Origin of the sequence: Streptomyces sp. NPDC051963, assembly GCF_044593495.1 — a bacterium.
GTDB lineage: Bacteria > Actinomycetota > Actinomycetes > Streptomycetales > Streptomycetaceae > Streptomyces.
This window is the reverse complement of record NZ_JBIUCC010000007.1, coordinates 1-112,863: the sequence shown is the minus strand read 5'-3', so window position 1 is coordinate 112,863 and position 112,863 is coordinate 1. Positions and strand designations below refer to the sequence as shown.

The 112,863-nt window shown below is 70.2% G+C and carries 102 protein-coding genes and 1 pseudogene (1 of these 103 only partly in view); 40 read left to right on the top strand and 63 right to left on the bottom strand.

The window, feature by feature from the left end; all coding sequences use genetic code 11:
- The 3 genes from ACIHFB_RS28545 to ACIHFB_RS28535 form a co-directional block, all read left to right on the top strand.
- Positions 1-360, top strand: the 3' portion of a protein-coding gene (locus ACIHFB_RS28545; protein ID WP_365284470.1) for a TetR/AcrR family transcriptional regulator. Its footprint begins 282 nt before the window's first position; only the last 360 of its 642 coding nucleotides appear in the window; its start codon lies beyond the left edge, outside the window; the stop codon is at positions 358-360.
- Between the two features lie 135 nt (positions 361-495).
- Complete coding sequence (locus ACIHFB_RS28540) at positions 496-723, top strand: DUF3107 domain-containing protein (RefSeq protein WP_365284468.1); 228 nt, start codon at positions 496-498, stop codon at positions 721-723.
- 196 nt (positions 724-919) lie between these two features.
- On the top strand, positions 920-1,189 hold the full coding sequence (locus tag ACIHFB_RS28535; RefSeq protein WP_365284466.1) for a hypothetical protein: 270 nt from the start codon (positions 920-922) through the stop codon (positions 1,187-1,189).
- 151 nt (positions 1,190-1,340) lie between these two features.
- Here ACIHFB_RS28535 and ACIHFB_RS28530 read toward each other — a convergent pair whose 3' ends face one another.
- Positions 1,341-2,114: a ferritin-like fold-containing protein gene (locus tag ACIHFB_RS28530; RefSeq protein WP_365284464.1), complete on the bottom strand. Its 774-nt coding sequence runs from the start codon at positions 2,112-2,114 to the stop codon at positions 1,341-1,343.
- Positions 2,115-2,619: 505 nt separating this feature from the next.
- Between ACIHFB_RS28530 and ACIHFB_RS28525 the strand changes: the two genes are divergently transcribed.
- Entirely contained in the window at positions 2,620-4,944 is a 2,325-nt protein-coding gene (locus tag ACIHFB_RS28525; protein WP_365284462.1) for a DEAD/DEAH box helicase, read from the top strand.
- A 204-nt stretch (positions 4,945-5,148) separates the two neighbouring features.
- On the top strand, positions 5,149-6,036 hold the full coding sequence (locus tag ACIHFB_RS28520) for an alpha/beta hydrolase (protein ID WP_365284460.1): 888 nt from the start codon (positions 5,149-5,151) through the stop codon (positions 6,034-6,036).
- A gap of 100 nt (positions 6,037-6,136) precedes the next feature.
- Here ACIHFB_RS28520 and ACIHFB_RS28515 read toward each other — a convergent pair whose 3' ends face one another.
- Positions 6,137-7,030 (bottom strand): NYN domain-containing protein, encoded by an 894-nt coding sequence (locus ACIHFB_RS28515; protein ID WP_365284458.1) that lies wholly within the window; start codon positions 7,028-7,030, stop codon positions 6,137-6,139.
- Positions 7,031-7,222: 192 nt separating this feature from the next.
- Here ACIHFB_RS28515 and ACIHFB_RS28510 point away from each other — a divergent pair, with 192 nt between their 5' ends.
- On the top strand, positions 7,223-7,375 hold the full coding sequence (locus ACIHFB_RS28510; RefSeq protein ID WP_365284456.1) for a hypothetical protein: 153 nt from the start codon (positions 7,223-7,225) through the stop codon (positions 7,373-7,375).
- Positions 7,376-7,454: 79 nt separating this feature from the next.
- Here ACIHFB_RS28510 and ACIHFB_RS28505 read toward each other — a convergent pair whose 3' ends face one another.
- The 3 genes from ACIHFB_RS28505 to ACIHFB_RS28495 form a co-directional block, all read right to left on the bottom strand.
- Complete coding sequence (locus ACIHFB_RS28505; protein WP_365284454.1) at positions 7,455-8,060, bottom strand: MarC family protein; 606 nt, start codon at positions 8,058-8,060, stop codon at positions 7,455-7,457.
- Positions 8,061-8,105: 45 nt separating this feature from the next.
- The gene (locus tag ACIHFB_RS28500; protein ID WP_365284452.1) at positions 8,106-8,963 is read right to left on the bottom strand and encodes a PHP domain-containing protein; all 858 of its coding nucleotides are present in this window, start codon (positions 8,961-8,963) and stop codon (positions 8,106-8,108) included.
- 149 nt (positions 8,964-9,112) lie between these two features.
- Positions 9,113-9,754: a DUF6758 family protein gene (locus tag ACIHFB_RS28495; RefSeq protein ID WP_365284450.1), complete on the bottom strand. Its 642-nt coding sequence runs from the start codon at positions 9,752-9,754 to the stop codon at positions 9,113-9,115.
- 158 nt (positions 9,755-9,912) lie between these two features.
- Between ACIHFB_RS28495 and ACIHFB_RS28490 the strand changes: the two genes are divergently transcribed.
- Positions 9,913-11,190: an MFS transporter gene (locus tag ACIHFB_RS28490; protein ID WP_365284448.1), complete on the top strand. Its 1,278-nt coding sequence runs from the start codon at positions 9,913-9,915 to the stop codon at positions 11,188-11,190.
- A gap of 43 nt (positions 11,191-11,233) precedes the next feature.
- Here ACIHFB_RS28490 and ACIHFB_RS28485 read toward each other — a convergent pair whose 3' ends face one another.
- Positions 11,234-11,818: a suppressor of fused domain protein gene (locus tag ACIHFB_RS28485; RefSeq protein ID WP_365284446.1), complete on the bottom strand. Its 585-nt coding sequence runs from the start codon at positions 11,816-11,818 to the stop codon at positions 11,234-11,236.
- A gap of 466 nt (positions 11,819-12,284) precedes the next feature.
- Here ACIHFB_RS28485 and ACIHFB_RS28480 point away from each other — a divergent pair, with 466 nt between their 5' ends.
- Positions 12,285-13,400, top strand: coding sequence for a magnesium and cobalt transport protein CorA (locus ACIHFB_RS28480; RefSeq protein WP_365284444.1), 1,116 nt, complete (start codon positions 12,285-12,287; stop codon positions 13,398-13,400).
- Between the two features lie 23 nt (positions 13,401-13,423).
- Positions 13,424-13,936 carry a hypothetical protein gene (locus ACIHFB_RS28475; protein WP_400128396.1) on the top strand — a complete coding sequence of 171 codons (513 nt, stop codon included), beginning with the start codon at positions 13,424-13,426 and terminating at the stop codon, positions 13,934-13,936.
- Between the two features lie 3 nt (positions 13,937-13,939).
- On the opposite strand, the gene ACIHFB_RS28470 is transcribed toward ACIHFB_RS28475, so the two are convergent.
- Positions 13,940-14,656 (bottom strand): hypothetical protein, encoded by a 717-nt coding sequence (locus ACIHFB_RS28470; RefSeq protein WP_400128717.1) that lies wholly within the window; start codon positions 14,654-14,656, stop codon positions 13,940-13,942.
- Positions 14,657-14,991: 335 nt separating this feature from the next.
- On the opposite strand from ACIHFB_RS28470, the gene ACIHFB_RS28465 reads away from it, so the two are divergent.
- A complete protein-coding gene (locus tag ACIHFB_RS28465; RefSeq protein WP_365284437.1) occupies positions 14,992-16,125 on the top strand; it encodes an Mrp/NBP35 family ATP-binding protein in 1,134 nt (377 codons plus the stop codon).
- Positions 16,126-16,193: 68 nt separating this feature from the next.
- On the opposite strand, the gene ACIHFB_RS28460 is transcribed toward ACIHFB_RS28465, so the two are convergent.
- The 5 genes from ACIHFB_RS28460 to sigE all read right to left on the bottom strand — a co-directional run bounded on the left by ACIHFB_RS28460 (position 16,194) and on the right by sigE (position 21,515).
- Positions 16,194-16,856 carry a hypothetical protein gene (locus ACIHFB_RS28460; protein ID WP_365284435.1) on the bottom strand — a complete coding sequence of 221 codons (663 nt, stop codon included), beginning with the start codon at positions 16,854-16,856 and terminating at the stop codon, positions 16,194-16,196.
- Positions 16,857-17,132: 276 nt separating this feature from the next.
- Positions 17,133-17,579, bottom strand: a complete 447-nt coding sequence (locus ACIHFB_RS28455; protein ID WP_365284433.1) for a sec-independent translocase — start codon at positions 17,577-17,579, stop codon at positions 17,133-17,135.
- A gap of 245 nt (positions 17,580-17,824) precedes the next feature.
- The gene (locus ACIHFB_RS28450) at positions 17,825-19,693 is read right to left on the bottom strand and encodes a trypsin-like peptidase domain-containing protein (protein ID WP_400128393.1); all 1,869 of its coding nucleotides are present in this window, start codon (positions 19,691-19,693) and stop codon (positions 17,825-17,827) included.
- Between the two features lie 134 nt (positions 19,694-19,827).
- Entirely contained in the window at positions 19,828-20,817 is a 990-nt protein-coding gene (locus tag ACIHFB_RS28445) for a zf-HC2 domain-containing protein (protein WP_365284428.1), read from the bottom strand.
- Positions 20,814-21,515, bottom strand: a complete 702-nt coding sequence (gene sigE, locus ACIHFB_RS28440; protein WP_365284426.1) for an RNA polymerase sigma factor SigE — start codon at positions 21,513-21,515, stop codon at positions 20,814-20,816. The genes ACIHFB_RS28445 and sigE overlap by 4 nt, the downstream gene beginning before the upstream one ends.
- 234 nt (positions 21,516-21,749) lie before the next feature.
- On the opposite strand from sigE, the gene ACIHFB_RS28435 reads away from it, so the two are divergent.
- Entirely contained in the window at positions 21,750-22,448 is a 699-nt protein-coding gene (locus ACIHFB_RS28435; protein ID WP_365284575.1) for an O-methyltransferase, read from the top strand.
- Between the two features lie 132 nt (positions 22,449-22,580).
- On the opposite strand, the gene ACIHFB_RS28430 is transcribed toward ACIHFB_RS28435, so the two are convergent.
- Complete coding sequence (locus tag ACIHFB_RS28430; protein WP_003966491.1) at positions 22,581-22,748, bottom strand: DUF3117 domain-containing protein; 168 nt, start codon at positions 22,746-22,748, stop codon at positions 22,581-22,583.
- 386 nt (positions 22,749-23,134) lie between these two features.
- On the opposite strand from ACIHFB_RS28430, the gene ACIHFB_RS28425 reads away from it, so the two are divergent.
- Positions 23,135-23,938, top strand: coding sequence for an enoyl-CoA hydratase-related protein (locus ACIHFB_RS28425; protein ID WP_365284424.1), 804 nt, complete (start codon positions 23,135-23,137; stop codon positions 23,936-23,938).
- A 36-nt stretch (positions 23,939-23,974) separates the two neighbouring features.
- On the opposite strand, the gene ACIHFB_RS28420 is transcribed toward ACIHFB_RS28425, so the two are convergent.
- Positions 23,975-24,562 carry a DNA-3-methyladenine glycosylase I gene (locus ACIHFB_RS28420; protein WP_365284421.1) on the bottom strand — a complete coding sequence of 196 codons (588 nt, stop codon included), beginning with the start codon at positions 24,560-24,562 and terminating at the stop codon, positions 23,975-23,977.
- A complete protein-coding gene (locus ACIHFB_RS28415; protein WP_365284419.1) occupies positions 24,559-24,906 on the bottom strand; it encodes a DivIVA domain-containing protein in 348 nt (115 codons plus the stop codon). Before ACIHFB_RS28415 ends, ACIHFB_RS28420 begins: the two co-directional genes overlap by 4 nt.
- Before the next feature lie 176 nt (positions 24,907-25,082).
- Between ACIHFB_RS28415 and folP the strand changes: the two genes are divergently transcribed.
- On the top strand, positions 25,083-25,943 hold the full coding sequence (gene folP, locus ACIHFB_RS28410; RefSeq protein WP_365284417.1) for a dihydropteroate synthase: 861 nt from the start codon (positions 25,083-25,085) through the stop codon (positions 25,941-25,943).
- A 115-nt stretch (positions 25,944-26,058) separates the two neighbouring features.
- On the opposite strand, the gene ACIHFB_RS28405 is transcribed toward folP, so the two are convergent.
- Positions 26,059-26,817, bottom strand: coding sequence for a TIGR00730 family Rossman fold protein (locus ACIHFB_RS28405; RefSeq protein ID WP_365284415.1), 759 nt, complete (start codon positions 26,815-26,817; stop codon positions 26,059-26,061).
- Between the two features lie 100 nt (positions 26,818-26,917).
- Positions 26,918-27,997: a succinyl-diaminopimelate desuccinylase gene (gene dapE, locus ACIHFB_RS28400; protein WP_400128388.1), complete on the bottom strand. Its 1,080-nt coding sequence runs from the start codon at positions 27,995-27,997 to the stop codon at positions 26,918-26,920.
- A gap of 82 nt (positions 27,998-28,079) precedes the next feature.
- Between dapE and ACIHFB_RS28395 the strand changes: the two genes are divergently transcribed.
- Together ACIHFB_RS28395 and ACIHFB_RS28390 are read left to right on the top strand one after the other, a co-directional pair.
- Positions 28,080-29,057 (top strand): heavy metal transporter, encoded by a 978-nt coding sequence (locus ACIHFB_RS28395; RefSeq protein WP_400128386.1) that lies wholly within the window; start codon positions 28,080-28,082, stop codon positions 29,055-29,057.
- A gap of 353 nt (positions 29,058-29,410) precedes the next feature.
- Complete coding sequence (locus tag ACIHFB_RS28390; RefSeq protein WP_365284408.1) at positions 29,411-29,860, top strand: ATP-binding protein; 450 nt, start codon at positions 29,411-29,413, stop codon at positions 29,858-29,860.
- A 78-nt stretch (positions 29,861-29,938) separates the two neighbouring features.
- Here the strand turns inward: ACIHFB_RS28390 and ACIHFB_RS28385 are convergent, their stop codons facing one another.
- The gene (locus ACIHFB_RS28385; protein ID WP_365284406.1) at positions 29,939-31,033 is read right to left on the bottom strand and encodes a bifunctional succinyldiaminopimelate transaminase/glutamate-prephenate aminotransferase; all 1,095 of its coding nucleotides are present in this window, start codon (positions 31,031-31,033) and stop codon (positions 29,939-29,941) included.
- A gap of 117 nt (positions 31,034-31,150) precedes the next feature.
- Positions 31,151-31,471 (bottom strand): ferredoxin, encoded by a 321-nt coding sequence (gene fdxA, locus ACIHFB_RS28380; protein WP_007495984.1) that lies wholly within the window; start codon positions 31,469-31,471, stop codon positions 31,151-31,153.
- A 140-nt stretch (positions 31,472-31,611) separates the two neighbouring features.
- On the opposite strand from fdxA, the gene ACIHFB_RS28375 reads away from it, so the two are divergent.
- Together ACIHFB_RS28375 and ACIHFB_RS28370 are read left to right on the top strand one after the other, a co-directional pair.
- Positions 31,612-32,661, top strand: coding sequence for a GNAT family N-acetyltransferase (locus ACIHFB_RS28375; protein ID WP_365284404.1), 1,050 nt, complete (start codon positions 31,612-31,614; stop codon positions 32,659-32,661).
- Positions 32,662-32,678: 17 nt separating this feature from the next.
- Positions 32,679-33,530 (top strand): transglutaminase-like domain-containing protein, encoded by an 852-nt coding sequence (locus tag ACIHFB_RS28370; RefSeq protein WP_365284402.1) that lies wholly within the window; start codon positions 32,679-32,681, stop codon positions 33,528-33,530.
- A gap of 100 nt (positions 33,531-33,630) precedes the next feature.
- Here the strand turns inward: ACIHFB_RS28370 and ACIHFB_RS28365 are convergent, their stop codons facing one another.
- From ACIHFB_RS28365 to ACIHFB_RS28320, 10 genes are all read right to left on the bottom strand, one after another.
- On the bottom strand, positions 33,631-34,245 hold the full coding sequence (locus ACIHFB_RS28365) for a response regulator transcription factor (RefSeq protein ID WP_365284400.1): 615 nt from the start codon (positions 34,243-34,245) through the stop codon (positions 33,631-33,633).
- Entirely contained in the window at positions 34,242-35,402 is a 1,161-nt protein-coding gene (locus ACIHFB_RS28360; protein WP_400128382.1) for a sensor histidine kinase, read from the bottom strand. Before ACIHFB_RS28360 ends, ACIHFB_RS28365 begins: the two co-directional genes overlap by 4 nt.
- Positions 35,399-36,139, bottom strand: a complete 741-nt coding sequence (locus ACIHFB_RS28355) for an ABC transporter permease (RefSeq protein WP_365284396.1) — start codon at positions 36,137-36,139, stop codon at positions 35,399-35,401. Before ACIHFB_RS28355 ends, ACIHFB_RS28360 begins: the two co-directional genes overlap by 4 nt.
- Positions 36,136-37,041: an ABC transporter ATP-binding protein gene (locus ACIHFB_RS28350; RefSeq protein WP_400128380.1), complete on the bottom strand. Its 906-nt coding sequence runs from the start codon at positions 37,039-37,041 to the stop codon at positions 36,136-36,138. The genes ACIHFB_RS28355 and ACIHFB_RS28350 overlap by 4 nt, the downstream gene beginning before the upstream one ends.
- A 110-nt stretch (positions 37,042-37,151) precedes the next feature.
- On the bottom strand, positions 37,152-38,063 hold the full coding sequence (locus ACIHFB_RS28345) for a hypothetical protein (protein WP_365284392.1): 912 nt from the start codon (positions 38,061-38,063) through the stop codon (positions 37,152-37,154).
- Between the two features lie 87 nt (positions 38,064-38,150).
- Complete coding sequence (locus ACIHFB_RS28340; RefSeq protein WP_365284390.1) at positions 38,151-38,555, bottom strand: peptidase inhibitor family I36 protein; 405 nt, start codon at positions 38,553-38,555, stop codon at positions 38,151-38,153.
- Positions 38,556-38,795: 240 nt separating this feature from the next.
- Positions 38,796-41,213, bottom strand: a complete 2,418-nt coding sequence (locus tag ACIHFB_RS28335) for a hypothetical protein (RefSeq protein ID WP_400128377.1) — start codon at positions 41,211-41,213, stop codon at positions 38,796-38,798.
- Positions 41,214-41,406: 193 nt separating this feature from the next.
- Entirely contained in the window at positions 41,407-41,826 is a 420-nt protein-coding gene (locus ACIHFB_RS28330; RefSeq protein WP_365284386.1) for a DUF6113 family protein, read from the bottom strand.
- Positions 41,823-42,680, bottom strand: coding sequence for an N-acetyl-1-D-myo-inositol-2-amino-2-deoxy-alpha-D-glucopyranoside deacetylase (gene mshB / locus ACIHFB_RS28325; protein WP_365284384.1), 858 nt, complete (start codon positions 42,678-42,680; stop codon positions 41,823-41,825). The genes ACIHFB_RS28330 and mshB overlap by 4 nt, the downstream gene beginning before the upstream one ends.
- Positions 42,681-42,700: 20 nt before the next feature.
- A complete protein-coding gene (locus tag ACIHFB_RS28320) occupies positions 42,701-42,895 on the bottom strand; it encodes a hypothetical protein (RefSeq protein WP_365284382.1) in 195 nt (64 codons plus the stop codon).
- A 156-nt stretch (positions 42,896-43,051) separates the two neighbouring features.
- Between ACIHFB_RS28320 and ACIHFB_RS28315 the strand changes: the two genes are divergently transcribed.
- Complete coding sequence (locus ACIHFB_RS28315) at positions 43,052-45,169, top strand: prolyl oligopeptidase family serine peptidase (RefSeq protein ID WP_400128374.1); 2,118 nt, start codon at positions 43,052-43,054, stop codon at positions 45,167-45,169.
- Positions 45,170-45,289: 120 nt separating this feature from the next.
- On the opposite strand, the gene ACIHFB_RS28310 is transcribed toward ACIHFB_RS28315, so the two are convergent.
- Genes ACIHFB_RS28310 through ACIHFB_RS28290 form a run of 5 tightly spaced genes read right to left on the bottom strand, consistent with a single transcriptional unit; the run spans position 45,290 to position 50,835 of the window.
- Complete coding sequence (locus ACIHFB_RS28310; protein ID WP_365284378.1) at positions 45,290-46,327, bottom strand: dipeptide ABC transporter ATP-binding protein; 1,038 nt, start codon at positions 46,325-46,327, stop codon at positions 45,290-45,292.
- Positions 46,320-47,294: an ABC transporter ATP-binding protein gene (locus ACIHFB_RS28305; RefSeq protein WP_400128371.1), complete on the bottom strand. Its 975-nt coding sequence runs from the start codon at positions 47,292-47,294 to the stop codon at positions 46,320-46,322. Before ACIHFB_RS28305 ends, ACIHFB_RS28310 begins: the two co-directional genes overlap by 8 nt.
- 6 nt (positions 47,295-47,300) lie before the next feature.
- Entirely contained in the window at positions 47,301-48,278 is a 978-nt protein-coding gene (locus ACIHFB_RS28300) for an ABC transporter permease (protein ID WP_365284374.1), read from the bottom strand.
- Entirely contained in the window at positions 48,271-49,194 is a 924-nt protein-coding gene (locus tag ACIHFB_RS28295; protein WP_365284372.1) for an ABC transporter permease, read from the bottom strand. The genes ACIHFB_RS28300 and ACIHFB_RS28295 overlap by 8 nt, the downstream gene beginning before the upstream one ends.
- A gap of 6 nt (positions 49,195-49,200) precedes the next feature.
- Positions 49,201-50,835: an ABC transporter substrate-binding protein gene (locus ACIHFB_RS28290; RefSeq protein WP_365284370.1), complete on the bottom strand. Its 1,635-nt coding sequence runs from the start codon at positions 50,833-50,835 to the stop codon at positions 49,201-49,203.
- A gap of 340 nt (positions 50,836-51,175) precedes the next feature.
- Here ACIHFB_RS28290 and ACIHFB_RS28285 point away from each other — a divergent pair, with 340 nt between their 5' ends.
- From ACIHFB_RS28285 to ACIHFB_RS28265, 5 genes and pseudogenes are all read left to right on the top strand, one after another.
- On the top strand, positions 51,176-52,945 hold the full coding sequence (locus ACIHFB_RS28285; protein ID WP_400128716.1) for an ABC transporter substrate-binding protein: 1,770 nt from the start codon (positions 51,176-51,178) through the stop codon (positions 52,943-52,945).
- A gap of 5 nt (positions 52,946-52,950) precedes the next feature.
- Positions 52,951-53,976, top strand: a complete 1,026-nt coding sequence (locus ACIHFB_RS28280; protein ID WP_365284368.1) for an ABC transporter permease — start codon at positions 52,951-52,953, stop codon at positions 53,974-53,976.
- A complete protein-coding gene (locus tag ACIHFB_RS28275; protein WP_365284366.1) occupies positions 53,973-54,890 on the top strand; it encodes an ABC transporter permease in 918 nt (305 codons plus the stop codon). The genes ACIHFB_RS28280 and ACIHFB_RS28275 overlap by 4 nt, the downstream gene beginning before the upstream one ends.
- Positions 54,887-55,828: pseudogene (locus ACIHFB_RS28270) on the top strand (ABC transporter ATP-binding protein); the annotation flags it as partial. The gene ACIHFB_RS28275 and the pseudogene ACIHFB_RS28270, both read left to right, overlap by 4 nt.
- A gap of 827 nt (positions 55,829-56,655) precedes the next feature.
- On the top strand, positions 56,656-57,651 hold the full coding sequence (locus ACIHFB_RS28265) for an ABC transporter ATP-binding protein (protein WP_365284364.1): 996 nt from the start codon (positions 56,656-56,658) through the stop codon (positions 57,649-57,651).
- Here the strand turns inward: ACIHFB_RS28265 and ACIHFB_RS28260 are convergent.
- The 8 genes from ACIHFB_RS28260 to ACIHFB_RS28225 all read right to left on the bottom strand — a co-directional run bounded on the left by ACIHFB_RS28260 (position 57,644) and on the right by ACIHFB_RS28225 (position 68,672).
- Positions 57,644-58,030, bottom strand: coding sequence for a VOC family protein (locus ACIHFB_RS28260; RefSeq protein WP_365284362.1), 387 nt, complete (start codon positions 58,028-58,030; stop codon positions 57,644-57,646). The genes ACIHFB_RS28265 and ACIHFB_RS28260 overlap by 8 nt on opposite strands.
- Positions 58,031-58,099: 69 nt before the next feature.
- Positions 58,100-59,248, bottom strand: a complete 1,149-nt coding sequence (locus tag ACIHFB_RS28255; protein ID WP_365284360.1) for a dipeptide ABC transporter ATP-binding protein — start codon at positions 59,246-59,248, stop codon at positions 58,100-58,102.
- The gene (locus ACIHFB_RS28250; protein ID WP_365284358.1) at positions 59,241-60,290 is read right to left on the bottom strand and encodes an ABC transporter ATP-binding protein; all 1,050 of its coding nucleotides are present in this window, start codon (positions 60,288-60,290) and stop codon (positions 59,241-59,243) included. The genes ACIHFB_RS28255 and ACIHFB_RS28250 overlap by 8 nt, the downstream gene beginning before the upstream one ends.
- Before the next feature lie 11 nt (positions 60,291-60,301).
- Complete coding sequence (locus ACIHFB_RS28245; protein WP_365284356.1) at positions 60,302-61,252, bottom strand: ABC transporter permease; 951 nt, start codon at positions 61,250-61,252, stop codon at positions 60,302-60,304.
- Positions 61,245-62,177 carry an ABC transporter permease gene (locus tag ACIHFB_RS28240; protein WP_365284354.1) on the bottom strand — a complete coding sequence of 311 codons (933 nt, stop codon included), beginning with the start codon at positions 62,175-62,177 and terminating at the stop codon, positions 61,245-61,247. The genes ACIHFB_RS28245 and ACIHFB_RS28240 overlap by 8 nt, the downstream gene beginning before the upstream one ends.
- Before the next feature lie 139 nt (positions 62,178-62,316).
- A complete protein-coding gene (locus ACIHFB_RS28235) occupies positions 62,317-63,942 on the bottom strand; it encodes an ABC transporter substrate-binding protein (protein ID WP_365284352.1) in 1,626 nt (541 codons plus the stop codon).
- 575 nt (positions 63,943-64,517) lie between these two features.
- The gene (typA, locus tag ACIHFB_RS28230; RefSeq protein WP_365284350.1) at positions 64,518-66,425 is read right to left on the bottom strand and encodes a translational GTPase TypA; all 1,908 of its coding nucleotides are present in this window, start codon (positions 66,423-66,425) and stop codon (positions 64,518-64,520) included.
- Between the two features lie 186 nt (positions 66,426-66,611).
- Positions 66,612-68,672: an ABC transporter family substrate-binding protein gene (locus ACIHFB_RS28225; protein ID WP_365284348.1), complete on the bottom strand. Its 2,061-nt coding sequence runs from the start codon at positions 68,670-68,672 to the stop codon at positions 66,612-66,614.
- 399 nt (positions 68,673-69,071) lie between these two features.
- Between ACIHFB_RS28225 and ACIHFB_RS28220 the strand changes: the two genes are divergently transcribed.
- The 4 genes from ACIHFB_RS28220 to ACIHFB_RS28205 are packed head-to-tail and all read left to right on the top strand — an operon-like array spanning position 69,072 to position 72,935.
- Entirely contained in the window at positions 69,072-69,362 is a 291-nt protein-coding gene (locus tag ACIHFB_RS28220) for a hypothetical protein (RefSeq protein ID WP_365284346.1), read from the top strand.
- 35 nt (positions 69,363-69,397) lie between these two features.
- Entirely contained in the window at positions 69,398-70,234 is an 837-nt protein-coding gene (locus ACIHFB_RS28215) for a hypothetical protein (protein ID WP_365284344.1), read from the top strand.
- Positions 70,234-72,162 carry a fumarate reductase/succinate dehydrogenase flavoprotein subunit gene (locus ACIHFB_RS28210; protein WP_365284342.1) on the top strand — a complete coding sequence of 643 codons (1,929 nt, stop codon included), beginning with the start codon at positions 70,234-70,236 and terminating at the stop codon, positions 72,160-72,162. Before ACIHFB_RS28215 ends, ACIHFB_RS28210 begins: the two co-directional genes overlap by 1 nt.
- The gene (locus ACIHFB_RS28205) at positions 72,159-72,935 is read left to right on the top strand and encodes a succinate dehydrogenase/fumarate reductase iron-sulfur subunit (RefSeq protein ID WP_365284340.1); all 777 of its coding nucleotides are present in this window, start codon (positions 72,159-72,161) and stop codon (positions 72,933-72,935) included. Before ACIHFB_RS28210 ends, ACIHFB_RS28205 begins: the two co-directional genes overlap by 4 nt.
- Here ACIHFB_RS28205 and ACIHFB_RS28200 read toward each other — a convergent pair.
- Both ACIHFB_RS28200 and ACIHFB_RS28195 read right to left on the bottom strand, forming a co-directional pair.
- Complete coding sequence (locus ACIHFB_RS28200; RefSeq protein ID WP_400128361.1) at positions 72,927-73,853, bottom strand: class I SAM-dependent methyltransferase; 927 nt, start codon at positions 73,851-73,853, stop codon at positions 72,927-72,929. The two genes, ACIHFB_RS28205 and ACIHFB_RS28200, sit on opposite strands and share 9 nt — an antisense overlap.
- A 140-nt stretch (positions 73,854-73,993) precedes the next feature.
- Positions 73,994-75,136 (bottom strand): hypothetical protein, encoded by a 1,143-nt coding sequence (locus ACIHFB_RS28195; RefSeq protein ID WP_365284336.1) that lies wholly within the window; start codon positions 75,134-75,136, stop codon positions 73,994-73,996.
- Positions 75,137-75,222: 86 nt separating this feature from the next.
- Between ACIHFB_RS28195 and ACIHFB_RS28190 the strand changes: the two genes are divergently transcribed.
- Entirely contained in the window at positions 75,223-77,100 is a 1,878-nt protein-coding gene (locus ACIHFB_RS28190; protein WP_400128359.1) for a hypothetical protein, read from the top strand.
- Positions 77,101-77,130: 30 nt separating this feature from the next.
- Here the strand turns inward: ACIHFB_RS28190 and ACIHFB_RS28185 are convergent, their stop codons facing one another.
- The 7 genes from ACIHFB_RS28185 to ACIHFB_RS28155 form a co-directional block, all read right to left on the bottom strand.
- Positions 77,131-79,794 (bottom strand): SpoIIE family protein phosphatase, encoded by a 2,664-nt coding sequence (locus ACIHFB_RS28185; protein WP_365284334.1) that lies wholly within the window; start codon positions 79,792-79,794, stop codon positions 77,131-77,133.
- 250 nt (positions 79,795-80,044) lie between these two features.
- Positions 80,045-80,440: an ATP-binding protein gene (locus ACIHFB_RS28180; RefSeq protein ID WP_365284569.1), complete on the bottom strand. Its 396-nt coding sequence runs from the start codon at positions 80,438-80,440 to the stop codon at positions 80,045-80,047.
- 200 nt (positions 80,441-80,640) lie between these two features.
- Entirely contained in the window at positions 80,641-81,036 is a 396-nt protein-coding gene (locus tag ACIHFB_RS28175; protein ID WP_400128356.1) for a (deoxy)nucleoside triphosphate pyrophosphohydrolase, read from the bottom strand.
- Between the two features lie 44 nt (positions 81,037-81,080).
- Complete coding sequence (locus tag ACIHFB_RS28170; RefSeq protein ID WP_400128354.1) at positions 81,081-81,272, bottom strand: SPOR domain-containing protein; 192 nt, start codon at positions 81,270-81,272, stop codon at positions 81,081-81,083.
- A 329-nt stretch (positions 81,273-81,601) separates the two neighbouring features.
- On the bottom strand, positions 81,602-82,354 hold the full coding sequence (locus tag ACIHFB_RS28165) for a GntR family transcriptional regulator (RefSeq protein WP_365284329.1): 753 nt from the start codon (positions 82,352-82,354) through the stop codon (positions 81,602-81,604).
- A gap of 146 nt (positions 82,355-82,500) precedes the next feature.
- Positions 82,501-83,688, bottom strand: a complete 1,188-nt coding sequence (locus tag ACIHFB_RS28160; RefSeq protein WP_400128351.1) for a DUF4190 domain-containing protein — start codon at positions 83,686-83,688, stop codon at positions 82,501-82,503.
- 215 nt (positions 83,689-83,903) lie between these two features.
- Positions 83,904-85,466 carry a S8 family peptidase gene (locus tag ACIHFB_RS28155; RefSeq protein WP_400128349.1) on the bottom strand — a complete coding sequence of 521 codons (1,563 nt, stop codon included), beginning with the start codon at positions 85,464-85,466 and terminating at the stop codon, positions 83,904-83,906.
- Positions 85,467-85,707: 241 nt separating this feature from the next.
- Here ACIHFB_RS28155 and ACIHFB_RS28150 point away from each other — a divergent pair, with 241 nt between their 5' ends.
- Entirely contained in the window at positions 85,708-88,248 is a 2,541-nt protein-coding gene (locus ACIHFB_RS28150) for a glycosyl hydrolase family 65 protein (protein ID WP_400128715.1), read from the top strand.
- Between the two features lie 54 nt (positions 88,249-88,302).
- Here the strand turns inward: ACIHFB_RS28150 and ACIHFB_RS28145 are convergent, their stop codons facing one another.
- Positions 88,303-89,133 carry an SDR family NAD(P)-dependent oxidoreductase gene (locus ACIHFB_RS28145; RefSeq protein WP_400128347.1) on the bottom strand — a complete coding sequence of 277 codons (831 nt, stop codon included), beginning with the start codon at positions 89,131-89,133 and terminating at the stop codon, positions 88,303-88,305.
- An 88-nt stretch (positions 89,134-89,221) separates the two neighbouring features.
- Between ACIHFB_RS28145 and ACIHFB_RS28140 the strand changes: the two genes are divergently transcribed.
- Positions 89,222-90,124 (top strand): LysR family transcriptional regulator, encoded by a 903-nt coding sequence (locus tag ACIHFB_RS28140; RefSeq protein WP_400128345.1) that lies wholly within the window; start codon positions 89,222-89,224, stop codon positions 90,122-90,124.
- Positions 90,125-90,131: 7 nt separating this feature from the next.
- Here ACIHFB_RS28140 and ACIHFB_RS28135 read toward each other — a convergent pair whose 3' ends face one another.
- The 3 genes from ACIHFB_RS28135 to ACIHFB_RS28125 are packed head-to-tail and all read right to left on the bottom strand — an operon-like array spanning position 90,132 to position 94,184.
- On the bottom strand, positions 90,132-92,318 hold the full coding sequence (locus tag ACIHFB_RS28135; RefSeq protein WP_400128343.1) for a DEAD/DEAH box helicase: 2,187 nt from the start codon (positions 92,316-92,318) through the stop codon (positions 90,132-90,134).
- 56 nt (positions 92,319-92,374) lie between these two features.
- Positions 92,375-93,112: an ABC transporter permease gene (locus tag ACIHFB_RS28130; protein WP_365284317.1), complete on the bottom strand. Its 738-nt coding sequence runs from the start codon at positions 93,110-93,112 to the stop codon at positions 92,375-92,377.
- A gap of 40 nt (positions 93,113-93,152) precedes the next feature.
- Positions 93,153-94,184 carry an ABC transporter substrate-binding protein gene (locus ACIHFB_RS28125; RefSeq protein WP_365284315.1) on the bottom strand — a complete coding sequence of 344 codons (1,032 nt, stop codon included), beginning with the start codon at positions 94,182-94,184 and terminating at the stop codon, positions 93,153-93,155.
- 255 nt (positions 94,185-94,439) lie between these two features.
- Here ACIHFB_RS28125 and ACIHFB_RS28120 point away from each other — a divergent pair, with 255 nt between their 5' ends.
- A complete protein-coding gene (locus ACIHFB_RS28120) occupies positions 94,440-95,225 on the top strand; it encodes an ABC transporter ATP-binding protein (RefSeq protein WP_400128340.1) in 786 nt (261 codons plus the stop codon).
- Positions 95,222-96,172: an LLM class F420-dependent oxidoreductase gene (locus ACIHFB_RS28115; protein WP_400128337.1), complete on the top strand. Its 951-nt coding sequence runs from the start codon at positions 95,222-95,224 to the stop codon at positions 96,170-96,172. The genes ACIHFB_RS28120 and ACIHFB_RS28115 overlap by 4 nt, the downstream gene beginning before the upstream one ends.
- A gap of 1 nt (position 96,173) precedes the next feature.
- Here the strand turns inward: ACIHFB_RS28115 and ACIHFB_RS28110 are convergent, their stop codons facing one another.
- Positions 96,174-97,622, bottom strand: a complete 1,449-nt coding sequence (locus ACIHFB_RS28110) for an ATP-binding protein (RefSeq protein WP_400128335.1) — start codon at positions 97,620-97,622, stop codon at positions 96,174-96,176.
- 114 nt (positions 97,623-97,736) lie between these two features.
- Complete coding sequence (locus ACIHFB_RS28105) at positions 97,737-99,083, bottom strand: FAD-binding oxidoreductase (protein WP_400128333.1); 1,347 nt, start codon at positions 99,081-99,083, stop codon at positions 97,737-97,739.
- Positions 99,084-99,212: 129 nt separating this feature from the next.
- On the opposite strand from ACIHFB_RS28105, the gene ACIHFB_RS28100 reads away from it, so the two are divergent.
- Complete coding sequence (locus ACIHFB_RS28100) at positions 99,213-100,151, top strand: helix-turn-helix domain-containing protein (RefSeq protein ID WP_365284305.1); 939 nt, start codon at positions 99,213-99,215, stop codon at positions 100,149-100,151.
- A gap of 94 nt (positions 100,152-100,245) precedes the next feature.
- Here the strand turns inward: ACIHFB_RS28100 and ychF are convergent, their stop codons facing one another.
- Positions 100,246-101,355, bottom strand: a complete 1,110-nt coding sequence (gene ychF / locus ACIHFB_RS28095) for a redox-regulated ATPase YchF (RefSeq protein ID WP_400128330.1) — start codon at positions 101,353-101,355, stop codon at positions 100,246-100,248.
- A gap of 174 nt (positions 101,356-101,529) precedes the next feature.
- On the opposite strand from ychF, the gene ACIHFB_RS28090 reads away from it, so the two are divergent.
- Complete coding sequence (locus ACIHFB_RS28090; protein WP_400128328.1) at positions 101,530-102,090, top strand: DUF6542 domain-containing protein; 561 nt, start codon at positions 101,530-101,532, stop codon at positions 102,088-102,090.
- A 20-nt stretch (positions 102,091-102,110) separates the two neighbouring features.
- Here the strand turns inward: ACIHFB_RS28090 and ppgK are convergent, their stop codons facing one another.
- Positions 102,111-102,857: a polyphosphate--glucose phosphotransferase gene (ppgK, locus tag ACIHFB_RS28085; RefSeq protein WP_400128326.1), complete on the bottom strand. Its 747-nt coding sequence runs from the start codon at positions 102,855-102,857 to the stop codon at positions 102,111-102,113.
- Positions 102,858-102,886: 29 nt separating this feature from the next.
- Positions 102,887-103,954 (bottom strand): 4-hydroxy-3-methylbut-2-enyl diphosphate reductase, encoded by a 1,068-nt coding sequence (locus tag ACIHFB_RS28080; protein ID WP_400128324.1) that lies wholly within the window; start codon positions 103,952-103,954, stop codon positions 102,887-102,889.
- Between the two features lie 94 nt (positions 103,955-104,048).
- Here ACIHFB_RS28080 and ACIHFB_RS28075 point away from each other — a divergent pair, with 94 nt between their 5' ends.
- From ACIHFB_RS28075 to ACIHFB_RS28060, 4 genes are all read left to right on the top strand, one after another.
- Positions 104,049-105,422 carry an APC family permease gene (locus ACIHFB_RS28075; RefSeq protein ID WP_400128322.1) on the top strand — a complete coding sequence of 458 codons (1,374 nt, stop codon included), beginning with the start codon at positions 104,049-104,051 and terminating at the stop codon, positions 105,420-105,422.
- Positions 105,423-105,469: 47 nt separating this feature from the next.
- On the top strand, positions 105,470-106,678 hold the full coding sequence (gene xseA, locus ACIHFB_RS28070; RefSeq protein WP_365284293.1) for an exodeoxyribonuclease VII large subunit: 1,209 nt from the start codon (positions 105,470-105,472) through the stop codon (positions 106,676-106,678).
- Between the two features lie 9 nt (positions 106,679-106,687).
- Positions 106,688-106,939, top strand: a complete 252-nt coding sequence (locus ACIHFB_RS28065; RefSeq protein ID WP_400128319.1) for an exodeoxyribonuclease VII small subunit — start codon at positions 106,688-106,690, stop codon at positions 106,937-106,939.
- Positions 106,940-107,078: 139 nt separating this feature from the next.
- A complete protein-coding gene (locus tag ACIHFB_RS28060; protein ID WP_365284289.1) occupies positions 107,079-107,669 on the top strand; it encodes a malonic semialdehyde reductase in 591 nt (196 codons plus the stop codon).
- Between the two features lie 81 nt (positions 107,670-107,750).
- Here the strand turns inward: ACIHFB_RS28060 and ACIHFB_RS28055 are convergent, their stop codons facing one another.
- Positions 107,751-108,272 carry a DUF4245 domain-containing protein gene (locus tag ACIHFB_RS28055; RefSeq protein WP_400128317.1) on the bottom strand — a complete coding sequence of 174 codons (522 nt, stop codon included), beginning with the start codon at positions 108,270-108,272 and terminating at the stop codon, positions 107,751-107,753.
- 128 nt (positions 108,273-108,400) lie between these two features.
- Here ACIHFB_RS28055 and glpX point away from each other — a divergent pair, with 128 nt between their 5' ends.
- A complete protein-coding gene (gene glpX / locus ACIHFB_RS28050; protein ID WP_365284285.1) occupies positions 108,401-109,435 on the top strand; it encodes a class II fructose-bisphosphatase in 1,035 nt (344 codons plus the stop codon).
- A 73-nt stretch (positions 109,436-109,508) separates the two neighbouring features.
- On the opposite strand, the gene ACIHFB_RS28045 is transcribed toward glpX, so the two are convergent.
- Together ACIHFB_RS28045 and ACIHFB_RS28040 are read right to left on the bottom strand one after the other, a co-directional pair.
- Positions 109,509-109,886, bottom strand: coding sequence for a WhiB family transcriptional regulator (locus tag ACIHFB_RS28045; RefSeq protein ID WP_365284282.1), 378 nt, complete (start codon positions 109,884-109,886; stop codon positions 109,509-109,511).
- Positions 109,887-110,059: 173 nt separating this feature from the next.
- Positions 110,060-110,749 carry a DUF1707 domain-containing protein gene (locus ACIHFB_RS28040; protein ID WP_365284279.1) on the bottom strand — a complete coding sequence of 230 codons (690 nt, stop codon included), beginning with the start codon at positions 110,747-110,749 and terminating at the stop codon, positions 110,060-110,062.
- 155 nt (positions 110,750-110,904) lie between these two features.
- Here ACIHFB_RS28040 and ACIHFB_RS28035 point away from each other — a divergent pair, with 155 nt between their 5' ends.
- A complete protein-coding gene (locus tag ACIHFB_RS28035; protein ID WP_400128313.1) occupies positions 110,905-112,596 on the top strand; it encodes a fumarate hydratase in 1,692 nt (563 codons plus the stop codon).
- Positions 112,597-112,863 lie beyond the last annotated feature (267 nt).

Here is a 112,863-nt window from a genome sequence, read left to right as displayed (position 1 = left end):
AAGCAGCGCGTACGGGCGACGATGGACGCGTACTTCGCGTACGTCGAGGACGACGGCGGCGCCTTCCGTCTGGTCTTCGAGTCCGACCTGACGAACGAGCCCGCCGTGCGCGAGCGCGTCGACAAGGTCACCAACGAGTGTGCCGAGGCGATCTGTGAGGTCATCGCCGAGGACACCGGGCTCTCGCGTGCCGAGTCCATGCTGCTCGCGTCCGGCCTCGGCGGACTCGCCCAGGTGGTGGCGCGTTCCTGGCTGCACAGCGACCGCAGCGTCCCGCGCGATCAGGCGGTCCAGCTGCTCGCCTCGCTGGCCTGGCGGGGCATCGCCGGTTTCCCGCTGCACGGCAGCGAGCACCACTGACCGCCCGTTTGTTCCCACCCGCTGTTCGCTCCTGGCGTTCCCCTGCGCAACGTGCGGATCCCCTCACCGGGCTAATGTGTGCTGCGTACGGCGCGCAGGGTCGCGCACTTCACTGACCGTCGGAGGGACATAGCCGTGGAGGTCAAGATCGGCGTGCTGCACACGCCCCGCGAGATCGTTCTGGAGAGCGGGCAGAGTGCCGAGGAGGTCGAGCGGGTGGTGGCCGAGGCCCTCGCCGGCAAGTCGCAGCTGCTGAGCCTCGTGGACGAGCACGGCCGCAAGATCCTGGTCCCGGCCGACCGTCTCGCATACGTCGAGATCGGCGAGCCGGCCCCGCGCAAGGTGGGCTTCGGCGCGCTGTAGTTCACGCCTGAGGGGAAGGGCCCGGCGGTCGGTCGACCGCCGGGTCCTTCCCCTTTTCCCGCACCCGCCGCAGGCGGCGAATTCCTTCACGGACGGAGCACATCCCGCGCACAGGGGAGGATTGCATTCCGCAGGTCACGGGTATGACGGGCTACGTCCGTGGTGCGCAGGCAGGCCGTGTGGGAGGGACCCCGTCATGATCTTGGAAGCGCTTGGCTCCGCCGTGCTCGGCCTGGTGTTGGCCTCGGCCGCGATCCATCGCCTCTCGCACCGCCTCCCCGTCCGCTCGCTGGTCCTCTCGACAGGCATCGCCGGCGGCCTCTTCGGCGCCTTCCTCACCCACAGCGCGCTGGGCGCGGGCCACGTCCTGCTGATCATGGCCGGCGCGGTGGCCGTCTCCGCGGCCTCGCTGTCGCTGCTGCTGCGCCCCGCGGGAAGACTGCGCCGCCGATCGGCGACGGCGTAAAGGACAACCGCGCGGAACCTTGAGAACGCCGTCTGGGAAGCGCCCCGAAAGGGGCGCGGGGCTGTGCCGATATGCGGCTCCGCCGCGCGAGCGCGACCAGCCCCCGCGGACCCGCAGCCGCGAAACAACCGAAGCACCCCCGAGCGGAGCGCTACGCAGCCAAGCCCAGCGCAGCCATCCGCTTGGTGTGCGCCTCGGTGATCCGCGAGAACATCCTGCCGACCTCGGCGAGGTCGAACCCGTCGGCCACCCCGCCCACGAGCATCGTCGACAGGGCGTCCCGGTCGGCGACGACCCGCTGGGACTGCGACAGGGCCTCGCCCATCAACCGCCGCGCCCACAGCGCGAGCCGACCACCCACACGAGGGTCGGCGTCGATCGCCGCCCGCACCTTCTCCACGGCGAAACCGGCGTGCCCGGTGTCGTCGAGCACGGCCAGGACGAGTTCACGGCTGTCCGAGTCGAGCCGGGCGGCGACCTCGCGGTAGAAGTCACTGGCGATCGAGTCGCCGACGTAGGCCTTGACCAGGCCCTCCAGCCAGTCCGAGGGCGCCGTCTGCTTATGGAAGCCGTCGAGCGCGGCCACGAACGGCTCCATCGCCCGGGTCGGCTCCTCGCCGATCTCCGTGAGCCGGTCCCGCAGCCTCTCGAAGTGGTGGAACTCGGCCGACGCCATCTTCGCCAGCTCCGCCTTGTCCGCCAGGGTCGGCGCCAGCTTGGCGTCCTCCGCCAGCCGCTCGAACGCCGCCAGCTCTCCGTACGCGAGCGCACCGAGCAGGTCGACGACCGCGGCGCGGTACTGCGGGTCGGCGGCGGCCTTCGCCCAGCCCTGGGCGGCGACTCCGGTGTGTGCTGCGGGGTCGGCGGCTGCGCCGGAGGTCTCCGAGGCGTTTTCAGGCTTGTCAGAGGTCGTCATGAAGCGCACAATAGCCCGCTCGCCGCACGAGGGAAGTCCCTGGTCAGTCACTGTGACGACGACGACGCGAAGTGGTGTGACGACCACAACGTGACCGAATCGGCCATCGCATGTGCGCGTTTCCGGGGTATGGTGGTAATGCGCCTGCTGAGTACTTCGACGTAGCTCGACGGTATCTCGACGGGCCGCACGTATGAGGATGCCCGGTCGGTGGCCCGATCGGCTCCGACCTGACAGCTCTCCACGGCCGTACGTCACTCTGCGTACGAAGCTTGGAGGGACCCTCAGCGGTTCGAGCGCTAGAGCGTCGGCAGAGGTCTCCCGTGCCATACGGCTCGCCGTAAGGCAGCCGACGTCCCCGGCACGGTCTGACACGACCCCCGCGCTCGCCTCGCGCCGCGTACACAGAAGAGGCAGCACCCTGACTACGACTTTCCGAGAGCTCGGGATCCTTTCCGAGACCGCCGAGGCCCTTGAAGCCGTCGGCATCATCAATCCGTTCCCCATCCAGGAGATGACGCTCCCCGTCGCCCTCTCGGGCACCGACGTCATCGGCCAGGCCAAGACCGGCACCGGCAAGACGCTGGGCTTCGGCCTTCCGCTTCTCGAGCGCGTCACCGTCCCCGCCGACGTCGAGGCCGGGCGCGCCAAGCCCGAGGCCCTCACCGACGCCCCGCAGGCACTCGTCGTCGTCCCGACGCGCGAGCTGTGCACACAGGTGACGAACGACCTGCTGACCGCGGGCAAGGTGCGCAACGTCCGCGTCCTCGCCATCTACGGCGGCCGGGCCTACGAGCCTCAGGTCGAGGCCCTCAAGAAGGGCGTCGACGTGATCGTCGGCACCCCGGGCCGGCTGCTGGACCTCGCGGGCCAGAAGAAGCTCAACCTCAAGCACATCAAGGCGCTCGTCCTCGACGAGGCCGACGAGATGCTCGACCTGGGCTTCCTGCCCGACGTCGAGAAGATCATCAACATGCTGCCGGCCCGTCGTCAGACGATGCTGTTCTCGGCGACCATGCCGGGCGCGGTCATCGGTCTCGCGCGCCGCTACATGTCGCAGCCCACGCACATCCGCGCCACGGCGCCGGACGACGAGGGCCAGACGGTCCGCAACACCGAGCAGTTCGTCTACCGCGCGCACAACATGGACAAGCCGGAGATGGTCTCGCGGATACTGCAGGCCGACGGCCGCGGTCTCGTGATGGTCTTCTGCCGCACCAAGCGCACGGCGGCGGACCTCGCCGACCAGCTTCAGCAGCGCGGCTTCGCCTCCGGCGCGGTCCACGGCGACCTCGGCCAGGGCGCCCGTGAGCAGGCGCTGCGCGCCTTCCGCAACGGCAAGGTGGACGTACTGGTCTGCACCGACGTCGCCGCCCGCGGCATCGACGTCGAGGGCGTCACGCACGTCATCAACTACCAGTCCCCCGAGGACGAGAAGACGTACCTGCACCGCATCGGCCGTACGGGCCGTGCGGGTGCCAAGGGCATCGCGATCACCCTCGTCGACTGGGACGACATCCCGCGCTGGCAGCTCATCAACAAGGCGCTGGACCTCGGTTTCAACGACCCGCCGGAGACGTACTCCACGTCCCCGCACCTCTTCGAGGAACTGAACATCCCCGCGGGCACCAAGGGTGTCCTGCCGCGCTCGGAGCGCACGCGCGCCGGGCTCGCGGCCGAGGAGGTCGAGGACCTCGGTGAGACGGGCGGCCGCGGTCCGCGCGGCCGCGGTGGTCGCGGCGACCGGGGCGAGTCCCGTTCCGCCGACCGCGAGCGCCCGGCCCGTACGCCGCGTCGTCGCCGTCGTACGCGCGGCGGGTCCACGCTGGACGACACGGCTCCCGCCGGGACCGCCCCCGCCCCCGCGGCGGAGACCACCTCGGACGAGGTGACCGGTCCCCGCACCCCGAGGCGCCGTCGCCGTACCCGCGCCGGAGGTGCCGAGCCGGTGGCGACGGCCACGCAAGCGATCAACGAGCCCGCGGAAAGCGCCGTGGCGACGGCGGAGGGTCCGGCCCTGGACGCCTCCGAGGCCCCGGTGAAGCAGCGCCGCCGCCGTACGCGCAAGTCGGCGGAGCCGGAGGTCACGGTCGAGTCGGCTGTACAGGTGTCGGAGGCTCCGGCGGCTGCCGAGGCCCCCGAGGCTCCGGCCCCGCGCCGCCGCACCCGCAAGGCCGCCGCCACGGCCGCGGCCGAGACCGCGGTCGACACGGCGGAAGGCGCGGAGGAGACCAAGCCGCGCCGCACCCGCAAGGCCACCGCCACCGCCGAGACGGTGGAGGCCACGGAAGCGAAGCCGCGCCGCACCCGCAAGACCGCGGCCACGGCCGAGGCCGCGGTGGACACCGCAGAGGGCACGGAGGAGGCCAAGCCGCGCCGCCGCACCCGTAAGACCGCGGCTGCCGCGGAAGCGGCGGTCGACACGGCCGAGGGCACGGAGGCCAAGCCCAAGGTCCGCCGCACCCGCAAGGCCGCCGTCGCCACCGAGGCGCCGGACGCCGTGGAGGCCAAGCCGCGCCGTACGCGCAAGGCCGCCGCGACCACCGAGGCGCCGGAGGCCACCGAGCCGAAGGCGCGCCGTACTCGGAAGACCGCGGCCGAGGCAGCGGTCGACACCGCCGACGGTACGGAGGCCAAGCCCAAGGTCCGCCGCACCCGCAAGGCCGTCGCGACCGCCGAGACGGCGGAGATTCCGGCGCAGGCCACGCAGGAGCCGGAGACCGCCCCGCGCCGCCGTACCCGCAAGGCGACGACGGCCACCGAGGCACCGGAATCCACGGAGCCCAAGCCGCGCCGCACCCGCAAGGCCACGGCCGCCGCGGAGCCCGCGGAGAGCTGACCTCGCACCCCGATATGGCCCGGCCCCGCATCTCGCGGGACCGGGCCATCGGCGTTCTAGGGCGGGCAGAGACCAGAAGACGCCAACACCACCGCGGGCACGCAAGCCACAGTCGACTCGCACGGCACCCGCACCGCCCGCCCGCCCCCACGACGGCCAGGAACCGGCCTCCGGCGGAGTCGCCCCGCCCGATAGCCTCACCCCGTGACCAGCTCAGCGCCCGCCCCCCTGCCGGCCGTTCCCCCGCCGCCCGGCGCCCGTCTGCACCGGCTGCGCACCGCTCGCGGTGAGTTCGCTGCCGTCGACTCGCCCGTGTCCTCCGGTGTCGAGCCGAGGGGTGTCGTGCTGATGCTGCCCGGATTCACGGGCAGCAAGGAGGACTTCACGCTGCTGCACGAGCCGCTGACCGTACGCGGTTACCGGGTCGTGGCTCTGGACGGACGCGGACAGTACGAGTCCGACGGTCCGGAGAGCGATGAATCGGCGTATGCACAGGACGAGTTGGCGAAGGACGTCCTCGCGCAGGCTGCGGCACTCGGCACGCCCGTGCACCTTGTCGGGCACTCCCTCGGCGGCCAGATCGCCCGCGCCGCAGTCCTCGTCGACCACACCCCCTTTCGCTCGCTCACCCTCGTCTCCTCGGGCCCGGCGCAGGTCTCCGACTCCCAGCGGCAGCGCGTCAAACTGCTGCGGGACACACTCGCGGTGCTGACGATGACCGAGGTGTGGGAGGCGATCCTGGCCATGGGCCCCCCGGAGGAGGTCGGCGGTCCGGCCCGCGGACTCGGCGACATGGACCAGCTCCGCCGCCGCTGGCTGGGCAACAAGCCCGCCCAACTCATCGCGACGGGCCGTCAGTTGTGCACCGAGCCGGACCGCGTGGCCGAACTCGCCACCGTCCCGCTCCCGTTCCACGTGCTGTCGGGCTCCCGCGACGACACCTGGCCGGTGACCCTCCTCGACGACATGGCCGTGACGCTGAAGGCGCGCCGCACGGTCGTGGCCGGCGCGGAGCACTCACCCAACATGGACCAGCCACTCCCCACAGCCCACGCCCTGGCGGACTTCTGGGACACGACCGACCACCGATGAAACACAGGGCCGCGGGGCTGTATCGATGTGCGGCTCCGCCGCGTGGGCCCGCCCAGCCACGACGCACCCGCAGACGACCGAACGACCCGTCGCGGAGCGCTCAGTACTGCGTCTGAAGGTGCTCCCAGAACCCATCCCGCAGCGCCCGCCGCAGATCCGCCTGGCCGCGCAGCGAGTACTGGAGAAGCCCCTCCGCCTCCACCAGCAGGTCCTGGTCCACCGACCCGGGCAGATACGGATGCCCGGGCAACAGCTCCACCAGCGACTCCCGGCCGCGCGCCGCCAGCCACTTCGCCGCGATCTGCGCGCCGACGAACCGCACGTCCTCACGGCTGGGCCGGGTCGCCGTGGCGTCGTAGGCGGTTGCGGTGCGCCGGGCGACGTACGGCTTGAAGAAGTCGAGGTCGAAGGTGCGCTGGCTGTCGACCTCCCAGAGCAGCGGCTCCGCCTGGTTGCGGCCCTCCGGTGCCTCGATGCCCCACAGGTGCACCCGCGCGCCGTACCCTTGCGCCGCCTCCACGGCCGACACCAGGTCCTCGTCGCCGCCGAGCAGGGCCGCGTCGCTGATCGCGCGGTGCCGGGCGAGTGACTCGAGGTCGGAGCGGATCAATGAATCCACGCCCTTTTGCTGGTTGTTGGCGTTGAGGTTGCCCAGGCGGACCTTGACGTCGGGGAGTTCGGCGATGGACTGCTGCTCGGCCGTGTGGATGCGGCGCCGGGCGCCGTCGTACCAGTAGACCCGCAGCAGCCGGCTGTCCGCGAAGATCGTGCGGGCCTTGTCGATGAGTGCCTCGATCAGTCCCTCGGCGTCGAGGTCGAAGGCCCGCCGGTCCTCGGTCCCGGCGACGAGCCGGCCCGCGGCCGCGTACAGATACCCGGCGTCGACGAAGATCGCATGCGTCGAGGGCGTCTTCGCCACCTCGGCGAGCATGCGCTGGAGCAGCTCGTTGGTGCGGTCGATGCGGGCGCCGAGCGCCGCGAGGTCGTCGTTCATCGCCTCCATTGTCCCGGCGGTCACGCTGCGAACACAACCGGTCCCAATGGGTCTCCGAAGACTCCTATACCAGTCAGTAGTTAGCCGTTCGAAAAATTTCTTTAGCGTAGGGAATGTTTGTAACACGCAGCTCGTTGACTACGCATGTAAAGCAATTCTCCTCAGGAGGATGACCAGACGAAGGGAGAAGCCATGCGCTTCGAAATCATGCGACTCGACGACGTCGACGGCACGCCCGTGGACTGCACCGTTGTGGACGCCGCCTCCGTCAACCGGATCGTTCAGCAGGCCGCGGCCATAGGCCAGCGGCTGTGGATCCGTCCGGCCGACACCACGGCCTCGTAACAGACGCGGATCACCGCAGAAGCTTCAGAGCCCCCGCCCGGCACCTACGCCGGACGGGGGCTCTGCGCTTGCACGGGGTTCAGCTCCCCTGGACCACCTGCGTGACACCGTTGATGATCTGCTGCACGGCGATCGCGGACAGCATCATTCCCGCGAGCCGGGTCACCAGGACCACGCCGCCGTCCTTGATGACCCTGATGATCAGCAGCGAGTACCGCATCACCAGCCACAGCACGACATGGATGGCCACGATCGCCGACCACACCGACACCTGAGTGGCGACGCTGTCGGCCTTCTGCACCGCGAGGATGACGGAGACGATCGCACCGGGCCCGGCGAGCAGCGGCATGCCGAGCGGTACGAGCGCGACGTTCACGTCCTTCGTCTGCTTCGGCTCGTCCGTCTTGCCGGTGAGCAGGTCGAGCGCGATCAGCAGAAGCAGCAGCCCGCCCGCGATCATCAGGGCGGGGACGGAGACGTGCAGGTAGTCGAGGATCTGATGGCCCAGGAGCCCGAACACGGTGATCACACCGCCGGCGACACAGACGGCCTGGAAGGCCATCCGCTTCTGCACCTTGACGGGGCGGCCCGAGGTCAGCGCAAGGAAGATCGGGGTGATCCCGGGGGGATCCATGATGACAAAAAGGGTGAGGAAGAGAGAGCCGAAGACGGCGACGTCGAACATGGGTGAGCCTTGCGGAAGAGGGGGACTGGTCAGCGGGGTCGAGCCTCAGGCTCCGCCGGTCCCCGGCACGGGAAACGCCCCCGTCGCCCGGCGCGTGATCTCCCCGTACACCTCGGGGTCCGTCGTGTACTCGCCGAGCAGAACCGTCTTCCGGCTGCCGTGGTAGTCGCTGGAGCCGGTCGTCAGCAGACCCAGCTCCTTCGCCAGGCCCCGCAGCCGCTCGCGCGCCTCCGGGTCGTGGTCCATGTGGTCGACCTCGATGCCGTCGAGACCCGCGGCCGCCATCTCGGCGATCGCGGAGTCCGGCACCGTGCGCCCCCGCTTGCCGGCGGCCGGGTGCGCGAACACCGTGACCCCGCCCGCGGCCTTGACCAGCCGGATCGCCTCGAAGGGATCGGTCTCGTGCTTCTCGACGTACGCCCGTCCGCCGTCGGCCAGCCAGTCCTCGGTGAAGGCGTCCCCCACGGTCGGTACGACACCCAGCTCGACCAGCGCGGAGGCGACATGCGGCCGCCCGACGGACCCGTCTTGGGCGATGCGCTCGACCTGCTCCCAGGTCACCGGCACACCCAGCTCATTGAGCTTGGCGATCATCCCCTTGGCCCGCGGCACCCGGTCGTCCCGCACCAGCTCACGCTCCGCAAGCAGCGCCGGCTCCTCGGCGTCGAACAGGTAGGCCAGCATGTGCATGCTGACCCCGTCGATACGACAGGACAGCTCGGCCCCGGTGACGAGCGTCAGCCCCTCGGGCAGCGCGGCGATCGCCTCGCCGTACCCACGGGTGGTGTCGTGATCGGTCAGCGCAACGACGTCCAGCCCGGCAGCGGCAGCGTTCCGCACCAGCTCAGCGGGGGAATCCGTACCGTCGGAAGCGGTGGAGTGGGTGTGCAGGTCTATACGCACGAGTGCGAACTCCAGCGGGTGACGGCAGGGAAGGGGACACCCAAGACTAACGGCTCCCCCACCCACCCAGGGGCGCGGGGAACTGCGCGATCAGCCACAACGGGCGAGCACCCGCACGACAACGCGAGCCACCCGAGCTCTTGGGCGCCCTACGGCTCAAGCAAGCGCGGCGAAAGCGCCCCGCAGGGAACCAGATCCACCTCGGCCCCCGCATCGCGCAGATCCGTCAGCACCAGCTCGTCGTACATCAGCAGCCCCGACTGCTCGGGCCACACAACGGCCCACAGCCACAACCCCCGCGCCTCACCGGCGAACACCGCACGGTCATCGGGCGAGTCGGCGACATGCCACATCGGCGTCGGCCGCCCCGCCGCCAGCACCTTGGCCTGCGGCGGCTTCTCGACGTTCATGGAGGGCCCCGGGTCCGGCCCGTCGATGCCCGCGTAGCGCGCCCCGAGCCCCACGCCGAGCTCCTCGGCGACCAGGATCAACTCCCCCATGCCGCCCAGCGGCCCCGGCCCCGAGCACGCCACGGCCGTCGCACGACCCCCGCTGCGATCGTCGCCCGCGCAGGCCACGCCGGTGAACAACCAGCCGACCGGAAGCGGCCAGGGCATCCACACCGGTACCTGGGTGCGATGCACCACGACGCTGAGGGCCTCGACGCTGGGCGGGATCACGGGCTGCAGCGGATGCACGGTGCCGTGCACATCGCACTGCCAGGAATCGGCGAAGAGTCCGGGAGCCCTGACCCGGCCACCACACTTCGGGCAACTGGGTTCGCCCCTCATAGGGCCCCACGGTCCTACCCCTGCTCCGTCACGTCAAGGACGATCACCCGTCCGGACGGAACGCCTGACCCGCGAAAATAGATGTAGCTTGCATTAATTAGCCGAGCTAACTTAGTATGTGCATATACCAACTATCTTCAGTGGGGAGTGAGGGAACCATGGACCCATTCGACGCGGGAGCCGGCGGCATCCTGCGGCAGCCGAAGGCGGTCTGGGCGACCGCGGGCGCGTCCGTCGTCGCCTTCATGGGCATCGGGCTCGTCGACCCGATCCTGCCGTCGATCGCTCAGGGCCTGGACGCCACGGCCAGCCAGGTCTCTCTGCTCTTCACCTCGTACTTCCTGATCACCGCCGTGGCGATGCTGATCACCGGCTTCGTCTCCAGCCGTATCGGCGGCCGTAAGACCCTGCTGCTCGGCCTCGCGTTCGTCGTGGTCTTCGCGGCCCTCGCGGGTACCTCGAACTCGGTCGCCGAACTCGTCGGGTTCCGGGCCGGCTGGGGACTCGGCAACGCGCTCTTCGTCTCCACCGCCCTCGCGGTCATCGTCGGCGCGAATTCAATAGAGCCGCGCGCAGCGCGTCGGACAAGGGTGGTGGCGGGCGACGGGCGGGAGGGCGGCAGTGCGGCGGCGATCCTGCTCTACGAGTCCGCCCTGGGCCTCGGCATGGCGTGCGGGCCCCTGCTGGGCGCGCTGCTCGGGGACGCCAACTGGCGCTACCCGTTCTTCGGCACCGCGGCCCTGATGGCGGTCGGCTTCCTGTGCATCACGGCGTTCCTCAAGGAGCAGCCGAGGCCGGCGCAGAAGACGTCACTGCTCGACCCGATCAGGGCGCTCGGCCACGGCGGACTGGCCTCCGCGGCGGTCTCCTCCTTCTTCTACAACTACACGTTCTTCACGGTCCTGGCCTTCACGCCCTTCGTGCTGGACATGACCCCGTACAAGTCGGGTGCCGTGTTCTTCGCCTGGGGTGTGCTGCTCGCCGTCTTCTCGGTGCTCGTGGCGCCGCGGCTGCAGGAGCGGTTCGGTTCGCTGAAGGTGCTCGGCGGCTCGCTGGTGCTGCTCGCCGTCGACGTACTGGTCCTCGGCTACGGGAGCCACACGACGGCCGTCGTCTGCACGATCCTGTCCGGCGCGTTCATCGGCGTGAACAACACCGTCTACACAGAGCTGGCGCTGGGCGTCTCGGACGCCCCTCGCCCGGTCGCCAGCGCGGGCTACAACTTCGTGCGCTGGTTCGCGGCCGCGGCCGCACCGTTCTTCGCGCCGAAGATCGAGGAGTGGAGCAACATCCACATCCCGTTCGTGGTGGCGGCGGCCACCGCCGTCCTGGGCGCCGCGGTGGTCGTCGTACGACGGAAGGCCCTCGCGCACGAGGCGGAGGAGCTGGAGCCGAGGCACGCCACGGAGGACAGCGTCACGGTGTTCGCCAACTGAGCGATTCCAGCGACCGGTTGGTGAGTTCGGTCACCTTGGCCGGTCAGTCCAGCGGAACGGACTTGCGGGACGGATCCCGCAGGTCCGTTCCGTTCGTCAGCCAGCGCTCCTGGAGGGCCTGGGCGCCGTGCACACGCTTCCAGGCGGCCTCGTTCGGCGTCATGGGGAGCAGCGGCAGAAACCGTACGGGGTCGAGGGGCTCGTCCAGGTCCAGGTCCTCGACCAGGCCACCCGGCTCGGCGACCAGGACCGAGGTGAAGGGAGCGCCGGGCCAGATCGGATCGCCCACGTCCAGGGAGGCGCCGGGGGCCACGACCAGCCCCTCCATCTGCGGAGACGCGGCGAGCACGGCGAGGGGGCGGAGCGCCTTGTCGGTGTCGGCGAGCCCGGATCGTACGGAGAGCACCAGCTCGGCGCGGGGGCCCTCGACCGGGTCGGCGAGGACCGCGGTGGGGTCGGCCATGGGGTGTGCGGACATCCCGAGCGTGGCGTAGCGGACGATGTCGTCCTGCTGGAAACGGAGCACCTCGATGCGGTCGGTACCGAGGAAGGTGACCGCGGCGCGGGCGTCCGGTTCGCCCAGTGCGGTACGCAACCGGGCCTCTACCAGAGCAAGAACATCAACCATGCGGCGAGCATAGAACTCGTCAGTGCCGGGCAAAGCAGCGCCTTGACACTTCAGTCGGCTGATACTCTTGCCCGGTGGTTCGGGGCAGCACGCAGCAGCGTCGCAGTCAAGTCCCGACACCGACGACACTCCCCCACGGGGGACCGGCCGGAGGAGGTGGGGCTGCAATGGATCGAAGTCGACCGTGCAGTAGCACCCGCTCTTCCCGCCGCTGACGTAGCCGCTCTGCTTCTCTAGTCGGCCGCCACCTCTCGCACGCATTTCACCGCGGAAGAGCCTTCGTTCGTATTGCCTGATCTGTCTGTCCCGCAGCAGTAGCTGAATCAGCAGCGAAGCTCACCACCGCGATGGTGCGGTGCTCCCCGCTTTGTGGACGTGCCAAACATCCGCAGTCAGGACGTCCTCATTCCGGGTTGTTCCACCCCTCCTCGGAGGCTTTCGCTGCCTGCCCGCGAAGGAGCCTGCCATGTCGATGATCCGCGACCTGCGTGCCGCCGTCCGTCCGTCCCGTCCCTCGCTCCGCAAGGACACCGCCGGGTACGACACGACGCGCGACCCGTCGACGCCCTCGGCCGTGGTCGACTGCGCCATCTACCGCGACGGCGCCCGCATCGAGACCCCGGCACCGCTGACGCCGCACGAGGCGATGCGCCAGGTGCGGCGCGACGGAGGCTTCGTCTGGATCGGGCTGCACGAGCCCACCGAGGCCGAATTCTCCGGTATCGCAGGCGAGTTCGGGCTGCACCCGCTGGCCGTCGAGGACGCCGTCCAGGCCCACCAGCGGCCCAAGCTGGAGCGCTACGACGACTCCCTGTTCACGGTCTTCAAGACCATCCACTACATCGAGCACGACGAACTCACCGCCAGCAGCGAGATCGTCGAGACCGGTGAGGTCATGTGCTTCACCGGACGTGACTTCTTCATCACCGTCCGGCACGGCGGACAGGGCTCGCTACGGGCGCTTCGGCACCGGTTGCAGGACGACCCCGAGCTGCTCGCCAAGGGCCCCTCGGCGGTGCTGCACGCGATCGCCGACCATGTCGTCGACGGGTATGTCGCGGTCGCCGACGCCGTGCAGGACGACATCGACGAGGTCGAGACCGAGGTGTTCTCGCCGGGGCGCAAGGGCACCCCGCGCGGCACGGACGCCGGCCGGATCTACCAACTCAAGCGTGAGGTGCTGGAGTTCAAGCGCGCCGTCGCGCCCCTGCTCCGTCCGATGCTGCTGCTCAGCGAGCGGCCGATGCGGCTGATCGACCCCGACATCCAGAAGTACTTCCGTGATGTCGCCGACCACCTGGCCCGGGTGCAGGAGCAGGTCGTCGGCTTCGACGAACTGCTCAACTCGATCCTCCAGGCCAATCTCGCCCAGGCGTCCGTCGCACAGAACGAGGACATGCGGAAGATCACGTCCTGGGCGGCCATCATCGCCGTACCGACGATGGTCTGTGGCGTGTACGGCATGAACTTCGACTACATGCCGGAGACGCACTGGAAGTTCGGCTACCCGGTGATCATGGCCATCACCGGCGCCATCTGCCTGGGCATCCACCGCACCCTGAAGCGCAACGGCTGGCTGTGAGCGCGTCTGGCTAGGCTGGGCGCATGACAAGTGAGCTGCTCGACCAGGCCCTCGTCGAGGAGGCCACCAAGAAGTCCGGCCTCATCTGGGTCAAGGGGCCCGGCGGACCGGCCCGCGCGCTGTGGCACGTGTGGCACGAGGGTGCCGCCTGTCTGATCGGCGACGGGCCGGGCGAGCAGCCGCTGCCGGGGCTGGCCGACGGAGCCGCCGCCGAGGTGACCGTCCGCAGCAAGGACAAGGGCGGTCGGCTGGTCTCCTGGGCGGCGAAGGTCGTCGAGCTCACGCCGGGGTCCGAGCAGTGGGACGCGACGGTCGCCGAGCTCAAGGGCAAGCGGCTGAACGCCCCCGACGGGGAGGCGATGACGCTCCGCTGGTCCCGCGAGTGCCGGGTGCTGCGGCTGGAGCCCACGGGGGCGACGACCGCCTTGCCCGACGGCAATCTGGCGGCGGCGCCGCTGCCTACGCCGGCGACCACGCGGGAGCCGATGCCTGCCGGGCTCCCGAGGTTGTTGATGAAGAAGCGTCGGCGCAAGTAGCCGCTAGGACGTCGGCAGCTGCTTGCCGTAGTCCACCGTCTCGTCCTGCTTCGGTTCCTCGATCTTGAAGTCCTTGCCCCAGTCCGTGAAGAGCAGGGTGCCGGCGCTCCCCGCTCGCACCAGGCGGAGCGGATACGGCTGTCCCTCCAGGGAGACGTCCAGGGTGCCTCCGGAGCCCTTGTCGCCGGCGATGCGGATGGCGCGGGTGCCGGACTGCTCGTGGTGCCCGTCCGTCTCCAGCGTGCCGTGCAGGGTCAGCAGGCCGTCGAGGAGGACGTCCTTGTCGGTGAAGCCGCTGAACTTCTTGTACGAGGGGTCGCCCTGCGGCACCTTCACGAACTTGCCGTCGAGCTTGTCGGCGGCGGCCGTGTCCGAGTCCGTGCCGCCGGAGTCGCCGTCCTTGGAGTTCTCGGGGTGCCAGAACTCCGCGTCCGCCTTGAGGAACAGCTGCTCGCCGACGCGCAGCAGCCGGAAGGTCGTGCCCCCGGCGGTGACCGACCCGGTGCCGCCGTCGGACTTCAGGCGCATGTCGAGTTCGTAGGTGCGTCCGCTGGTGACCACGGTTCCGGAGAGGTGGAGCGCGGTGGCGGACCCGGCGGCCGTACGGGTCCTGGCCTGGATCTTGTCGGCCGACAGCTTGCCGACCCCGTTCGTGCCCGCGTCGGGGTCCTCGCTGCATCCCGACAGTGCCGCCGTTCCCGTCACGACCAGGGCACACATCGCGCTCACCAGCGTGGCTCTGCGGGCACGGCCCCGGGGAATCGCAGTCACAGGTGGAGCTGCCTTTCTGACGAGGGTCCTTCAGCGGCGTACGGCAGAGTACCGGGGTCGCGCGGGCCCGGCGGAGCCAGTGGGTCCGTACCGCTCACCAGGGCGTATCCGATCGGGACGGGCCGGTCCGAAGGCCGTTCGAACGAGCAATTCGGAACAAAGGAGCTTCAGGGCCGACAGGAGGGGCACAGCGTATTCCCGGCAGAACGGTCGCACGGACGTGACGTAGACGACCGGTGACGGGGCTTACCGGGGCACCTGTGCAGCGCCGTACCATCGTCCTTATGGCTACGGAAGACGCGGTGCGTGAAGCACTGGCGACGGTGAACGACCCCGAGATCAACCGACCCATCACCGAACTCGGGATGGTCAAGTCGGTGCAGATCGGCGCGGACGGAGCGGTCGCGGTCGCCGTGTACCTGACGGTGTCCGGCTGTCCGATGCGCGACACGATCACGCAGCGGGTGACGGAGGCGGTCTCGCGGGTAGACGGCGTCACCCGTGTCGACGTCGAGCTCGACGTCATGAGCGACGAACAGCGCAAGGAGCTGGCCTCCGCGCTGCGCGGCGGCACGGCCGAGCGGGAGGTCCCCTTCGCCAAGCCCGGCTCCCTCACCCGCGTGTACGCGGTCGCCTCCGGCAAGGGCGGCGTCGGCAAGTCGTCCGTGACCGTCAACCTGGCGGCGGCGATGGCGGCGGACGGCCTCAAGGTGGGCGTGGTCGACGCCGACATCTACGGCCACTCGGTGCCGCGCATGCTGGGTGCCGACGGGCGTCCCACCCAGGTCGAGAACATGATCATGCCGCCGTCCGCGAACGGCGTGAAGGTCATCTCCATCGGCATGTTCACGCCCGGCAACGCCCCTGTGGTCTGGCGCGGCCCGATGCTCCACCGCGCACTTCAGCAGTTCCTGGCGGACGTGTACTGGGGCGACCTGGACGTCCTGCTCCTGGACCTGCCCCCGGGCACGGGCGACATCGCCATCTCCGTGGCCCAGCTCGTGCCGAACGCCGAGATCCTCGTCGTCACGACCCCGCAGCAGGCGGCGGCCGAGGTCGCCGAGCGCGCGGGCTCCATCGCCGTCCAGACCCACCAGAAGATCGTGGGCGTCGTCGAGAACATGTCCGGCCTTCCCTGCCCCCACTGCGGCGAGATGGTCGACGTGTTCGGCACGGGCGGCGGCCAGTCCGTCGCCGACGGCCTCACCCGCACGACCGGCGCGAACGTCCCCGTCCTCGGCAGCATCCCCATCGACGTCCGCCTCCGCGAGGGCGGCGACGAGGGCAAGCCAGTGGTCCTGACGGACCCGGACTCCCCGGCGGGGGCCGCGCTGCGGGCCATCGCGGGGAAGCTGGGGGGACGGCAGAGGGGCCTGTCGGGCATGTCGCTGGGGATCACGCCGAGGAACAAGTTCTGAGAGGGCGCTGGGGGATGCCCTGAGAGGGATGCCCTTAGGGGCGCCGAGATCCACCGGCGCCCCTGCTGTCATGCGTAGGCCGCTACGTCCTTGATCACGGCGAACCCCAACCCGTACGCGCTCATCCCCCGCCCGTACGCCCCCACGTGCACCCCTTCCGGCGTGGACCCGGCAAGCACCCACCCGAACTCGGACTCGCGGTAGTGGAAGGGCGTGGGCACCCCGTCCACGGGCAGGGACAGCGTCGACCACGCCGGACCGGCGAGATCGTCGGCCAGGGCCCACGCCGTCTCCGTCTGCTGCTCCAGCCAGTCGTCCCGCAGGGAGTGGTCCATCTGCCCGGGCCAGGTGAAGGACAGCAGCCCCACCCCGGCCAGCCAGGCCGCCGAGGACACCGACGTGGCCTCCAGCAGGCCCGTGCCGTCGGCGCTCCGCCGGGACGGATTCGCCGCGACGGTCACCACGACCGCGAACTTCTCCTTGGCATCGGCAGCGGCAGAGTTCTCGTTGCGGACGGAGGGCTCGTCACCATGTCCGATCGACCCGTGCTCCACGGCCCCGTCGGCCGCCGTCCCCACCTGCATCAGCCAGCGCGGCCCCGTGAAGGCCTCGTCGAGGCCGTACCACGGGAAGGGCGCCAGCAGGTAGCCGTCGACCGTGCGCCGGGCAGAGGGGACCTGTTGTCCGCCCTCCGCGGCCGCTGGCTGCGCGACTCGACTCGTCGTCTCCATGTGCCGGACGCCTCCTCGCTCGTGTCGGACCGGGACGGCCCGCCCCCCTGGTTCTCGTCGGACCGGGACGGCCCGCCCCCCTTCGGGCGTAGTCGTCCGGTCCGCACAACAACTCGGCAGCATATCCACACCACTCGGGGCAGCCGGGAAATCGCCCGGCGCGTGGGCCGCTCGGACGTGGTGTTCAGGCCGCAGGGCGCAGGGTGCGAGGGCGGATTACGAGCGGAGTATGAAACGCGTCACGTACGACGCCGAGGGGCGCCTCGGTCGTACGGCTCAGGTGGCGTCGTAGTCGAAAGGCGGGCGCTCGTCGCCCGGGCCCTCGGGCTTCTTGGTCATGTCGACGCGGGCGCCCGACGAACCGGAAGCGGCGGCGGACGACGAACTCGACGCGTCGGCGTCACGGCCGTGGACCGCGTCCGTGACGTCGGCCATCTCCTTCTTCAGGTCGAAGCCGTTGCGGATCTCCTTGAGCCCCAGTTCGTCGTTGTCCAGCTGCTTGCGGATGAACGTCTTGGGGTTGAGATCCTCGAACTCGAAGTCCTTGAACTCCGGGCCGAGTTCGCTGCGGATGTCTTCCTTGGCGCTGTCCGAGAACTCACGGATCTTGCGCACGGTCCGCATGACGTCCTGGATGACCTTCGGAAGCTTGTCCGGACCGAAGACGAGCACGGCGAGGACAACGAGCGTGATCAGCTCGAGCGGTCCTATGTCATTGAACACCTGAAGCTCCTTGCGATGTCCTCGGTCCTCGGCCCTCGGTGGTCTGTGTGGGTCTTCCGTGGTCCGGGCCGGATCCACGGTACCCGGCGATGGTGTACGACCGGTACTGTCCCGAGGCCTCCGAATGCGGGTGGGAGGGGGGTTTTCGGAACTGTTTGCCTTGTGGCAGCCCAGATGGCGCAGCTGGACGGGCCTGGACTGTGACGTTTCTGTGAGTCTCCACGGTTGTCAGTTTTCGGAGTGTTTCAGTCGGCGTCGGACGAGCCGAGCACCAGCGAGATCTGCATCTCCTTGCCGCCGCGTTCCAACGTCAGCTCCAGCCGGTCGCCGGGCCGGTGGGCGCGTGTCTTGACGATCAGTTCCTCTCCGGAGTGGACGCGCTGGCCGTCGACCTCGGTGATGACGTCTCCCGCCTTGATACCGGCCTGGTCGCCGGGGCCGCCCGCATTGACCGCGGGGCCGCCGCCACTGCCCTCCGTGCCGACCCTGGCGCCGTCGCCGCTGTAGTCCATGTCGAGGGTGACGCCGATGACGGGGTGGGTGGCCTTGCCGGTGTTGATCAGCTCTTCGGCGACGCGCTTGGCCTGGTTGACGGGGATGGCGAAGCCGAGCCCTATCGAACCGGCCTGTCCGCCGTCCAGCTCCGAGCCGTCGCCGGCCGAGCGGATGGCGGAGTTGATGCCGATGACGCGGGCCTTGGCGTCGAGCAGCGGCCCGCCGGAGTTGCCCGGGTTGATGGGCGCGTCGGTCTGCAAGGCGTCGACGTACGAGACATCGCTTCCGTCGCCGCTCTCGCCGCCGGCCGTGATGGGCCGCTCCTTGGCGCTGATGATGCCGGAGGTGACGGTGCCGGCCAGGTCGAAGGGGGCGCCGATGGCGACGACGGGGTCGCCGACCTGGACGTTGTCGGAGTTGCCGAGCGTCATGGGCCTGAGCCCTGTGACACCGCTGACCTTGACGACGGCGAGGTCGTAGCCGCTGTCCCGGCCGACGACGGTGGCCTTGGCGGTGTCGCCGCTGTGGAAGGTCACCGAGATCTCGCCGTCGGATCCGGCGGGTTCCACGACGTGGTTGTTGGTGAGGATGTGGCCGCGGTCGTCGAGCACGAATCCGGTGCCGGTGCCCTGTGCGGCGGTGCCGCTCACATGCAGGGTCACCACACTGGGCAGCGCCCGCGCGGCGATCCCCGCCACGCTGTCCGGAGCCCGCCCGGCGGCCTCCACCCCGGCCTGGGGCAACTCCACGCCCCCGACGCCGCCGTTCCGCTCGAGATACGTCCCTACGACACCACCGACGCCCCCCGACACCAGCGCCAGCAACACGGCTCCGCCGACCAGAGCCTTGCGTACCCGCTTGCGTCGCTGGGTGGTGGTGGGTACGGCCGCCCCGTTCTGCTGGAGGGGGCCGGTGACCGGGGCCCAGGGGTCGTAGTTCTGCCAGGGGTTGGCGGCGGGCGGCGCGGGCGGCGGAACGGGGGTTCCGTGAGCCGGCATGGACATGGGCATCGGCGCGTCGTGCGTCGGAGCGGGCGGCGGCATCGCCGTGCCCTGCGCCGGTGTGGTCACCGGGTGCTGGACCGGCGGAGCGGGGGCCCAGGGTCCGGAGGAGCCGTACGGCGGGGTGCTGTCCGGACCGGGATCGTGCGCGGGCCGGGGATGCTCGGCGGCGGGCGCGGATTCCTCACCGGCCCGCGGAACCGGCATCTCAGCAGGCGGCTCCAGCTCGAAGTCACCCCCGGACGAAGCCGCGTCGCCGCCCTCGGCATCCCCTGGCCGACCCAGCTCGAAGTCGCGCTCAGCCGAAGCACCATCACGGCCCTCAACGACGACCGGCCGGCCCAGCTCGAAGTCGCCCTCGGACGATTCCCCGTCACCGCCCTGGACAGCCCCCGGCCGACTCAACTCGAAGTCGCCCTCGGCCGAAGGCCCGTCACCGCCCCGCGCCGCCGTCGGCCGGGCACGCGCGAAGTCGTCGTCGGCGGGCACTACGTCGGTCACCGGATCCTGCGGTGTCGCCTCGGCCGGTGCCAGGGAAGCCTCCGGCGCCCGGCCCGCAGGGATCTGCGGGCGAGGTCGGCTCCACCACTTCGGCTTCGTGGGCTTCCCCTCGTTCATGCTCTCCCCACAGCTGGCCGCGGCACGGCTCGTCGGCGGTGGCCGCAGATCGTCTACTCCGCGCCCGGCAGCCTGCCTGGGCGCGGCCCACCCCGGATTCAACCAGGTTCATGCGCAGTGGCGCAGAGGCCGGGTCAGTGACCCGTGCCGGAGGAGCCGGAAGAGGTTGTGGGGGACGAGGTCGTGTCGGGGACGGGCGCGGCGAACAGCCCGGGGGCCGTGATCTCCGGGACGGTGGACCACGAGGTGAGGGTGAGCGTCGGGGTGGAGCTGAGCGGACGTATCAGCGGGGACATGGCGGCGGCACCGGCGACCACCGGCGTGGTCAGCGGATGCGCCGCGGCCTGCTGGACCTGTCCGGCGGCGGGGGCCGGAACGCCGGGCAGCAGCGGGGCCGACACCTCGGTCGGGGAGACCGGGGTGTCGCCGAGCGGTGTCTGCTGGCTGCCCTGGGCGAGCAGTGGGCCGACACCTCGGCGGCGCTGGCTCTCGGGTGCCGTCGAGGCTCCCGTGCCCTGCGTCCGCATCGGGGTCACATTGCTGCCGCCGGAGCCGTCGCGCGCGGCATTCGTGGTCTCGCCGGCGCCGGTGGTGACGCCGCCGAGCGCGATCGCGGCCAGGGACACCGCCCCGGCGGCGACGAACGCGAACCGCATTCCGCGCGAGGCCGACCGCTCCGCCTCGTGACGGCTGACGTCATGTATACGGAAGCCCCGGTCCGCCGACGCCATCAAGGGGTCGTGCGCGCGGGCGGGGACATAGCCGAACTCGAAGCGCTCGCTCCGCTTCATCCCGAAGACGCCGGCGGCCGCGGGCCGTCCGGAGAGTGCGTCACCGAACCCGTCCAGCGGTGAGCCGCCGTCGCCGTCACCTCCACCGGGCAGCCCTTGAAGACGGGCCAGGAAGCTCTCGGAAGGAGGCGGCGGGGCCGCTTCCGCGAAGACGTTCTTCAGGCGGCGCTGCGCGTCGGCCTCGGCCTTGCACTTCGTGCAGGTGGCCAGATGCGAGAGAACGCGCTCGCGCGCCTCATGACCGAGCTCACCGTCGACCAGCGCGGCGAGTCGGTCTCCCAGGTGCTGTTCCGCGAGGTGCCCCTCTGCGGGTTTGGGCCGTGATCCACTCACGCGGACGCGCCCCCTCCCCCCAGTACGGGGACACGCGCCGCGAAGGAGCGGCGCTCGGCCCGGGCCTCGGGCGACCGGTGCGCCAGAGCCTTGCGCAGCTGCGAGCGGCCGCGGTGAATACGGGACCGGACAGTGCCGAGCTTGACTCCGAGGGTCGCGGCGATCTCCTCGTACGACAGTCCTTCGATGTCGCACAGGACGACCGCGGCGCGGAACTCGGGCGCGAGGGTGTCGAGGGCCTGCTGGACGTCCGCGTCGAAGTGCGCGTCGTTGAAGATCTGCTGCGGGTTCGGCTCGCGGCTGGGCAGGCGCTCCGCCGCGTCGTCGCCGAGCGCGTCGAAACGGATGCGCTGCTTGCGGCGGACCATGTCCAGGAACAGGTTCGTGGTGATGCGGTGCAGCCAGCCCTCGAAAGTGCCCGGAGTGTAGGTCGACAGAGAGCGGAAGACGCGGACGAAGACCTCCTGGGTGAGGTCCTCGGCGTCGTGCTGGTTGCCGGTGAGGCGGTAGGCCAGGCGGTAGACCCGGCCGCTGTGGGTGCTGACGATCTCCTCCCAGGTGGGCGGAGTCCACGCCTGCCCGTCCGCGTCGCTGGAGAAGGTCGCGGTCTGGGCGTAGTCGCCGGCGTGGCTATGGTCAGCAGCGGTGTTGTTCACGGATTTCGGCTTGCCTGCCGATCCGAGGAAGCGCCGCAGCACTCCTCCCCGATCCCCAGGCGCAGCCGCACCTCCCCTGTCGGCTCTGGTGGTGTCCAGTGGAGCCCCTACCATAGCCACCTCGCCCGTTAGCTCCGGATAAGCGGTTTTACGAGAAATTGATCTGGGCTGATACGGCTCATACGGCTGCGTCAGCACTTGCTCGCCGTCCTGCACCTCATCGTGATCCATCCGTGTCCCCCGCTCTTCTCTCCCACCCCTTAAACGCCCGGTCCCATCTGCGGGTTCCCGGCCGCAACGGATACAGTCACGCCCAGGCACACACGGGGACAGGAGAGGGTCATTACCGGCAACCGGCAGACGAGCTGGGCGTTCGCCGACGCCTATGTCGCCGAGGACGAAGCCCTGCGCTGGGCCCGTGACCGGGCCCGCGAGGCGGGGCTGCGCTCGGTGTCGCCCGGCACGGGCGCCGCGCTGCGGTTGCTCGCCGCCACCGTGGACGCCAAGGCGATCGCGGAGATCGGTACCGGCACGGGCGTCTCCGGGATCCATCTGCTGCACGGTATGCGGCCGGACGGCGTGCTGACCACCGTCGACCCCGAGCCGGAGCACCAGCAGTTCGCCCGCCAGGCCTTCCGTGCCTCCGGCTTCGCCAGCAACCGGGCCCGCTTCATCCCCGGCTCCGCCCTGGACGTGCTGCCCCGTCTCGCCGACGCCGGCTACGACCTGGTCTTCTGCGACGGCGACCGACTGGAGTTCCTGGACTATCTCGCTGAATCGTTGCGCCTGCTGCGCCCCGGCGGCCTGATCGTCTTCGAGGGCGTCTTCGCCAACGGCCGGACCGTGGACTCCGGTCCGCAGCCCACCGAGGTGCTGCGGCTGCGGGAGCTGCTGCGCGCCGTGCGCGAGAGCCAGGACCTGCTGCCGTCGCTGCTGCCGGTGGGCGACGGGCTGCTGTGCGCGGTCAAGCGCTGACGGTCGTAGGGCACTGACGGTCGTTGGACGCTGAGGGTCGTAGAGCGTCGTACGGCCGTTGCGGTCATGCAAACAGCCGCCCCGGCATCTCTGCGATGCCGGGGCGGCTGAAAGGGTATGGTCGCTTGCGCTTCAGCCGACGACCTTCTTGAGGGCATCGCCCAGCGCGTCGGCCTCGTCAGGGGTCAGCTCGACGACGAGCCGACCGCCGCCTTCGAGCGGAACGCGCATGACGATGCCCCGCCCCTCCTTGGTCACCTCGAGCGGGCCATCGCCCGTCCGCGGCTTCATGGCCGCCATGCTCGTTCCCCTTCCTGAAACCAGCTCATCGTCAAAGCCGACGGCCCTGGAGGGCATGCGCGGCCCCTGCCTGAAAAGGCGCAGGACACGCGACACCGGCATCGAACACATTGCTTCCAAGCCATTATCCCGCATCTCAGGACCCGATGACCAACATCAGTCGGCATCGCTTGGGCAACGCGCGCGAGCAAAACCACTCAATTCGGCGATGTGACTGCGATACTGCGCCGCCGCTCGCCCCTTCCGCCGCACAAACCCGGTCACGAATTCTTTGACGCAGGTCACACGTCCGTTCCGGTCTGTCACCGGTGATCTACGCCATGCTGTCCTCAGACAAGGACGTACCGGCGAGTACGTCGGAGCCGCAGCACCGGAGGGGATACGCCATGGCCGACACCGTGCTCTACGAGGTGAGCGACGGGCTCGCGACGATCACGCTGAACCGCCCCGAGGCGATGAACGCGCTGAACATCGCCACCAAGGTCGCCCTGCGGGACGCGGTTCGGGCGGCGGCCGCCGACGACGCCGTACGGGCGGTGCTGCTGACCTCCGCCGGTGACCGGGCGTTCTGCGTGGGGCAGGACCTCAAGGAGCACATCGGCCTGCTGGCGGCTGACCGGGAGACGGGCTCGGGGCAGACGATGAGCACCGTTCGGGAGCACTACAACCCGATCGTGCGGGCACTTACGGAGATGCCGAAGCCGGTGGTGGCCGGGGTGAACGGCGTCGCGGCGGGGGCGGGATTCGGTTTCACGCTTGCCGCGGACTACCGGGTCGTGGCCGACACGGCTGCCTTCAACACGTCGTTCGCGGGCGTCGCACTGACCGCCGACTCCGGAATCTCCTGGACGCTGCCGCGTGTCGTCGGGCCCGGGCGCGCCGCCGACCTTCTGCTCTTCCCGCGCAGCATCAGCGCCCAGGAGGCGTACGAACTGGGTATCGCGAACCGGGTCGTGCCGGCCGGCGAGCTGCGGGCCGAGGCCGAGAAGACGGCGCGGGCGCTTGCCGCGGGGCCGACGGTGGCGTACGGCGCGATCAAGGAAGCCGTTGCCTACGGGATGGCGCACTCGCTCGCCGAGACGTTGGAGAAGGAGGACGAGTTGCAGATGCGGGCTGGGGCCTCCGAGGATCACGCGATCGCCGTGCAGGCGTTTGTGAACAAGGAGAAGCCGAAGTACTTGGGCCGGTGAGCTCGGGAGGGACCACAGCACCAGTCCCCCGCACCCCTACGGGGCGCTTCTGGCGACGCAGGATTCCAAGTGATCGTCCACCAAGCCGCACGCCTGCATCAACGCGTACGCCGTCGTCGGGCCCACGAAGCGCAGGCCCCGCTTCTTGAGGGCCTTGGACAGGGCCGTCGACTCCGGGGTGACCGCGGGGACGTCGGCCAGGGTCTTCGGGGTCGGGCGGGTCGTCGGGTCCGGGGCGTGGGACCAGATCAGGTCGTCCAGGTCGCCCGGGAACCAGTCGGCGAGGACGCGGGCGTTGGCCAGCGTTGCGTCGATCTTGGCGCGGTTGCGGATGATCCCCGGGTCGGCGAGGAGGCGCTCGCGGTCGGCGTCCGTGAACGCGGCGACCTCCGCGATCCTGAAGTCGGCGAAGGCGGCGCGGAAGCCGGGGCGGCGGCGCAGGATGGTGATCCAGGACAGGCCCGACTGGAAGGCCTCCAGGCTGAGACGCTCGAAGAGGGCTTCGTCGCCGTGGACCGGGCGGCCCCACTCCTCGTCGTGATAGGTCACATAGTCCGGGGTGGACAGGGCCCAGGGGCAGCGCAGGGCGCCGTCCGGACCGGCGATCGCCGTGCCCTCGCTCACTGCTGCTCCCCCTCGGCGCGCTTGTCCATGGAGAGACGGGCCGCCTGCGCGCCGGCCAGTGCGGACTCCAGGTCGGCGATACGGGCGTCGCGCTCGGCGAGCTCGGCGCCGAGGCGGCTGAGGGCGTCGTCCACGTCGGCCATGCGGTAGCCGCGGGCGGCGAGCGGGAAGCGGAGGCCCTCGACATCGCCGCGGCCGACCGGGCGGTCCAGCGGCAGCGGGTCCGCCAGCCGCTCGGGGGCGGCCTCGGGCAGCGGGCCGTTCTCACCGCCGCCCAGCACGGCGAGGGTCACCGCGGCGACGACGACGGCGAGCGCGACGACCAGGAACAAGAACATAACCATCGCTGAGGGTCCCCACGAGATCGGTCGGTTGGGTCGGGTGGTTCGGAATCGGATGCTCCGAAGCCGAGGTGTCAGGTGTGTCAGGGTCCGATCGTGCCATGCGAGTCTGACAGTTAGGGTCGCAGGCGGCCCAAGGCGGTGCTGCACCAAGGACGTACTAGGAGAGGTCACAGGGGATGCTCAGGCTGGGCAGGCGGGAATTCGAGCCGCACGAGCCGGTGATCATGGCGATCGTGAACCGGACCCCGGACTCCTTCTACGACCAGGGGGCCACCTTCCACGACGAGGCAGCCCTCGCGCGCGTGGAGCAGGCGGTGTCGGAGGGGGCTGCCATCGTCGACATCGGCGGGGTCAAGGCCGGGCCCGGGGAAGAGGTGTCCGCCACGGAGGAGGCCCGGCGGACGGTCGGGTTCGTGGCGGAGGTGCGGCGGCGCTTCCCGGACGTGATCATCAGCGTGGACACCTGGCGGCACGACGTCGGTGAGGCGGTGTGCGAGGCCGGGGCGGATGTGCTGAACGACGCGTGGGGCGGGGTCGATCCGCGGCTCGCGGAGGTCGCGGCGCGGTACGGGGTGGGGTTGGTGTGCACGCATGCCGGTGGGGCGGAGCCGCGGACTCGGCCGCATCGGGTGACGTACGACGATGTCGTGGCCGACATCCTGCGGGTGACGCTGGGGCTGGCCGAGCGGGCGGTGTCGCTCGGGGTGCCGCGGGAGTCGGTGATGATCGATCCCGGGCATGACTTCGGGAAGAACACGCGGCACAGTCTTGAGGCGACGCGGAGGCTGGGAGAGATGGTGGAGACGGGGTGGTCGGTGTTGGTCTCCCTGTCCAACAAGGATTTCGTGGGCGAGACGCTGGATCGGCCCCTGAAGGAGCGGGTGGTGGGGACGCTGGCGACGACTGCGGTGTCCGCGTGGTTGGGGGCGCAGGTGTATCGGGTGCATGAGGTGGCCGAGACCCGTCAGGTGCTGGACATGGTCGCGTCCATCGCGGGGCATCGGCCTCCGGCGGTCGCCCGGCGGGGGCTGGCGTAAGCGTTCTCGCCCCCGCCGCCCCTACCCGTCCCATCCTGAAGGGGCTCCGCCCCTTCGACCCCGTTCGGGGGCCGGCCCCCGGACCCCCGCTCTCAAACGCCGGAGGGGCTGATTATTAGCGGCCCGCCTCCTTCGACACCAGTGCCACCGCCTCGTCCACGTCGTCCGTCACGTGGAACAGCATCAGGTCCTTCTCGGATGCCTTGCCCTGGGCGATCAGGGTGTTCTTGAGCCAGTCGATGAGGCCGCCCCAGTAGGCGCTGCCGAAGAGGACGATGGGGAAGCGGGTGACCTTCTGGGTCTGGACGAGGGTGAGGGCCTCGAAGAGTTCGTCGAGGGTGCCGAGGCCGCCGGGGAGGACCACGAAGCCCTGGGCGTACTTGACGAACATCATCTTCCGGACGAAGAAGTAGCGGAAGTTGAGGCCGATGTCGACGTAGGGGTTGAGGCCCTGCTCGAAGGGGAGCTCGATGCCCAGGCCGACGGAGATGCCCTTGGCCTCGCACGCGCCCTTGTTCGCCGCCTCCATGGCGCCGGGGCCGCCGCCGGTGATCACCGCCCAGCCCGCCTCCACCAGGCCGCGGCCCAGCCGTACGCCCGCGTCGTACTCCGGCGAGTCAGCCGGCGTACGGGCGGAGCCGAACACGCTGATGGCGGGCGGGAGTTCGGCGAGGGTGCCGAAGCCTTCGATGAACTCCGACTGGATGCGCAGGACGCGCCAGGGGTCGGTGTGGACCCAGTCCGAGGGGCCGCCCGCGTCCAGCAGCCGCTGGTCCGTCGTGCTCGCCGTGACCTGGCCCCGCCTTCGGAGGACCGGTCCCAGGCGCTGCTCCTCCGGTGGCTGCTGCTTGCCCTCGGGGTTCCCGGTAGCCATGTGCGCTCCCTCCGCTTGCGGTCTTTCCACCTCAGCGTAGATCTACGCGGGTTACGGACGGGGGACATCGGCATGTCCGACGCCCGCATCCGCCGCGTCGTCACGCCGTCAGCCAGGCCTTCAGGCGCTCTTCGCCCGCCAGGATCTTCGCCGTCTCCACGCGCTCGTCCCGCTTGTGCGCCAGGTGCGGGTTCCCCGGACCGTAGTTCACCGCCGGGACGCCGAGCGCGCTGAAGCGGGAGACGTCCGTCCAGCCGTACTTGGGCATCGGGGTGCCGCCGACCGCCTCGATGAACGCCGCTGCCGCCGGGTGGGACAGGCCGGGGAGCGCCGCGCCGCTGTGGTCGTCCACCACGAACTCCGTGACCCCGCAGTCCGCGAACACCTCGTGGACGTGGGCGATCGCCTCGTCCTCCGAGCGGTCCGGCGCATAGCGGAAGTTCACTGTGACAACGCATTCGTCCGGGATGACGTTCCCGGCCACACCGCCCGAGATGCCGACCGCGTTCAGGCCCTCGCGGTACTCCAGGCCGTCGATCACCGGGTAGCGAGGCTCGTAGGCCGCCAGCTTCGCCAGGATCGGGGCCGCCGCGTGGATGGCGTTCGAGCCCATCCAGCCGCGCGCGGAGTGGGCCCGCTCGCCGCTGGTCTTCAGCAGCACGCGCAGGGTGCCCTGGCAGCCGCCCTCGACCTGGCCGTCCGACGGCTCCAGCAGCACCGCGAAGTCGCCCTCGAGCCACTCGGGGCGCTCCTCGGCCACATGCCTGAGGCCGTTGAGCTCCGCCGCCACCTCTTCGTTGTCGTAGAAGACGAAGGTCAGGTCGCGGTTCGGGGCGGGGACGGTGGCCGCGATGCGCAGTTGGACCGCGACGCCCGACTTCATGTCGCAGGTGCCGCAGCCCCACAGGACGCCGTCCTCGTCCAGGCGCGAGGGGACGTTCTCGGCGATGGGGACCGTGTCGATGTGGCCGGCGAGGATCACACGCTCGGCGCGGCCCAGGTTCGTACGGGCGACGACGTTGTTGCCGTACCGCTCGACCGTCAGGTGCTCCAGCGCGCTCAGCGCGGTCTCGATCGCGTCGGCGAGGGGCTTCTCGGTGCCGCTCTCGGACGGGAAATCGACGAGCTGCGCGGTCAGCCGCGCGGCGTCCAGCGTGAGGTCAAGTGGGGTGTCGGCCATGGAGTCGACCCTAACGCGCCAGCTCTGCCCCACTGTCCCCACCCGGCACGGGGGACACAGCGACACCCAGTACCTTGTGGGGATGCCAGCGTCGCCCCCTGCTCGTCAGCGCCGTGGCCGCCTCTTCCGTTTCGGGGCGGCCTTTGTGGTACTGCTCTCCGTCGCCGGGTATCTCGTGATGCAGTACATCACCGGAGGCACGGGCACACCGGGCTGCAAGGTGGTGTCGGAGCGGAACGGCACAACGGCGTACGAGTTCACGCCGGAGCAGGCCGTGAACGCGGCGACGATCACCGCCGTCGGCACCGCCCGGGGCCTGCCCGAGCGGGCCGTGACGATAGCCCTGGCGACCGCGCTCCAGGAGTCGGCGCTGCGCAACATCAGCCACGGCGACCGGGACTCGCTGGGCCTCTTCCAGCAGCGGCCCTCCCAGGGCTGGGGCACAAAGAAGCAGATCATGGATCCGAAGTACGCGGCCGGCAGCTTCTACGCGCATCTGGTCAAGGTTCCCGACTACACCGGCCTCCCGCTCACCGTCGCCGCGCAGCGCGTGCAGCGCAGCGGCTTTCCCCAGGCCTACGCCAAGCACGAGCCCGACGCCACGCTGCTCGCCGCCGCCCTCACCGGACGCTCGGCGGCCACCCTGACCTGTGCGGGCCGCCCGGGTGCCACCCGCACGGAAGGTCCGGACGCGGTGCGGTCCGCGCTGGCGCGGGACTTCGGGCGCGACGCACTGGAGCCGGCCGGGGCCGTGGTGGGCGGCACGGCGTCGACACCGACGCCCTCCGCGACCGTCGAGAGCAACGGACGGACCCTGACACTGCCCGTGACCGACGACGCCGACGGCGGCAAGCGGCGCAGCCTGAGTCAGCGCGGCTGGCAGCTGGCGCACTGGGCCGTGGCCAACGCCTCCGACCTGCACATCGAACGCGTTTCGTACGCCGGGCGGGAGTGGACCGCCGGGAACACGGACAGCCGATGGCTCACGGCGGGCGGGGCGGGCACCGCCCGGGCCGAGAAGGACACGGCCGATGTGGTCCGTGTCGTGACCGCGCAGTAGTACGGACGGTCACCCGCGGGAGCTACGCGCGGCGCGTGCGGGCGACCGTGTGCTCAGGTTTTCGCGCCGTCACCCCCGCATACGCCAAAGCCCTTGAGAACAAAGGGCTGTAAGGATTCGGCGGACTTTCGGGCCGGGCACCGTTTGCCCGCTTTTATCCGCAGCCGATAATGCGACGCATTGCCAACTCTTTACGTTGGCCCGCCGCAACCTTCGCGGGCTTCGAGCGGTAGTCACTGCGTCCGAGCCCGGACGATCAACCACCGCGGACCGACGGCCAGTCGGTCGCGGAGGGAGTTCAACTGCCGGGCACGGTCGGACACTCCAACGTACTCTCCCGTCAAAGGAGCATTATGTCCCTCCCCCTGACCCGCCGGATCGCCCGTACCGCGCTGCTCGTCGCAGCGGGAGCGGCAGCCGGGGTCGGTGCGGCCGGCTCCGCCAGCGCGGCCCCCGAACTGCCGGCCACCCCGAACCTCGGCGGGCTGACCGCCCTGGACGGGGCGAGCGTCGGCGACAGCGTCGACGGTGCGGCTCAGCACGTCACCGGCCTCGCGGGTGACGCCGGCAGCAAGGCGGTCAAGACCGCGGTGCCGGCCGCGGGCAAGACCAGCGGCAAGGCGCTCAAGAAGGCGGCGCCCGCGGCGCAGAAGACCGCCGGTGACGCGGCCGGGTCGGCCGGGGCCCTCCTCGGCGACGCGACGGCCGCGGCCACGGAAGGCGGCGTCTCCACGGGCTCCCTCACCCAGGGCGGGCTGCCGGCAGCGCCGTCCGTGCCGGTCAAGGGCCTGCCGATCGGCTGACGGTTCGCTGCGCGGCTCGTACGTCGACGGGGTCCAGGGAGTTTCCCTGGACCCCGTCCTTGTGCGTGCCCGCACCGGTCACGCCAGGCGCTTCACCGCCGCCTGCACCCGCTCGTCCGTCGCCGTGAGAGCCACGCGTACGAACTTCTCGCCCGCCTCGCCGTAGAAGTCGCCCGGTGCGACCAGGATGCCGAGGTCGGCCAGGTGGGCGAGCGTGTCCCAGCAGGACTCGCCTCGCGTCGCCCAGAGGTAGAGGCTCGCCTCGCTGTGCTCGATGCGGAAGCCGTGGCCGACCAGGGCCGCGCGGAGCGCCTCGCGACGGGCCGCGTAGCGCTCGCGTTGGACGCGGACGTGCTCGTCGTCGGAGAGGGCCGCGATCACCGCCGCCTGGGTGGGCGCCGAGGTCATCATGCCGCCGTGCTTGCGGATCTCCAGCAGGGGACCGAGGACCGCCGGGTCACCGGCCAGGAAGGCCGCGCGGTAGCCCGCCAGGTTGGACCGCTTGGAGAGGGAGTGGACGGCGACGACACCCTCGTACGAGCCGCCGTTCACGTCCGGGTGGAGGACCGAGACCGGGTCGGCCTCCCAGCCCAGTTCGAGGTAGCACTCGTCGGAGAAGAGCAGCACGCCGTGCTCGCGGGCCCAGGCGACGATCCGGGTCAGCTCGGCCTTGGACAGCACCTTGCCCGTCGGGTTCGACGGGGAGTTGAGCCAGAGTAGCTTGAGGCCACGGGGGTCCAGGTCAGTGGGGTCGTCGTAGACCTCGTAGTCGGCGCGGGCCAGTCGCGCGCCCACCTCGTACGTCGGGTAGGCCAGACGCGGGTACGCGACCCGGTCACCGGGGCCGAGGCCCAGCTGGGTCGGGAGCCAGGCGACCAGTTCCTTGGAGCCGACGATCGGCAGGACGTGATGGTGGGTGACGTCGCGGGCGCCCAGCCGACGCTCGACCCAGCCGGTGATCGCGTCGCGCAGCTCGGGCGTGCCCCAGACGGTCGGATAGCCCGGGGAGTCGGCCGCGGCGATCAGCGCTTTCTGGATCAGCTCGGGGACCGGGTCGACCGGGGTGCCGACGGACAGGTCGACGATGCCCTCCGGGTGGGCGGCGGCCGTTTTCTTGTACGGCGCCAGCTTGTCCCAGGGGAAGGTGGGGAGTCGGTCGGAGACTGCGGACACGGCTTCTGGCTCACTTTCTGGTACGGCAAACGCCTCGGTCCCGTACGGCGGCGCGATGATCAAGGCGATCAGGCCGTACGGGACCGAGGCGGCGCGGTGGTGCGGGCCGCTTGCGGATTACTCGGCCTGCGGCGGCAGCGCGGCGACGAAGGGGTGGTCGCGCTCGATCAGGCCCAGCTTGCTTGCGCCGCCGGGGGAGCCGAGCTCGTCGAAGAACTCGACGTTCGCCTTGTAGTAGTCCTTCCACTCCTCCGGAGTGTCGTCTTCGTAGAAGATCGCCTCGACCGGGCAGACCGGCTCACAGGCTCCACAGTCGACGCATTCGTCCGGGTGGATGTACAAGGACCGCTGGCCCTCGTAGATGCAGTCGACCGGGCACTCCTCGATGCACGCCTTGTCCTTGACGTCGACACAAGGCTGCGCGATGACGTAGGTCACGCTGTCGTTCCTCCTCGATAGGGCGCTGGCGGGCCTCCTCAGGCTCCGCCGCCTGGCGCGCGGGAGCGCGGCGTCGTCGATGCCCGCACCTAGTATCTCCGTTCTTGGGCATGATCCGAACAGGAGGGGTGAACTGACCTGTGGAAATCTCCGCTACCGGGCGCCTCGAGATCCGTATCACCACTGCTGACGTGGGCAAACGTGTCTCGGTGCGACGCTTGAGTGGGCCTGGAAGCACGCACGAGAAATTCACCGACACGGTGGGTGTTCTCACATCATGGGACGACGGTGTGCTGGTGATCACTCGGCGGGGCGGGGAGTCCGTTCGGATTCCGGAGAGTTCGCTGGTGGCGGGCAAGGTGGTGCCGTCCGCACCCGCCCGTCGGCGCGGTCCCGCCGCCTCGTACGAGGAGCTGGCCCATGTCGCCTCGCGCGCCTGGCGGCCGGTGGAGAGCGAGCGGCTCGGCGAGTGGGAGCTGCGGGCCGCCTCCGGATTCACCCGCCGGGCCAATTCCGTGCTGCCGCTCGGCGACCCCGGGCTGCCGCTCGACGAGGCGCTCACCGCCGTACGGCGGTGGTACGGCGACCGTGGGCTGCCCGCGTACATCCAGACCGCGACGGGGGCCGAGGGTACGCAGGAGCTGCTGTGCGCCGAGTTGGAACGGCGGGGGTGGACGCGGGAGGTGACGGCCGAGATGTGGGTCGGCGGGCTGGCGCCGGTCGCCGACCGGGCGGCGGGAGCCGGGGTCGCGCTGTCCAGGGCCGCCGATGCGGCGTGGCTGGGGCGCTATCAGCGCAAGGGCGTGAGTGACGTGGCCCTGAAGGTGCTGGGGGGAGGGCCGTCGGTGTGGTTCGCGACGGTGCCCGGTGCGGGCGGGGCCGCGCCGGCCGCCATCGGGCGGTGTGTCGTGGACGGGCGGTGGGCCGGGTTCGCGGCCGTCGAGGTGGATCCCGAGCGGCGGCGGGAAGGGCTGGCCACCGAGGTCATGGCCGCGCTGGCCAGGAAGGCCCTCGACGAGGGCGCGTCGGCTGCGTGGCTCCAGGTCGAGGCGGACAATGAGGGGGCGCGGGCGTTGTACGGCGGGATGGGCTTCGGCGCGCATCACGCATACCACCACTATCGCGAGCCGGCCGCGGACGATGTGGCGACGGACGTGACGACCGACGTCGGCCGGTACGGATCGCTGTGAGAGGGCACGAGCCAGCTATGCGTCCCCCCAACCCTCCCCCGCCGGAACGCTCCGCCGAGCTGCGGCGGCGGTTCGCCGAAGAGGCGCGCTCGGAACGGCCCGATCTGTCGACGCTGTGCCTGCTGGTGGGCGCGGAGGCGGACGGGACGCTGGACGAGGCGGGGATCGATGCCGCGCAGATCGAGCTGGACGGGCTGGCGGGGCAGCTGCCGTTCAGACCCGGGGGGCCTCGGTCGTGGGCGGTGGCGTTGCGGGAGCTGCTCGGCGACCGGTGCGGGTTTCGCGGCTCCGCCGCGGACTACCAGCGCCTTGAGTCGTCGCTGCTGCATGAGGTGCTTCGGCGGCAGCGCGGGCTGCCGATCCTGCTGTCGGTGGTGTGGATGGAGGTCGCGCGGCGCGCGGGGGCCCATGTGTACGGCGTGGCGCTGCCGGGGCACTTCGTGGTCGGGTTCGGGCCCGCGGAGGAGCAGGTGCTGGCCGATCCGTTCGACGGGGGGCGGGTACTGACGGCTTCGGACGCCGAGTTGCTCGTGGCGGGCGCCACGGGAGCGCCGTTGCATGCGTCGATGTTGACGCCGGCTGATCCGCTGGAGGTCATGGTGCGGATCCTGAACAACGTACGGGCCTGGGCCGCGGCTCGACCCGAGCGGTCGGATGTGGCGCTGTGGGGGGTGGAGTTGTCCCTGCTGATGCCCTCGCATCCGGCTCGGCTGCGGTACGAGCGGGCGCAGCTGCTTGTGCAGCGGGGTGACTTCGTCGATGGGGCCGCGGAGTTGGAGGCGTACGCGGAGTTGGTGGGGGCCGTTGATGAGGGTGCAGCTGCGAAGGTGCGGAGGCAGGCGCACGCCGCGCGTGCCATGTTGAACTGAGCGGGCGGGTGCGGGTGTGTGGGGGCCGGTCGCGCCCACGCGGCGGAGCCGCACATCGATACAGCCCCGCGCCCCTGGGTGGGTTGCGGCCGGCCTGCGTCTACAGCCAGCCCTTTTCCCTCGCAATCCTTACCGCCTCCGCCCTGTTCCGTGCCGCCAGTTTCTGGATCGCCGTCGACAGGTAGTTGCGGATCGTGCCCTGCGACAGGTGCAGGGCCGCCGCCAGTTCGGCGTTGGTGGAGCCGTCCTCCGCTGCTCGCAGGATCTCTCGCTCGCGGTCCGTCAGAGGGTTGGCGCCCTCCGCGAGAGCCGCTGCCGCGAGCGTCGGGTCGATGACCCGCTCCCCTGCCAGCACCTTCCTGATCGCCTGGGCCAGTTGGGCGGCGGGGGCGTCCTTGACCAGGAAGGCGTGGGCGCCCGCTTCCATGGCGCTGCGGAGGTAGCCGGGGCGGCCGAAGGTGGTCAGGACGACGAGCTTCACGTCCGGCCGCTCGGCGTGCACCGCGGCGGCCGCCTCGATGCCTGTGGCGCCCGGCATCTCGATGTCCAGCAGGGCCACGTCCACGTCGTGCCGCCGCACCGCCGCCAACACCTCGTCGCCTCTCGCCACTTGCGCCACGACCTCGATGTCGTCCTCCAGGCCGAGCAGGGCGGCCAGGGCCTCGCGGACCATCGACTGGTCCTCGGCCAGGAGCACCTTGATCGTGCGGCTCATGCGCCGGATCCTACGTCCGTGGCCTGGCCGGCGGGGGCCCGGGCGACCAGGCGGAAGCCGTGTCTGACGCGGCCCGCCTCCAGGCTGCCGCCCGCCTTGTCGAGGCGCTCGGTGAGGCCCATGAGGCCGTTGCCGGGACCGCTGCCCGGACCGCCGGAGCCGTCGTCCTCCACGGAGAGTTCGAGCATCGGGCCGTCGAGGGTCTGTCGGCGCAGCAGTTCCACCGTGCAGCGGCGGGCGCCGCTGTGCCGTACGACGTTGGTGACCGCCTCGCGCAGAGCCCAGGCGAGGGCCGTCTCGCTGCCCTCCGGGACACCGGTGAGGTCGGGTTCGGCGGGCAGGTCGGCGGTGACCCCGGCTGCGGTCAACGCGACCTGGGCGCCCGCGATCTCGGCGGAGAGACGGGGGCGGCGGTAGCCCGACACCGCCTCCCGTACGTCGACCATGGCCTGGCGGCTGACCTGTTCGATGTCGGCGACCTGCTGGGCCGCCTTGTCGGGCTGGGCGGGGAGCATCCGGCCGGCGAGTTCGCTCTTCAGCGTGATCAGCGACAGCGAGTGGCCCAGCAGGTCGTGCAGATCGCGGGCCAGGCGCAGACGTTCCTCGTTGGCGGCCAGTTGGGCGACCGTGGCGCGGGCCTCGTGCAACTCGACGGTCGTACGGATGAGTTCGCGTACGCCGGTCATGGCGAAGCCGCCGAGGAGGGCCGGGAAGAGCAGTCCGGCGAGGAACGAGACGCCGCCCGGGACGACCAGGGCGACCGCGGTCATCAGGGCGGACACCGCGGGGATGGTCCAGCGGGCGAACTGGATGGGGAGGGCTGCGCCGGAGGAGATCGCCACGTACACGTACAGGACGAGCCACTCGCGGCCCAGGGTGAGGGAGAGGACGGTCGACTGGGCGGCCAGGACCGCCACCGAGCCGAGCACCAGGGCGTTGGTCTCGCCGCGTCCGGTGCGGAAGATCAGGGCGAAGTACCAGGAGACGAAGGCGACCAGGCCGATCCAGCCGAGGACGCGGACGCCGGCGCTGTGCCCGCCGTGCAGCAGGTCGGAGACGGGTGCACTCAGGTAGACGAGCCAGATGCCGATCCACAGCAGCTTGACGGCCTTCTGTCTGCGGTTCTGGGGCCGCTGCCCGATGCCGATGCCGCTCACGCCTTCAGCGTGTCCTTCCGGTACAGCCAGGCCGCGCCGCCGGTGAACAGGGCGAAGAAGACAGCGAGGACGGCGATGTCCTTGGCGTGCGGGGCCTGGCTCTGCTCGATCGCCTGCCCCAGGGCAGCGTACGCGTGCGTGGGCACCCACTTGGCGATGTCCTGGAGCCACGTCGGGAAGGTCGTCGTCGGGATCCACAGACCGCCGAGGATGGACAGCCCGAAGTAGGTGATCATCGTGATCGGGCGGACCGCGTCCCCGCTCGCGAGGTAGCCGATGGCCACGCCGAGCGCCGCGAAGACGAGGCTGCCGGCCCAGATCGCGCCGGTGAGGGCGAGCCACTGCCAGGCGTCCAGTCGTACGTCCTTCACGACCGCGGCGACGGCGAAGACGACCACGATCGACGGCAGGCTGACCACGGCCGCGCTCGCCGTCTTCGCAAGGACGTAGCCGCGGCCCGGCAGCGAGGTGAGCCGCAGCTGCCGTACCCAGCCGTTCTCCCGCTCCTTGGCGATGCGTTCGCTGTTGCCCATGAGGACCGCGGTGAGGGCGCCGAAGGACGCCATGGAGACCATCATGTAGGTGGGCAGGGTCAGGCCCGTCCCGTCGACCTTCGTGGTGCTGTCGGCGTTGCCCGCGATGAGCAGGAACAGGATCGACGGGTACAGCACGGAGAAGAACAGGAACTTCCTGTTGCGCAGGGCGCGGGTCAGTTCGAGCTTGATCAGGCCGTTCATGACGTACGGGCCTCCTCGGCCTCGGTGATGGCCACGAACGCCTGCTCCAGGCCGAGCCCGGCGACCTCGATGTTGCGGGGGTAGAGGCCTAGGCCGTAGAGGGCGTGGACGGTGGCGTCGGCGTCGGAGGACCGGATGCGGACGGTGTGGCCGGACACGTCGAGATACGTCAGGAAGGGCAGCGCCCGCAGCACTGTCTCGTCGACGGCGTCCCGCAGGTCGAAGGAGATCCTGCGTGCCCCCGCCTTCGCCTTGATCTCGGCCGCCGTGCCGTCGGCCAGCAGTCGGCCGCGGTGCAGCACCAGCACCCGGTCGGCGATGGCGTCGGCCTCCTCCAGGTAGTGCGTGGCGAACAGCACGGTCCGCCCTTGGTCGGCCTGCTCGCGCATGGTGGCCCAGAAGGCCTGGCGGGCGGTGACGTCCATGCCGGTGGTCGGCTCGTCCAGGACGATCAGGTCACTGTCGCCCGCGGTCGCGAGGGCGAAGCGGACACGCTGGGCCTGGCCGCCGGAGAGCTTGTCGACCTTGCGGTCGGCGATCTGCGAGATCCCGGCCCGGGCGAGGACGTCGTTCGCCGGGGACGGCTTCGGGTGCAGGGCGCAGGCCAGCCGCACCAGTTCGGCGACCGTGACCTCGTCCATCAGCCCGCCGCTCTGCAGCATCGCGCCCACCCGCCCGGCGACGATGGCCTCGCGCGGACTCGTGCCGAAGACGCGGACCGAGCCGGTGTCCGGCTGCTTGAGGCCGAGCAGCAGGTCGAGGGTGGTCGATTTGCCGGCACCGTTGGGACCCAGCAGCGCCACGGTCTCTCCGGGGCGCAGGGTCAGGGTCAGGCCGTCCACGGCCCGGACGGTGCCGTATGTCTTGCTCACCTGGTCGAACGCGACCACTGTCGTTGTCATGTGGTCCAGAGTGGCGCTCCGGACCCGTCGCCCGGCAGTGTCGGCGGTCCTGACTGCCATATGACAGATGTCATGACGGCCCACGGCGGCCGACCAGCCGTCGGCTCAGGTCAGCGGAGGACCTGGGCCGCCTTCCGCAGAGCGTTCCGCCACATCTGCCGAACGTCTTCGAGCTCCTGCTTGTTGGCCTTGATGATCTTGTTCTGGTAAGCGGTCTCGACGGACTGCCAAACCGTCACGTAGTCGACCTGCTGCTTGCACTTCACATCGGCCACCGCGGTGGCGATCTCGCGAGCGCCGACCTTCTTCGGAGCGGCGGAGTCCCCCTCGCCCTTGCCCCACCAGGCCGGGTCGCCGGCGGCGGCATGGGGATCCGCGTAGGTGTGGCCGACCTTCTTCATACAGGCACTCCACTTGGCGTTCACGGCCTTGGCCCGGCTGTCCACCTCTGTACGTTTCCAGCCTTGCTGCTGCGCAAGGTCGACGGCGGTCAACGCCTCCAGCCGGAGCAGGCCCATCTGCTTGAGGGCCTCGCCTCGGCAGCCGCCCGTGAGGCTCGTTCCGGTCGTCGCCCCGTCACGGCCGGTGTAGGCCTTGGTGAGCGCATCCGTCATGAGGGCCTTGCGCTTCTTCTCCTGCCGGGCTTCCTCGGCCAGTTGCTCGACCGTCACGCCGACCGGCGGGGCCAGATGATAGCCGTACACGCGCACGGCTTCGGGGTCGATGACCCCGTAGCGCCGCTCATTGGCCGAGCGTGCCACACCAAGCCGCTTCAGACGAGCGGGCCAGGTATGTCCCTTCGCCTTCATACACGTCCCGGCCAGTTCGTCGACGGCCTGGTCGAGAACGGCTCGCTGCTCCGCGCTGACACCATAGGAATCAAGGGGAAGGACCGGTACCGGAACACCGGCCACGGTCTTCGTGGCCGGGGAAGAAGAAGTCTCGGGCTTGCTCGCCGTCCGGCCACCCGATTGACATGCCGACAGCACCACAACGGAGAGGGCGGCAACGCCGACGGCCACTGAACTCTTCCGCATCACGTCAGACACTTTCTTCGATGGAGAAGCCCCGAACGGGATGCGCCCCGGGAAAGGGGCGCATCGTCGCGTTCAGTTCGGGCAGGCGGAGTTCGAGCCGAAGCAGTGCGAACTCGCCGTGTTGTCGTTGGCCACCTGATTGATCTGCTCGCCCGGGGGAAAAGCGGTGAGGTTACCGGTGTAACCGGAGTATTGGTAGAAGTACACCAAGGTGTCGGGGTCCATGTTCTTCACTGAGGACATGGTGTTGTCGATGAGGGTGCTGGTGCCGTAGTAAGTGCTGCCGTTGTAGTCGGACTTGCTGTAGAGCGTGTCGTACAGGCCGCCGCTGTAGTTCGCGAGTCTGTAAATGCAGACCTCGCCGCCATTCGAGGACTCACACACACCGTTGTAGCTGCCGGCGGACGCGGTGCCGCTGAACCCCAAAACCAGCGCCGCGCTCGCCAGGCCCACGAGGGCTTTCTTCCTTGCGCTCATCCACTCACCATTCCTGTACTCGTACCCGCTGAAGTCGGCAGGGCGCTGGAATGAGCGCACGACGAATCCCCGACCCCATGGGGTGAACTTGGTTCGGCCCATGCGCTGAAGTGATCTTAGAAGGCCATATGGGCACAGAAGCGATCAGTTTCGGTCATTCGCAAGCAGTATCTGGACACCCTCCGAACGTGAGGGGGCGCCCCGGCCATGGACCGGGGCGCCCCCTCAAACTGCTCGCCGCTAACTCGGGTTCGTCTCGATGGTGACATCCCGGTTGGTCGTGCTCAGCAGGGCCTGGCGGAGAGCGCCGTAGACGTCCTGGGGAGTGACGGCCGTCTTCTCGCCGGTGCTCCGCGTGATCAGCACGCCGTCGAAGGTCTGGCCGTACAGCCCCTTGAGCGCGTTCAGGTCGGGACTGTCGACGAGCTTGCCCTCCACGGCCTTCACCCTGAGGAACTTCCACAAGGAGTTCTGCGGGCTGAACTCAATGAAGTGGGTGGCATCCGTCCTCACGATGACGTTGGCCGACATCGCGGGCGTCGCGAAGGCTTTCATCTCCCGGTCGACCTCGGCGTTCGAGACCGTCGGCTGCTGCGTGGTCGTCGGCAGCTTGACCGGCGTCGACGTGCCGGACTCCACCTGGGCGCGGTAGGCCTCCTCGACCGCCTCGGTCGACTGGGCCACGCTGATGCCCTTGCCCGCCTTGCCGTACACGGCGACGGCCTTGCCGCTCTGGAACTTGATCGTGCCCTCGGTCACCGATCCTGCGCCGCCCGCGGCGCCCTCCAGGGAGGCCTTGAGCTTCTCCTCGTCGACCGGCATGACCGGGTCGACGAGACGGTGGTTGCCGAAGAGCGAGCCGATGACCGACACCGGGTTGTAGTCGCTGCCCGCGGCCGCACGGACGGTGGCCTGCTCGTCGAACTGGAGGCCAGCCTGGTCCGGCTTGAGCGACACCGTGTTGCCGTCGACGCTCAGCTTCAGCGCCTTGTTCGTACGGTCGCCGAAGGCGTCGTCGAGCTTCTTGACGGCGTCGTCGCGGGTGCCGCCGCCGATGTCGACGCCGAGCACGGTGGTGCCCTTGGGTACGTCCGAGTGGTTCATCAGCAGGCCGGCGCCGTAGGCGACACCGGCGACGACGAACACGCCGCCACCGATCAGGGCCAGCTTGTTGCGCCCCTTCTTCTTCCGGGGCGCCGCCGCGGGCGCGTCCTGCGAGGCCGGCTCGGGCCGCTTCGCAGGCGTGTGCGGCAGCGGTCCGTCGGGGTGGGTGCCGGGCGCGAACGGGGAGTTGGCGGCGCCGGCCGGCACGACGGGGATGCCACTGGTGACGGTGTGTCCGGAGACGTTGTCCGGGGCCGGGTAGCCCGGCTCGGGGGCCGGCTTCTGCGGCGTGAGGATCGCGGTGTCGTCGCTCAGACCACCGCCGGGGCCGAGCCCTGCGGGCGCCGAGCCCGGACCGCCGAGGCCGGCGCGGGGGACGCCGCCGGGGGGCGTACCGGGACCGCCGGGGCCGGAGGGGCCGGTGGGTCCACCCGGCCCGCGCGGCGCACCGCCTGGGCCGGCGTAACCAGCGGGAGCACCGCCAGGGCCGCCGGGACCGCCGAAGTCACCGCCCGGTCCGCCCGGTCCGCCCGGAGCGCCGAAGTCGTGTGTGAAGCCGCTGGGCGCGCCGCCGAACCCGTCGGGTCCACGGCCGCCGGGCCCTACGCCGATCGGGGGCACGATCGGACCGTCACCGGTGACGGGGCCGCCGGTCGGGCCCGCGGGTCCCTGCGGTCCGCCGGAGCCACTGCGACCGCCCGGCCCGCTGAAGCCGCTCGGCCCGCCGGGGCCGGCGGGGCCGCCCTGGCCGTTCCGGCCGCCGTAGCCGCCCGGTCCGCCCGAACCGCCCTGGGGGCCGCGGTCGTTGTCCGAGAAGTACGGCAGGTCGTCACGCGTCGGTTCGGCGCCGCCCGACCCGGGGCGAGCCCCGTTTCCGGCGGCCAGCGCTTCGGTCACGTCGAAGGAGCCGGTGCCGCCGCCATGACCGGGAGCCACGGGCCCACCGGTGGCGCCGGGCAGCCCGGAACCGTTCGTACCGCCCGGCCGGGACCCGCCCGGCGCGCTCATGGAACCGACCACACCGCCGGGACGACCGGTACCGGGAGCGCTCGGACGCACAGCACCGGGAGCGCCCGCGCCACCGGAGGGGCCGGGACCCGAACCACCGGACGGCGCACCCCCGTTGGTGGAGCCACCGCCCTGACCGCCCTTGCCCTTCGCGGACGGACGCGGGGCGAACCAGTCGCTCGTCTTCTCCTCGGCGGCGCCCTGGGGGGCGGCCGGCTCGGCAGGCGGCGCGACGGTGCCCGTGCCCGTCGCCGTCGCCGAACCGGGCGCCGGGGAAGGGGCGTCTCTGTCGTCCGCGGTGTCGGCGTCCGCGACGGGTGTGCGCACGACGACCGGCGGAATGGGCCGCGATCCGGGGATGTTGATCCGGACCCGGGTCGTCAGCGTGGTCTCGGTCTTGCGTTCCTCCGGCTGCGCGGCCGCACGGCCCGTGTCCGGACCGTCGCCGGGGACCGCGGGGATCCCGTACGGCGGCGTACCCGAGGGGTAGGCGGCTCCGCCGCGCCCGTTGGGCCCGGAGGACGGACTGTCAGTTTCACGACTCAAGGCAGGTTCTCCCGGTTGGCTCCGCCGCCCGTTTCGACCTCAACACTGTTCGGGCGGCTCGGCGGCGGCACCACCATACTGGCCACTTCCCACCCGTATCCCACGACCGCCTGGGAAACCCACACCGGACCAACACGAGCACGCTGTGCTTTGTGGGGGACACCCCCACACCTCCGAAAGGCGAAGTGTTACGTCATTTGCCAAGTCGGACGGCATCGCCACCCGGTTGCCGCCCTGGGCCAAGGGTGGCGCAGATCACAGCCACAGCCATACCGCCGAGGAGGAAGAGATAGGAGCCGCCTCCCGCGGAGAACACGAAGTCACCCTCGGGACGGCTTGCGGTGAGCAGGATGACGGCGAGCATCCAGCCGCCGGCCGGCGCGACGGCCCCGCCCCGGCTGCGTGCGGCGAGCGCCCCGCCGAGCAGGGCCCCGGCCTCACCGGCGAGGGCGAGCAGCAGCCCGCCCGGGGTCCACGCGGACTGCACCAGCGCCCCGGCCACACCGACGATCGCGCCGAGCACGAAGAGGCCCAGATAGGCGACGGCCCGCCCGGCGGACGGGCGGTGCAGGGGCTGGGCGAGCATGGAGCCCGGCTGGCCCTGCCGGGTCATGACGCCTCCCCGAGGCCGGCGAACAGATCCGTCTCCCGCGGCTCGCCACGCTCCCCGCGCACCAACTCGTAGTACTCACTGGTGACGAGGGGTTGTGCCAGTTCGTTGGAGAGCGCGAAGCAGCCGTCCGCCACCTCGATCTGCGTGGCGTGCGCGCGCATCGCGGCGGCCTTGGCGCGCACAAAAGCCCTGCCGTCGATCTCGGTGGTGATGCGCTCGTCGGGCACCACACCGGGCACGTCGGCCACGGCGGCGACCTTGGAGAAGGGCAGGGACGGCAGATCCTTCGCAACCCGGGCGAGGGTGGCTTCGGCCACCGAACGCGGCACGCGGTTCCAGTAGACCTTGGGGATCCGCCAGCCCGCCTCGGCGGCCAGTTCGGCGGCGCGCATGGCGACGCGGTGGGCCTGGATGTGGTCGGGGTGGCCGTACCCGCCGTTGTCGTCATAAGTGACGAGGACCTGCGGACGCACCTCCAGGATCACGGCCACCAGACAACGGGCCGCTTCGTCGACGTCCGCCTGCCAGAAGCAGGCCGGGTCGTCGTTGTCGGGCAGGCCCATCATCCCGGAGTCGGTGTAGCGGCCCACGCCGCCCAGCAGCCTGAAGTCCTCGACGCCGAGTGCGCGCATCGCCTCGGCCAGCTCGCGCCGCCGGTGCTCGCCGAGGGCGGCGCCGGTGAGATGCCGCAGTTCGGGCGGGATGACCTCACCGCGTTCGCCGAGGGTGCAGGTGACCAGGGTCACCTGGGCGCCCTGGGCGGCGTACTCGGCCATGGTGGTGCCGTTGTTGATCGACTCGTCGTCCGGGTGCGCGTGCACCAGCAGCAGACGCCGAGCGGGCAGGTCCGTCATGGACCCCACCCTACGAGGCCTCAGAACTTGATGCTGCTGATCATCCCGGCGATGTTCGTCGTCAGGTCGCTGATGGTGGGAGCGATGGTCGAAGAGGCGAGATAGAAGCCCAGCAACATGCAGACGACCGCGTGTCCCGCTTTCAGGCCTGACTTCTTGACCAGCAGGAAGACGACGATGGCCAGCAGCACAACCGCCGAGATCGAGAGTGCCACGGCGGCTCACCTCCAGTCAGAGCAGGGCACCTTGTAAATCCATACGACAGCCAGCAGGTTCATACCCACGCAGCGGTAGTGATCATAACTATCGGTGCGTGCGCATTCGTCGGCGCACGACCGCACAAGGGGGCGCATGGCCAATATGGTCGGGGCATGACGACAGAGCCCGACTCCTTCCCCCGACGGCATGCCCGCACCCAGCGCTTCACGCTCGGCGCACCGCGGTCGTTCACCGTGGCGCCCGACGGTTCCCGTGTCGTTTTCCTGCGCTCGGGTTCCGGGACAGACCGGGTGAATTCGCTCTGGGTGCTCGACCTCCCGGACGCCGGGGAGCGCGTGGCGGCCGACCCGCGCGCCCTGCTGGGCGACACGTCGGAGAACCTCTCGCCCGAGGAGCGGGCGCGCCGCGAGCGCAGCCGTGAGTCCGGCGGCGGCATCGTCGGCTACGCCACCGACACGGCCGTCGAGTTGGCCTCCTTCGCGCTGTCGGGGCGGCTGTTCACGGCGGAGCTGCGGGCCGGCACGGCACGCGAACTCCCCGCCCCCGGACCGGTGATCGACCCGCGCCCCTCCCCCGACGGACGGCACATCGCCTACGTCGTCCAGGGCGCCCTGCGGGTCGTGGGCGCCGAGGGCGAGGGCGACCGGGCGCTCGCGGAGCCGGAGTCGGAGCAAGTGACGTACGGACTGGCCGAGTTCATCGCGGCCGAGGAGATGGGCCGCTCCCGCGGCTTCTGGTGGGCGCCGGACGCGGACCGGCTGCTGGTCGCGCGGGCGGACGACACGCCGGTGCAGCGGTGGTGGATCTCCGACCCGGCCCATCCGGAACGTGACCCGGACCACGTCGCGTACCCGAGGGCGGGCAGCGCCAACGCGGAGGTCCGGCTGTTCGTGATCGGGCTCGACGGGACCCGCACGGAGGTCGTCTGGGACCGGAAGCGCTACCCGTATCTGGCGCATGTGCACTGGTCAGCGGCGGGTGCGCCGCTGTTGCTCGTCCAGGCCCGGGACCAGCGCAGCCAGCTCTTCCTGGCCGTGGAACCGGACACCGGCGCGACCCGTATGGTGCACGCGGACGAAGATCCAACATGGCTTGAACTTTTCCCCGGGGTGCCCTGCTGGACCCCCTCCGGACGACTGGTGCGGATCGTCGACGAGGGCGGCGCCCGTGCCCTCGCGGTCGGTGAACGCCCGCTGACCGGACCGCAGTTGCATCTGCGCGCGGTACTGGACGTCTCGGACGACGACGTGCTGGTCTCGGCGTCGGCGGGCGAGGACGCGGCCGACCCCGAGACCGGCGAGGTGCACGTCTACCGGGTGAACGAGCTCGGCATGGAGCGCATCTCACAGGAGCCCGGCGTGCACTCGGCGGTGCGCTCCGGGGGCGTGACCGTGCTGGCGTCGGCGGTGCCGGACACGCCCGGGGCGCAGGTGCAGGTGCTGCGCGACGGAAAGCGGGCGGCGACCGTCACGTCGTACGCCGAAGATCCCGGAATGTCCCCGCGCGTGGTCCTCACCGAAGGGGGCGCACGGCGTATCCCATGCGCCGTGTTGTTGCCTCATGACTACCAGGGGGACGCCCCCCTTCCGGTCTTGCTGGATCCATATGGCGGTCCGCACGGGCCGCGTGTGGTCGCCGCGCACAACGCGCACCTCACCTCGCAGTGGTTCGCCGACCAGGGCTTCGCGGTGGTCGTCGCCGACGGCCGCGGCACCCCCGGCCGCTCCCCCGCCTGGGAGAAGGCGATCCACCACGACCTCACGGTCTCCCTCGACGACCAGATCGAGGCGTTGCAGGATCTCGCGAAGAGCCACCCCCTGGATCTGACCCGGGTGGCCATCCGCGGCTGGTCGTACGGCGGCTGGCTCGCCGCGCTGGCGGTGCTGCGCCGTCCGGACGTCTTCCACGCGGGCATCGCGGGCGCCCCGGTCACGGACTGGCGGCTGTACGACACGCACTACACGGAGCGTTATCTGGGCGACCCGGCCACGCACCCGGAGTCGTACGCGAAGAGTTCCCTGATCACCGACGACGGTCTGTCCGCACCCGCCGAGCAGCACCGGCCGCTGATGATCGTGCACGGGCTGGCCGACGACAACGTCGTGTTCGCGCACGCCCTGCGACTGTCCTCGGCCCTGCTGTCGGCCGGCCGTCCGCACGAGGTGCTGCCGCTGTCGGGGGTCACGCACATGACGCCGCAGGAGCAGGTCGCCGAGAATCTGCTGCTGCTCCAGGTGGACTTCCTGAAGCGGGCGCTGGGGTCGGCCTAGACGGCAACGGGCCGGGGCGACATGGCGCGCCCCGGCCCGTTTACGGCACCCGCACGGCCGTACGTCGTAGAGATTGACTCGTCCGTATATCGGAAACGGGTCGGCGGAGTTGCCTCTGTGTTACTCCGTGTTCTCGACCGGTACGACCTGTTTCTCCTCCGCGAAGTGGCACGCGGAGTCGTGCGCAGCCGGGCCGCCGGCGAACCGGAACTCCGCGGGCACCGCGAGCGCGGGCACCTCCAGTTCGCAGCGCTCCTGCGCCTTCCAGCAGCGGGTGCGGAAGCGGCAGCCGGAGGGGATGTTCGTCGGGGACGGGACATCGCCCGCGAGGATGATCCGCTCCCGGTGCTCACGGGCGTCGGGGTCCGGGACGGGCACGGCGGACAGCAGCGCCTGCGTGTAGGGGTGGGTCGGATGGTCGTAGATCTCGGCGTCCCGTCCGGTCTCCACGATCCGCCCGAGGTACATCACCCCGACCCGGTCCGAGATGTGCCGGACGATGGACAGGTCGTGCGCGATGAAGAGGTACGACAGCTCGAACTCGTCCTGGAGCCTGTCCATCAGGTTGATCACCTGCGCCTGGACCGAGACGTCCAGCGCCGACACCGGCTCGTCGGCGACGATCACCTCGGGGCGCAGGGCCAACCCCCTTGCGATGCCGATGCGTTGGCGCTGGCCGCCCGAGAACTGGTGCGGGTAGCGGTTGATGTACTCCGGGTTGAGACCGACGACGTCCAGCAGGTCCTGGACCCGCTTGCGCCGGTCGCCCTTCGGGGCCACCTCGGGGTGGATGTCGTACGGCTCACCGATGATGTCGCCGACCGTCATCCGCGGGTTGAGCGAGGTGTACGGGTCCTGGAACACCATCTGGATGTTGCGACGGACCGCCTTGAGCGCCTTGCCCGACAGCTTGGTGATGTCCTCGCCCTTGTACCGGATCGACCCGGCGGTCGGCTTCTCCAGGTTGACCAGCATCTTGGCGACCGTGGACTTGCCGCAGCCGGACTCGCCGACGATGCCGAGGGTTTCGCCGCGGGCGAGTTCGAAGTCGACGCCGTCGACGGCCTTGACGGCGCCGACCTGCTTCTTGAAGAGGATGCCGGTGGTGAGCGGGTAGTGCTTGACGAGGCCGCTGACCTCCAGGATGGGCTCAGCCATGCAGGCACTCCCTCCAGAAGTGGCAGGCGCTGCCCCGCTCTTCGGACACCTCGAACAGCGGCGGCTCGTCCGTGCGGCACACGTCCTGCGCCATGGGGCAGCGCGGGTTGAAGGCGCAGCCGGGCGGGATGTTCATGAGGTTCGGCGGCAGGCCCTTGATGGCGTAGAGCTCCTGGCCCTTCTGGTCCAGGCGCGGGATGGAGTCCAGCAGACCGCGGGTGTACGGGTGGGCGGGCGCCTTGTAGATGTCGTGGACCGGCGCCGACTCGACGATCCGGCCCGCGTACATCACGGCGATCCGGTCGGCGACGTCGGCGACCACGCCGAGGTCGTGGGTGATGAGGATCAGGCCCATGTTGTACTCGCGCTGCAACTCGGCGAGCAGATCCATGACCTGGGCCTGGACGGTGACGTCGAGGGCGGTGGTCGGCTCGTCGGCGATGATCAGGGCGGGCTCCAGGGCCATCGCCATCGCGATCATGATGCGCTGGCGCATACCGCCGGAGAACTGGTGGGGATAGTCGCGCACGCGCTGTCCGGCGCCCGGGATGCGGACCCGGTCCATCAGCTCGATCGCCTTGGCCCGCGCGTCCTTCCTCGACAGGCCCCGGTGCACCACGAACATCTCGCCGAGCTGGTCGCCCACGGAGAGCACGGGGTTCAGCGAGGACAGCGCGTCCTGGAAGATCATCGCCATCTCTGCCCCGCGGATCCTCCGCCTCTCCTCCTCCTTCAGCTTCAGCAGGTCCTTGCCCTGGAAGAGCACCTCACCGCCGGTGACCCGGCCCGGCGGCATGTCCAGAATCCCCATGATCGTCTGCGCGGTCACGGACTTCCCCGACCCCGACTCACCGAGCACGGCGAGCGTCTCGCCCGCCTCCACGCCGTAACTGACCCCGTTGACCGCCTTGGCGATCCCGTCCCTGGTCCTGAACTCCACCTGCAGATCCCGCACTTCGAGCAGCATGCGGCGTCACCTCAGCTTCGGGTCGAGGGCGTCGCGTACGGCGTCGCCGAGCATGATGAAGGCGAGGACCGTGAGGGCGAGGGCTCCGGAGGGCCAGAGCAGGGCGTGGGGGGCGTTGCGGATGTACGGGGAGGCGGCGGAGATGTCGATGCCCCAGCTGACCGTCGGCGGCTTCAGCCCGACGCCGAGGTACGACAGGGTCGCCTCCAGGGCGATGTAGGTGCCGAGCGCGATGGTCGCCACGACGATCACCGGTGCTACGGCGTTGGGTGTGATGTGGCGTAGGAGAAGGCGGGAGTTGGAGGCGCCGAGGGCGCGGGCGGCCTGGACGTAGTCGTTCTGTTTGGCGGTGATGACGGAGCCGCGGGCGATCCGGGAGATCTGCGGCCAGCCGAGCAGCACCATGAATCCGATGACCGGCCAGATGGTGCTGCTGGTGACCACCGACAGCAGTACGAGCCCGCCGAGCACGACCGGGATCGCGAAGAAGATGTCGGTGATCCGGGACAGGAACGAGTCGCCGACCCCGCCGAAGAACCCGGCCAGCCCGCCGAGCACGCTGCCGAGGAGCGCGACCCCGAGCGTGGCGCAGACGCCGACCGAGACGGATGTACGGGCGCCGTAGACGACGCGTGTGTAGACGTTGCAGCCCTGGCCGTCGTACCCGAAGGGCGCTCCGGGCTGGGAGCCCTCCTGGGCCTTGGCGAGGTCGCACTTGAGGGGGTTGCCGGAGGCGATCAGGGACGGCCAGATCGAGATCACGACCAGGAAGAGGATCACCAGCCCCGAGATGATGAAGACGGGGTTGCGGCGCAGGTCGCGCCAGGCGTCGGACCAGAGGCTGCGGGCCTTGTCCTGGGGGCCGGTGCCCTCCGGGCCGCCCGGCGTCCGCTCCAGCGTCTCCGCCTCGCTCGCCGCCAGGTCCATCGCGCCTCCCGCGCCGGTGCCGGCGATGGCGCCCTCGGGCTCCTTCGGTTCAGGCATAGCGGATCCTCGGGTCGAGTACGGCGTACAGGAGGTCCACGAGCAGGTTGGCCACCAGGAAGACGAGGACGAGGACCGTCACGAAGCCGACGACGGTCTGGGTGTTCTGCCGGAGGATGCCCTGGTAGAGCTGGTAGCCGACGCCGTGGATGTTGAAGATCCGCTCGGTGACGATCGCGCCGCCCATCAGGGCACCGATGTCGGTGCCGATGAAGGTGACGACGGGGATGAGCGAGTTGCGCAGCAGGTGCCGGGTGATGACCCGGCGTCGGGGCAGGCCCTTGGCGACCGCTGTACGGACGTAGTCGGACCGCTTGTTCTCGGCGATGGAGGTGCGGGTCAGCCGGGTGACGTAGGCGAGGGAGACCGAGGCGAGGACCAGGCCGGGGACGATCAGCTCGCCGAAGGTCGCCTCCGTGGAGACGGACGGTTTGATCCAGCCCCACTCGACGCCCAGGAGCAGTTGGAGCAGCAGACCGGTGACGAAGGTGGGGACGGAGATGACGACGAGGGTGACCAGCAGGACGGAGGTGTCGACCGGGCGGCCGCGGCGCAGGCCCGTCACCACGCCCAGGGTGATGCCGATGACGATCTCGAAGAAGATGGCGACGATCGTCAGCCGGATGGTCACCGGGAACGCGCTCGCCATCAGCTCGGTGACCGGCTGGCCGTTGAACGCCGTGCCGAAGTCGCCGGTGAAGACGTTGCCCATGTAGGTCAGGTACTGCTGCACGACCGGCTTATCGAGGCCGAACTCCTTCCTCAGCTGGGCTGCCGTCGCCGGATCGCACTGCCGGTCGCCGCACAGGCCCGCGATGGGGTCGCCCATCACGTTCACCATCAGGAAGATCAGCAGCGTGGCTCCGATGAAGACGGGGATCATCTGGAGCAGTCGCCGGACGACGTACCGTCCCACGGCGGTTCAGCTGACCTTGATCTCGTTGTAGACGGGGACGCTGAACGGATTGAGCTTCACGTCCGACAGCCGCTCCGAGTAGCCGGCGCTGCCGTTCTGGTACCAGAGCGGGATGGCGGCCATGTTGTCGCGGACGACCTCCTCGGCGTCCTGGAAGAGTCCGACGGCCTTGGCGGTGTCGGTCTCGGCGTTGGCCTGGTCGACGAGGTTGTCGAAGTCCTCGTTGGACCACTTGCCGTCGTTGGAGGAGGCGTTGGTGTAGTAGAGCGGCTGGAGGAAGTTCTGGATGAGCGGGTAGTCCATCTGCCAGCCCGCCCGGAACGGACCGCTCATCTTCCGGTCGGTGATCTGGCTGCGGAAGTCGGCGAAGGTGCCGACCGGGTTGCCGACACAGGCCCGGTCGTTGCCGAGCGCGTTGTTGATGGAGTTGCAGACGGCGTCGACCCACTGCTTGTGCGAGCCGGTGTCCGCGTTGTACGTGATCTTGACCTGGCCGCCGGGAAGCCCGCCGCCCTCCTCGATGAGCTTCTTGGCCTCGGCGGCGTCGTACTCGCAGGCGTCGCCGCACAGGCCTTCCTTGAAGCCGCCGTCCTCACCGAGGACCGGGGAGGTCCAGTCGGTGGCGGGGGTGCGGGTCTTCTGGAAGATGGTGTCGGTGATCTGGTCGCGGTCGATGGCCCGGGACAGACCTGTACGGACCTTCTCGCTCCCGGCCTTGTTCCAGTTCTTGTCGTAGAAGGGGAAGGCGAGGGTCTGGATGATGCCGGCGGGAGTGTTGAGGTAGCGGTCGCCGAGGTCGGCCTTGACGTTCTTGAGCTGGGAGGCGGGGACGTCGTCGACGAGGTCGAGGTTGCCGGCCATCAGGTCGGTGTACGCGGTGTTGTTGTCGGTGTAGACCTTGAGGTCGACGCCGCCGTTCTGCGCCTTGTCGGTGCCGGGGTAGGCGTCCCAGGCCCGCAGCGACATCTGTGAGCCCTTGGTGTACGAGTCGACGGTGTACGGGCCGTTGCCGACCGGCTTGCTCAGCCAGGCGTCGTGGTCGTCGAAGAACGCCTGCGGAAGCGGGGCGTAGGCGGGGTAGCCGAGGGTGTCCGGGAAGGTCGAGAACTTCTGGCTGAGCTGGACGGTGAAGGTCCTGTCGCCCGTGACCTTCAGGCCGGAGAGGGTGTCGGCGGACTGCTTGCTGCCGTCCTCCGGGTGCGTCTTGTCGTAGCCCTGGATGTAGCCGAAGAAGTACGCGTTCCGCTGGTTGTTCTTCAGACTCGCGCCGTAGTTCCAGGCGTCGACGAAGGACTTCGCGGTGACCTGCTCGCCGTTGCTGAAGGTCCAGCCGTCCTTGACGGTGACGGTGAAGTTCTGCGAGTCGGTCGTCTCGATCTTCTCGGCGAGCATGTCTTTGGCCTCGCCGGTCTCCGGGTCGTACCGCTTCAGCCCGCGGAAGATCATGTCGAGGACCTTGCCGCCCTGCACCTCGTTGGTGTTGGCCGGCTCCAGCGGGTTCTGCGGGTCACCCCAGGAGGAGCTGAGCACCGCGCCGCTGTCACTGCCGCCGCTGCCGCCGTCCCCACCCCCGCAGGCGGACGCCGCGAGCGCTACCACCGCCGCGCCTGCGGCCCATGTGGCGTGCGTGGCTCTGCGCATGGAGTGCCTCCTGGTGGGGTCCAAGTGAAGGTCCGTCCGTTATCGGCCAATATCGACCTGGAATGGATCACTCGCACGTCAGCTCCACCCGTCCGGGTGCACACAGGGCACAAACAGGCCGCCAGTCCCTCACCAGGGAGCCTTCACCGGTCTGGACCTCTGAGGGTGTCAGTCATATCAACTTGTTATTTCCGCAGGCCACCAGGGGTGCAGGCGCCATTGACGGGTCCGGAGCGGCGCTGATAGACACCGGAAAACCGTCCCCAGTGCGAACGATGACGCGAGGTCAGGTTCCATGCAGCTGAAGAGACACGTCGGACTCCGGACCCGCATTCCCCTGATGGTGGCCGCACTTCTCACGATGTCGGCGGTCCTCGTACCCCAGTCGGCCACGGCCGCGGACGACAAGAAGGTCCTCACCGTCGCCGTCTCGCAGAGCATGGACTCGCTGAGCCCGTTCCTGGCGAGCCGTCTGGTCAGCACCAGCGTCCACCGGCTGATGTACGAGTACCTCACCAACTACGACCCCAAGGACGCCCACGCGATCCCGGGTCTGGCCACCAAGTGGACGCCGTCCGCCGACAAGCTCACCTGGACGTACACGATCCGCTCCGGCACCAAGTGGTCCGACGGCAAGCCGGTCACCGCCGAGGACGCGGCCTGGACGTTCAACAAGATGATGACCGACGAGAACGCCGCCACCGCGAACGGCAGCTTCGTCTCCAACTTCAAAAAGGTGACGGCTCCGAGCCCCACCGAGCTGGTCATAGAGCTGGACAAGCCGCAGGCCACGATGGCCGCCCTCGATGTGCCGATCGTGCCCAAGCACATCTGGGAGAAGGTCAAGGACTTCTCCAAGTTCAACAACGACAAGGAATTCCCCATTGTCGGCAACGGCCCGTTCGTCCTCACCGGATACAAGGCCGACAGCTATGTGCGTCTCGAGCCCAACAAAAGCTTCTGGCGCGGGGCTCCGAAGTTCGACGAACTGCTCTTCAAGTACTACAAGGACGGTGACGCGGCCGTAGCGGCCCTCCAGAAGGGCGAGGTGTCCTTCGTCGGTGACCTGACACCCGCACAGGCGTCCGCGCTCAAGAGCCAGCAGGACATCAAGGTCAACGACGCGCCCGGCCGCCGCTTCTACGCCCTCGCCACCAACCCGGGCGCACAGGCCGCGAACGGCGACAAGTTCGGCAACGGCGACGCATCGCTCCTGGACCAGCGGGTACGGCAGGCGCTCTTCATGGCCGTCGACCGTACGACCCTCGTCGACAGGGTCTTCCAGGGTCACGCCGTCGAGGGCGAGGGGTACATCCCGCCGCGCTTCTCGACGTACTACTGGAAACCGTCGGCGAACCAGGAGATCGGCTACGACCCCGCGAAGGCGGCCCGGCTCCTGGACCAGGCGGGCTACAAGAAGAACGGCGACGGCAAGCGGGTCGGCAAGGACGGCAAGCCGCTCGACTACCGCATCCTGTGCCACGCCACCGACCCGGAGGACAAGGCCGTCGGCCAGTACCTCAAGGAGTGGTGGGCCGACCTCGGCATCGGCGTCACGCTGGACTGCCTGGACAACGTGAGCGATCCCTGGCTCGCGGGCGACTACGACCTGGCCTTCGACGGCTGGTCCGTCAACCCCGACCCCGACTTCGTGCTGTCCATCCACACCTGCGGCGCCCTCCCCGCCACCCCTGACGACGTGGGCGCGACCGACAACTTCATCTGCGACAAGTCGTACGACAAGCTCTACGCGCAGCAGCTCGCCGAGTACGACGCGGCCAAACGGGCCGACATAGTGAAGAAGATGGAGTCACGGCTGTACGACCTCGGGTACATGAACGTCATGGCGTACCCGAACGCGGTCGAGGCCTACCGCACCGACCAGATCAAGTCGATCACCACCATGCCTCAGGAGGCGGGCAACATCTTCGGTCAGGACGGCTACTGGAGCTGGTGGTCGGCGGTACCGGCCGCCTCCGGTTCCGGTGACTCCGACGGCTCGGGCTCGACGGGCGTGGTCGTGGGCATCGTGGCCGGCGTGGTCGTCCTCGTGGGTGCGGGCGTGTTCTTCGGGCTGCGGCGGCGGGCGACCGCCGAGGACCGTGAGTAGCGTTCATGGCGGCTGAGACAGCGGCGGCGACGGCGCCGAAGACCGCGCGCCCCGGCACCGGGTATGTGCGCTACGGGGCGGGCAAGGTGGGCGGCGCCCTCGTCTCGCTCTTCGCCGTCCTCGTCACCAGCTTCTTCCTGTTCCGGCTGATCCCCGGCGACCCGGTGAAGTACATGACCGGCGGCCGTCAGGTGTCGAACGAGCAGCTGGCCGCGTACCGCCGGGAGTTCGGCCTCGATCTGCCGATGTGGGAGCAGTTCGTCGACTACTGCGGCAAGGCTCTCACCGGGGATCTGGGCACGTCGTACCAGTTCCGGACCCCCGTCATCGACAAGATCACCGAAGCGCTCCCGAACACGCTGATCCTCACCGGTACGGCATTCGTCCTCTACACCGCGCTGGGCATCTTCCTCGGCACCCGCTCGGCCTGGCGGCACGGCGGGCTCGGCGACCGCCTCAACACCGGCCTGGCGCTGACGTTGTACTCCATCCCCTCCTTCTGGCTCGGGCTGCTGCTCATCATCGTGTTCGCGGTGGGCATCGGCCCGATCCCGGGGCTGTTCCCGACCGGTGGCATGGAGTCGGGGGGTGAGGAGGGCTTCGCGTACGTCGTCGATGTCGCCCACCATCTCGTGCTGCCGGTGATCACCCTGGTCGCGGTCGAGTACGGCCAGACGCTGCTGGTCACCCGCTCGGCGCTGCTGGACGAGATGGGCAGCGACTATCTGACGACCGCACGCGCCAAGGGGCTCAGAGACGATCTGGTCCGGCGGCGGCATGCCGTACCCAACGCCATGCTGCCGACCGTGACGCTGATCTTCGTGAACCTGGGCCGGACGGTCGCGGGCGTGATCCTGGTGGAGACGGTGTTCTCCTGGCCCGGCCTGGGCGGGCTCTTCTACCAGGCGCTGAGCGTGCCCGATCTCCCCCTGGTCCAGGGCCTGTTCTTCGTCTTCGCCGCGGTGGTGATCGTGATGAACACGCTGGCCGATCTGATCTATCCGCTGCTCGATCCCCGGGTTGGCCGATGACGACTTCTGACACTCCGCTCAAGGCGGGGCCACGCACGCTGGCCTGGCAGCGGCGGCGGGACTCCGCGGCCCGCTTCTGGAAGCAGTACCGGACCCATCGCGCCGGGCTGCTGGGCCTGGGCGCGCTCGCGCTGTTCGTCGTTCTCGCGCTGACCGCGCCGCTGACGGTCGGCTCGGACGTCGCGAGCGTGACGGACGCGCCGGGCCGTCCGATGGAGAGCCCGAGCACCGAATTCCCGCTCGGCACCGACCGGTTCGGGCGCGATCTGCTGGGACTGCTGGTGTGGGGCTCGCGGGTCTCGCTGCTCGTGGGGCTGCTGGCGGCGGTGCTGTCGGTGCTGATCGGCGGGCTGGTCGGCATCACGGCCGGGCACTTCCGTGGACCGTACGCCACCGTGGTGATGCGGATCACGGACTGGTTCCTGGTGATGCCGACGCTGGTCCTGGCGATCGCGCTCGCCACCGTGATGTCCCGTTCGCTCGGCACGATCATCCTGGCGATCGGCGTGACCATCTGGCCCACGACGGCCCGCCTTGTACGGGCGCAGACGCTGGCGGTGGAGTCACGGCCGTACATCGAACGCGCGAAGGCGCTCGGCGGCGGGCACTGGCACATCATGTCCCGGCATGTGCTGCCCAATGTGATGCCGCTGATCCTGGCGCAGACGACCCTGATGATCTCCACCTCCATCCTCGCCGAGGCCACGCTGGCCTTCCTCGGCCTCGGTGATCCGACAGTCGTGTCCTGGGGCGGCATGCTCCAGGAGGCCCGTGAGGCGGGCGCGGTCAGCTCCGGCGACTGGTGGTACCTGGTGCCGCCGGGTGTCGCGATCGCCGTGATCGCGCTGGCGTTCACGCTGTGCGGGCGTGCGGTGGAGTCCGTTCTCAACCCCAGGCTGGGGGTGGCCCGTTGACGCTGCTGGAGGTCCGGAACCTGGAGGTGACCTACCCCGGCGGGGCGGCCGCGGTGCGGGGCGTCGACCTGACGCTGGCGGCGGGCCAGAAGCTGGGTCTCGCGGGCGAGTCCGGGTGCGGGAAGTCGACGCTGGCCCTCGCCCTGCTGAGGCTGCTGCCGGCCGGGACCCGGATCACCGGTTCGGTGCTGCTGGACGGCGAGGACGTGCTGACCATGCGGTGGGGGCGGGTGCGAGCGGTGCGCTGGGCGGGCGCCTCGATCGTCTTCCAGGGCGCGATGCACTCCCTCAACGCCGTGCACCGCATCGGCGACCAGATCGCCGAGCCGATCCTGCTGCACGGCGGGGGGACCGCGGCGGCGGCGCGGCGTCGGACGGGCGAGCTGCTGGAGCACGTGGGCCTGCCGGCGGCGCGTGCCTCCGCCTACCCGCACGAACTCTCCGGCGGCCAGCGCCAGCGCGTGATGATCGCCATGGCGCTGGCCTGCGATCCCCAGCTGGTCGTCGCCGACGAACCCACCACCGCCCTGGACGTGATGATCCAGGCCCAGATCCTCCGCCTGATCGAGGGGCTCGTCGCCGAACAGGACCTCGGCCTCATCATGATCAGCCACGACCTGGCCGTCCTCGCCGACACCTGCGACCGGCTCGCGGTGATGTACGCGGGCCGCGTGGTCGAGGAAGGCCCCGCCCGGGAGATCTACGAGAACGCCCACCACCCGTACGCCGAAGCGCTGTCGTCCGCGTTCCCGCGCATCGGCGACCCGTCGTCCCGGTTCGCTCCGCGGGGCTTGGCGGGCGACCCACCGGATCCGTCCGATCTGCCGTCGGGGTGCGCGTTCCATCCGCGGTGCGGGGTGGCGCTGGACGAGTGCGCCTCGGAGGACCAGGTGCTGCGGGAGGCGGGGCAGGGGCGGCGTGCGGCGTGCGTGCATGTGGCGGCGACGCGGGTGTCCGAGACGCTCGCGGGCGGTCCTGGGGAGGTGGACGGAGACGCAGCCATGAGGGCTGGCGCGACAGGGTCCGCCCACGCGGCAGAGGCCTCCCAGGCACCGGACACCGACGGCCCGGCGACGGGGACGGGTGGGCCGACGACCGCGGTCGGCGCGACAGGGCACGCCGGCACGGCCGAGAACCCCCCAGCCCCGGACACCGGCGACTCGGCGCCAGGGACGAATGGACCGGCGACCGCGGCAGGTACGACAGGCCACGCCCGCACGGCCGAGAACTCCCGAGCACCGGCCACCGGCAACCCGCCGGCGGGACCGGCAGAGGCGACGACCGCGGTCGGTACGACAGGCCACGCCCGCACAGCCGAGAACCCCCCAGCCCCGGACACCGGCAACCCGCCGGCAGAGACGAAAGGACCGGCGACCGCAGCAGGTACGACAGGCCACGCCCGCACGGCCGAGAACCCCCCAGCCCCGGACACCGGCAACCCGCCGGCGGGACCGGCAGAGGCGACGACCGCGGTCGGTACGGCAGGCCACGCCCGCACAGCCGAGAACCCCCGACCCCCGGACACCGGCAACCCGCCGGCAGGGACGAAAGGACCGGCGACCGCGGCAGGTACGACAGGCCACGCCCGCACAGCCGAGAACCCCCCAGCCCCGGACACCGGCAACCCGCCGGCAGGACCGGCAGAGGCGACGACCGCGGTCGGTGCGGCAGGGCCCGTTAGCGCAGGCGAGGACCTCCCGCACCCGCCCACGGCCACGCGCGACGCCGGTGGTTCTACCGCTGCCGGTGACCCGAGGAGTGCTTCATGACGACATCGCCGCCGCCCCTGCTCACCGCCCAGGGTCTGCACGTCACCTTCCCCGGGCGGCACGGTGCCGCTCCCGCTCGGGCCGTTGACGGTGTCGACCTCGACATCCGGGCCGGGGAGATCGTCGCGCTGGTCGGTGAGTCGGGATGCGGCAAGACGACACTCGCCCGGACGCTGCTCGGCCTGGTGACGCCGACCGGGGGGCGGGTCAGCTTTGCCGGGGAGCCGCTGTCGTACAACTCCCGGGCGCTGAAGGCCTACCGCAGGCGGGTGCAGTTGGTGCTCCAGGATCCGTCCGGCTCGCTCAACCCACGGCACACGGTGTACGACGCGGTGGCCGAGGGGCTGCGGATCCACGGATACGGCGGTGACGAGCGGGAGGCGGTCGCGCAGGCCCTGTCCCGGGCCGGGCTACGGCCACCCGAGCGCTTCTTCCTGCGCTACCCGCACGAGCTGTCCGGCGGCCAGCGGCAGCGTGTCGTGATCGCGGGAGCGTTGGTACTGGACCCCGAACTCATCGTCGCCGACGAGCCGGTGGCGTCCCTCGACGCCTCCGTGCGCGGCGAGATCCTCGCCCTGCTGCTGCGGCTGCGCAACGAACTGGGCCTGGCGGCACTGGTGGTGACCCACGACCTGGGCCTGGCGTGGAACATCGCCGACCGGGTGGCGGTGATGTACCTGGGCCGGATCGTGGAGACGGGCGCCGTTGAGGACGTCCTGACCTCACCGCAACACCCGTACACCCAGGCACTGTTGTCCGTCGTCCCGGAGGCGCCCGGGGACCCGGTCGTCCTCACCGGCGAGCCCCCCGACCCTGCCCGTATCCCCTCCGGCTGCCGCTTCCACGCCCGCTGCCAGGTCCTGGCCGGCGGCGAGGCGGAGACGGCGGGTGTCGCGGACGCCTGCCGGACCCTGGACCTGGAGGTCCTGGACGGGGGCGGCGGGGCGCAGGTGGCGTGTCATTGGGCGCGGTCCCGGGTCATCGCTACGTGACAGCCACCAACTCGACCTCGAAACCGTCGGTGTTGGCGAGGTAGGCCGCGTAGTGCTCGGGGCCGCCCGCGTGCGGGTAGCGGTCCGCGAAGAGCGGCGTCCAGCCGTGAGCGTGGGCTTCGGCGGCCAGCACGTCGACCTGCTCGCGGCTTCCGGCGTGGAACGCGAGGTGGTTGAGGCCGGGGCGCGTCCGGTCGTGTTCAACGCCGTCGGTCATGGCCGGTGACTGTTCGACGACGAGATACGCCGTCCCCTGGCGCCAGCTGCGACCGTGCTCCCACTCCTGGTACGGCCCGTAGCCGATCCTGCCGAGCAGCCAGCCCCATTCCCGTGTCGCGCGCGGCAGGTCGGGAACCCACAGCTCGATGTGGTGAAGCATCCGCCTCTCCCGTGAAAACGCCGGTTCCCGGCACCTGCTGTGAGGTGCCGGGAACCGGTGCGGAGGTGTTCACGCCGCGTGGACGACGTCCTTCTCCTCGGCGAAGTGACAGGCCGACTCGTGCGCCGCCGGGGTGTCCTCGCCCCGGAACCGCTCGGGGACCGCGAGGATCGGGACCTCCTGCGCGCACTTGTCCTGCGCCTTCCAGCAGCGGGTGCGGAAGCGGCAGCCGGACGGCGGATTGGCCGGCGACGGCACATCGCCGGTCAGGATGATCCGCTCGCGGTGGTCACGGGCGTCCGGGTCCGGGACGGGGACCGCCGACAGCAGCGCCTGGGTGTAGGGGTGCGTCGGGTGGTCGTAGATCTGCTCGTCGGAGCCGATCTCCGCCATCTTCCCGAGGTACATGACGCCCACGCGGTCCGAGATGTGCCGGACGATCGACAGGTCGTGCGCGATGAAGAGGTAGGAGAGGTTGAACTCGTCCTGGAGTCGCTCCATCAGGTTGATGACCTGCGCCTGGACCGAGACGTCCAGCGCCGACACCGGCTCGTCGCAGATGATGATCTCGGGGTTGAGCGCCAACCCGCGCGCGATACCGATGCGCTGACGCTGACCGCCCGAGAACTGGTGCGGGTAGCGGTTGATGTACTCCGGGTTGAGACCGACGACGTCCAGCAGGTCCTGGACCCGCTTGCGCCGGTCGCCCTTCGGGGCCACCTCGGGGTGGATGTCGTACGGCTCACCGATGATGTCGCCGACCGTCATCCGCGGGTTGAGCGAGGTGTACGGGTCCTGGAACACCATCTGGATGTTGCGGCGGACCGCCTTCAGGGCACGACCGGACAACTTGGTGATGTCCTGGCCCTTGTAGAAGATCTCGCCGGCGGTGGCCCTCTCCAGGTTCATCAGGAGCTTGGCGACCGTGGACTTGCCGCAGCCGGACTCGCCCACGATGCCCAGGGTCTCGCCCTGGTACAGGTCGAAGGAGATGCCGTCGACGGCTTTGACGGCGCCGATCTGTTTCTTGAACAGGATGCCCTGGGTGAGCGGGAAGTGTTTCACCAGGTTGCGCACCTGGAGAATCGGCTCACCGCGTTCGACCGGGGCCTCGATGGCCGCGACGGCCTCCGACTCGGAGTCGGCGGCCACGGTCTCCACGTCGGAGACGTTCGGCGTGGCGTCCTGCGGCTCGTCGTTCTTGCCGAACTCAGCCATGGATCGTCTCCTTCCAGAAGTGGCAGGCCGAACCGCGGCCCACCAACTCGGTGCCGTCCTGCTCGGTGACCGGCTTCAGATCCGGCACCTCCGTACGGCACAGGTCCGTCGCCTTGGGGCAGCGCGGGTTGAAGGCGCAACCGGACGGAATGCGCAGCAGGTTGGGCGGCAGACCCTTGATCGCGTAGAGCTCCTGGCCCTTCTGGTCCAGGCGCGGGATCGAGTCCAGTAGACCGCGCGTGTACGGGTGCGCGGGGCGCTTGTACAGCTCGTGGACCGGGGCACGCTCCACGATCCGGCCCGCGTACATCACGGCGATCTTGTCGGCGACGTCGGCGACCACGCCGAGGTCGTGGGTGATCAGGATCAGGCCCATGTTGTACTCGCGCTGCAAGTCGGCGAGCAGATCCATGACCTGGGCCTGGACGGTCACGTCGAGGGCCGTGGTCGGTTCGTCGGCGATGATCAGATCCGGTTCCAGGGCCAGCGCCATCGCGATCATGATGCGCTGGCGCATACCGCCGGAGAACTGGTGCGGGTAGTCGCCCACCCGCGCCGCGGCGGCCGGGATCTTCACCCGGTCCATCAGCTCGATCGCCTTGGCCTTGGCGTCCTTCTTGGACATGCCCTGGTGCACGCGGAACATCTCGCCGAGCTGGTAGCCGACGCTGAGCACCGGGTTCAGCGAGCTGAGCGCGTCCTGGAAGATCATGGCGATCTTCTGGCCGCGGATCTTACGGCGCTCCTCGCCGGACATCGTCAGCATGTCCTGGCCGCGGAAGAGGATCTCGCCCTTGGGGATCCGGGCCGGGGGCATGTCGAGGATGCCCATGATGGCCTGTGCGGTCACGGACTTGCCGGAGCCGGACTCGCCGAGCACGGCGAGGGTCTCGCCCGCGCTGACGCTGTAGTTGACGCCGTTGACGGCCTTGGCCAGGCCCTCGCGGGTGTGGAACTCGACGTGCAGGTCACGCACTTCGAGCAGCGGGGAGCCATCGCCGTCGCGAGGCGAGGGCACGGATACTTCTTCGATGACGGTCACGTACGCCTCCCTCAGCGCATCTTCGGGTCGAGGGCGTTGCGTACGGCCTCACCGAGCATGATGAATGCCAGCACCGTGATGCTGAGCATGATCGACGGGTAGAGCATGATCCACTGGGCGACACGGATCTGGTTGCCGCCGTCGGAGATGTCATTGCCCCACGAGACTCCGCTGAGCCCGAGGCCCAGGAAGGACAGCGTCGCCTCGGCCGTGATGTAGACGCCGAGCGAGATGGTGGCGACGACGATCACCGGGGCCATGGTGTTCGGCAGGATGTGCCGGAACATGATCCGCGGAGTGCTCGCGCCCAGGGCCTTGGCCGCCTGCACGTAGTCGGACTGCTTGGTGGTGATCACCGCGCCGCGCATCACACGGGAGATCTGCGTCCAGCCGAAGAAGCCCAGCGCGCCGATGACGATCCAGGTCGTGCGCTCCGCGAAGGAGTTGAGGAAGACCATGGTGCCGAGCAGGAACGGAATACCGAAGAAGACGTCCGTCAGCCGCGACAGGATCGAGTCGACGATGCCGCCGAAGTACCCGGCGATCATGCCCACCAGACCGCCCACGAGCGTGACGAGGACGGTGGTGCCGAAGCCGACGGCTATGGAGGCCCGGGTGCCGTAGATGACACGGGCGTACACGCTGCGGCCCTGCTGGTCGTAGCCGAGCCAGTCGGCCGAACCGACCTCGCCCAGCTTGGGCTTCTGCAGATAGTGATTGGAGAGGTCGCCGAGGATCGGCTGCGCGCTGGTGAACCACCCGGGGAAGAAGGTGATCAGCAGCAGGATGAAGATGAGCACGCTGGAGATGATGAAGATCCAGCTGCGGCGGAGGTCGGCCCAGGCGTCGCCCCACAGGCTGCGGGCCTTCTCCGGTTTGGCCCCGGGCGTCAGCTCCGGATACGCGGGGTCCACCGGGTTCACCGCACCGGCCTTGACGTCGGTCTTGGTCACATCAGGCATAGCGAATCCTCGGGTCAAGGACCGCGTAGAGCAGGTCGACGAGCAGGTTGGCGAGGAGATAGATGAGCACCAGGACCGTCACGAGGCCGACCAGGGTGGTTCCCTCGCGGCGCACGATCGACTGGTAGATCGTGAGCCCGATGCCCTGGATGTTGAACAGGCCCTCGGTGACGACGGCGCCGCCCATCAGCGCGCCGATGTCGGTGCCCAGGTAGGTGATCACCGGGATCATCGAGTTGCGCATGAGGTGGACGCCCACCACACGGCTCCTGGGCAGACCCTTGGCGATCGCGGTGCGGATGTAGTCCGCGCGCCGGTTCTCGGCGATCGAGGTCCGGGTCAGCCGGGTCACATACGCCAGTGACGCTGTCGCCAGCACAATCGCCGGCATCAGCAACTGACCGTAGTCCGAGGAGTCGTTGACGTTCGGCTCCAGCCACCCCAACTGCTCGGCGAAGACCAGCTTGCAGATGAAGCCGAGGACGAAGACGGGGACCGAGATGAACAGCAGCGCGACCGCCAGGACCGCGTTGTCCGTGAACCGCCCGGCGCGCAGGCCCGCGGCGACGCCCAGGGCGATACCCAGGACGAGCTCGATGGCGAAGGCCAGGGACGCGAGGCGGATCGTCACCGGGAAGGCGTCGCCCAGTACGTCCGTGACGGGGCGCCCACTGGCGATCTGGGTGCCGAAGTCGCCATGCAGGATCATGTCCTTCATGTAATTCCAGTACTGCACCAGGATCGGCTGGTCCAGGCCGTACTCATGTCTCAGCGCCGCGATGACCTGCGGGCTGCCGGCCTTGTCGCCGAAGAGGCCGCGCACGGGGTCACCGGGCAGGGCGTAGACCATGAGAAAGATCAGCAGAGTTGTCCCGATGAACACCGGGATCATCTGGAGCAGTCGTCGTGCGACGTAGCGCCCCATCGTGCCTCCATGTCAGTCACGGCGGCAGCCAACGGGCCCTTTCCCCGCGCATCACCTGAAGATGCGGGTGGAAAGGGCCCCCCGGCCGCTGCCGTTCCCCGGGCGGGTCACGCCGCGCCCGGGACAACGGTCGTTGCGGTTACTTCTTGACCTCTACGCCGGTCAGGATCGGGTCACCGTCCTGGGCGTACTTGACGCCGCTGACCTTCTCCGAGTAGCCCGCGTTGACCTTGTAGTACCAGAGCGGAATGCTCGGCATGTACTCGGGGAGCTTCTTCTCGAGCTGCTGGTACAGCTTCTCCGACTCCTCCTGCGTCTTGGCGGCGTCGGCGTCCTTGATCAGCTTGTCGACCTCCGGGTTGGAGAAGCCGCTCTGGTTTCCGGACGAGTTGGTGCCGAACAGGTCGCGGAGGAAGTTGGCGTTGAACGGGTAGTCGAGCACCCAGCCGGAGCGGTACATCGACTTGACCTCCTTCGCGTCACGCGCGTCGAGGTCGGCCTGGAAGTCGGCCTTGGAGTCGCCGGTGCAGGCGACGCCGGTGGCCTTGGTGATGGAGCCGCAGACCGCCTCCACCCACTCCTTGTGACCGCCGTCCGCGTTGAACTGGATGGAGATCTTGTTGCCCGGAACGCCGCCGCCCTCCTTGATGAGCGCCTTGGCCTTGGCCGGGTCGTACGTGAAGATGTCGGTGCCCAGGCTCGGCTGGTAGCCGAGGACGCCCTTGGCGACCCAGCCGGTGGCGGGCTCGCGGGTGCCCTGGAGCACGGTCTTGGTGATGGTGTTGCGGTCGATCGCCATCGACAGGCCCTGAAGGACCTTGGGGTCGATGTCCTTCCACTGGTCGGTGTAGAAGGCCGGGGCGATCGTCTGGATCGCGGAGTAGGCCTGGTCGACCGCGCGGTCGCCGAGGTCCTGCTTGTAGACGGGCAGGTCGCGGGGGGCGATCTGGCGCAGGACGTCCACGTTGCCGGACTTCAGGTCCTCGTAGGCCGTCTCCAGGTTGGTGTAGTTCTTGAAGATCACACCACCGTTCTTGGCCTTGTTCGGACCCTGGTAGTCGTCGTTGCGGGCGACCTCGATCTGCTTCTTGTGGTCCCAGCTGACGAACTTGTAGGGGCCGTTGCCGACCGGCTTCTCGCCCGCGGCCGCGGGGTCCTTGTAGAAGGACTCGGGGAGCGGCGAGAAGACCTCGTAGCCCAGCTTGTAGACGAAGTAGGGCAGCGGCGTGGTGAGCGTGATGGTGAAGGTCGAGTCGTCGACGACCTTCAGGCCCTTCATCTCCGTGGCCGTGGCCTTGCCCTTCTCGGGCGCGACGTCGGAGTAGCCCTCGATGTCGGAGAACCAGAAGCTGTTGGTCTGCTTGTTGTCCGGGTTCGCGGCCCAGTTCCACGCCTTGACGTAGGACTCGGCGGTCACGGGGGTGCCGTCGTGGAACTTCCAGCCGGACTTCAGCTTGACCGTGAACGTCTTGTTGTCGGTGGAGTCCACCGACTGCGCGTTCATCATGACGATCTTGCCGGAGGAGTCGTAGTCCACCAGCCCGGTGAACAGCGCCTTGGTGACAATGCTGCCGTTGGACTCCATGGTGTTGGCCGGCTGCAGCGGGTTCTGCGGCTCGCCCACCTCGATGGAGAACTTGCCGTTCGGATCGACGGCGGCATTGCTGTCGTCGCCGCTGCCGCTGTCACTGCCACCACAGGCGGTCGCGGCAAGCGCCACAACCGCGGCTATCGCGACCCACTTGGCGCTCTTGGCACCACGCATGGGTTCCTCCTCATGAGTCCATTGGTTCACCGCAAGGGGGAGCACGAGACACGCCACCGTCACCGGTGCCGGAGATAGTCAAGTGCCCCCACGCTCGTGAGTCGGCGCCACCTGAAGCGCGTGACCCGTAAATCCGAGCTCTACGCGCCTAACTATCTGCCATGGGCCGATGGCCGAACCACACTCCCAAGGTCTCGGTTCGATCACACCTGGCGCCTACTTCTTCCAAAATCCGGACAAAGGGTTTGCCGAAAGATCCCTGCGAAACGGACTTGTTACACATCTATCGGTCGGGGGCGTCCGTATTCCGGACGAAGCGGAGGAGAAAACCAGTTGCGCTTGCGGCGGCCCGCGCGCGTGGTGCCGTCGACAGGTCCGCGAGGCTCCGGACGCGCGGCCTCTGACAAGACATCAGGGCGAGAACAGGGCGCGTCGGCAGCAGGGTAGTCCGATTCGGGCGGCCTGTGAGCCTGCTGAGCGAAGAAGGAGGGTTTTCCCTATGTCCGCCCGAACGCAGCCGTGCCGGGCCCCTCCACGTCGTGGAGGGGCCCGGCACGGTCGTACGACGCGGTGGGTCAGCCGTGCTTGGCGCGGCTCGCGGAGCGGGCGCGCTCGCGGGCGTCCAGGTTCACCTTGCGGATGCGCACGGCCTCCGGGGTGACCTCGACGCACTCGTCGTCGCGGCAGAACTCCAGGGACTGCTCCAGGGAGAGCTTGCGCGGCGGGACGATCGCCTCGAAGGAGTCGGCCGAGGACGACCGCATGTTGGTGAGCTTCTTCTCCTTGGTGATGTTCACGTCCATGTCGTCGGAGCGCGAGTTCTCGCCGACGATCATGCCCTCGTACACCTCGGTGCCGGGGTCGGTGAACAGCACGCCGCGCTCCTGGAGGTTCGTCATCGCGAAGGCGGTGACGGCGCCGGCGCGGTCGGCGACGAGCGAGCCGTTGTTACGGGTCGCCAGCACGCCGAACCACGGCTCGTGGCCCTCGTGGATGGAGTGGGCGATGCCCGTGCCGCGCGTGCCGGTCAGGAACTCCGTACGGAAGCCGATGAGACCGCGGGACGGGACGACGAACTCCATGCGGACCCAGCCGGAGCCGTGGTTCGACATGTTGTCCATACGGCCCTTGCGGACACCCATGAGCTGCGTGACCGCACCCATGTGCTCCTCGGGCACGTCGATCGTCATGCGCTCGACGGGCTCGTGGACCTTGCCGTCGATCTCCTGGGTGACCACCTGCGGCTTGCCGATGGTCAGCTCGAAGCCCTCGCGGCGCATCTGCTCGACCAGGATGGCCAGCGCCAGCTCGCCGCGGCCCTGCACCTCCCAGGCGTCCGGACGCTCGGTGTCGAGCACGCGCAGCGAGACGTTACCGACCAGCTCGCGGTCGAGGCGGTCCTTGACCTGGCGGGCGGTGACCTTGCGGTCCTTGACCGCGGCCTTGTTCTCCGCGCCCTTGCCGGTGCCGCCACGGCCGACCAGCGGCGAGGTGTTGGTGCCGATGGTCATGGAGATCGCCGGCTCGTCGACCGTGATGAGCGGCAGCGCGATGGGGTTCTCGGGGTCGGCGAGGGTCTCGCCGATCATGATGTCCGGGATACCGGCCACGGCACAGATGTCACCGGGGCCCGCCATCTCCGCGGGCTTGCGGGTGAGCGCCTCGGTCATCAGCAGCTCGGTGATACGGACGTTGGACATGGTGCCGTCGCGCTTGATCCACGTGACGCTCTGGCCCTTGCGCAGCTCGCCCTGCTCGACGCGGAGCAGCGCGATACGGCCGAGGAAGTTGTCGGCGTCCAGGTTGGTGACGTGCGCCTGGAGCGGGGCCTCCGAGTCGAACTCCGGAGCCGGGACGTGCGAGAGGATCGTGGAGAAGAACGGCTCCAGGCTGTCGCTGTCCTGCGGGACGGTGCCGTCCTCGGGCTTGGTCAGCGAGGCCACGCCGTCACGCGCACACGCGTAGACGATGGGGAACTCGATCTGGTCCTCGTCGGCGTCGAGGTCGAGGAAGAGGTCGTAGGCCTCGTTCACGACCTCGTCGATGCGCGAGTCGGGGCGGTCCGTCTTGTTGATGCACAGGATGACGGGCAGACGGGCCTGAAGCGCCTTGCGCAGCACGAAGCGGGTCTGGGGCAGCGGGCCCTCGGAGGCGTCGACCAGCAGCACCACGGCGTCCACCATCGACAGACCGCGCTCGACCTCGCCACCGAAGTCGGCGTGGCCCGGGGTGTCGATGATGTTGATGGTGATGACGTCGCCGCCATCCTTCGGGTGGTACTTCACGGCCGTGTTCTTGGCCAGGATCGTGATGCCCTTCTCACGTTCCAGGTCGTTCGAGTCCATCATTCGGTCGTCGAGCGACTCGGCGGCGTGCGCGGCGAAGGCACCGGCCTGCTTGAGCATGGCGTCGACGAGGGTCGTCTTGCCGTGGTCGACGTGGGCGACGATGGCTACGTTGCGGATGTCGTGGCGCGTGGCCATGATGTGGCGTACTCCCGGAGTGGTGAGGACGGCCTACGCGTACGTCTGTGTCACGCGGGCCCTGCCGGGCTGGACATGCCACGGCCTTACCCCATCGTACGGGGGTCCCGCGGTGAGGGCCTCCGCGGGACCGTGCACCCGACGCAGCCGAGGGCCTCCGGTCCTGGTCAGGCGCCCTCCACAGCCCTACTTCTTCGACGGGCTAGCCGACACCTTCGCCCCCTTCTTCAGGAACCCCATGTCCTCATAGACCGGCGTCTGGAAGCCGAAGGCGCCCGTGTTGGCCGTGTTCTTCCTGGCGGCGGTCAGTTGGGGGCGCTGGTAGAGGGGAATGGAGCCGGCGGTGGCCCAGATGCGGGAGTCGGCCTTGCGGATCAGGGAGCGGGTCTCGGACTCGTCGAGGGTGGAGACGGCCTGGTCGAAGAGCTGGTCGACCTGGTCGGTGCCGACGCGGGTGTAGTTCTGCTCGACGTTGAGGGAGCCGTCGGCGGCCGGGACGGGCTTGGCGTAGATGGGGCGGGCGTCGGTGGCGGGGAAGGCGGAGGCGGGCCAGGAGTAGAGGGCGAGGTCGTACTGGCCGGACGCGATGTGGTCCTTGAAGTAGCTCTCGTCGGAGACCTTCTTCAGTTCGGTGCGGATACCGACCCGGTCCAGCATCCGGCGGATCTGGTCGGCCACCGTACGCAGCGTCTCGGAGCCGACGCCCGACGGCAGCACGAAGGTGAGGGTGAGCGGCTTGCCGTTCTTGGCGAGCGGACCGGCGGGGGCACCCGCGGGGGCGGCGGTGCCCATGGGGGCGTACGCGCCGGGCGCACCGCCCTGCTTGAGCTGCTGCTTGCCGTCCTGGGCGAGGTGCTCCTGGCCCTTCTTCTCCCGGTCGGCCTCGCCCGGCGCCTTGTGGTCCGACGCATGCGACTTGCCGTCCTCGCCGACGATGTACGTACCGTCGTCGCCGCCCTCGGACTCGTCCTCGGCGTTCCCGCCCTCGGGGCCGGCCGCCTTCTCGCCCTTCTTCTGCTGCTGCTTGACGGGTCCGCCCGGCACCCACCCGGCGTCCGCGAGCAGCGCCTGGGCCTCCTTGGTGTCCTGGTCGCCGAGGGCGCCGCTGTTGTCGGCGTAGGCGGCCTGGCCGGAGAGCGCGAGATGGCTGCCGACGGGAACGGCGGGCAGGCCCAGCGGCTTGAGGACGGCCTTGGCCAGTGCCTTGCGGTCGAGGGCGCGGGCCACGGCGCGGCGGACGCGCTCGTCGGCGAGCGGGCCGTCGGCGCCGTTGAGGGCGAGCTGTGTGTAGGCCGGCTCGAAGGACTTGCGGACCTCGAAGCCACGCAGGGGGGCCGCGCCGCCGGGGCCCTGGAGCGGGGTGCTCGTGCCCTGCGGACGGGCGGCGAGGGTGATACGGCGCGACACATCGGCGTCGATGTCGGCCAGGTCCAGCTTGCCCGCGGCCAGCTGGGCGGACCGCTCGTCGCGCGGTACGGAGCGCAGCACGATCTGGGAGAGCTTGGCGGGCCGCCCCCACCAGCGCGGATTGCGGGCGAGGGTGATCTGGTCGGCGGCGCGGTCGATCTTCTTCAGCATGAAGGGGCCCGCGGTGACCTTGAGCTTGCGCCGCGCTCCGTCGTTGAAGGAGTCCGGCGTGCCCATGACCTCCTTCGGGTACAGCGGCGTGAACAGCGACTGCCAGTCGGCGTAGGGCCGGGCGAAGGTGACCTTGACCTCGAGGTCGTTGGCGCCGCGCTGGATCCGCTCGATGCGGTCGTAGCCGGCGTTGCGGGCGGTCCAGTAGGCGCTGTCCTTGCCGGACAGGGCGCGCCACTGGGCGGCGAAGTCGGCGGCGCCGATCTCCCGGCCGTTGCTCCAGACCGCCTGCTGGTTGAGCTTGTAGAGGACGACCTGCTTGGGCTCGGTGTCGACGACCTTCGCGGACTCCAGGTAGCCGGGGTTGATCTGCGGGCGGCCGTTCACGTCGAGCCGGAACATCGACGGCAGGACGGCCTGGGCGACGCGGGTGGTGGTGGCGTCGGCGTCGGCCTGGAAGGTGTTCAGGGTCTCCGGTACGGAGTCCACGGCCCAGCGCAGGGTGCCGCCGTCGGAGACCAGGGCACGGCCGGCGGGCGCGATGTCCTGCCCGGCGAGGGGTTTGCCGGCCTGGTCCTCGGAACTGCAACCGGTGAGCGCGAGTGCGCCCGCCGTGAGGAAGGCCACGGAGCGCATGACCTGGCGCTGTCCGACGCCGTCGTGGGACATCTCTTACCTCCGGAGGACACAGGGCGTTATGATCACTTTTGGCGGTATATGGAGCTGATCACACGTATGCGGCCACCTAAGAGGAAAGGGTTCAGCAACGGAGTGCGACACGGCGGCGGGCAGCAGAAGGCCACCCGCCCGGCCCAATCGGCTCGCACCTGTGAACGCCGGTCGGGCGCTGTAGGCCCGTCCGGCGCTTGAGGACGAGGCCCTTCGGGCCGCGGCGGGTCCGGGGGCGCGGCCCCCGGGGTCGGCGCCCCCGCACGCACCTGCACACACCAACAGACCTCAGCCAATCGATGCACACGGCTTCCCACCGGCCGGTGTGACGCGCAACACTCGCAGGCGCATGAACGTTGCCACCCACGGCCGCCCGGCCCATGGAAGTGAGGAAACGTCATGTCCGTACACGACGAACTGACGTCCATCCAGCGCAGCATCGACGACCTGTCCAAGTCCGTCGGCCGCCTGGAGCAGCAGATGGGGAGCGGCGGGCTGGACATCCGCCGGGTCCGCACCGACTGCGATCATCTGCGCGAGAGCGCCGCGCTGCTCCGGGACGCAACCTCCGCCCCCACCGCACCCAAGCGCCCCGAACTCGTCACCATCCCCGACACCCCGTACGACGACTCGCTTTGGATCGACACGGACGACGAGGGACTCGGCGCCCGTGACCGGCACGCCCCCTGAGCCCTCGAACGGATCGACCCGACCGGAGTCATGAGTTGGCCACTGGTACGGAACCACCGACAACAGAATCCCATCCCCCCGGCGGCGGCGTACGGACCGGTACGCGTGCCGCGATCGACGCCCCGCATCTGCGGACCGATCGCTGGTGGCTGGCGCCCGCCGCCACCGCGGCCGGTCTGCTGGCGTTCATCGTCTACTCGACCTGGCGGGCCTTCGCCGACGCGGACTACTACGCGGCGCCGTATGTCTCGCCGTTCTACTCCCCCTGTCTGGCGGAGCGCTGCGAGCCGATGCACGCCGGCCCCAACTGGGAGATCTTCGGCAGCTGGTGGGGCATCTCCCCCGCGATCATCATCCTGATCTTCCCGCTCGGCTTCCGCCTGACCTGCTACTACTACCGCAAGGCCTACTACCGGGGCTTCTGGGCCTCGCCCCCGGCCTGCGCGGTGGCGGAGCCGCACAAGAAGTACTCCGGTGAGACCCGCTTCCCGCTGATCCTTCAGAACATCCACCGGTACTTCTTCTACGCCGCGATCCTGGTCGCCGGGATCCTGTCGTACGACACCGTGCTCGCGTTCCGCAACGAGCACTACGAGTGGGGCCACATGGGCCTCGGCACGCTGGTGTTCCTGGTCAACATCGTGCTGATCTGGGCGTACACCCTGTCCTGCCACTCCTGCCGGCACATCGTCGGCGGCAAGCTCAAGCACTTCTCCCGGCATCCCGTGCGCTACCGGATGTGGCAGTGGGTCGGGAAACTGAACGCCCGTCACATGCTGCTCGCCTGGGCGTCGTTGGTGAGCGTGGCGCTCTCCGACTTCTACGTCTATCTGGTCGCGTCCGGCGCTTTCGACGATCCGAGGTTCTTCTGATGTCCGTGGTCGACCGCCAGGAATGGGACGTCGTCGTGGTCGGCGCCGGGGGCGCCGGCCTCAGGGCAGCGATCGAGGCGCGCGAGCGGGGCGCCCGTACGGCCGTGATCTGCAAGTCGCTGTTCGGCAAGGCGCACACGGTGATGGCCGAGGGCGGCATCGCCGCGGCGATGGCCAACGCGAACCCGCACGACAACTGGCAGGTCCACTTCCGCGACACCATGCGCGGCGGCAAGTTCCTCAACCAGTGGCGGATGGCCGAGCTGCACGCGCAGGAGGCGCCCGACCGGGTCTGGGAGCTGGAGACCTGGGGCGCCCTGTTCGACCGCACGAAGGACGGCCGGATCTCCCAGCGCAACTTCGGCGGCCACGAGTACCCGCGCCTCGCGCACGTCGGCGACCGCACCGGCCTGGAGCTGATCCGGACGCTCCAGCAGAAGATCGTCTCCTTGCAGCAGCAGGACATGAAGGAGACCGGGGACTACGAGTCGCGCCTGAAGGTCTTTCAGGAGTGCACGGTCACCCGGGTGTTGAAGGACGGCAGCCGAGTCTCCGGGGTCTTCGCCTACGACCGTGAGACCGGCCGTTTCTTCGTCCTGGAAGCGCCCTCCGTCGTGATCGCGACGGGCGGCATCGGCAAGTCCTTCAAGGTGACGTCGAACTCGTGGGAGTACACCGGCGACGGACACGCGCTGGCGCTGCTCGCCGGGGCGCCCCTGTTGAACATGGAGTTCGTGCAGTTCCACCCGACGGGCATGGTCTGGCCGCCGTCGGTGAAGGGCATTCTCGTCACGGAGTCGGTGCGCGGCGACGGAGGAGTGCTCAGGAACTCCGACGGCAAGCGGTTCATGTTCGACTACATCCCCGACGTGTTCAAGGAGAAGTACGCCGAGTCGGAGGCGGAGGGCGACCGCTGGTACGAGGACCCGGACAACAACCGGCGCCCCCCGGAGCTGCTGCCCCGTGACGAGGTCGCGCGCGCGATCAACTCCGAGGTCAAGGCCGGGCGCGGCTCCCCGCACGGCGGGGTGTTCCTGGACGTGTCGACGCGGATGCCCGCCGAGGTGATCAAGCGTCGGCTGCCGTCCATGTACCACCAGTTCAAGGAGCTGGCCGACGTCGACATCACGGCGGAGGCGATGGAGGTCGGGCCCACCTGTCACTACGTGATGGGCGGCATCGCGGTCGAGTCCGACACGGCGGCCGCGCGCGGGGTGCCGGGGCTGTACGCGGCGGGTGAAGTCGCCGGCGGTATGCACGGCTCGAACCGGCTCGGCGGCAACTCCCTGTCCGACCTGCTGGTGTTCGGGCGCCGGGCGGGCCGGCACGCGGCCGAGTACGCGGCGGGCCAGGCCTTCGAGCGTCCGCCCGTGGACGACGTCCAGGTCGACGCGGCGGCCGCGGAGGCGCTGCGCCCGTTCTCCGCGGAGGGCCCGGTCGAGGGCACGCCGGAGAACCCGTACACCCTCCACCAGGAACTCCAGCAGACCATGAACGACCTGGTCGGCATCATCCGCCGCGAGGGCGAGATGCAGCATGCGCTGGAGAAGCTCGCCGAGTTGCGCGTACGCGCCCGGCGGGCCGGCGTCGAGGGCCACCGCCAGTTCAACCCGGGCTGGCATCTCGCCCTGGACCTGCGGAACATGCTGCTGGTCAGCGAGTGCGTGGCACGGGCGGCGCTGGAGCGCACGGAGTCGCGCGGCGGCCACACCCGCGAGGACCACCCGACGATGGACCGCAAGTGGCGCCCGATCAACCTGCTGTGCCAACTGGCTGATCCCACCGGCGGGTTGGCCGCCACGGACCCCGTGCGCGGCCAGATCGACCTGCTCCGTGAGACCACCGACCCCATCCGTCACGACCTGCTCGCCCTCTTCGACAAGGAGGAGCTGGTCAAGTACCTCGCCGAAGAGGAGCTCTACGAGTGAGCAGCTACGAGGCCCGCTTCAAGGTGTGGCGGGGCGATGTCGAGGGCGGCGGCCTGGAGGACTTCGAGGTCGAGGTCAACGACGGCGAAGTGGTCCTGGACATCATCCACCGCATCCAGGCCACCCAGGCCCCCGACCTGGCGGTCCGCTGGAACTGCAAGGCGGGCAAGTGCGGTTCGTGCTCGGCGGAGATCAACGGACGACCGCGGCTGATGTGCATGACGCGGATGTCGGTGTTCACGCCCGAGGACACGATCACCGTGACTCCGCTCCGCGCCTTCCCGGTGGTCCGCGACCTCGTCACGGACGTCGGCTTCAACTACACCAAGGCGCGCGAGGTCCCGGCGTTCGTGCCGCCCGCCGATCTCGGGCCCGGTGAGTACCGGATGATGCAGGAGGACGTGGACCGCTCGCAGGAGTTCCGCAAGTGCATCGAGTGCTTCCTGTGCCAGGACACCTGCCATGTGGTGCGCGACCACGAGGAGAACAAGCCGGCGTTCGCCGGGCCCCGCTTCCTCATGCGGGTCGCGGAGCTCGACATGCACCCGCTGGACGCCGCCGGTGAGTCCGGCCTGGACCGCAAACGCACGGCCCAGGACGAACACGGTCTCGGCTACTGCAACATCACCAAGTGCTGCACGGAGGTCTGCCCCGAAGGCATCAAGATCACGGACAATGCGCTGATTCCCTTGAAGGAAAGGGCAGTCGACCGCAAGTACGACCCGCTGGTGTGGCTGGGGTCGAAGATCCGCCGACGGCCCGCGTCAGGCTGAGGCGGCCCGCAGATACCCCGAGTGGGCCACCTGGCCGAGGAAGGTGAACCGGGTGTCCGTGGTCATGTGCTTCTCGAAGGCCTCCTTGATCCCGGACCACTTGGGGTGCCCGAAGTCGTCGAGTACGACGATGCCGCCGGGCGCGACGATCTGCTCGGCCCACTCCAGGTCGGCGGCGACACCGGCCGCGGAGTGGTCGCCGTCGACGATGACCACGCCGTAGGAGCGGTCGGAGACCAGGGCGCGCACCTCCGGGTCCTCGGAGAAGCCCTGCTGGATCCGGGCGGCGGCGCCGGCCGCACCCGCGAGGGCCAGATTGGTGCGTACGGCGGCGCCGTTCACCGGGGTGCCGGAGGCGTCGTTGCCCATGGTGGCGCCGGGCTGGAGCTGGGTACCGGCGAGCGGATCGACGATGGTCAGGCTCGGCGCACGCCCCGCCCGCTCCATCATCCGGATCAGCGCCGCGCTGAACATCCCGTACAGCGTCCCGATTTCGAGGATCTCGTCGTTCGGCGGATCGAGCAGCGGTACGGCGGACAGCTTGCCGACGATGTTCATCGTGCCGCCCGCTATTCGCCCGACGCCGAGCGCCTCCATCGCGATGAGCAGCCGGAACGCCTGGGCGACATTGCGTTCGGCGGCATCCCTGTTCCCGCCGGAGACCTCCGCCAACTCCGCGATGGTGCGGTTGAGGTGAGGCGCCGACGGCAGCCGTGACGCCCCGCGCCCGGTCCCGTCGAAGAACAGCTCAAGCGGCCGCTGACGGTTACGCAGCCTCTTCAGTTCCTCATGCGTCACATCGGCCCGGGCACTCTCCTGAACGACACGGCGGACCTGACGCTCTATGCGCTGGTCGATGAGTTCGACGATCGGACGCAGGGCGCGCCGGGCAGCCTTGCTGGTGATTAGCGCTCGCATGAATGTGCGACCTCACAGGGATCGGAGATGTGGACCGTAGGACGGGCACAGCACGTTCACAACAAACTAGGGGGCCCGAAGGGGGAAAGTCCGCACGACGGCTGGATGGCGAGATGGTTACGTCATCCACGCGGCGCGGATCACGGCTTGTCCACCCAGCCCTCCCGGTACGCCGTCCAGTCCTCCGCGGTCGCGGCGAAGTCGACATACAGGGCGACGCCGAAGTTCGGGCGGTCCGCGTCCGTGCGGGACAGGCCCAGGCGGACACCGCGGACGGCGGCGGGGACGGTTTCGGCGTGTGCCCAGTGGCCGAAGCGGTTCTCATGGAAGAAGGGCAGACCCATCAGCAGGTCGGTGGTGGGCGGGGTGACCTCCAGGGCGAGGGAGGTCTGCTGGGCGACATAGCCGCCGTAGGTGCTCTCGAGCGGCTGCATGGTGTCGTACGACATGACGGCGATCTGGTCGACGCGGCGGGCCACCTGGCCGAAGAACTCCTGCGACCACCATTTCGGGTGGCCGGTGGTCGCGCCCCAGAAGGAGTGGAAGCCGGGGAGCGGGTCGATCTGGTGGGCGGCGACGGAGAGCGGGGCGCCCTGGGCGCGGGTGACGCGGTGCAGGGCGTCGAGGAGCGTGAGGTAGTCGCCGTCGTCCGAGTGGAGGGGCTCCAGGTCGAAGTGGACCCCGTCGAAGCCGGCCGCCAGGATCTGCCGGGTGGAGGCGACCACGGCCGCCCTGGTCTCCGGGCGCTCCAGGCGCATGCCGTCGGGGCTTTCGGTGGCCAGTACGTCGCCGAGCCAGGCCTGGACGCGGATGCCGGGGATTTCCTTGTGCACGGCGTCGATGAACCAACCGGCCTTCGGATACACCGACTCGGGCAGCGTTCCGTCGTGCTCCAGGGGGCCCGCGTGGACGTAGAGGTCCTTGATGCCGGTGGTTTCGAGTTGCCGGGCGAGGGCGGTGACGTCGGCGGCCTTCTTCCGACCGTCGACCCAGGCGTGGCCCAGCCAGAGCGCGTCACGGTTGCGGGTGTGGGTGCCGGAGGCCAGGTCGCCGGTGTAGTTCAGGCGGAGGGCCGTCTCGGCTGCGAGGAGGGGGAGGAGCAGGGCGAGGAGGAGGGCGAGAAGGGTGCGGCGGGTGCGTCTGGGCCATCTTCTTCTCCCAACCGCACCACCCGTGCCGCTTTCGTCGTCGGGCGCGGGTGGCCCCTGCGGGCCGTCCTCGCCGCCGGCGGCTGTCGGTTCGTCGGGCGTGTCAGCGGTGGGTTCCTCTGCGGTCTGTTCCATCGTCGTGTCCCCTCCCTCATCGAGGCCCCACCCCGCCTGACGCACCCCGGTCGCGCGGGCCCATACCGGGTCATACGCTCCGAAATGTGACGTCATCCTTGTTCCGGGGCCGGCCGCGGCGTGCCGCCTCGCACATATCCGTGCGGGTGGCGCATGCCGTGCTGGGTGGTGCGGCCGGGCTGGTGTGGCTCGTGCTGCCGGGGATGACGATCAATGCCGAGGATCCGGTTCCGGCGGTGCGGGCGGGTGAGGTCGCGCAGGAAGAGGACGAGACATCCACCTCCGACCTCGTCCTGCCGCTGGTCGCGGCGAGCGCGGCGGTCGCGCTCGCCGGATACGCATACGTACGCCGCACCCGGCGAATGCGCACCCGTACGACGCCGGGCGGCGCCACGGTCGTGGCCGCGGCCCCGTTCGCCTCTGAACTCGACGAGCGTGCGAGGGCGTTGCTGATCGAGGCCGACGACAGCGTCCGCACCAGCCGTGAGGAACTCGGCTTCGCCGAGGCCCTGTCGGGTACGGCGGCCGTGGCGCCCTACGCGCAGGCGCTCCTGGACGCGGAGTCCGAGCTGTCGTCCGCCTTCCGGATGCGGCAGCAGTACGACGACGGTGTTCCGGCCGATCAGGCGTCCCGGCGGCACGCGCTCGCCGGGATCGTCGGGCGGTGCCAGGAGGTGGGACGGCGACTGGACGCGGAGGCGGCCGGCTTCGACCAACTGCGCGGGCTGGAGCGGGGGGTGGGCGAGGCGCTGGAGGTCGCAGAGACGCGGTTCCGAGAGCTGGCGGGCCGCACGGGCGCCGTGGAGGCAACCCTCGCCGCCCTGGCCAAACGGTACGCACACGCCGCGACCGCCCCTCTCACCGGCGACGTCGAACAGGCCAAGGACCGACTGGTGTTCGCCACATCCCGCCTCAACGAGGCCCGCCAGGCCGCCGACTCCAGCGACTCCCAACGCGCAGCCCGCCACCTCCGCGCCGCCGAGTCCGCCATCACCCAGGCCACGGTCTTCCTCGACACCATCAACCACCTCGCCCAAGCCCTGAGAGAGGCAGAAACCCTCGTCCCGGCCACCCTCACCGGCGCGGAGGCGGAGATCGCGGGAGCGCGGGGGCGGCTGGCGGAGGCGGGGGGTGGGGTGGGGGCCACGGATGGCGGAGGGGGTGAGGTGGAGGAGGCGACGGGGGGTGAGGGGGGCACCGGAAACGGCACGGGCAGCTCAGGCACCCCGACCGATCGCGGCGTCAGCAGCCCAGGCACCCCACCCGATCGCAGCGGCGGCAGCGCAGGCACCCCACCCGCCCGCGGCGCAGTCACGCCCGCGGCGTTCGGCGGGCTTCCCTTCGGTCAGGTGGGCGGCGGTCTTGTGGATGTGACCGTCGGTGAGTTGCGGGCGCGGATTCGGCATGCCGATGCGGTGCTGGCCGGCGTGCGGGAGGAGTTGATCGGTGGGCCGTACGACCCGCTGGACGCTCTGCGTCGGATGGTGCGGGCGACCGTGCCGGTGGCGTCGGGGCGGGCGGGGGTGTTGCCGGTCGCTGCCCTGCTCGCCGCCCGTGCGTCGGTGGCCCTTGCGGACGGGTTCGTCGTGACGCACCGGGGTGCGGTGGGCAGCGAGGCCCGAACGCTGCTGGCGGAGGCGGAGCGGCTGCTCTCGGCGGGGCCCGAGGAGCGTGCGGCCGCCGGGCTCCGGGCGAGGAGCGGGGGCCGTACGCCTGGCGTGGGGCGGCTGACGTCCCCCGAGCGCACGGTGACCGGTGATCGCGCCACGGCCGACACCCTCGCCCGGCACGCCCGTGCCCTCGCCGAACAGGACGTCCGTGTGCACGGCAACCCGGTCGCCGGGACGGCCCGTGAGACGGGGGTCGGCGGGGCGGTCCTCGGCGGGATCCTGCTGGGCGGCGCGCCCGCGAGCTTCGGCGGGCCGCACAGCCGCAGCCGCCGAGGAGGCCCAGCGGCGAAGTAGGGCGACGGAAGGCTCGCGAACCCCGCCCCCTCAGAACAGGCTCAGCAACGCCTCCGCCGGATCCGTCAGGCCCGTTTCGCCGTCCGGCAGGGGGAGTTCGAACCAGACCGTCTTGCCGCGCGGGGTACGCCGGGAGCCCCAGGCGGCGGAGAGGAGGCCGACGAGTTGGAGGCCCCGGCCGCCCTCGTCCGTGTCGCGGGCGCGACGGCGGCGTGGCTGGACCAGGCCCGCGTCCCAGACCTCGCAGACCAGGGTGCGGTCCAGCAGGAGCCGTAGCCGGATCTCGCCCTCGCCGTACCTCAACGCGTTGGTGACCAACTCGCTGACCAGCAGCTCCGTCGTGTCGACGAGCGGCTCCAGGTCCCAGCTCAGCAGCTGCCCGCGCGCGTACTCACGGGCGCGGCCCACGCTGCGGGGCTCGCGGGGCAGGGTCCAGTCGCCCACGGAGTCGGCCGGCAGGCCCTGGACCCGGGCCATCAGCAGGGCGATGTCGTCCTCGCCGTGGTGGGTGTCGAGGGTGTTGAGGACGTGGTCGCAGACGTCCTCCAGCGGTTCGGAGGGGTCGGTCAGCGCGCCCACGAACGCCTGGAGGCCCTCGTCGAGGGGGTGGTCGCGGGATTCGACCAGTCCATCCGTGTAGAGCGCCAACAGGGCGCCTTCGGGTAGTTCGACCTCCACCTCCTCGAAGGGCTCCCCGCCGACGCCCAGCGGCATGCCCGGCGGCACGTCCAGCATCAGCGCGTCCTCGCCGGGTTCGACCAGGACGGGAGGCAGATGGCCCGCGTTCGCGAAGGTGCAGCGCCTGGTCACCGAGTCGTAGACCGCGTACACACAGGTCGCCAGATACACCTCGGACAGGTCCGCCTCGCGGGGACGGCGGGCGGCCCGGGTCGCCTGCTGGACGCCGCCCGGCGCCCCGAGGCCCCGCGCGATCTCGTCCAAGGCCGACAGAACTTCCGCCGGTTCGAGGTCCAGCAGCGCCAGGGTCCGTACCGCGGACCGGAGTTCACCCATCGCCACCGCCGCGCGCAGGCCGCGTCCCATCACGTCGCCGACCACCAAGGCCGTGCGATGGCCGGGCAGTTCGATGACGTCGAACCAGTCGCCGCCCACCTCGCTGGGCCGGTCGGCGGAGCTGTTGCCGGGCAGATAGCGGCAGGCGATGTCCAGGCCGGCGGCCACCGGGTCGCCCGGCGGGAGCAGGGACCGCTGCAGTATCAGGGCCCGTTCGTGCTCACGGCGGTACAGGCGGGCGTTGTCGATACAGACCGCCGCCCGCGCCGCCAGCTCCACCGCGAGATCCCGGTCCCGGTCGCCGAACGGCTCGCTGCCCTTCGTACGGGAGAACTGAGCGAGTCCTACGACGGTGTCGTGGGCGACCATCGGTACGGCGAACGTGGACTGGACGAGACCGCCCTCCTCGGGCGGGACGCGCCGCGGCTTGGCGGTGCGCAGGGCGTCCGCGCAAGGGGAGTTGAAGGGGTAGTGGTGGACGGCGCCGACGGCGACCGGTGCACCGCCGCCGATGAAGGGTGCGTCGGAGACCGCGCTGGCGAAGGCGACCCGGCGCAGCTCCGCGCTGCCGTCGGCGAGCCCGGGCGGGGTCTCGTCGCCGGCCAGCAGACCTTGGTAGAGGTCGACCGTCGCCAGGTCGCAGAAGCCGGGGACGACGACGTCGAGGAGTTCGCGGGCCGTGGTCTCCAGATCGAGGGAGTTGCCGATACGGGCGCCCGCGTCATTGAGAAGGGCGAGATTGCGCCGGGCGGCGGCGGCCTCGCGGGCGGCGGCGCGACGGGCGGTGATGTCGGTTCCGAGCCAGGCGATGCCGATGGGGCGGCCGGTGCCGCTGTGCACGCGGAAGAGGTTGATGGACCAGTGGCGGCGCTCGTCGGATCCCGGCAGAAATCCCGTGACGTGCATGTCCGTGATGTTCTCGCCGGTCTCCAGGACACGGCGCAGCACGGCGGCGACCCGCTCGGCCTCCGGCCGGGGCAGATAGTCGTTTACTCCGCGGCCGCGGTGGTCGTCGGGGGTGCCGCCGAAGACGGAGGCGAACCGCATGTTGGCGCGCCGAACCCGCAGGTCGGGGTCGATCAGCAGGAAGCCGTAAGGAGATTGACCGAAAATCGACTGCGAGGCGGCGAGGTCGGTCTCGATCCGGCGCAGGGTGCGGACGTCGACGACGATGCAGACGGCGGCCTTCTCGCCGTCCTCGGTGCGCGTCGGCATGACATAGACCTCGGCGAGGCCATCGCCGCTCCGATCGCCGCCGGCCGTCTCCGGTTTCCGGAACGGGACGACACCGGTCCACTCCCGGCCGTCGAGGATCTCGGCCATCTTCCGCTGGCCCTCCTCGCGCAGGTCCGGGTCGATGAACGCCTCGATGGGGTCCATGCCGACGGCCCGCTCGGCGGGGATGCCGAAGAGCTGCTCGGCGCGCAGGCTCCACTGGTCGACGAGGCCGTCGGCGCCGATGGAGAAGGACGCGACCTTGATGTAGTCGTAGATGGAGCCGGGCGGGCTGCTCTGCCACATGGCGTCACCAGCGGGCATGTCGGCGAACGGCGCGTCGCCGGGCCGCCCGGCGGCGCCGGAGGCTCTCGTCGCGTCGGCCGCGACGGCAGCCGCGGCCCCCGTCCTCGCGCCGTCCGACGGGTCCTCGGACTCCGTGGCCTTCGCTGGTATCTCGCTCACGCGAACCGTCCCCTCCAGCTCACCGCGTCCGGCACCGGTCACCGGAGGCGGCTGCCCGCAGTATCCAGCACTACGACGCCGCACGACACGGTGTTCACGATCACAGCACGGTCCCGACGGTTTTCGGTCCGCACTGCGACAACACCTACAGTCTTCTAACCAGCGGACACGTCGTCGAATCACGCGACTCGACAACCGCCAGTGGCCTGAACCAGCCACCGGACAGTGCGACCTGGGCTGTACACCCGGTTCAGCCCGGTACCGCCAGTTCGAACCACACCGTCTTGCCCGCGGCGCCGGGCCGGGTTCCCCAGCGGCGCGAGGAGAGGGCGACGAGTTGGAGTCCGCGTCCGCTCTCGTCCTCGGGCAGGGCCGCACGCTCGCGCGGCGGGTCCGGGAGGGGGTCGGAGACCTCGACGAGGAGCACACCGTCCGGGCCCGTGGGGCGGACCAGCCGTACACCGATGGGACCCGTGGCGTGCCGCAGGGAGTTGGTGACCAGCTCGCTGACCAGCAGGGCCGTGATGTCGGAGACGCTGTCGAGAGCCCAGTCGCGCAGCCGGCTGCGGACGGCTGCACGGGCGGCGCGCACGGCGCCCGGGTCCGCGGGAAAGGTCCACTCGGCGCGGTCGCCTTCGGTGTCGATCACGCCCGATCACTTCCCAGGCCAGCCAGCCCACCATGTCCGGTTTTGTGGGGTTAATGGGCACATACCCGGTATCGAGGCGCCAGTACCGTCCTGCTCCGCGGGTTCGCCGAGTGCGCCTAAGAGCTCGGGAGGTTCGGTCGCGTTGCGGGTGCGGGTGCATTGTGGTTGGTCGCGCAGTTCCCCGCGCCCCTAGGTGGCTACAGCCGAGCCGCGATACCCCGGACCGCTTCTACATCCTGGTCCAGCCAGGGCACGTTCCAGATCTCGGCCCGGGTCAGCCAGCGCAGGTCGTCGTGGTCTTGTAGGGGCTTGGGGTCGAGTGAGCCTGGGAGCAGTCGCGCCGTCCAGACCTGGAGGACGTACGGGGATCTTAGGGGCCACTCCCCCGGGACGCGGTCGGCGATCTCGGTCTCGACGCCGAGTTCCTCGCGCAGTTCGCGCACGAGGGCCGCTTCGGAGGTCTCGCCGGGTTCGACCTTGCCGCCGGGCAGCTCCCAGCGTCCGGCCAGCTCGGGGGGTGCGCTGCGGCGGGCGGCGAGCAGCCGTCCGCCGTCGATGAGTGCGGCTCCCACGACCACGATCGGTTCCGTCATGCGCGGGAGCCTACGGGAGGGGTGCGGGGCTCACGCACGCCTGCTCAGTCGAGCGGGCTCGCCCCGTTCGGCCCGATCCGCTCGACCCAGTACAGCTGCTTGTGTCCGCGGATGTCGAGGCTGTCGGCGATCTTCTGGGCCTCGGCCCGGGTCGCGTACCGGCCCACGCGATAGCGATTGCCGTTGTCGTCCTGCCGTATCACGAGCCAGGGAAGAGTGATCGTGCCGTCGTTCATCCCGCCCCACCGCTCCTTCCCGCCCACGACCGCACGAGTCCCGCCCGCGGCCTGTGCCGTGCCCCACCCGCCAAGGAAACCGCAATCCGCATATGCCTGAGCCTACGCCTAACCTTCACGCAGCGAATACGGCTTTTCACAAAGAGGTACGCAACCAGCCAAGACGCAGGGGGCGCACGACGACGAGTGCGCCGTGCGGGCGTGTTCGCGCATCCGGTCAGCGAGCTGCCGCACCCTCCTGGGCGACCTGGGAGAACGACCGGAATCCAACGCCACGCGGACAGGCGCCCGTTGAGCGCGCGCCGGGGCAACCGCCGTGACGGCGTGCGCTACTTCACAGGAAGGTGATAGGCGACCTGGTAGCGGTCGGCCGGGATGACCACGTCGGCCGTCTCCACCGGGCGGCCCGAGGCGTAGTACGTGCGCGAGACGACGAGGACGACATGGCCGGGGACGCCGCCCAGCGCGAGCAGCTCCTCGGCGAGGCCCGGACGCGCGCCGACCTCCTCCGTCACGTTGTCCACGACGACGTCGATGGCGGCCATGCGCTCGACGACTCCCATGCCGCCGAGGGGGCCCTCCTCGGGCAGCATCACGGGCGTACGACCGGTGACGGCGAGGGGCTCCCAGGAGGTGGAGAGCATCATCGCCTCGCCGGCCTCCCGGAAGACGTACTTGGTGCACATCACCCGGTCCCCGGACTGGATGGCGAGCCGCTCGGCGACGGCACCGCTCGCCTCGGCCTGCCGGCTGCTGGACTCCCAGGTGCCGCGTGTCTCGCCGTCGGCCTGCTCCTGCCGGAACGGCGTCGCGCCCCCGGCAGGCCGGAACCCGGAGCGGGCGATACGGCGGGGCACCGGCCGCTCGCGCACATACGTCCCGGAGCCGGAGCGGCCCTCGACCAGGCCCTCGGCCATCAGCACCTTGCGCGCCTCGAGGGCGACGGTGTCCGAGACTCCGTACTCCTCACGGATCCTGGCCTGTGACGGGAGGCGGGTGTGCGGAGGCAGTGAACCGTCGACGATCTTCTTGCGGAGATCACCCGCGACACGCAGGTATGCCGGCTGCTCACCGAATGTCACTGGCCGCTCCCATCAGGTTGTACAGACAGCAACAGCGTGGCAACCGTGGGTTGTCCGGTGCAAGCAAAGGCCAGAGAATCACTCGATGTGATGACTTGCGTGCAGTGCGGGCCTACGCAGGCACTTTCTCCCCGCTACAGCCGCGATCACACCTCGATCCCGGCGTCTCCTCCCCCGCTGTCCGAACCGTCACCGCTGTCGCCGTACGACGGCGGGGTCGTCGCCAGCCCCAGAGCCTTGCGCGCGGTGACCGACTGCTCCGGGACGATGAGTTCGTAGCCCGTGTCGTAGTGCTCGTAGAAGGCGTCCACGTCGGCGGCCTCGGCGGCCAGGGCCCACTCCTTCCGGGCGGCCTCCAGGTCCTCGACGAGATCCCCGACCGGCTTCTCGGCGCGGGCGGGCCACCGGTGGTCGCGGAGCATGCCGGCCTGCTCGGTCAGCGCGTCCGCGACCCGCCCCGCCCACGCCTTGTGACCGGGCAGGTCGTCCTCGACGTACTCCTCGGCGGGCGCGGAGTCCATGGCCGTGTTGAGGACGTCCGCCGCCTTCAAGTACACGACCTGGTCGGCGTCGAGCGTCGTCTCGTCGTTGCGCAGCGAGCCGGTCAGACCGCTCCTGCCGTCCGTGTGGCCGAACACGCAGGTGATCTCGCGGTCACCGAGCCGCCAGCTCTGCCGGGTCGGGGTCAGGTAGTAGACGTCGACGGTGTCGGGCAGGGCCCAGGCGTCCAGTGCGTAACTGCCCTGGAGGGCATAGCACTTGTCGTCGGCGACCTCCGTGACCTTGTCGTCCCCCGGAAAGGAGCCGCCGGGCATCTCGACGACCGCGAACACCTCGCCGTCGTGCCGGCCTGCGCAGGGCACGGACTCGACGTCGTATGTGAAGCCCTCCATCCCGCCGGGCGAGTCGAAGCACTCGCCCTTCTCCAGCGAGAGGCTCGAGTTGTCGCGCGCCCCCTCCTTGAACCCCTCCCAGAAGTCGGACGCGGCCCCGGTCGACAGTGTCACCGCCCACAGCGCCAGCCCGACGGACGACAGCACCGACCCGGCGATCGCCATGCCCTTCCCGCGCTCGCCCCGCTTCTTGATCTGGCTCAGCGCGATGAGCCCGAGGACCAGACCCACCGCCGGCACGAAGCAGAGGATGCCGGTGACCAGCGAGGCGATGGCGAAGCCGTTGACGGGCGCGGGGCGGTTGAAGGAGCCGTAGCCCTGCCCCCACGGCTGGTACGGCATCCCGTAGTACGGGCCTTGTTGATACTGCGGAGCCTGCGGGTACTGCTGCCCTTGGGGCTCCTGCGGCTGGTGGGGCCCGGGGGGCGGGGGTATGGACACGGGTACCGTGCTCCTGGTTCGGGCGGCGGTGCGCAGACGATGCGGACCGGGGTTCGCTTGGCGTTGCGCGAATGGTACGAGACTGTCCATGACATGCCTCGTCCTCGGGGCGGGCCGGGTCACAGACCCGGAGCCGCTCCCGAGGACGAGGGTGCCTGTGTCACGTCATCCGTGCCGGAATCCGTGACGGAGTGCGTGCCTGAATGCGTGACCGATCAGAATTGCAGCGCCCAGGCGTCGATCCGCCCGGTGTCGACCGCCGCGTTGTCGCTGACCCGCAGCTTCCACGAGCCGTTCGCGACCTCCGACGAGGCGTTCACGGAGTACGTGGTGTCGATGTTGTCCGCACTGCCGCCGGTGCCGTACGCCTTGAGCGTGTAGGCGGTGCCGTCGGGGGCGATCAACTGGACCTGGAGGTCGCCGATGTACGTATGGACGATGTGGACCTCGACGGCGAGGGCGGCCGGCGCGTTGCCGGTGACCCCGGAGACGGTCAGCGGGGACTCGACCGTGGAGTTGTCGCTGATCGTGTAGTCGCCGGTGTTGTCGAAGCGCGGGCCCGGAGGAGTCGTCGTACCGCCGCCCACGTTGAGGAGGCGGTTGGGCGAGCCGGTGCCCGGGCTGGTGACGACGCCGGTCGAGGAGGCGTTCACCAGGGCCGTGGACACCTGGGCGGGCGTGGCCGTGGGATTGTCGGCCAGGTAGAGCGCCGCCGCTCCGGCGACGTGCGGGGTCGCCATCGACGTACCGGAGATGGTGTTGGTGGCCGAGTCGCCGGTGTTCCAGGACGAGGTGATGGACGAACCCGGGGCGAACAGGTCCAGGACCGTGCCGAAGTTGGAGTAGCTCGCCTTGGCGTCGGTCGAGGTGGTGGCGCCGACCGTGATGGCCTCCGTCACGCGTGCGGGGGACCTGGTGGAGGCGTTGACGGACTCGTTGCCGGCCGCGACGGCGAAGGTGACGCCGGAGGCGATGGCGTTGCGTACGGCGGTGTCGAGGGCGGTGTCGGCGCCGCCGCCGAGGGACATGTTGGCGACGGCCGGCTTGACCGCGTTCCGGGCGACCCAGTCGATGCCGGCGACGACCTGGGCGGTCGTACCGGACCCGGCGTTGTTCAGCACGCGGACGCCGACGACCTTGGCCTTCTTGGCGACGCCGTACGCGTTGCCCGCGACCGTGCCGGCGACGTGGGTGCCGTGGCCGTTGCCGTCCTGGGCGGTGTTGTCGTTGTCGATGGCGTCGTAGCCGTAGGAGGCACGGCCGCCGAAGTCGCTGTGGGTGATGCGGACGCCGGTGTCGATGACGTACGCCGTCACGCCGGTCCCTGCCGAGTCCGGGTAGGTGTAACTGCTGTTGAGCGGAAGCGTCTTCTGGTCGATGCGGTCCAGGCCCCAGGAGGGCGGGTTGGGCTGGGTCGCCTCGATGTGGAAGGTGCGGTTCTGAATGACGGAGGCGACGGCCGGGTCGGCGGCGAGACGTTTCGCCTCGGTCTCGGAGGCCTCGATCGCATAGCCGTTGAGGGCCTTGGAGTAGGTGCGCTCGATGTCGGCGCCGTACTCCTCGGCAAGAGCCTTGCCCTGGGCGGAGCCTGCCTTGGTGTCCGCCTTCAGCGTCACGATGTAGCTGTCGGCGACGGCGTTCGCGGCGCCCTGGTACTGGATACGGCCTTCGGGAGCGGCCGCGGCGGGGAGGGCGGAGACGAGGCCCGCGGTGAGTGCCGCGGTGGCTGCCACGCTGATCGCTGCCAGTCTTCGCCGGGTCTGACGCATCACTGCCATCTGAGGGATCCTCCTCAATCGGTGGTGCGCTGGTGGGGGGTGGTGCGGGTGCGCACAGAGCCGGAACAGAACCCAGAGCGGGCATGATCATGTCAATTTCCTGTGCCGCACCTGTGCGTCAGCCGAAAGATTGAGGCTTCCACAGGAATTGCACAAGCCCCGTGCACGGACGTAACAGACCTGCCATACACGTACCGTGACTTTCCTCGCCCCGCTGCTGGTCGCCACGCTCCTGCTGCCCATGACCCCGGCATACGACTCGCCCTCGGACAACGGCTGCGAAGCCCGCGGCTGGGCCCCCGCCGCCACCGCGATCGACCCGGAGGACACCCACCACCCGTACGTCGGCAACGGCTACCTCGCCACCCGCGTCCCGCCCACCGGCACCGGCTACGCCGCCTCCGGCGAGAAGACCGGCTGGCCCCTGTACACCCCGCGCTACGACGGCACCTTCGTCTCCGGCCTCTACGCCCGTGGCCCCGAGAACACCGCGGGGCGCGAGGCGCTCGCCGCCCTGCCCACCTGGACGGGTCTCGACGTCACCGCCGGCAAGGAGACCTACGGCGAGCGCAGCCGCGTCAGCCGCTACCGCCAGACCCTCTCCCTGCGCTGCGGCTACCTCCGCACCGCCCTCACCTGGACCGCCTCCGACGGGCGCCGCACAGACCTGACGTACGACGTCCTCACCTCCCGCGACGACCCGCACACCGGCGCCGTACGCCTGCGCCTCACGCCGCACTGGGACGGCGAACTCACCCTCACCGACCGGATCGACGGCCGCGGGGCTCGCCGGGTCGTGCAGCGGGACGCCGGTCGTGTCGACGCGCGCACGGTCGGGGTGGCGTTCCGTACGGAGGGCACGGGTGTCGACGGCGCGGTGGCTTCCACGCTGGACGCGCCGCACGGGCGCCCCCAACAGGCCGGTGCGGCCGAGCCGTTGAGCGCCAGTCGGTCGGTGCGCCTGCGCGTCCGCTCCGGCCGCGCCTACACCGCCACCAAGTACGTCGGCGTCGACACCGCCCTCACCTCCCGCCGTCCGCGCGCGTCCGCCCGGGAGGCGTCGCTGCGTGCCGCCGGCCGCGGCTGGGCGGAGCTGCTCGCCTCGCACACCGCGGCATGGCGGGATCTGTGGACCTCCGACATCCAGGTGCCCGGCCATCCGGACCTGCAACTCTGGGTCCGCTCCGCCCAGTACGGCCTGCTGTCCTCGCTCCGTCCCGGCGCCCGCGACAGCATCGCGCCGACCGGTCTGACCAGTGACAACTACGCGGGCATGGTCTTCTGGGACGCGGAGACCTGGATGTTCCCGTCGCTTCTGGCCACCCACCCCGATCTCGCCCGCCCGATCCTCGAATACCGCCACCGCACGCGCGGCGCGGCCGCCGACAACGCCGCCGGGACTGCGGTGAAGGGCCTGTTCTACCCGTGGACCAGCGCGAGCCGCGGGCGGCTGTGGAGCGAGTGCCAGAGCTGGATGCCGCCGCACTGCGTCACCCAGAACCACCTCCAGGGCGACATCGCGCTGGCCGCCTGGCAGTACTACCTCTCCACCGGCGACCGCGACTGGCTCCGCACCCGCGGGTGGCCCCTCCTGGGCGGTCTCGCCCAGTACTGGACTTCACGCGTCACCCCCAACACCGACGGCTCGTACTCCATCAAGGAGGTCGCCGGCCCCGACGAGTACAGCAACGGCGTCACCGACGGCGCCTACACCAACGCGGTCGCCGCCACCGCCCTGCGCGCCGCGACCTCCGCGGCCCGGGTCCTGGGCACGCCCGCCCCCGCCGACTGGGCGCGTGTCGCGGGACGCCTGCGCATCCCGTACGACGCGAAACGCAAGGTCTTTCTCCAGTACGCGGGTTACGACGGCTCCGAGATCAAGCAGGCGGACACCGCGCTGCTGATCTACCCACTCCAGTGGCCGATGCCGGACGGCGCCGCGGCCGCCACCCTCGACCACTACACCGAGCGCACCGACCCCGACGGCCCCGCCATGACGGACTCCGTGCACGCGATCGGCGCCGCCGCGATCGGTGAGCCGGGCTGCGCCGCGTACACCTTCCTGCGGCGGGCCTACCAGCCGTTCGCCCGCGGCCCGTTCGCGCTCTTCTCCGAGTCCCGCGGCGAGAAGGCGGGCGCCTCCGACCCCCTCGCCGGCTCCCCCGCGCAGGACTTCCTCACCGGCAAGGGCGGCTTCCTCCAGATCTTCACGCACGGCCTGACGGGCCTGCGGCTGCGCGAGGACGCCCTGCACCTCGACCCGACGCTGCCGCCCCAGCTGTCCGACGGCGTACGGCTGTCCGGGCTGCGCTGGCGCGGTCGTACGTACGACATCTCGATCGGGCCGGAGACGACGACCGTACGGCTGCGCTCCGGGGCGCCCTTCACGCTGGACACCCCGGAGGGCCGCCTCCGGCTCGACGGCACGGCCACCCTCAAGACCCGCCGCCCCGATCTGGTCCCCACCCCCGACGTCGCGCGCTGCCGACCGGTGACGGCGACCTCCTCGGAACCCGGCCTCTACCCGGCGGCCGCCGTGGACGGCAGTCCGGCGACCGCGTGGTCGCCGGAGGCCGAACAAGGGTCGCTGAAGGTCGACTTGGGGCGGCCGGTGCGGGTGTCCTCCGTGCGTCCGGTGTGGAAGGAGCGGCCCGCGTCGTCCACCGTCGAGGTGTCGGCGGACGGGCGGGCGTGGCACACGGTGGACGGGAGCCGGGTGCGGTTCGTGCGGGTCGGGGTGCGGGGGGCCGCCGGGCTCGGGGAGCTCGGGGTGCGGTCGTGAGGGTCTGCTCTCCACGGCCCGCTCGTGAGGGCTTGCTCTTGAGGGCCGGTTCCGTCAGTCGTCGAACGCCGTGGCCCGGGTCTGCTTCTCCCAGGCGACGACCTCCTGGCGGACCTGGTCGAGATGGCCGAGGACCGCGCTGACGCCGTCGTCGCCGAGGGGCAGCCGCAGCGGGGTGTCCTCGGCGTCCAGGGCGGCCCGGATGAGGTCCGCGGCCTTCGCCGGGTCGCCGGCCTGGGTGCCGTCGCCGCCGGAGACGAAGCCGCGGGTCTCGTCCACCTTGGAGTAGAGGCCGCTGTTCGAGCTGGCCCCGGCCCGGTTCGGGTCGAACAGCGCGGTGCGGAAGGAGCCCGGCTCGACGATCAGCACCTTGATGCCGAACTCCGCGACCTCGTCCGCGAGCCCCTCGGACAGCCCCTCCAGCGCGAACTTCGTGCCGCTGTACGCCGAGAAGCCCGCGAAGGACATCTGCCCTCCCATGCTGCTCAGTTGCACGATCGCCCCGGAGCGCCGCTCACGCATGCCCGGCAGCACCGCACGCGTCAGGGCGACGGGCCCGAAGACATGCACCTCGAACAGGGCGCGCAGCTCGTCCTCGGTGGTCTCCTCGAAGGCGCCGACATGCGTCCGGCCCGCGCTGTTCACCAGGACGTCGATCCGCCCGTGCCGCGCCAGCACATCCTGTACGGCGGCCTCGGCGGCCCCCGTGTCGGCGACATCGAGCCGCAGCGCCTCCACCTGGTCGGGATGCGCGGCGACCAGGTCGGCCAGCCCCTCCGGCCGCCGGGCCGCGCCGACGACCACGTCCCCCGCCGCCACCGCCGCCTCGGCGATCGCCCGCCCGAACCCGCTGGTGGCACCGGTGACAAGCCAGACCTTGTTCATGGCCACTCCTGTATCCGTCGTCGTCGTGTCACCAGCTTGTGCGCTCCCCCGGTGGCGCGTCCAAGACCCTTCGTGATAACCGATGGTTATGGCGACTTCCGATGTCCATGGCCGCGATCTGCGCTACTTCGTGACAGTGGCCGAGGAGCTGCACTTCACCCGCGCCGCCGAGCGGCTCTACGTCTCCCAGCCCGCGCTCAGCAAGCAGATCCGGGCGCTGGAGCGGCAGTTGGGGGTGGAGCTGTTCGCCCGGGACCGGCAGGGCGTGACGCTGACCGAGGCGGGCGAGGCGCTGCTGGCGCCCGCCCGGCGGGTGCTCGCCGCCTGGGAGGAGGCCGCGGTCGCGGTCGAGAAGGCCAGGGCGGCCCAGCGCAGCACGCTGACCGTCGGGATGTCCACCAGCCCGGGCCGCGGCGGCCTGCTGCCCGCGATCCGCTCCCGTTTCACGGCCGCCCACCCGGAGTCGACCCTGCGGGTGCGGCAGATCAGCTGGGAGGACCCCACGGCGGGCCTCGCGGACGGCTCGACGGACGTCGCCTTCGTCTGGCTGCCGCTGCCCGACCAGGACCGCTACGCCTGGACGGTGCTCGCCGAGGAACCCCGTCTGGTCGCCCTCCCCGACACCCACCCGCTCGCCACCCGCACCGACCTCGCCTTCACGGACCTCCTCGACGAGCCCTTCCTCGCCCTCCCGCGCAGCGCCGGCGTCCTGCGCGACCACTGGCTCGCCCTCGACGCCCGGGCCGGCCGCCCGCCCCGCATCGGCTCGGAGATCGCCGGTACGGAGGAGACGTACGAGGCCCTGGTCGCGGGCCTCGGCATCTGCCTGGTCGCGGAGGGCAACGCCCCGCTGATCACCTTGGGCGGTGTGACGACCCGGCCGGTGCGGGGGCTCTCCCCCAGCCGCTACACGCTCGCCTGGCGTCAGGAGGACGGGGAGCGGCCGTTGGTGCGGGGGTATGCGCGGGCCTGCCGGGAGGTCACGGGGTGACGGCCGCTCACTGGGACCCGGCGGGCTCCTCGTGACCGCCCGTTCCCAGTCGCGCCTGCTCCTCCTCCACGATGCGGCGGGCCAGCGCGACATCCGAGACGTCGACGGCGTCGGGCGTCGACTCGGCGACCGCGCTGCGGCGAGCGTAGGCGTCGAACAGACGCGCCTTGTTCTCCAGCATCCGCACCATGCGCTCGTCCACCCCGCCGGTGGCGAGCAGACGGTGCACGCGCACCGAACGGACCTGGCCCATACGGTGTGTTCGGGCCACCGCCTGATGCTCGACGGTCGGCTTGATCTGCGGTTCGCAGATGACCACGACGGAAGCGGCCTGCATATTGAGTCCCACGCCGCCCGCCTCGATCTGCGCCAGCAGCACCGCATGGCCGGGGGCGGCGGCGAACTCGTCGACGAGCTGCTGACGGCGTACGGGCGGCACACTTCCGGAGAGCGGGCCGAACAGCGCTCCGTCAACCGCGTCCCGGCTCTCGCCGAGGGCGTCCTTCACCACCCCGAGAACATCCCGGAACTGCGAGAACACCACCACCTTGAGTCCGTTCTCGGCGGCCTCCGCGACGATCTCGCGCAGCCGGTTCAGCTTCGCCGACTTCTCCGGGCGCGCATACGCCGCCCTGCGCATCGCCATGAAGTTGCCGGCCCCCACGGCCTCGCGGTAGGCGTCCTCGTCCGACGGGCTGAGCTCCTCCCACTCGTCCGTGTGCTGGAGCGCGGGCAGTTCGGTCAGGACGTCCTGCTGGTTCCGGCGCAGATACGCCGGGGCGACCGCTTTCCGGAACGCCTTGGATCCGGCGACGCCGGCCCGGTCGCCGATGGCGTCGGCGAGGCCGGGCTGGAGCACGGACACCAGGTTGCGGAACTCCGAGACACGGTTCTCCATCGGCGTACCGGTGAGGAAGACGACGCGGTCGCAGTGCTCAGCCCATTCGGTCACCGTCATGGAGCGGCGGGCCTGCGGATTCTTGACGTAGTGGGCCTCGTCGACGACGAGCATCCCCAACTCCCCGCCTCCGGGCACCGGGAAGCCGCGCAGCGCGTCGAAGGTGGTGACGCCGACGCCGCCGCGGCCCTTCCAGTCGGCGAACGCCTCGCGCCGGTCGGGCCCGTGCAGCGGCATCGCACGCAGGGTGCTGCGCTTGTCGATCTCGCGGGTCCAGTTGATGAGCACGCTGGCCGGACACACCACCATGAAGTGGCTCTGCCCTTCGGCGGCCAGGTGAGCCAGTGCGGCGATGGCCTGGATGGTCTTGCCGAGACCCATCTCGTCGCCGAGGATCACCCGGCGCTGCGCGAGGGTGAAGCGGGCTCCGAACGCCTGGTAGCCGCGCAGGGAGACTCTGCGGTGGGTGTCGTCGAGCGTCTGGGCCCTGACCCGCTCGGCCACGTCGTCGGGCAGAAAGCCCTCGGACGCGGCGGGGTCGGGCCGGCGGCCGGAGATCTCGGCCAGCAGGCTGTAGTACTCGGCGGAGCGGAGCTCGAAGTCGACCAGGGCCGCGATGTCGGACGCTGGGCCGCGCAGCAGATCCACCGAGGCCTGGGCGAGGAGTTCCGGCACCCCGTGCTGCTCGGCCTCCGCGGTCAGCCTGCGGATCTCCACGACGGCCGCCAGTGCCCGCTCCCGCCGGGACTGCCCCGCGATGAGCATGCGCAGCCGCCCGGAGGCGGGCCTGGCCTCGGTGACCAGGGGCCCGAGCCGTTCCACCAGCGCCGCGGCCGCGTCCACGGCACGCCGCGCGTCCGGGCCCGCCTCGACCAGCACGTGCAGGGCGGCCACCAGCGCGGTGATCCGCGGTTCCGGCCGGTCGACGTCGATATGGACGGCGACGGTGTCCCGGACGGCCTCGGCGATCTGCCGGGCCGCGGCAACGGTCTGGGCCGCGGTCTGCTGTCCGACCCCCGGTATCTGGCGCAGCCGGTAAGGGCCCGCGTCGAGTACCTCCCGGACCGTCCGGAAGCCGCCCTTCTCGACCTCGCCGAGCCTCAGTCTTCCCTCGGTGACATCCCTCAGCCGCGCCACCGGGATGGCGTCCAGCTCGCGCTGCGCGAGGTCCTCGCAGATCGGCTCCAGGGCCGCCCGTACGGCGTCGACGGCACGCGCATGGTCGGCGACCACGGCATGCGCCGCCTCGCACAGCCGCCCGCCCCGGGCAACCGCCTCCCGTTCACCCCGCCCCATCCGCCCGGCCCCTCTCCTCCAGTCCCCGCATCCTGCCATCAGCGGGCCTGCGGGAGTCAGCCGCGCGAGGTGGTTTCCCTGACCCAGGGCAGCGCGAACCGCTCCAGCAGCACCAGGGCGAAGTAGAGCAGGATGCTCATCAGCCCGATCAGGATGATCGCCGCCCAGGCGGTGGCGGTGTCGCCGACCCCGCCGGCCTGCACGATCAGATAGCCCAGCCCGCTCTCACCGGCCTGGAACTCACCGATGACCGCGCCGATCGCGGCCAGCGGCATGGCCACCTTCAGCCCGACGAAGATCTGCGGCAGCGCGGCGGGCAGCCGAACCTTCCTGAACGCCTGCCAGCGCGAGGCGTCCAGCGAGCGCGCCAGCTCGGCCAGGTCAGCCGGGGTCGAGGTGAGGCCGGTCGCGGTGGACAGCACGATCGGGAAGAAGCAGAGCAGGAAGACCATGGTCAGGACCGGCTTCTGCCCCCAGCCGAGCGCCCCGACCAGCAGCGGCCCGAGCGCGATCTTCGGCACCGCGTTGACGGCGACCAGCAGCGGCGTGAACATGCGCTCCAGTACCCGCGAGCCGGCCAGGGACAGTCCGATCAGAACTCCGCAGGCGCTGGAGAGTACGAACCCGACGACCGTCTCCACCGTGGTGTCGCCGGTGTGCTCCAGGAACCGGGCCGGGGCCGCGGTGAACGCCGAGAGCACGGCGCCGGGCGGGGGCAGGATCGCCGGGTGGATCACCTCCAGCACCGACGTGAGAAACCACCACAGGCCGACCGCGACCAGCAGTCCGGCCAACGGGAGCAGGACGGCGCCGAGGCCCGTCCCGCCGCTGCGGTCAGGCTTTCGGTACGAGATCGAAGTCGATGATCTGTTCAGGGGTCATTCCTTCCGGCAGCGCTCCCGCGTTCTTCAGCAGCGCGATGCTCTTCGCGACCCGCGCGGAGTCCAGCGTCCCGATCGCCGCGTCGGAACCCGCCGGCTTGACGTACGCGGCCATCAACTCCAACTCGGCGGCAGCGGCGGCCGGATTCGTGGCGTCCACGTTCCGCTTGAGGATCTCGGCGGCCTCCTTGGAGTTGGCCAGGCTGTACTCCAGGCCCTTGAGCAGCGCGCCGGAGAACCGCTTCACCATCTCCGGCTCCTGCTTGGCGAGCTTCGCCGACGTGATCAGCACGTTTCCGTAGAGATCGGGGATCACATCGCTGTACGGGAGCAGGACGGCCTTCTTCTTGGTCACCGCCTCGATGGTCGGCTTGCCCACCACGAACTGGCCGATGCCGTCCACCGAACCACTGGCGAGCGTGCCCATCAGCGTCTGTGCGTCGCCGTTGACCCAGGTCACCTTGGACGAGTCGACTCCGGCCAGCCGGGCGTACGTCGGGAAGAGGTTGCGCACGACCGAGCCGGGTGTGTCGGCGAGCCGTTTGCCCTCGAGGTCCTTCGGTTCGGCGATGCCGTTGCCCTCGGTGGTGGCGATGGCGGCCATGGTGTGCTGCTGGATGGCGGCCACCGCGACGAAGTCCTTCGCCTGGCCGCTGCTCATCTGAAGCAGACCGCCCGTCAGGTCGATCGGGCCGAACTGCGCCTGGTCACTGACGATGGCCGGAATCACACCGCCGGTGCCCTGGCCGGGCTTGATCTCCACGTCGAAACCGGCCTCTTCGAAGTACCCCTTGTCCTTGGCGACCCAGGCGTAGGCGTCCCGGCCGAAGTTGCCGAACGAGGTCAGGTAGGTCACCTTCTCCAGCGCCTTGCCGTCCGCACCGGCATCGTCGTCGGAGTCCGACCCGCCACACCCCGACACCAGTGCCAGCGCCGTGGCCAGGGCCACCGTGGCGACCGTACGGGTGAGCCTGTTGATGCGCACAGTGTTGTCCTTTCGACCGCCGGCCGGGCCGGTGGAGGGGGCGTCGAAACGGAACGGAACGGCGTATCGAACCGTCGGGTGCATGACACTTCGTGCGGACAACAGCGTACGAGAGCAGGGCAGTTGCAGGCCAGATGTACGGAATTCACCGACAGAACGACAGGTACCGTTTTGCGGCCCGTCCCCGGTAGCCTGACCGGGCGTTACGAACCGGCCGGCAATTTTGCGATCGCCAGTGGATGGGGAGACCGCCGGATGATCAGACTCACCGGTGTGTCCCGGAGCTTCACCAGCCGGTCCGGTTCGACGGTGGCGCTCCAGGGCATCGACCTTCCCATCGCCGAGGGCGAGTTCGTGGCCGTGGTGGGCCGGTCCGGGTGCGGCAAGTCCACACTGCTCCGGCTGATCGCCGGGCTGCTGCCGGTCACCGAGGGCGAGATCACCATCGGCGGCGAGCGGGTCACCGGAGCCCGGCGGGATGTCGCCATGCTGTTCCAGCGGCCGGCCCTGCTGCCCTGGCGGTCCGTCCTCGACAACGTCCTGCTGCCCGTGGAGATCTTCGGCTGGCGCAAGTCCGAGTACCGCGACCGGGCCCGCCGGCTGCTGGAGACAGCCGGACTGAGCGGCTTCGAGGAGCACCGGCCGCACGAACTCTCCGGCGGAATGCAGCAACGGGTCTCCCTGTGCCGGTCGTTGATGGGCGAGCCGCGGGTGCTGCTCATGGACGAGCCGTTCTCCGCACTCGACGCGCTGACCCGCGCGGAACTCGCGGTGGAGCTGCAACGCGTCCACATCGAGAACTCCGCCACCGTCGTCTTCGTCACCCACTCGATAGACGAGGCCGTGCTGCTCGCCGACCGGGTGGTGGTGCTCACCCCGCGCCCGGGCCGGATCCGCAAGATCGTCGACATCGGCATCCCCCGGCCGCGGACGCTGGGCCGTACCGCGCATCTCGACGAGGTGGCCCGGTGCACCGCCGATCTGCACGAGCTGCTGATGGAGCAGACCGTGCCCACCCCGGCCGAAACGGAGGGGCGATGACCCTGCGGATCTGCGTCTTCATCGAGCCGCACCGCGGCGCCGACCACGACGATCAGCTGCGGTTCGCGCAACGCGCCGAGGCCTGCGGTTTCGAGGGCTTCTTCCGGGCCGACCACTACCAGACCATGGGCGCCGATCCCGGGCTGCCCGGCCCCACCGACGCCTGGCTCACCCTGGCCGCGCTCGCCCGGGAGACCTCCCGCATCCGGCTGGGCACCCTGGTCACACCGGTCACCTTCCGACTGCCCGGCCCGCTGGCCCTGATGGTGGCGCAGGTCGACCGGATGAGCGGCGGGCGGGTCGAACTCGGCCTCGGCGCCGGGTGGTACGAACGGGAGCACATCTCGTACGGCATCCCGTTCCCGGCCGCCTCGGAGCGCTTCGACCGGCTGGAGGAACAGCTCTCCGTCATCACCGGCCTGTGGCGAACACCGGTCGGCGAGACCTTCAGCCACCGCGGCAACCACTACCGGCTGCTCGACGCACCTGCCCTGCCGAAGCCCGTGCAGGTGCCCGGCCCGCCGATCATCGTCGGCGGCCGCGGACCCAAGCGCACCCCGGAGCTCGCCGCCCGATACGCCGACGAGTTCAACATGCCCTTCAAGTCGGTGACCGAGACGGCCCGGGCCTACCGCCGGGTCACCGAGGCCTCCGCCCGCACCGGCCGCGCCGACACCGGTCGTCCACCACTGGTGCTCTCGGCCGGCGTCGTCGTCGCCATCGGCCGCACCCCCGCGGACGCCCGGCGACGCGCCGCCCCACTGCACACCGAGAGCGCGCTGCCGCCGGAGGATCCCCTGATCGGCTCCCCGTCCCAACTCGTCGACCGCCTGGGCGAGTTCGCCACCATCGGCGCCAGCCGGATCCACCTGCGCCTGACCGACTTCACCGACCTCGACCACCTGGAACTCATCGCCGGGGAGGTGCTTCCGCAACTGGGCACGTGAATCAGGAGGACCCTCGGGGCCACCACGCCCGTACGAGGTCCTCCGGCCCCCAGTGCGCGGTGAGCGGCAGATCATCGGCCACCCCGGAGCGGGATACCGCGACCAGCGGAGTGTCCGTGGCGGCACCGGGGACGGCGAGCATGTCACGTACCAGGGCGTCGTACTCATGACGGCCGAAGGGCTGGGTCTCCAGCCACTTGACCGAGCCGACGAAGTGCACCTGCCGCGCCACCGGTTCGCGGTCTGCGCCGACGAGGTCGATCTCGGGGTTGTTCTGACGGTTCCACCAACCGCCGATGGCCTCGGTCTCGGGCCACTCGTCGTCGGGCATCAGACGCAGCAGGGACTCGCGGATCAGCGGCTCGACCGCCCGCCCGCGCCACGTGGTCCATGACCGCTCGATGCGTTCCAGCGCCAAGTCACCGCGGCCGCGCTCGATGAGCGGGATCGCACGGGCCACGAACGCCAGCCAGAACCGCAGATACGGGTCGGCGATCCGGTAGCGCTTGTTCTTGCTGTCCGCCTTGACGGACAGGGGAAGATCAGCGGCCAGGACTCGTTTGGCCTGGAGCACGGCCAGCAGCGGGGAGAGCGTGCCCGACGGCAGTGCGCCTGCGCCGCCGGCCCTGGCCGCGATGGCACTGAACGTACGCTCACCACTGCCCACCGCTTCCAGCACGGCCCGCGAGAGCGAAGCCTCCGGGAATTCGCCCAGCAGGGACAGCTCGCCGGCCACCAGCAGGGGCGAGAGAGGGTTGGAGACCGAAGCCTGCAAGAAGTCCGTACGCCCCATTCCCGGCCGCCATGACTGCACGATCTCGGGGAATCCACCAGTGATCAACTGGGCGTCCACGGCCCCGGCGGCGTCGAGCTCGGTCATGGCCTGCACATCGGCCAGGTTCAACGGACGGACTGTCATCTTCGCCGCCCGGCCGAAGAACGGACGCCCGTACGACTGCAGAGCCTCCATCACCGACGTATCGCTGCCGACCAGCAGCAGAAGCACGGGCTTGGAAGACAGATGACGGTCCCAGACCGTCTGAAGCGCGCCCTCGAATTCCTGATCCTGCTCGACCAGCCAGGGCACCTCGTCAATCACGGCGATGCTGGGAGAGTCATCGGGTACCGCGAGCGCCAGCGAGCGCAGGGCCTGGTTCCAGTCCTGCGCCTGAAGCCCGGCGACCAGCTCCGCCCCCGGCAGCACCGACTGCGCGAGCGTCGCGGCAAAGTCGGCGCGCTCCGTCACAGGGTTACGCCCCCGGGTGGCCTGGAACACCATGTACGGCGCTCCCGACCGGTCGCAGAACTCCTGGACCAGCCGCGACTTCCCCACTCGGCGCCGACCGGTCATGATCACGGCCCGCCCCCGAGTGGCCCCGCCCCCCTCTGCCACCGTCCGGTACTGCTCGGCCAGCAGTTCAAGATCTCCGGCGCGACCTTGGAACTCCACGAGGCACTCCCTGGGGGAATTAACGTAGACAGATCCTTACGTAGATTGAATCTTACTTCACCTCGCGACGCGGCGGCGACGAAGGGCTGGACCGCGCGGCGCTCGATGCGTACCTCAATAGGGCAGCGGCGTCGCCGTGAAGACTCCCTGCGGATCGTAGGTCTGCTTGGCAGCGAGCAGACGTGCCGCATGCGCGCCATAAGCGTGCGCGACCTGGTCGGTCTGCTCCGGCAGCAGGAAGTTGGGGTAGCCGCCGGGCAGGGCGTGCGGCTCCAGTGCCGACCTGACGTCCTCGACCCACGTGCGGTACGGGCCTGCCTCATCGTCCGGGCCGCGGCCGGCCGAGATCTCGACCACGACGTGGGGTGTGCGCAGGCCGAAGGCGGTGTCGTCGGCACCGACGCGGGTGGCGGCGCCATGGAACTGCCGCAGCCCAATGCCCGCTCCCGGCCCGGGACGTGCCTCCGCGAAGCCGGTCAGGAGGTCGATGATCTCAGGCGTCAGCTCCGCGATGGTGCGGGTGCGGATGTCCCAGTGCATACCGGTCGGGACGGCCTGGTCGAACTGCGCCAGCAGGTCCTGCTGCGTGGTCGGGCCGACGGTCGTGTTGAGCGCGGTGCCGAGCCGGTGCACATCGGCGATGGCGGCGTCGGCGTGCTCCGGCTCGCCGGACCAGACCGGCACGGCGAGCAGACAGGACCCGATGCCGGGGACGAAGGTCATCTCGACCAGGAGGGTCAGCCCATCGCGGCCGCTCGCGGTCAGCTCCGCGTACCCGGCCAGCACCTTCGCCGCCTCGTCCCAGGGGAAGATGACCATGCCGCCGACGAGCCCGCGGTCGGGGTGCAGGCGGATCCGCATCGACGTCACCACACCGAAGTTCCCGCCACCACCGCGCAGCGCCCACAGCAGCCCGGGGTCGTCAGCGGTGGAGACGAGCCGGCCGTCGGGGAGTGCGACCTCGGCGCCGAGCAGATTGTCGGCGGCCAGGCCTGCCGTGCCGAGCAGCAGGCCGTAGCCACCGCCGAGGGTGAGCCCGGCCATGCCGACCAGGCCGGCGGTCCCGGTGGCGACGTTCGCGCCGGCCGGGGCGGCGGCCGCGACGACATCACCGGCGAGACTGCCGCCGCCGGCCACGGCGGTGTCGCCCTCGACCCGTACCTCGCGCATCGCGCCGAGGTCGATCGTCAGCCCGCCCTCGCGCAGCGACCGCCCCGCCCAGTCGTGGCCGCCACCGCGTACCGAGAGACCGACGCCGAACTCCTGCGCCGCGGTGACGGACGCGGCGACCTCGGTGCCCGTGCGGGGCCGCACGACCAGCGCCGGCTGTGTGGTCACGGCGCCGTTCCAGAGCGTCGATGCGTCGGTGTGCGCCTGGTCGCCGGGCCGGTGCACGCGGTCCGGCGACAGCCGCTCCCCGAGCCGGCGGGCCAGTTGGTCGACCGCATTCGCGGAACTCATGGTGTGCCTTTCCGGGTGCTGATGATCTCCGTCCTGCGATGCCGATCGTACGAACTGCGACTCCGTTTACGCTTGAACGTCAGTGCCAGACCAATGGAACGCCAGCGTCGCGGGGAACACGGGGCAAGCATGACGGTGCCGGATACGGTGGAATCGCGCTTCGGCGACTTCTGGCGCGGCTGGGAGGAACAGCTCGGCACCCAGCTGCCGGCCCCCGAGTTCACGCCGGGCAGCGGCGGGGACTTCGGGATGAGCGCCCGAGCCGTCACGGTGGCTGATGCGGTGATCGCCGATGTCCGCGGCGAGTCGCTGAGCGGCACGGCCAGCAGCTCGGCCCAGGAAGGTGACGCACAGGTGGTGCTGCACGTCGTACGCCGGAACACCTGGCGCTTCGGCCGGCCCCGGCAGGACGAATTCACCGTCCCCGCCGGGCACTTCATGTTCCACCGCTCCGGCCCACCGACCTTCGAGGAAGCCCGCGGGACCACCGCGACCGTACTCCTCCTCCCCGCCGCCCCGCTGTCCCACTTGATCCAGGACCGCCTCATCCCAGGACCTGCGTCCTCAGCCGAGATGCGCCTGCTCCTGGGCCAGCTCCACCTGGTCGAGCGGACGGCCCAGGACCTCACCCCGGCCGGCGCCCTGGCCGCCCGCAGCGCCCTCCTCGAACTGGCCAAAGGCGTGCTGAGCCGGCAGCCCGACGGCACCGAGCCCCAACTACGCCGCGCACTGGCCCAAGCGGCAATGGACCTCGCCGACAGCCGCCTCGCCGACCCGGACCTCTCGGCCGCAATGCTGGCCCGCGAACTGAAGGTTTCCATACGCACATTGCACCGCGCATTCGCAGCAGCCGAGGAAACCGTCCGCGCCTACATCCGCCGCCGCCGCCTCGAACAGGCCCGCCTCGAACTCCTCAGCCCAGCGGCCCGGCCGAGCGTCTCGGAGCTGGCCGCCCACTGGCACTTCTCCGACAGCAGCCACTTCATCCGAGCTTTCAAGAGCCGGTACGGTCAGACGCCGGCCGAGTTCGCCCGTACGGCCGGCCGTGGAGCACGCACATCCCACTGACGCCGTACGCCACCCGGCGCGCTCGCGGCCGCGGCCTTCGCACGGGCGGAAGGTGGAGATCGGCAAGCTGCCGGGCGGGAAGGCGGTGGAGCAGCTACTTCTTCCCGCTCCCGGACGTTCCTCCATGCCGGAACTCCACCACATCCCCGTCCTGCATCACGTAGTCCTTGCCCTCCATCCGCGCCTTGCCCTTCGCGCGGGCCTCGGCGACCGAGCCGGTTTCGACGAGGTCGGTGAAGGAGATGACCTCGGCCTTGATGAAGCCCTTTTGGAAGTCGGTGTGGATGACGCCGGCGGCCTCGGGGGCGGTCGCGCCCTTCTTGATGGTCCAGGCGCGGGATTCCTTGGGACCGGCCGTGAGATAGGTCTGGAGGCCGAGGGTGTTGAAGCCGACGCGGGCGAGGATGGCGAGGCCGGGCTCGTCGGCGCCGACGGACTGGAGGAGCTCCAGGGCGTCTTCCTCGTCCAGCTCGGCGAGGTCCGCCTCCAGCTTGGCGTTGAGGAAGATGGCCTCGGCGGGGGCGACCAGGGCGCGCTGCTCGTTCTTGAAGTCGTCGTCCATCAGCTCGTCCTCGTCGACGTTGAACACGTAGAGGAAGGGCTTGGTGGTCAGGAGGTGGAGGTCGTGGAGGAGCTCCTCGTTGCCGGAGCCCTGCACGATGCCCGCCGAGAACAGGGTGTCGCCCTTGTCCAGGATCTCCTTGGCGGCCTCGACCGCGGCGACCTTGGGCGCGATGTCCTTCTTGATCCGCGACTCCTTCTGGAGGCGCGGCAGGACCTTCTCGATGGTCTGGAGGTCGGCGAGGATCAGCTCGGTGTTGATCGTCTCGATGTCGTCCTTGGGCGAGACCTTGCCGTCGACGTGCACGACGTTCTCGTCCTTGAAGGCGCGGATGACCTGGCAGATCGCGTCGGACTCGCGGATGTTCGCGAGGAACTTGTTGCCCAGGCCCTCGCCCTCGGACGCACCACGCACGATGCCCGCGATGTCCACGAAGTCGACCGTGGCCGGGAGGATCTTCTGCGAGGCGAAGATCTCGGCCAGCTTCGCCAGACGCGGGTCGGGGACGCCGACGACACCCACGTTCGGCTCGATCGTGGCGAACGGGTAGTTGGCCGCCAGCACGTCGTTCTTGGTCAGGGCGTTGAACAGGGTCGACTTGCCGACATTCGGCAGACCGACGATTCCGATCGTGAGCGACACGTTGCGACTTCCCGTACGTGAGTGGACGTGAGAGGACAGGAGACCTGAGGGCCGATCCACCAGTCTACGGGCTGCCGCACCGGCCATCCGCGTCGTATCGAACGCTTGGCCAACGTCTCCCCAACGGCGTGTCTGACGGCCTATTCGGCACATAAGCCGACCTAGGTTGGACCAGTGGAGCAACACAGGACGCGGTCCCCCCGGTACGGAACACCACGGGGCGCCCCCCGCCTGCCCCCGCAGGGCCGGGGCGCGGGCGCGGATGGCCGGCCGCAGCGTCGTCCGGCGGCGGCAGTCGTACGGCGGCCCGCCCCGCCGGTGGTGCTGGCCGTACGGCGGATCGCCCGGGCCGTACGCCGGATGCCGAACCCTCGGCTCACCGGGCTCGGCGGCGGGGTGTTCTGCGGAGCGGTGATGCTCGTTCTGGGCTGTCTCGACTGGCTGCTGTTCGGGTCGTCGCTGACGGTGTACAGCGTGCTGTTCCTGCCGGTGTGCACGCTGACGGCGGTGTGGATCCGCAAGGCGGACCTGGTGACGGCGCCCGTCGTGGTGCCGATCGCCTTCGCCGTGGGGCTGCTGCCCGTGGCCAATGGGAGCAACGGGGCCGACGGGCTGCTGATGGGGCTGGTCACCGCGCTCGCGACGCAGGCGGGGTGGTTGTACGGGGGGACTCTGATCGCCGGCTTGATCGTGCTGGTGCGGAGGATCCGCATGATGCGCCGCCGACGGGCATAGCCCCCCTTGCCCCTCTCGCCCTAGCCTTCCTTCGCCGCCCGCATCGCCGCCCCCACGATGCCCGCGTTGTTCTGGAGCTGCGCCGGGACGATCTCGGCCTTGATGTCCTCGATGAAGTGCAGGAACTTCTCCGCCTTGCGGCTGACTCCACCGCCGATGATGAACAGCTCGGGCGAGAACAGCATCTCGACGTGGGCGAGGTAGGTCTGGACGCGGTGGGCCCAGTGCTCCCACGACAGGTCGTGGTCCTCCTTGGCCTTGCTGGAGGCGCGCTTCTCCGCGTCGTGGCCGTGCAGTTCGAGATGGCCCAGCTCGGTGTTGGGGACGAGGACGCCGTCGATGAAGAGGGCGCTGCCGATGCCGGTGCCGAAGGTCAGCATGATCACCGTGCCCCGGCGGTCGCGGCCCGCGCCGAACTGCATCTCGGCGACGCCCGCTGCGTCCGCGTCGTTGATCACGGTCACCGGGAGGCCGCCGAGGCGGTCGCCGAGCAGGGCGCGCGCGTCGGTGTCGATCCAGGTCTTGTCCACGTTCGCCGCGGTGCGGATCGTCGCGCCGCCGGTGACCACACCCGGGAAGGTGATGCCGACCGGGCCGGTCCAGCCGAAGTGGTCGACGACCTCCTTCACGCCGTCGGCCACGGTGTCGGGCGTCGCCGGGTGCGGAGTGAGTACTTTGAGGCGCTCCTGAGCCAGGTCGCCCCTGTCCAGGTCCACAGGGGCGCCCTTGATCCCGGATCCACCGATGTCCACGCCGAAGATCTGCATGGCTCTACGCTACGACGGTGGACTGACAGTCACTCCCCGGAGGTACCCGACTCGGTGCCCGACCCGGTGCCCGACCCGGTGCCGGAGGACTCCGTGCCCGCCCCGCCGCGCTCCGAGACCAGCGCCGCCGCCTCCTCGCGCAGATCACGACGGAGTTCCTTCGGCAGCGAGAAGGTGATGGACTCCTCGGCCGCCTTCACGAGCTCCACGTCCTCGAAACCGCGCTGGGACAGCCACTCCAGCACCTGCTCGACGAGGAGCTCGGGGACCGAGGCGCCGGAGGTGACACCCACCGTCGTCACGCCCTCGAGCCACGCCTCTTCGATCTCGTCGGCGAAGTCCACCAGATACGCCTCGCGCGAACCCGCGAGCTTGGCGACCTCGACGAGCCGCTTGGAGTTGGAGGAGTTCCGGGAGCCGACCACGATCACCAGCTCGGCCTGCGCGCCCATCTGCTTCACCGCGAGCTGACGGTTCTGCGTGGCGTAGCAGATGTCGTCGCTGGGCGGTGAGATGAGCTGCGGGAACTTCTCCTTCAGGGCGTCGACGGTCTCCATCGTCTCGTCGACGGAGAGGGTGGTCTGGGAGAGCCAGACGACCTTCGACTCATCGCGGACCTCGACCTTGGCGACGTCCTCCGGGCCGTCGACCAGCGTGATGTGCTCGGGGGCCTCACCGGAGGTGCCGATGACCTCTTCGTGGCCCTCGTGCCCGATCAGGAGGATGTCGTAGTCGTCGTTGGCGAAGCGGACGGCTTCCTTGTGGACCTTGGTGACGAGCGGGCAGGTCGCGTCGATGGTGGCGAGCCGGCCGCGCTCCGCCTCTTCGTGGACCACGGGGGCGACGCCGTGCGCGGAGAACATGACGATGTTCCCGGGCGGGACCTCCTCCGTCTGCTCGACGAAGATGGCGCCCTTCTTCTCCAGGGTCTGCACGACGTACTTGTTGTGCACGATCTCGTGCCGGACGTAGACGGGAGCCCCGTACTGCTCCAGGGCTTTCTCGACGGCGATCACGGCGCGGTCCACACCCGCGCAGTAGCCCCGGGGGGCGGCGAGCAGGACACGGCGGCCAGGCGAAGCAGTCATGCGTCCCATCGTAAGGCCGCGCTCGGCGGGTCAAAGATCGCGTCCTTGGGGAGACTGATCGTGGACTGGGAGGGGTGGGGAAGCACACGACTGGCGAGGTGTGATGTCCGAGACCGGCACGGCAGCGCGAACCGTCGATCACGAGCATGAGCTGCGGCGCAGTCTCGGTTTCCGGGATCTCGTCGTCTACGGACTGCTTTTCATCGCACCCATGGCGCCCGTCGGCGTGTTCGGCACCCTGGACGCCAAGTCGCACGGCGCGGTCGCGCTCGTCTACATCGTCGCCACGGTCGCCATGGCGTTCACCGCGTTCAGCTACGCGCAGATGGTGCGGGTCGTCCCTCAGGCGGGCTCGGTGTTCGCGTACGCGCGCGTGGCGCTCGGGCGGGATGCCGGGTTCATCGCCGGCTGGATGGCGATGCTGGACTATCTGCTGATCCCGGCGGTGGCCTATCTGTTCTCCGGCATCGCGATGAACGCCCTTGTGCCGGAGGTCTCGCGGTGGGTGTGGACGGCGCTGGCGGTCGTCGTCACGACGCTGCTGAACCTGTGGGGCGTACGGGCCGCCGCCCGCGTGGGCTTCCTGGTGCTGGCGATGGAGATCGTGGTGCTGGTCGTCTTCGTCGTGTCGGCCGTCGTCGTCCTTGCGCGGGACGGGGCGGAGCGGGGGTGGCTTTCGCCGCTGTCCGGGGACGGCACGCAGGGCGCGTTCGCGCTGTCGGCGGTGATCGGCGCGGTGTCGGTCGCGGTGCTGTCGTACCTCGGCTTCGACGCGATCGTGTCTTTCGCCGAGGAAGTCACGGGCGGGTCGGAGAAGGTGGCGCGGGCGGTCCTGTTCTGTCTGGCGCTGGCCGGTGTGCTGTTCGTCGCCCAGGCGTATCTGGTGGCGCTGCTGGAGCCCGTGTCGTCGGCGGAGCTGGCGGCGGATCCGGTGAAGCAGGGGTCCGCCTTCTACGACGCCGTGGACGTGTCGGTGGGGACCTGGCTGCACGACCTGGTCGCCGCGAGCAAGGCCATCGGTGCCGCGTTCGCCGCGCTGGCCGGACAGGCGGCCGCGGGGCGGCTGTTGTTCGCGATGGGGCGGGACCGGCGGTTGCCGCGGGCGCTGTCGAGGACCGACGCCGGTGTGCCGCGGGTGGCGTTGCTGTGCGCGGCGGTGATCACGCTGGTGGCCGCGGTGTGGGCCGCTCGACGGGACGACGGGATGGATCACCTGGTGTCGGTCGTCGACATCGGGGCGCTCACCGCGTTCACGTTGCTGCACGCGAGCGTGGTGGGGTGGTTCGCGGTGCGGCGGCGAGGCGGGCCGGTCGTCTGGTGGCGGCATGTGCTGGTGCCGGTGGTGGGGGCGGCGATCACGGTCGCGGTGATCGTGGAGGCCTCGGGGGCGGCGCAGGTGGTCGGGGCCGTGTGGTTTGTGGTGGGGGTCCTGGTGTTGGTGGCGCAGCGGGGGCGCACGGCCGACGTGCCCGGCTAGCCGGGCGGTGAGGCGGCGGTGTCCGAGGCGACGGCTACGCTCGCCGCATGGCCTTGAACACGTCCGCGGAAACGCCCCTGCCCGTCGGTGAGGTGTCGCGGCTCATCGGGGGTTGGATCGACCGGCTCGGGGCGGTGTGGGTCGAGGGGCAGATCACCCAGCTCTCGCGGCGGCCCGGTGCCGGGGTGGTGTTTCTGACCCTGCGGGATCCGTCGTACGACATCTCGGTCAGCGTCACCTGTTATCGGCAGGTGTTCGATGCCGTGGCGGACGTGGTGAGTGAGGGCGCCCGGGTCGTCGTACTCGCGAAGCCGGAGTGGTACGCCCCGCGGGGCCAACTGTCGTTGCGGGCCGCCGAGATAAGGCCCGTGGGGGTCGGGGAGCTGCTCGCCCGGCTGGAGCAGCTGAAGAAGGCGCTGGCCGCGGAGGGGCTGTTCGCGGCCGAGCGGAAGAAGCCGCTGCCCTTCCTGCCGCAGCTCATCGGGCTTGTGTGCGGACGGGCCTCCGCCGCCGAGCGCGACGTCCTGGAGAACGCCCGGCACCGCTGGCCGGCCGTCCGTTTCGAGGTGCGCAACGTCCCGGTGCAGGGCGTGCACGCCGTGCCGCAGGTCGTACAGGCGGTGAAGGACCTGGACGCGATCGACGACGTGGACGTGATCATCGTCGCGCGCGGCGGCGGCAGCGTGGAGGACCTCCTGCCCTTCTCCGACGAGCAGCTCCTGCGGGCGGTCGCGTCCTGTCGTACTCCCGTGGTGTCCGCCATCGGGCACGAGCCCGACACCCCGCTGCTCGACTACGTGGCCGATCTGCGCGCCTCCACCCCCACCGACGCCGCCAAGAAGGTCGTGCCCGACGTGGGCGAGGAGTACGAGCGGGTGCGGATGCTGCGCGACCGGGCCCGGCGGTGTGTCGAGGCGTTCATCGACCGTGAGGAGCGGGGGCTCGCCCATGCGCTGGCCCGTCCGTCGATAGAGGATCCGCACCGGATGATCGACGAGCGGGCCGATCATGTGGCGTCCCTGCTCGACCGCGGCCGGCGCACCCTCGGCCACCTCCTCGACCGGGCCGACTCGGAACTGACGCACACGCACGCGCGCGTGGTGGCCCTGTCCCCCGCGGCGACCCTGAAGCGGGGATACGCGGTGCTCCAGAAGTCCGACGGGCATGTGGTCCGGGATCCCGGTGAGGTGACGGCGGACGAGGCACTGCGGGCGCGGGTCGCCGAGGGTGAGTTCGCTGTCCGAGTCGACCAATAAGGTGGGCGGATGACCGGCAAGGTGGAGGAGAGCGTGGCCGCGGGCGAGGCGCTGGGGTACGAGCAGGCTCGGGACGAGCTGATCGAGGTCGTACGGCGGCTGGAGGCGGGCGGTACGACGCTGGAGGAGTCCCTCGCGCTCTGGGAACGGGGCGAGGAGCTGGCGAAGGTGTGCCGGCGCTGGCTGGAAGGGGCGCGGGCCCGGCTGGACGCCGCGCTGGCCGAGGAGGAAGCGGCCGAGACCGAGGACGACTCGGAGTAAGCAACCTGGGCGATCTGTGATGTGGATCACCACGCCCTGGTTTTAGTTGAAGCTTGAACTTCAGCGGCGTACGGTCGGGAGCGTCAACCGGACCCCGGTCCGCTTCCGGGGTCGACGTACATACCGAGAAGGTTCACGCATGTCTCTTGTTCTCGACCCCACCGCCCAGGACCTGCTGTTCCGCGAGGCCCGCACCGCGAACACCTTCACCGACGAGCCGGTGACCGACGAGCAGGTTCAGGCGATCTACGACCTGGTCAAGTACGGCCCGACCTCCATGAACCAGTCGCCGCTGCGCATCACGCTGGTCCGCTCCACCGAAGCCCGCGAGCGCCTGGTGCGTCACCTGGCCGAGGGCAACCAGTCCAAGACCGCGGCTGCCCCGCTGGTCGCGATCCTTTCCGCGGACAACGAGTTCCACGAGGAGCTGCCGCACCTCTTCCCGCACTTCCCGCAGGCCAAGGACGCCGTCTTCGGCGAGCGTGCGGTCCGGGAGAGCAACGCCTCGCTGAACGCGGCCCTCCAGGCCGCGTACTTCGTCATCGGCATCCGCGCCGCGGGCCTCGCCGCCGGCCCGATGACCGGCCTGGACTTCGAGGGCGTCCGCAAGGAGTTCCTGGACGACGACCACACCCCGCTGATGGTCGTCAACATCGGCAAGCCGGGCGAGGACGCCTGGTTCCCGCGCTCCCCGCGACTGGAGTTCGAGCAGGTCGTCACCACCGTCTGACCGACGGCGCGGTGAACGTACGGAGGGCCCCCGGCGTCACCGCCGGGGGCCCTCCGTACGTTCATCGCGCCTGAAGCCCGTTCACGGCGTCCTCAGCGCCTGCGCCATCTCCGTCAGCAGCTTGAACGAGCCCGTGCCGGCCACCACGGTCGTCGCCCCGTCGGCCTCGTGGACGAGCGCGTCGTACCGGCCGCCGGTGTACCGCGTCCACGTCCGGCCGCCGATCTCCTGCTTGGCGTCCGCTTCCTCCGAGCCCTGTGTGGTCTCGTCGATGAACGTCGACGGCTTCTGAGTCGACTGCTCGATCTGGACGTACTCACCGTCGGGAGTATGGAAGCCGAGATGCCAGGAGTCGAAGTCGTCGCCCTGGAAGCGGACGGAAGTCGCCTTCCAGGTCGTCGGCAGGCCCTCCGGCGCGGCCACCGGGTAGGCCGCCGCACGGCGGGCCGTGAGCAGCTCGACGCGGTAGTCCACCCGCTTGATGTCGGGCTCCGAGTCGTCGTGCGGGATGAAGAGGTAGATGACCCCCGCCATGATCCCGATCAGGCCCAGGGAGAGAACCATGTCCCGGACCGTCTTCTGCTTGCCGTTCGAACCTGCCACGCCCTCTATCGTCGCAGGTGCCCCGGTCCGCTCATCCGTGGGGCCCCCTGCTCATTCTGTCGACCTGACGATAGAGTCATGACCATCACCCTCATCCGGCCGTCGCCGTATCAGAAAGGTGCGTTCCGATGACCGAGAATCATCATCTGCCGTCCGAGCTCGAAGTTCCCTCCGAGGCCCCCGACCGCAACCTCGCCCTGGAACTGGTCAGGGTCACCGAAGCCGCGGCGATGGCCGCGGGCCGCTGGGTCGGGCGCGGCGACAAGATCGGCGCCGACGGTGCTGCCGTACGCGCCATGCGGACCCTAGTCTCCACCGTCTCGATGAACGGCGTCGTCGTCATCGGCGAGGGCGAGAAGGACGAAGCCCCGATGCTCTTCAACGGGGAGCGGGTCGGTGACGGGACCGGGCCCGAGTGCGACATCGCCGTCGACCCGATCGACGGCACCACGCTGACCGCCAAGGGCATGCCGAACGCGATCGCGGTACTCGCGGCCGCCGACCGCGGGTCGATGTTCGACCCGTCCGCCGTCTTCTACATGGACAAGCTGGTCACCGGCCCCGAGGCCGCCGACTTCGTGGACATCAACGCGCCCGTGGCGGTGAACATCCGCCGGGTCGCCAAGGCGAAGCGGTCCACGCCGGAGGACGTGACCGTGGTCATCCTGGACCGGCCCCGCCACGAGGGCATCATCAAGGAGATCCGGGAGGCCGGCGCGCGCATCAAGCTGATCTCCGACGGCGATGTCGCGGGCTCGATCTACGCGCTGCGCGAGGGCACCGGCGTCGACATGCTGCTCGGCATCGGCGGCACCCCCGAGGGCATCATCTCGGCCTGCGCCGTGAGGTGCCTCGGTGGCACGATCCAGGGCAAGCTGTGGCCCAAGGACAACGAGGAGCGGCAGCGGGCGCTCGATGCCGGGCACGACCTGGACCGCGTGCTGCTGACCGAGGACCTGGTCTCCGGGGAGAACGTCTTCTTCGTCGCGACCGGCATCACCGACGGTGAGCTGCTGCGAGGTGTGCGGTATCGGTCGGAGAACGCCACGACCGACTCGATCGTGATGCGGTCGAAGTCGGGGACCGTGCGGAGGATCGACTCCGAGCACCGGTTGAGCAAGCTGCGGGCGTACAGCGCGATCGACTTCGATCGGGCGAAGTAGGTCGGCAGGTCGGTGGACTCACCGGCATCGAAAGGGCGCCCCCGGTGCGGTGGGGGCGCCCTTCGTTTGCTTCTCAGCCCGCCTGCGCTATGCGGCCCGCCGCCCTCGCCGTCTTCTTCAGTTCCATGTCGCGGCGGCGGCGCCGGGCGAGGACCACGCGGCGCTCGGCGGCGGTGAGGCCGCCCCAGACGCCGTAGGGCTCGGGTTGCAGGAGCGCGTGCTCGCGGCACTCGACCATGACCGGGCAGCGCGCACAGACTCGCTTGGCCGCCTCCTCCCGGGAGAGGCGGGCGGCGGTGGGCTCCTTGGAGGGGGCGAAGAACAGGCCGGCCTCATCGCGCCGGCACACCGCCTCGGTGTGCCAAGGGGCGTCTTGGTCCCTGTCTCGCACTGGCACCCGCTGGGCCGGAACGGCAGCGACCTGCAGGGACGAATGCGGCGGTTGCAGCACGGTCTACTCCTGACGACGGCTTCGCGAGCGAGAGACGATGCAGCAAGGGATACCCGCTGTGCGCACGCCTATGCACTGTGTTCCGAACCGCTGGAATACGGCGCTTCGTGCGCGATGCCGTACGGCCGCCGAATGTCTTCAAACCCCCTTCGAAGGCAGAGACTTCACAACCGTCAACGATCCAAATGCTTCCGCAAACTCTTGTCGACCTTGCGATGCACCCGATCCAGAATGTCCGCAACCGCCTTGCCCCGCTTGGGCCTTGCCTCGATGTTGCCGAGGACGGCCCAGCCGTCGACGTACACAACCGGAGCATCGGGTTCGACCGAATCGAGCGTGTCCACCTCGAAGTTGCCGAGGACGCCGCCGCCGGTGCCGCGCAACGACACGTTCTCCGGGACGCGGACCTCGACGTTGCCGAAGACCGAGATGGCCTTGATCACGATCTGCCGGTACTCGAAGAGCGCCTCGCTGAGGTCTATCTCGACGCTGCCGAAGATCGCGTACGCATGGATACGGCGGCCCGCGCGCCAGCGGCCCTTGCGGACGGCGGCGCTGAAGACGGCCACCACATTGTCGTCAGGGTCGGTGGGTATCGCGTCGGTGGGGCGGTTCGGGGCCGGGGTGTAGGCCGGGGCGGTGCGTCGCTCGTGCGCGGCCGGCAGGTCCCGGATGAAGACCTCCAGCTCGCCCACCGTCTTGGCGCTCAGCACCCCCTCGACCCGCTCGGCGTGCTCGTCCGCGGTGAGGCGGCCCTCGGCCAGGGCCTCGCGCAGGATGTCGGCGATGCGGTCGCGGTCGGCGTCCGAGGCGCGGAGCTCGGTCGCCGCGGGCGCGGGTTCGGTGTGCTTCTGAAGGTCCACGACAGCAGACTACCGAAACGCGATAGATCGCGACCAGGCCTGTGGGCAACCAACTGAGCCTTACCTCACAAGCTTCCGTCCTTGGACAGGTTCTAGGCTGGTGAGGCCCGCCAATGGAGGTGGGCAGCCGTCTGCCGAGTGAGGAATGGGCTGAGATGCCGCGTACTTCCCCCCCGCCCAACCCTGCGTTCGCGTACACCGATCTGCTCCCCATGGGAGAGGACACCACCCCGTACCGGCTGGTGACCTCCGAGGGTGTCTCCACCTTCGAGGCCGACGGGCGGACGTTCCTCAAGGTCGAGCCGGAGGCGCTGCGCAAGCTCTCCGAGGAGGCCATCCACGACATCCAGCACTATCTGCGGCCCGCGCACCTCGCCCAGCTGCGGCGGATCATCGACGATCCCGAGGCGTCGAGCAACGACAAGTTCGTGGCGCTGGACCTGCTGAAGAACGCGAACATCGCGGCCGCGGGTGTGCTGCCCATGTGCCAGGACACCGGTACGGCGATCGTCATGGGCAAGCGCGGGCAGAACGTGCTCACCGAGGGCGGGGACGAGGCGGCGCTGTCGCGCGGCATCCACGACGCGTATCTGAACCTCAACCTGCGCTACTCCCAGATGGCCCCGCTGACCATGTGGGACGAGAAGAACACCGGCTCCAACCTCCCGGCCCAGATCGAGCTGTACGCCACCGACGGCGGCGCCTACAAGTTCCTCTTCATGGCCAAGGGCGGCGGCTCGGCCAACAAGTCGTTCCTCTACCAGGAGACGAAGGCCGTTCTGAACGAGGCCTCCATGATGAAGTTCCTGGAGGAGAAGATCCGTTCGCTGGGTACGGCCGCCTGTCCGCCGTACCACCTGGCGATCGTCGTCGGTGGTACCTCCGCCGAGTACGCGCTAAAGACCGCCAAGTACGCCTCCGCGCACTACCTCGACGAGATCCCGGCCGAGGGCTCGCCGCTCGGGCACGGGTTCCGGGACAAGGAGCTGGAGGAGAAGGTCTTCGAGCTGACGCAGCAGATCGGGATCGGGGCGCAGTTCGGCGGCAAGTACTTCTGCCATGACGTGCGGGTGGTGCGGCTGCCGCGGCACGGGGCCTCGTGTCCGGTTGCGATCGCCGTGTCCTGCTCCGCCGACCGGCAGGCCCTCGCGAAGATCACCACCGAGGGGGTCTTCCTGGAGCAGCTCGAGACGGACCCGGCGCGGTTCCTGCCGGAGACGACGGACGAGCACCTCGACGAGTCCTCCGACGTCGTCAAGATCGACCTCAACCAGCCGATGGACGACATCCTCGCCGAGCTGACCAAGTACCCGGTCAAGACCCGGCTCTCGCTCACCGGTCCGCTGGTCGTGGCGCGTGACATCGCGCATGCCAAGATCAAGGAGCGTCTTGACGCGGGTGAGGAGATGCCGCAGTACCTGAAGGACCACCCGGTGTACTACGCGGGGCCGGCCAAGACGCCGGAGGGGTACGCGTCGGGGTCCTTCGGGCCGACGACCGCCGGGCGGATGGACTCCTACGTCGAGCAGTTCCAGGCGGCCGGGGGGTCGAAGGTGATGCTCGCCAAGGGCAACCGGAGCAAGCAGGTCACTGACGCCTGTGGCTCTCACGGTGGCTTCTATCTCGGCTCCATCGGGGGGCCCGCGGCCCGTCTTGCGCAGGACTGCATCAAGAAGGTCGAGGTCGTCGAGTACGAGGAGCTCGGCATGGAGGCGGTCTGGAAGATCGAGGTCGAGGACTTTCCGGCGTTCGTCGTGGTGGACGACAAGGGCAACGACTTCTTCCAGGATCCGGCGCCTGCGCCGACGTTCACGTCGATTCCTGTGCGGGGGCCTGGGCTGGTGTAGTGCCTGGTGGGGTGCGGGGGGGGGGTGGATTTTCGCCCCCGCCGCCCCTACCCGTCCCGTCCTGAAGGGGCTCCGCCCCTTCGACCCCGGGGGGGGGGGGCCCCCCCCCCGCCCCCCCCCCCCCCGAACCGCCCCGGGCGCAAAACCCCCCCCCGCCGGGGACGTGGCGGGGGTGTCCGTCCTCGGCACGGCGCGGAATCGGTCTCTTGGAGAGGTGCCCGTGTTGACGCGCCAACCGCTGCGGGCGGACACCCCCGCCACGTCCCC

Coding starts and splice junctions, on each gene's coding strand:
- ppgK (WP_400128326.1), bottom strand. CDS start 102,857: ATGCAGATCTTCGGCGTGGACATCGGTGGATCCGGGATCAAGGGCGCC.
- ACIHFB_RS28120 (WP_400128340.1), top strand. CDS start 94,440: ATGATCAGACTCACCGGTGTGTCCCGGAGCTTCACCAGCCGGTCCGGT.
- ACIHFB_RS28100 (WP_365284305.1), top strand. CDS start 99,213: ATGACGGTGCCGGATACGGTGGAATCGCGCTTCGGCGACTTCTGGCGC.
- ACIHFB_RS28505 (WP_365284454.1), bottom strand. CDS start 8,060: ATGTTCGACGTCGCCGTCTTCGGCTCTCTCTTCCTCACCCTTTTTGTC.
- ACIHFB_RS28490 (WP_365284448.1), top strand. CDS start 9,913: ATGGACCCATTCGACGCGGGAGCCGGCGGCATCCTGCGGCAGCCGAAG.
- ACIHFB_RS28195 (WP_365284336.1), bottom strand. CDS start 75,136: ATGGAACAGACCGCAGAGGAACCCACCGCTGACACGCCCGACGAACCG.
- ACIHFB_RS28415 (WP_365284419.1), bottom strand. CDS start 24,906: ATGGTTATGTTCTTGTTCCTGGTCGTCGCGCTCGCCGTCGTCGTCGCC.
- ACIHFB_RS28510 (WP_365284456.1), top strand. CDS start 7,223: ATGCGCTTCGAAATCATGCGACTCGACGACGTCGACGGCACGCCCGTG.
- ACIHFB_RS28405 (WP_365284415.1), bottom strand. CDS start 26,817: ATGGCTACCGGGAACCCCGAGGGCAAGCAGCAGCCACCGGAGGAGCAG.
- ACIHFB_RS28525 (WP_365284462.1), top strand. CDS start 2,620: ATGACGCTCCCCGTCGCCCTCTCGGGCACCGACGTCATCGGCCAGGCC.
- ACIHFB_RS28355 (WP_365284396.1), bottom strand. CDS start 36,139: ATGAACGGCCTGATCAAGCTCGAACTGACCCGCGCCCTGCGCAACAGG.
- ACIHFB_RS28340 (WP_365284390.1), bottom strand. CDS start 38,555: ATGAGCGCAAGGAAGAAAGCCCTCGTGGGCCTGGCGAGCGCGGCGCTG.
- ACIHFB_RS28450 (WP_400128393.1), bottom strand. CDS start 19,693: ATGAACGAGGGGAAGCCCACGAAGCCGAAGTGGTGGAGCCGACCTCGC.
- ACIHFB_RS28350 (WP_400128380.1), bottom strand. CDS start 37,041: ATGACAACGACAGTGGTCGCGTTCGACCAGGTGAGCAAGACATACGGC.
- ACIHFB_RS28240 (WP_365284354.1), bottom strand. CDS start 62,177: ATGGGGCGCTACGTCGCACGACGACTGCTCCAGATGATCCCGGTGTTC.
- ACIHFB_RS28075 (WP_400128322.1), top strand. CDS start 104,049: ATGTCCGAGACCGGCACGGCAGCGCGAACCGTCGATCACGAGCATGAG.
- ACIHFB_RS28220 (WP_365284346.1), top strand. CDS start 69,072: ATGTCCGTACACGACGAACTGACGTCCATCCAGCGCAGCATCGACGAC.
- ACIHFB_RS28260 (WP_365284362.1), bottom strand. CDS start 58,030: ATGCTTCACCACATCGAGCTGTGGGTTCCCGACCTGCCGCGCGCGACA.
- ACIHFB_RS28370 (WP_365284402.1), top strand. CDS start 32,679: ATGCGTCCCCCCAACCCTCCCCCGCCGGAACGCTCCGCCGAGCTGCGG.
- ACIHFB_RS28285 (WP_400128716.1), top strand. CDS start 51,176: ATGGTGGCCGCACTTCTCACGATGTCGGCGGTCCTCGTACCCCAGTCG.
- ACIHFB_RS28330 (WP_365284386.1), bottom strand. CDS start 41,826: ATGACCCGGCAGGGCCAGCCGGGCTCCATGCTCGCCCAGCCCCTGCAC.
- ACIHFB_RS28145 (WP_400128347.1), bottom strand. CDS start 89,133: ATGAACAAGGTCTGGCTTGTCACCGGTGCCACCAGCGGGTTCGGGCGG.
- ACIHFB_RS28035 (WP_400128313.1), top strand. CDS start 110,905: ATGCCGCGTACTTCCCCCCCGCCCAACCCTGCGTTCGCGTACACCGAT.
- ACIHFB_RS28470 (WP_400128717.1), bottom strand. CDS start 14,656: ATGTGTGCCCTGGTCGTGACGGGAACGGCGGCACTGTCGGGATGCAGC.
- xseA (WP_365284293.1), top strand. CDS start 105,470: ATGGCCTTGAACACGTCCGCGGAAACGCCCCTGCCCGTCGGTGAGGTG.
- ACIHFB_RS28105 (WP_400128333.1), bottom strand. CDS start 99,083: ATGAGTTCCGCGAATGCGGTCGACCAACTGGCCCGCCGGCTCGGGGAG.
- ACIHFB_RS28280 (WP_365284368.1), top strand. CDS start 52,951: ATGGCGGCTGAGACAGCGGCGGCGACGGCGCCGAAGACCGCGCGCCCC.
- ACIHFB_RS28155 (WP_400128349.1), bottom strand. CDS start 85,466: ATGGCAGTGATGCGTCAGACCCGGCGAAGACTGGCAGCGATCAGCGTG.
- ACIHFB_RS28265 (WP_365284364.1), top strand. CDS start 56,656: ATGACGACATCGCCGCCGCCCCTGCTCACCGCCCAGGGTCTGCACGTC.
- ACIHFB_RS28480 (WP_365284444.1), top strand. CDS start 12,285: ATGTCGATGATCCGCGACCTGCGTGCCGCCGTCCGTCCGTCCCGTCCC.
- ACIHFB_RS28495 (WP_365284450.1), bottom strand. CDS start 9,754: ATGAGGGGCGAACCCAGTTGCCCGAAGTGTGGTGGCCGGGTCAGGGCT.
- ACIHFB_RS28305 (WP_400128371.1), bottom strand. CDS start 47,294: ATGCTGCTCGAAGTGCGGGATCTGCAGGTGGAGTTCAGGACCAGGGAC.
- ACIHFB_RS28115 (WP_400128337.1), top strand. CDS start 95,222: ATGACCCTGCGGATCTGCGTCTTCATCGAGCCGCACCGCGGCGCCGAC.
- ACIHFB_RS28300 (WP_365284374.1), bottom strand. CDS start 48,278: ATGCCTGAACCGAAGGAGCCCGAGGGCGCCATCGCCGGCACCGGCGCG.
- ACIHFB_RS28485 (WP_365284446.1), bottom strand. CDS start 11,818: ATGGTTGATGTTCTTGCTCTGGTAGAGGCCCGGTTGCGTACCGCACTG.
- ACIHFB_RS28395 (WP_400128386.1), top strand. CDS start 28,080: ATGCCAGCGTCGCCCCCTGCTCGTCAGCGCCGTGGCCGCCTCTTCCGT.
- ACIHFB_RS28430 (WP_003966491.1), bottom strand. CDS start 22,748: ATGGCGGCCATGAAGCCGCGGACGGGCGATGGCCCGCTCGAGGTGACC.
- folP (WP_365284417.1), top strand. CDS start 25,083: ATGCTCAGGCTGGGCAGGCGGGAATTCGAGCCGCACGAGCCGGTGATC.
- ACIHFB_RS28210 (WP_365284342.1), top strand. CDS start 70,234: ATGTCCGTGGTCGACCGCCAGGAATGGGACGTCGTCGTGGTCGGCGCC.
- ACIHFB_RS28080 (WP_400128324.1), bottom strand. CDS start 103,954: ATGGGACGCATGACTGCTTCGCCTGGCCGCCGTGTCCTGCTCGCCGCC.
- ACIHFB_RS28140 (WP_400128345.1), top strand. CDS start 89,222: ATGGCGACTTCCGATGTCCATGGCCGCGATCTGCGCTACTTCGTGACA.
- ACIHFB_RS28315 (WP_400128374.1), top strand. CDS start 43,052: ATGACGACAGAGCCCGACTCCTTCCCCCGACGGCATGCCCGCACCCAG.
- ACIHFB_RS28365 (WP_365284400.1), bottom strand. CDS start 34,245: ATGAGCCGCACGATCAAGGTGCTCCTGGCCGAGGACCAGTCGATGGTC.
- ACIHFB_RS28460 (WP_365284435.1), bottom strand. CDS start 16,856: ATGGAGACGACGAGTCGAGTCGCGCAGCCAGCGGCCGCGGAGGGCGGA.
- ACIHFB_RS28390 (WP_365284408.1), top strand. CDS start 29,411: ATGTCCCTCCCCCTGACCCGCCGGATCGCCCGTACCGCGCTGCTCGTC.
- ACIHFB_RS28135 (WP_400128343.1), bottom strand. CDS start 92,318: ATGGGGCGGGGTGAACGGGAGGCGGTTGCCCGGGGCGGGCGGCTGTGC.
- dapE (WP_400128388.1), bottom strand. CDS start 27,997: ATGGCCGACACCCCACTTGACCTCACGCTGGACGCCGCGCGGCTGACC.
- ACIHFB_RS28310 (WP_365284378.1), bottom strand. CDS start 46,327: ATGGCTGAGCCCATCCTGGAGGTCAGCGGCCTCGTCAAGCACTACCCG.
- ACIHFB_RS28225 (WP_365284348.1), bottom strand. CDS start 68,672: ATGTCCCACGACGGCGTCGGACAGCGCCAGGTCATGCGCTCCGTGGCC.
- ACIHFB_RS28255 (WP_365284360.1), bottom strand. CDS start 59,248: ATGGCTGAGTTCGGCAAGAACGACGAGCCGCAGGACGCCACGCCGAAC.
- ACIHFB_RS28535 (WP_365284466.1), top strand. CDS start 920: ATGATCTTGGAAGCGCTTGGCTCCGCCGTGCTCGGCCTGGTGTTGGCC.
- mshB (WP_365284384.1), bottom strand. CDS start 42,680: ATGACGGACCTGCCCGCTCGGCGTCTGCTGCTGGTGCACGCGCACCCG.
- ACIHFB_RS28425 (WP_365284424.1), top strand. CDS start 23,135: ATGGCCGACACCGTGCTCTACGAGGTGAGCGACGGGCTCGCGACGATC.
- ACIHFB_RS28170 (WP_400128354.1), bottom strand. CDS start 81,272: ATGAACGACGGCACGATCACTCTTCCCTGGCTCGTGATACGGCAGGAC.
- ACIHFB_RS28515 (WP_365284458.1), bottom strand. CDS start 7,030: ATGAACGACGACCTCGCGGCGCTCGGCGCCCGCATCGACCGCACCAAC.
- ACIHFB_RS28475 (WP_400128396.1), top strand. CDS start 13,424: ATGACAAGTGAGCTGCTCGACCAGGCCCTCGTCGAGGAGGCCACCAAG.
- ACIHFB_RS28290 (WP_365284370.1), bottom strand. CDS start 50,835: ATGCGCAGAGCCACGCACGCCACATGGGCCGCAGGCGCGGCGGTGGTA.
- ACIHFB_RS28245 (WP_365284356.1), bottom strand. CDS start 61,252: ATGCCTGATGTGACCAAGACCGACGTCAAGGCCGGTGCGGTGAACCCG.
- typA (WP_365284350.1), bottom strand. CDS start 66,425: ATGGCCACGCGCCACGACATCCGCAACGTAGCCATCGTCGCCCACGTC.
- ACIHFB_RS28275 (WP_365284366.1), top strand. CDS start 53,973: ATGACGACTTCTGACACTCCGCTCAAGGCGGGGCCACGCACGCTGGCC.
- ACIHFB_RS28200 (WP_400128361.1), bottom strand. CDS start 73,853: ATGCGAGCGCTAATCACCAGCAAGGCTGCCCGGCGCGCCCTGCGTCCG.
- ACIHFB_RS28465 (WP_365284437.1), top strand. CDS start 14,992: ATGGCTACGGAAGACGCGGTGCGTGAAGCACTGGCGACGGTGAACGAC.
- ACIHFB_RS28175 (WP_400128356.1), bottom strand. CDS start 81,036: ATGACGGAACCGATCGTGGTCGTGGGAGCCGCACTCATCGACGGCGGA.
- ACIHFB_RS28060 (WP_365284289.1), top strand. CDS start 107,079: ATGTCTCTTGTTCTCGACCCCACCGCCCAGGACCTGCTGTTCCGCGAG.
- ACIHFB_RS28235 (WP_365284352.1), bottom strand. CDS start 63,942: ATGCGTGGTGCCAAGAGCGCCAAGTGGGTCGCGATAGCCGCGGTTGTG.
- glpX (WP_365284285.1), top strand. CDS start 108,401: ATGACCGAGAATCATCATCTGCCGTCCGAGCTCGAAGTTCCCTCCGAG.
- ACIHFB_RS28065 (WP_400128319.1), top strand. CDS start 106,688: ATGACCGGCAAGGTGGAGGAGAGCGTGGCCGCGGGCGAGGCGCTGGGG.
- ACIHFB_RS28150 (WP_400128715.1), top strand. CDS start 85,708: ATGACCCCGGCATACGACTCGCCCTCGGACAACGGCTGCGAAGCCCGC.